This window comes from Solibacillus sp. FSL K6-1126 (assembly GCF_038003445.1).
In the GTDB taxonomy this organism is placed as follows: Bacteria; Bacillota; Bacilli; order Bacillales_A; family Planococcaceae; genus Solibacillus; species Solibacillus silvestris.
This window is the reverse complement of sequence record NZ_JBBOPD010000001.1, coordinates 750515-865857: the sequence shown is the minus strand read 5'-3', so window position 1 is coordinate 865857 and position 115343 is coordinate 750515. Positions and strand designations below refer to the sequence as shown.

Here is a 115343-nt window from a genome sequence, read left to right as displayed (position 1 = left end):
GGAAAATAACGGTCGTTACAGCAGTCATTAAAATTGCCTGCGGGAACTGGGACATTTTTGTCGCATAGTTCATCGCTGACGGAACACCAGCTTCCAGCATATTAGTAAAGAATCGTTGAATTAAAATATAAAGCTGTGCAGTCGCACCGCCAAGCATAATTGGCAACGCAATTTTCCATAGCATTTTTTGATCTTCAGCCTGTTTAAAGTTTGGCTTGAAGGACATTTCTTTCACATTTCGAACTCCGAATACAAGGAACAGGAACATACAGATTGCCCCGACTAATGCCCCGATCCCCATTCCGACCGGTCCCATTGTGATGGATAAGACTACGGATACGAGTAAAAATGAAGCGTTATAAATAAGCACTGAAAACGCTGATAAATGATAACGGCCCTGGACATTTAAAATACCGCTCATCCAAGTCGATAATACGAGCATAATCGTCGATGGCATCATCCAGTAGTAAAGCGAGCGCAGTATTTCATATTCCGCCTGATTCTCAACTTGGAAAAATTGCATTAATATCGGATCGGCCAACGCCATAAATAAAATGACAATGAGCGTAATCGAAACAGCAATCGTTGTAAACGTTCGCTGTATATATTCGGTAATGCTTGATGACGTCTTATGGTATATGGATATAAACGCTGTCGTAAACGCTCCGCCGATGACTAAATATAAAAAGTTTGGAATTGTATAAGCATTAACAATACTATCTGAATATAAAGTGGTACCAAATTCAATCCCGATATACGTTTCACGGGCAAAGCCGACCAGTCGCGCTAAAATATTAATAACCGCGACGGCCCCTACTATTTTTAAAATTCCTTTCAACGCTTATCACAATCCTTTAATTACAATTACTTTATTTCGCATGTGTTGTGTAGAGCTCTTTTAAACGTGCAATAATGTTTTTTGCATCATGTGTATGAAGCAGCTCAGCTACACGTGCTTCATTCACTGCGATTCCGTCTTTCACTGCATTTTCAAGTGCCAGCTGAAGTAAAATCTCGTCTTTAGGAGGCACTAATACCCCTGCTCCATCTGCCAGCATATAATGCAGTCCCCCGACATCCGATGCAATGACCGGTGTGCCGCAGCTCATTGCCTCTAAAGCTACTAATCCCAGTCCTTCAATATAAGAAGGGAGTACGAAAACATCAGCCGCCTGAAAATAACGCGCCAACTCCTGCTGCGGTAATGGTTCGATAAAATGAATCGCCGTATTGTCCCTAGCAAGTTCTTTTACTTTACTAGTAAAATTACTATCTTTTGTCGAACCAACACAATAAAGAGCGGCTTGCTGCGGAAGCGATTCCGTTACTTTATTGAATGCACGTACAAGTTCTGTAACACCTTTTTCCCGTATAATGTTACCTACGAATAAAAAATTTGTCTTGTCAGGGTCCATTCCAAGCTCTTTTGCATGTTGTTTTTTATCGTCCGCTTTATTGAAAACCGTACGATCAATCCCCATGCTCATTACCGAAATTTTATCGTTTTCCACATGGAAAGTTGTTTCAATCGTTGCAGCAAGCTCTTCCCCTACTGCAATGACATGATCTGCAGACTGTAAAATCTTCTCCGTAAACTCACGGATTTGTCCGCCTTTTTTGGCCATTTTATTAATATCGCCGCCATGTGCCGTTACGATATACGGGATATTGTGACGCTTTTTTAAATAGTAGCTGAATATCCCGCTCGGAAATACGTAATGACTATGTGTTAGCGAAATATTCCGCTTGTTTGCACGGAATACACGCATAAACTGTTGAGCCCACTTTAAATATTTCAGAATAACATTTTTCTTTCCTGTTGCTGGATTGGTATTTACCGCGAGCACTGTATCGATACCCTCTTGTTCCAATTGATCGACCTGATTTTTCACGAAAATGCCGTAAGCTAAATGTTCCTTTGAAGGATACATATTGCTAATGACGAATACTTTTTTCATTACTTTTTCGCACCTTCTTTTAAAAGCTGCTCCCCTAATGCTGATTTTTCTTTAAATGACGCATTTGTACGAGCCGCTAAGTTTTGTGCACCGTTCCAATCTACTGCCATATCGTTAAAGAGCATCGCAAACTTCTCCTCTGATTCATGAAGTGAATCAATCGGTAAAGAATAGTTGCCAAGCCCCGCCATTTGTAAGAAGTCATTCACCTTCACATGATAAGACACACCGATAATCGGCGTTTTCGCATCCGTTGCCAATATTAATGAATGAAGTCTTGTACCGATTAACACATCAAATGTAGACGTAATATGTAAAATACGCTGCGGCGGCAAGTTTTCATCAATAATTTTTGTATTCTCCGGATGCTTCATTTTAGCCTGAATATCTTTTGTCACATCAGCATCTTGCGGATATTTTGTCGCAAAAAATGTTACATCGACATTATGCTCTTCAATTAAACGATCCAGGTTTTTCGCCATGCCATTAATATAGTTTTCGTATTTAGTCTCATCGCCTGTTGGCCAGTATGAAGCATTATAGTAAGGAACCGCTGTAACACCAACCGATTTTGGTTTATCACTATAATTTGAACGCTCTACTTCTAAACTAAATGCCGGATCTCCAATTACATGTACATTACGTTTTACCCCGATTGTTTTTAGTAGCTGTTCAGATTGCGGATCACGCACTGAAATATTTTGTGCATGCTTGGCCATATAGCGGATAAACCATTTACCTAAGCCTGTGTTTAGTGGACCCGCCCCACAACCATAGACAACATATGGTACATTATTATTTTTGGCCATCATCGCATATGAACCATACAGCGGTGCTTCACGTTTATAAAGATCCATCAAAATACCGCCGCCGCCGATTACGACAAAATCAAGGTTTTTCACGACATTAGAATTTTCTTTATACGTCTTCATAAACGTTTTCACGGCATTACCGTTTTTGTAATATAAAGGGTAACTTTGCACAGAATAACGTTCAGCTGTTTGTTTTGGGTTATTACTAAATACCGTAATATTTTTTGTATCTATTTGAAATACCTTCTGCAGCTGGCGAATAATACTTATTAAAATCGCCTCGTCTCCATTATTATCATTCCCGTAATTTCCAACAATACCAATTTTCATTTATTCATTCATCCTTTGAATCAAGCATATTAAGTACGCTTGGCTTATTTCATTTTTCATTTGAAAAACACATCTGAAGTCGATGTGTTCTGCGTTATGATTCGTATTTTCAGTATAGCATAATGTCTGTTTGAAACGATATTCCCGAGGGCAAGATCACACCATTTCACAAGAAGAAAATTAACAATAAATTTATAGTTTTTCGTTAATGAGACGGTTTGCATATAAGATTAGTTTCATTTTTACTTTTTGAAGTGGAAATTATGCATTAAATGACTTTTCCAGGGCATTTGCAAGCCGGGGAATTTTCGGATACATTGCTGTCATAGAGATTTTGTCTCAATGCACGAGTAGAGGTGATTTATTGTACAGGTCTGAAAATTTTAAGTATTTGGATGCCCTTGTTTCTAGATTGGAAGCTAAGGATGAAGAGTTCATCACATTTCAGGAAGCTTATTATCGCGTCCAAGCTGGAATTGCAGGCGAATTAAAAATGCAGAGAACATTAGCGGATTATCATTTTATTGGTCCTTATAAAATTTTTTATAACTTTGAGTGTATAAATGAAAAGGGTTTTTCTCATCAAATCGACGCCCTTATATTAACGACAAGATTTCTCCTCGTTGTCGAGGTTAAACAAATTTCCGGTACTTTGTTTTATAAACCTGCATTCCACGAGTTCGCTCGTCAAACTGAGGAGGGGGTTTTAGAAAATTTCCCGAATCCTTTTGACCAGGCTTACCGGCATCAGTTATTTTTATCGCATTTATTATCAAGCTGGAAAATTCAGCTGCCTGTCTTATATATTGTGGTCAATGCTAATATCAGAACAAAATTGGATTCGTCCTTAAACGGTTCCCCGATTATTCATTTAAGCGGCCTGCCGAAGTTTCTGGAGAAATTATATCAAAACTATGGTGAAATAAAACTTGATTTAGTGAAATTGGAAAATAAATTATCGGCCATCTCTTGCAGGCTACCTGTTAGAAGAAAAATAGATAGATATCGTATACGAAATGGCGTCCTTTGCAAAAAGTGCGACTTTCAGCATGTCATGTATTATCATCACGGATTATGGATTTGCCCACATTGCGGCGTGAAAAGTAAAGAGGCAATCTTTTTAGCATTACATCACTATCGCGTATTAATCGGGGACCGCATTACAAATCGTAAATTGAGGGAATTTGTCGGAATCGACTGTAAAGCAGTTACTTCCAAACTTCTAAAGCGCTTAAACTTTGAGCAATTTGGCAAAGGACGTGGTGTCTATTACTTAATTCCTGAAGACGTTTTAAATCAGAAAAATGGATAGGTTGTTTTCTTATGTAATTTCTACTTAAAGGGGGTGATGAGTTACTTACGAAGTATATTCTTCTAGTTTTTCCGGGTAAAGTTCTATATTTCTGGGGCTGTGTTCTACATTAGCGTTAATTCATTCTACTTTCTTGGTGCGAAGTTCTACTTTCCCACCATATCTTTCTACTTTCTCTGACAACTTGGCTAATACTCGCAACCGATTCTACTTTCGGAATGAAACTTTCTACTTTACCCGAGAAACGTTCTACTTTCTTGGTGCGAAATTCTACTTTAATCCAAAAGCATTCTACTTCCGCACCATAACTTTCTACTTTCTCCGACAACTTGGCGAATACTCGCTACCCGTTCTACTTTTCAATTGAAACTTTCTACTTTATCTGATTAATGTTCTACTTTCTTGATGCCAAGTTCTACTTTAACCCGAAAGCATTCTACTTTCGAGCCAAAACTTTCTACTTTCTGCGACTACTTGGCGAATACTCGCCACCTGTTCTACTTTTTAAATGAAATCTTCTACTTTACCTGAGAAAATTTCTACTTTCTTGGTGCGAAGTTCCACTTTCTTCCGTAATTGTTCTACTTTCGCGCCAAAAAATTCTATAGTTTCAACAACATAGAAGCCAATACTTACACCTTCCCCATAAAAAAATACATTCCACGTAATAAAACTCTCCGGTTCAACCTCACTTCGTTTAATTCCCTCCCCCTCTTCCCCAATGCCCCCTTTTCTCCATAAAAAAACCTTTGTAAAAGTTGCGATTCCTCGCTGCAACTTTACAAAGGTTCTCTCTTATTTGTTTTGTGTAATTGTGCGGTATAAGAATAAGCTGAAGTGCACGCGTGATACTTCTTGACTTGGTTTATAAGTATTATCTTCATAACCTGTCGTAATTTCATTTGCTGCTAGCGTATGAATATAATCGTACGCCCAGTGCTTTGTACTTACATCTTTAAATTTCGTAGAAGTAGTACCTGTTAACTTATATGCTTCAACTAGGATTTTCGCCATTTGAGCACGAGTTAATGGTTTGCCTGGCTCATACTTGCCATCACCAGTACCACTCATGATGCCTGCTTGTACAATCGCTGCAACTGCACCATAATATGTGCTCTTTGTTGATAGATCACTAAATCCAGGGTTTGGCACATCTTTTGTAGATAAGCCTAATGCACGAGTCAGCAATACAGCTGCTTGACCACGGTTTAATGCTAAATCCGGTTTGAATGTACCATCCGGATACCCGTTGATTAAGTTATTATCCACTAAATATTGAATTTCTTTTTTATATACATTGTTCACAGAAATATCTTTGAATAATGGTTTTTCTACAGCCTTTACAACGATATCTTTAGAAACAGATTTTGTTCCTAATGTCGCTGTTACACGGGCAGTGCCTTCTTTACCATTCGATTTGAAAAGACCTGAGCTGGATACTGAACCGATGTTTCCATCAACAGACCATTTAATTTGTGAATCGTTATAAATTAATGTTTCATTATTTGCCCCTGTTACATTTGCTTTTAATTGAAGCGATGCATTTGGTACAACTGGACCTGTTACACCTGAAATAGAAAGTCCAGCAGGTGCATCGACTACATTAAAGCTGATTGTTTGTGTTGCGCCTTTATTTGAAACCGTTAGACGTTCTGAGCCAGGCGCTACAGCTGTATAGCTTAAGCCATTAACTGTTACTGTATTATTTTGCGGTGTTAACACAAAATCACTTGCATTTACTGCCAATGGATTGTAATACTCGTCCAACACATAGTTTGGTGTAAGTTTCACTGTTGCACCGACTAATAACGTACCTACTTTATCACGATTTACTTGAATATATTTAGGTGCATTTGTTGTTGGAGCTGTACTGATTGCTTCAATAATTGCAGATACGCGACGTTGTGTACCTCCAGACGGTGTATTGGCTAAAACGACTGTGTTACTGCCGTATTTTCGAATACCCATTGTTGTTGAACCGCCGCCATCTAAATTAATCGCACGGTCAAAGCCAAGGCTTACTAGATAATCCGCAAACTGTGGTAAAGACATACCTGCACTTGAGCTAATACGTCCGTCCACTGTAATTAAGTGTACTTTCTTCTTATCTTTGCTGATTGCAATCGCCGTACGTGGTGCAACTTCTCGAGCACGTGAGCTCGATTCATTGATTGTCAGATTTTTCTTGCCGTCCAATACGAGTAATGGACCACTTGCCATCATAAACTGTGCGTCCATCCAACGATCATCAATAGCAAAGTTTACTGAAATTTCATCGCCGACTTTAATACCACGGTATTTATCGCCCCATGCTGATCCGTTAAATGAAAGCACGAAACCGTTACGCGGAATTTTCGTTTTTGTCTCATCATCATAACCACGGATTGCAGTAACCTTACCCGTTAATGTTTGGCCGAATTTCGTTGCACCGACTGTATTTCCAGTTTCAACGATAAACTCCATACCTTTTCCGTTGTTCGGCGTCATAGAACTATGATTTTGCGGTGTATAAATAACCGCCTCATCTGTTCCACGCTTTACATTAAGACCATTTACTTCATTTGTTTGACCGTTATATGTAACGTTAATCTTACTATTGTAGTAAGCAATCTCTCCGTATCCGTCCTTTGTAATACCGAATGCAATTGGTTGGCTCACATAGTTCGAACTTGAATCTGAAATAACGCTTGGTGTAACGATTGTATTATATTGAGAAATTAAATATAAAGGATAGCCATCCCCCATATTATAGAAATTAGAGTTGATTGCCCCAACTACCCGGTTTCCTTCCTTCGTATGACTGTTCGCATGTTGCGTCGTTGTCATTAACGTATTGACCGGAGTTGGTAAACCTAAACCGATTTTTGTGAAAGAGTCTGTTAAATCAACTTCTAAATGATTAACCACACTTGTTTTAGAACCTTTATGAGTGTAGTTTGAATATGTTACCCCTGTCGAAATCGGGTATGAGTCATTTGTCGTTTGTGCTGCACTTGCAAATTGCGGTGTACTGAAAATGAGTGCAAACACCATTAGCACTGCAATAAATAGAGATTTATTTGTTTTCATAATTTGTGCTTCCTAATTAAATTGAAGCAAGTCACCTTCCTTTCTTAATGTCCTATCTCTAACCTTAACAAATTTTCGCATGAGAAACTATTAATCTTTTGTTACATTTTACAAGAAATCCATTTTTTCAACATAAAGTTACATCTTGTATAAGAGAATAATGCAAATACAATAATGGAAGCTTCTAAAATAGTCTGTTCATTTCATAAAAAAAGAACTATCCCCTTAAAGAGATAGTTCCTTGATTTATTCTGCTTTTTGTTTTTCGTAATCGCTGAGCTTGAGCATTGGATACATTGTGCGCATACTTGCAAATATTCCAAAGAGAATAAAGTAGAATAGTACATATACTTTTAATTCCCAAATATTATAGAAGAAGCCTGCTACACCTGTTGCAAACCATAGCCCGAATAAATATTGCCCGAAGATTGTTTTACGTTCTTTCCAGTACATCCATACCATCGCAAGTAAGAAGCCTGCAAATAATAGAACGCCGACTGCACCCGTCTCAGCAATAACTTGAATATATTGGTTATCGGAATAGAAGTTCTTGCCGCCGTATATATCAGAACGGATACCATATTCCTCATAAATCGGTGAGTCATATGATAAAGTTGCCGAACCACCGAATGTACCAAAACCGGCACCTGTAATCGGATAATCCTTCAGCACTTCAAATCCTTTTTTAATATAGAACATACGACCACTTTCCTGCATCAACTCCAAAGTGTCGTCCGAGAATGTTTCCGTGAAGCGATTGCTGATTCCACCAGAAATTTCCTCTGGTGCTACCGTGTTTTCCACACCTAAGTTTTGTAAAAATGATACTCCCCAGTTTACAGGGAAATAAATTAGTGCAATTGCCACAACAAATGAAATGGCAATTCTCTTCAATAGCTTCCAATTTCGTGATAGCAGCATGAAGAATAAGACGAAGACGAACGCAGAAATCCATGTACCACGGGAAAGTGTCAATAACAGCATTCCAAAGAAAGCGACTTGTGCTATACGGAACGTCCATTTAAATTCATTGTTTTTATAAGCCCATCGCAGGAAGAATACCGCGCCAATTGCAAAGAACATGACTAATGCCAGTGAGTTCGGATTGTTCAGCATACCATAGACACGCACGAAGTTTGTTGAAGAAAGTATTTTTTCCGTCCAAATTTCAGGCATTAATAACTGGCGCATCGACAATTTTTCGAAAATCCCCTGAATGAAAATAACTGCACCTGAAAATACAGTAACCCATGCCAGTTTCACAAGGAAGTTTTTCGGCAATTCACTGCGGCTTAGAATGTAATACAGTAAATACATAACGCCGAATGTACGTAATTGGAAGACGATCGCACCAAGTGATACACCGTTTTTGTAGCCAATGATTGCACCGAAGATTAAAAAGGCGAAGAAGAAGTATTCAAATGGTTTGAAATGAAACCAAGTTTTAAATTTCTTCGTATTAAGTAAAAATAAACGCAGTAATACGACGATTGTAATTAAATCGCCGATGAGTTTAAGACCAGGGTTCAGTTCAATAAAGAAGGTACGGAAAATAACGTACGGTACTAAAATTACTAAACTTTGAAAAGGCTTAAAAAATGCAAAGAGTACAAAGAAAATCGCTGTACTGATTTGCGCTATCGAAGGCGGAAGCAGTAAGGCCGCCACAAGTACAAGAATTGCCCCAAAAATTTCGAGCCACTCTTTTTTATTCATTTTGACAGAAATGTCATTCATAGATGTCCCAAACCCTTTCCTATATGTAGTTCTCTATTTTTAGATGAGTTTTGCTCATGTGGATTAAGACGAACTTAAGTATAATATGGTTACAATTATAATTCAATGAGAGTATAAAACACACCCTAAATTACTAGAATAATTGTCAGATCAATGGTTTTTCAGTCACATAACATAAAAAAAAGAGAGGAAATATGCCTCTCTTCACCCCCAAACCTCTCGAATTAAAATACCCCTGAATTTTACCATCAAATAAACTTGAAAGATTTTAAAACTTTCTGCAGCAAATCCCTCCAGTCATTCATAATTGCTCATCAAAACCATAAAATATATACATCACTATTTTGGAGGTCGTACTATTGCAAACTAATAACCGTAAGAAAAACAATGAACCGCCGATCGATAACAATCCATTAATTCAAGCCGCTTCACTTGAGGTATTAGCCGGTTTGTTAGCTACGTTAGCTGAAGGGATTTCTACATTTGCATCTGCTCTTGCACTACAGGAAACACAGCAGCAGGTCACTAACAACAATCAAAACAACGTGAATCTCCAGGAAGTACATGAACAGCTTCATTACTTAACAAAAGAAGTAAAAAAAATATCGAAGGCATTAAACTTGTAATCATTTTCCGGTTTTCTTAAATAGAAATACGACGCTTTGTTTTGAAGTGCCTTCTATTCTATTTGTTTATCGCTATTCCTCTCATATAAAAAATCTCCCCCTCAATTGAATTTTATGAGCTTTAACCCAGCTCACTCTTTTTTATATCTTCTATCCTTATAGTATTGAACTCATTTTTCCCTATCATCAAAATATTTTTCAAAGGACTTTTTAATTACATTTATATTACAAACGTCTAAAGAATTAGGATTCATCTATGATTCTCGCTCATATATTGGTAAAATATCATCATATAGGAAAGGAGCGTGAATCTGTGTTTAAAAAAATAGTTGGACTAGCATTCGCATTAATCGTTGCTCTGTCTTTCACAACACAATCAACATCTCATGCAAATGATATAAAAGGCCATCAAATGGTAAATGAATTAACATACTGGTCTAATCTTAATGTCATCCGACCAGACAGCAAAGGAAATTACTACCCAAACCGTGCCGTTACGCGAGGTGAATTTGCTTCTTACATTACACGCGCACTTGAATTACCAGACTCATCTACATACACTTTTAAAGATTTAAAAGCTGGTAATGAACTGACACGTGAAATTCAGGCAGCTGCAGGCTCTAACATTTTAAGTGGCTATCCTGATGGCACATTCCGTCCGAACGAAAAGATTACGCGCCAGCATATGGCAGCACTTTTGGAAAAAGCATTGCGTTATTCAAACGTGCCATTGGAAGGACAACCATTAACATTCAAGGATAACAACAAAATCAGTGATCAGTTCAAACCAGCTGTATCTACAAATGTTTACTACAATATTATCCGTGGATCGCATACGAAAAACGGGGTATTTTTTGAACCTCAGGGCAATGCGACAATCGCTCATGCTGCAGCATTTTTATTCCGTATGCAAACGACAATCGAAACATTTGCTGTAAAAGAAGGTGAAGGACCGGTGGAAACACCTGCTCCGAACCCAAATGTTTATTATGTCGGCAAAATTTCAAATGGAGTAATTACGAAAAACTCTACTGTTTACTTTAACTACGAACAAGCTGAATCAGCGTTAAAAAGTTCTGGCTCAAACTTGATTATTAAAGGCGAAAAAATCATTAAAATGTCATCTGGTATCGCTTCAGCAGCTGATACGAAAGCAAACACTGTAACAATTTATTCAGATAAAAACTTCACGAAGTCGTTATCGTATGCTGTAGAAGGCTCTCAGTTTAAATACATCGGAAGCAACGATCAGTATGCAATTGTTCAATTAGCTGATACAAAAGGCTATGCGAAAATTGATGAAGTTACATTAACACCGACAAGCTTAATTAAAGGACAAGACTTCTATTTTGTTGAAGGCGGTTACTTAACACATCGTACGTACAACCATATTACACAAAAATATAATTGGGATTATGTAGTGAGTGAAGCACCTGTATTTATGCAGCGCGGCGGTCAATACTATAGCCAAGATGGTGTAAATTTCTACTCTGATGTTCTATTAACGAAAAAAGTAGGCACACATTATCCGTACTTCCAATTCCAATCGATTCGTCAGCCATCTAACTATACAGCTGAGGAACTGGACAATATGATTATGACATTATTAGCAGAGCGCCAGGCAATCAAAACTTCCCCTCAATATGCTAAAGCAACGACTGAATCTCGTTTAATCGGCATGGGTAAATTTTTAAAGCAGGTGGAAGCACAATATAATGTCAATGCCCTATTCATTTTAGCTGCAGCAATGCACGAAGGTGATTACGGTGTAAGTAAAAATGCATTAACGAAAAACAATATTTTCGGTATTAAAGTATTCGATACAGATCCGACATTAGGTGAAGTTTATAAATCTCGTGATGATAGTGTCCTTGCGTTTATTAACCGCTATGTCAACCTGAACTACGTGCCTCAATCAGGAGGTTATGCAAAAGGTGCAACACCGGGGAATAAAACAGCCGGCATGAACGTGCACTATGCATCAGATCCATTCTGGGGCAGTAAAATTGCGGGCCATATGTACCGTATGGATAACCGCTTTGGTAAAAAAGATTACAAACAAGCAAAATTGGCCTTCGTATCATATGAAAATGGTCTTTTAGTAAATGTTCGTAACGAGCCATCTACAGCTTCGCCAGTTCACTTCACTTATAAAGCCAAATATGTAGGTGAAACAGGCGTGTTCGGTTACCCTATCTCAATCGTTGAAGAAACGAAGGGTACGGACGGCTATGTATGGTACAAAATTATGTCAGACAATAACCCTCCTGCAAAATACGGTTGGGTACGCTCTGATTTAGTTCAATTAATTCCAGGAAATTAATATTTAAATCCAGTACTTCTACGGAAGTGCTGGATTTTTTTTGAGTTGGGGCTGAGTTTGCGTGAGTTGTTGTTTATTAGAAAAGTTGTGAAGGTTATTAGAAGAATGGGATAGGATATTTGAACTTCCAGCTATGATTTTAGAACATCCGGATGTCATTTTAGAAGAGATACCTATTTTATTAGAACTTGGCACTTTTATTAGAGCATTTTTCAGGATATTAGAACTTCTGATAAAGATATTAGCAAATCGAAAACAAAAAACCGAGCAACCCCCCTCTATCAGGAAGCCACTCAGTTCATCATTTCGTATAATATTGCACAATGCCATTGTAAATGGACTGAGCAAAAATTTCGACATACTCGTCAGATACCAGTTTTTCTCTATCTTCATTGTTAGTTATGAAACCGAGTTCCACTAAAACAGCAGGCATTACGTTTCCTTTAATAACAACATAGTCTGCGCGCTTTACACCACGGTTGTACATTTTGGCGTTTTTAACGATTTCATTGTTAATGGCCGTTGCCAACGCTAAATCTTCTTTTTCATTTGCATTGGAAGTCACGCTGTAGAATGTTTCCGTTCCATTTGCTGATTCCTTCGCTGCTGCATTTGCATGAAGACTGATAAAAATATCACCGTTTTCATTTTTTGCGTATCGAACACGATCCTCTAAGCTAGGATATGTATCTCCAGAACGCGTCATTTTCACTTTTGCACCATCTTTTTCAAGCTTTTGCTTTACGAGATTTGCAACTTTTAAAACGATTTCCTTTTCACGTGCGTCTTTCTTTACAGCACCTGGGTCTTTCCCGCCATGACCTGGATCTAGAACAATAATACGATCTTTTACAGCAGGTCCTTTTTGATTTAGAAGTTGTAAATATGTTTTATTAATATAACCATTTATACCGTTATACGTTATTTTAGCCCAGCTACCGGATACCGAATGGACTTCCACTAGTGTACCTCGCTTAATTTGACCAAGCGAACGTGCACTGCCTGAAGCAGTCTCGCGAATTTGCAATGCATCAACCGTTGCTTTACCAACCGTATTCGTCAATAGCTCTTGCGGCGGGGTAACTGGTTGTTCATTTTCACCGCCATTACCTGCAGGTGGATTCGGTACATTATTTTCCTCTTCCACTACCGGTTTTTCCGGTTCCACTACTGGAGGAGTAACTGGTTCTGTCTGCAATGTGTCTTCAGTTTGAGAAACACGGACATAGGCAGGTAAACCATTTACTAACGTAACATACCAATTGCCAATCGTATTATAAACAGCAATTTTCTCTTTTGCTGCTATTGAACTTACACTATTTGAACCAACATCACGCTTTTCGTATGCTTTAATATTGCCCGATGCGTAAACATGCTTTTGTACTTTATTAAGCTGCTTACCTGTTTCATCAATAAAATCTACATAATCCTTGTAAACATAGGCATAGCGTCCTTCATGGGAAACTTTCAGCCAACCATCTTTCTGGATTTCAAATACAGCAAACGATGCACCTGTATTTACTTTCGCCAAAATATTCGATGCATTTGAAGAAGATGCAGATGTGCGGACATTTAAATTATTTACATTTGCTTTAACAGAAGCAACTGCTGTCGAATTATCCGGTACAGTCACCCCTTGAACAGGCAATGGCAAACGATACTTTTCAGAAGAGGCACGAGCAATAAATGATGCGAACTGTGCACGTGTTACTGAATTTTTCGGATTATATTTATCAGCCTCTACAGTAATTCCGTTAAAGTAGATTGCCGCGATGTATGGATAATAGCCATACGTCGGTTTAATATCTTTAAATGGAATTTCCAGCTTTTCTGTTTGAGCTGTGTTTAATTTAAATGCAATGGCCAGCACTTTACTCATTTCTTCTCTTGTCAAAGGAGTGTTCGGCGCAAATTTTCCATTGGATTGCTCAGAGAAAAACCCTAACTCCACAGCACTTTCTACATAGCCCGAAAGCTCAGTGCCTAATGTAACATCAGAAAACGAGGACTTTTTTACAGTTAAAGGCTTGTTATTTGTTGCAACAACAACCATTTTAGCAGCTTGCCCCCGGGTTACATGGGCATTCGGTTTATAAAGAGTTTTACCGTTTTCTGTATACCCTTTTATGACACCCGCATTTATTAAATAGTTTATTTCATTATACGCCCCGTTTGAAGAAGGGACATCGGCAAAGCTTGTACTAGCATATGCCGTATTCAATTGGAACATTGCCATGAAGATGATTGTCACCGACATGACCAGATTGCGCAAAGACAATGTTAAAATCCTCCCCTCTATTAGATAGTTCCCATTTTACCAAATTATTCATAAAATTAATATGTACAAAGCAAGAAATTTAGTATTTTTCTAGATTATAGAAAATAGAAAGTGATATTTTCATTATTTGCTGATGAGAGTTTCTCATTTAGGTGACAATGGCTTCAATGAATGGCTAATAAACTGGTGGGGTTCTACTTTAATCGTGTACTGTTCCACATATGAGTTAAAGGTTCTACTTTCTCTCGTAAACTTCTACTTTAGGCGAAAAAGTTTCCACTTTCATTCTAAGAATTTCTAATAGAGTTGTAGAGTTCTACTATTAGTGCTGATTGTTCCACATTAGGAGTAAAAATTTCCACTTTCCCTTGCAACTATTCTACTTTATACGAAAGAGTTTCTACTTTTCCTCCGTAAACTACTAATAAAGCTCCCCCTCCAACAAAAAAAGAAACACAGACAAATTTCGTCTGTGTTTCAAATACTATTAGTAAGTACTTCCCTGCAAGGTGGATATCTATTGAGATATGTAGAAGTTACTAATTTTTATTCATTAAGTATTGGTATTGCCAATCTTATTATTGTAAACGGTTAATGAAAGCTGTTAAATGTTTTAACATAACGTTGTCGTTTGTACCGAATGTGCCGTCACCTTTACCAACTGTGATGCCGTTCGATGCTAAGATCGCGATGTCGTTATGTGCCCAGTGAGATGTCGGTACATCTGTGAACTTTAAAGTATCTTGTTTCATTTTTAAGTCAAATGCTTTTACTAACACTTTTGCCATTTGAGCACGTGTTAATGGTGAAGCTGGATTGAATTTACCTTCATCACCAGTGAAAACACCTAATTTATATAGTGCTGTTGCTGCACCTGCATATTTTGATGATGATTTAATATCTGTGAATGGTGAATTTGTATCAGATGTATCTAAACCTAATGTTTTTGCTAACTGAATTGCTACTTCACCACGAGATGCATAAATCGTGAAATCGATAGCTGAATCTTTAACTTCTTCTTTTTCAACTGAAGATACTGCTGCAACTACTTTATTACTTTCTCCAAAGCTCGCTACGCGTTTTGCTCCGTTATATCGTTTCGCCCAGTAAGAAGAATTTAAACTTGCTTCAGTAACGCCTGTGCTTGTACCAGCGTGAACGAATTTATTTCCACCTAATGAGATACCAACATGAGAAGCTACTTTACCAGTAGTATTAAAGAATACTAAATCGCCTGGTTGTAAATCTGATTTTGAAACGGCACTACCTTGTTTATATTGAGAAGCAGCTGTTCGGTTAAGGTCAAAGCCTAATTGCTTGAATACTAATTGAGTAAATCCAGAGCAATCTAATCCGCTTGCTGTTGTTCCTCCGTAAACGTATGGTACACCGATATATTTAGAAGCTGTTGCTGTTAATTCTGAAACTGATGCTGCTTGTGCTGTATTATTCGAACCCATCCCTACACCTGAAAAAATCATGAAAGTTGCAAAGATCGGTAATAAGATTTTCTTTTTCACTTTAAAATGGAACTCCCTTCAAAATAGGCCTCGTGATGAATATTCGAGGTATAACATAACGTAAAACTTGTTTGTTCATGTTTATTTAACCTAATAACAGGGTAACATATATAATTGTGATATTATTTTTCACTTGTGTAACAGTTTGTAGTAATTCGATATAAAAACAGAAAACACCAAATCCCTGTATTTATGCAGAGATTTGGTGTTTTTAATAGAATTTTTATAATATGAAATTATATTTCGTAACATTACTGTAATGTAAGGTACTAGTATTTACCATTTTATTTACTAGAAAAGTGTTGAACTACATAATATTTTCCATTTTTAGATTGCTCAATGCCGGTGCCCATATGTGTGTATACTTCTTTTAAAATATTATCTCGGTGTTTCGGTGACGCCATCCAAGCCTTTAACGTTGTTTCCGGTGACTCGAAGTTTCGGGCCAAGTTTTCTCCATAGCTTGAATATTCATAATCGAACAATGTCGCTAAATCCCACGGGTTGCCGTAAAATGGTGAATTATGTTCAAAGTAATTGCGTTTTAGCATATCCTTCACTTTAATAATAGCAATCTGTGTTAACTTCTTGTCTTGCATAAATGGTGAAAGTCCTTTAGCAGCCCGTTCTTTATTAACAAGCTCCAATATTTTTTTCTCCCACTGTTTATGATGATTCACTGTATCAATATAATCTTTTTGTAAAAAGTCATATACTACTTCCAGATTATTAATCTTTTCCTTAAATTCCATTCCGCGCATCGTCAGTGCAGCGACATGAGCTCGTGTAACAAACTCATTCGGTTCAAAAGTTTTAGCAGTCTTTCCTTTTACAATTTCCACATCTGCCAATGATTCAATATAATCTTTTGCCCAATAGTTTTTAGGCAGATCCTTAAATGATGTCTTATTTTTCTGATCAACTTCAACCTCATAGGCAAGAGCGATCATTTTTGAAATATGTGCACGCTTTAAAGGGGCTTCAGGATGAAACTCACTAGCGTTTTGAATAATCTCCAATTCTGCAAGTTTACAAATCTCTTTATAATAACGGTGATTTGCAGGAACATCCGTAAATTCCGGAACAAAATCAGTCGCGAGAGGAATGCCCATCGTTCTTGCAATAATACTTGCCGCCTCAGCACGAGTCGTCGTACTGTTCGGTTTGAATGTACCGTCTGTATAGCCTTCCATAAACCCTTTTTCAACTAGCTCATATATTACAGGTGCTGCCCAATACGTATTTTTCACATCAGTGAAAGTTGAAGACGTTTTTGCATATGCATCAGAAGATGGTGCATGTAATAAACACGCAATGATGGACCCCATAATTAAAACCCGTTTCATCAAACCCCCCCTATCAGTCCATTTCCTATTATTATACAATGAATTAATTACTTTTCTCTTAACAGAAAACTTGTCTACTAACTTAAAAGCCACTAAATAGAAATTCTACGCCAAATTCGACCAGAATCAATCTTATTTTCTGCTAAAAAGCGTCCAGCTCAAATTTAAGTTTACTCTAAAAAATACCCCAAAAGGCAGATTTTCCATTCTACCTTTTGGGGTACAGTAATTAAACTATAATATTTTCAATTAAATTACAACCCTAATTCAAAAATAGCTGCCTGCAGTTTATTGTAGTTTTTCACTAATGATTTTTGGTCGTTTGTCAGGCGATCGTAAGCTGATTTCGCAGACTTTGCTCTTGAAGCGTACGTTCTTAAGGTTGAATCCAGATCCTCAATTTGCTTAATGACACGCTCCGCTGCTTTTAAATCTTTTTCGGCTTGCTGAAGAACAGAGTAGTTCAGTACTTGACGCTTGGAACCAGAAGGAAGTGCTTTATATGCCGCCAATGCATTTGTAACATCTGTAGCAAAGCTGCTGGAAGAAGAATTCAATGAGGCAATGATTGTCGTCACCTTTTGGACTTCTGTCATATCGAGTACTGCCTCTTGTAATTTGTAATAGTTTGTTACCTTCAATTTTTCCTCTTCAGACAATTTGTCATATGCCAGCTTTGCGGCTTCCATATTCCCTTGATAGTACTTGTCGCTTGGCTTTAACCCGGCAATTAGTGTATAGACATGAATTACATTCGATAAATTCGAGTACTGATCCATATTCGTTACGTACTCTTTTTGTTTATCATCCAGTTTTTTCAGTGCATTATTGACTGTATTGAACTGACGGCTCAAATCATTTCTTGGATTGCTCAAACCCTCAATTGCATTAATTGCCGCTTCGATCGGTTTAATGTATTTTTCCTGTTCTTTTAATTCAGGTTCGAGCGTCACGCCTTTTTTATTGGCCGAGCTTAATGATTTATAGGCTTCACGCGCTTCTTTTATTTTGGCGATAAATTCATTTGCCGGTGCTGCATTTAATGCTCGAATCATGGCATCTACCTTTGCGCCGCCTTCTACATTCAGTTCATGCTCCTGCAATGTCGCTAAATTCGACACTTGCGCTGCTAACTCAGCCGGCAGTTCGTTATATAACGCTCTTGCTGCTGCTGTCTCTTCCACAAACGTTTTGCTCGATAATTTAATCGAATTAATTGTATTTACTACATTATAAATGGTAGCGAAATCTCCCAATAACTTTTCACTGTTGACGAGCAGTGCGCGTTCAGACATTGTCAGCTTTTCATAGGCTTTCTCTGCTAATTGATACTTAGAAATAAATGTACGAGCATTTGAAGGATCCAATGCGAGAATATCGTTATCCAGTTTTAATACCGGTTTTACTCCGCGTTCGCGAGTCGTCAAATCTTTGTAGTTCGTTACTAAACGCTGATCTGATTTAGTCAGACTGTCATAGCCGTTTCGCGCATCAATCAGTTTTTGAATATAACCTTCCGCAGTAGGTATTGCCGCATCAATTAGTGCCACTACCTTCTTGGCATCGGAAACACCTTGTTCTGCAGACGCAAGCTTCGTAATATTGTGCACGAGTTCTTGCTCTTGAACAGATAGTGCTGCATAATCCGCACGTATTGCCGCAACTTCTGCCTCATAGGTTTTCGACCCAACACGCAGTTTTTCTATACGGTTGATTAAATCTGCTACTTTTAAAAGATCGCTCAGCTTCGAGCTATAATTATAAACATCTTGTTTTTGCTTATCCGTTAACCGTTCATATGCTTTTTGAGCAGCCGCTACTTTTGACGGAAAATTACGGTCTGTGTGAACGGGCAGCTTTTCAATAAGTTCGATTACTTTCAGTGATGCTTTGTAGTCCCGTTCAAGCTCCGTTAACACTTTGGCATTCCCGACATTGCGTTTCGTTGCAGAATCCAATTTTTTGTAAATTGCCGATACTTCCGCTAAATCGGTGATGAATGCTTCACCGGATTTTGTTTGCAGTGCATCGATTCGGCTTTCCATTGAAAACGAATCAGAAACAATCGTTTCAAAGCCCTTTAATTTTTTTCCGTATTCGGTAAAGAGCCTTAATTGAATATTCTCAAGATCTGTAACTGGTTCTGACGGAGCATTATAGTCCTTAAACATATTTGCAAAATCATTTTGTACTTTCGATAGATTAACCTTAAATTCAGCTGTAGTAGAACGTATTGCATCAATTTCAAGCATCAGCTTTGCGAACGGCAACAGCTCACCTAGTTTATTTCTATTGTAAACAAGCCCTTGCATAGGCTCTGCCAGTTTGTTGAAGGATGTTTCGGCTGCAGTCGTTTTACGCGTAAAATCCTTTGCCATTACATCAATTTTGCTGATTGCCTGAATTGTACTTAATACTGCCTTATTCGCCTTTTCAATCTCTGTTAATACTTTAATATTTTTTACTAATCGTTTGCCGTTCGCAGATAGTGAATTATATTTTTCACGTGCTGCATCGATTTGCTGCAAATCGACTAATTCAGTTTTTTCATAAACAAGAATGTCAGTATCCAATTTTGTAGCTATAGATAGTTCATCTTTTTGCAGTTGCAAATAGGACGTTAAAAATTGATGAAGTTTCTCGATATTTTCTGTATCATCTGGAAGAACTGTAACTTTGACTGAATCCCAAGTATTTAATTGTTTTTCCGCTTCCACTAGATCTTCCATATAAGTAGTGCTCGTCACTTTTAAGTTGGCTACATATTCGGCAATTTTCGCTATCGGCATCAAGGCTTCTAGGCGGGCACGATTCGTGACAAGCTCTTGCTCTGGCGAAGCAGTTTGTCCTTCGCCTGCTTTAATCTTTGCATAAGAGGATTCAGCTGTGCGAACTTTCGTGATAAAACTTGTTGTCGTCGATAACTTTTTGGAATCCGCTAATTTACTATCATCATGATTAGAAAAAACATCTGTTTTGATTGCATCAATTTGTTTTATAACATTTGCGGCTGTTGATGATGTTTTTTCCCAAGAAGTTAGTAAATCCAATGCCTCTGTTAATACATATTTGCGGTCCGACGAGGATAGGCCATTATAAGCTTTACGCGCATTCGCAACGATCAAGCTTTTCTCTTTAAATGTTGCAGTATTGATTTTTAATATTTCCACTTCGACTTTTTGTACTTTTTCAATAGCCTCTTGCATGTCTAACAATTTATTATAATTTGTAACAAATGTTTTTTCGATTGTGTTCAGATTTTCATACTTTGCTTCTATTGTCGGTAATTTTGTGCGAAGCTCTTCTGAGTTTGCCTTCAGCTTCGTTAATTGGGTAATTTCATTCAAAACTTGTAAAGCATTTATGTAGCTTTCCAAATCACTGTAATTCTCTACCAGTTGCTGTTGAAGTGTAGACAATTTTTCATACTCATTAATAATTGTCGTTATTTTTGAATTGAACGTAGTTGCAGTTGGTGGATTGAGTTTAATATCATTTATTTTATTTTCTACAGATTCAGCTTTCATAATATTCGTCTCTGCGTTTTTTATAAATTGTTCAACGCCGATACTATTTTCAACGATTTGAATTATTAAAATGTTTTTTAACGACGGGTTTGAAATTTCCATTTCACTTAACATCGTACGGGCATTTTCAACAACATTTTCATAAATATCTTTATCAACCGATTCCGTTTTTGAAGCGGTTTGAATAGGAGAAATTGCATTCAAAATAAATTCTTCCAGCTGCTCAACAACCTCTTTATTCGTTTTCAATTTTTTTACAGATTGTTCACTCACAAATTTATTAACAAATTCGTCTGTTCCATTTCCTCCGTAATATTTAAGTGTTGAAAGGAAACTACCGGCAAGTTCGCCTGCTTGAACAGCAGCTAAACTTAGTTGCTGTGAAGCTGCAGGTATATCTTTTAACAGTTCGTCATATACAGTTTGAACAGCATTAGTTTCCGCAATTAAGTTTTTATTGGATGGAGTTAGTTTTACTATATCGTCCTGTAAACTAATGGCCTTTTTCGTAAATTCAATATAGTCTTCTAAATATGTAAGCTTGGAATCAATTAAGTTCTTGTTCGCATCTGATAATAAGGCTTTTTCCTCATCAGACATTGTATTGTATCGATTACGCTCAATTTGAATTGTTTGAGCGCCTGATTCTTCATTGACTGCTTTAAAACTATTCAATAATCCCTCTGCAGTAACTGATGCTACGACATTAAAGGGAGTCGGTGTTTCGCTCGCTTCTGCCTCTCCAGCCTGCGCAATGATAGCAGGAGTGATCAAAAGCCCCGCCATCAGACCAACCTTCAAGTTTTTCTTCATCGTTTTATCCCTTCCTTCACGAGTAATGCTCAAAAATGGTTCATAATCCTAGGTTAATTATCGGCATATTCTCACAGTTTGTTAGTTTATATATAAGGAAAAGGATTTAGGGTAAATGAGCCCAATGAATATTCGGCACTTTACATGCTATTTTCGCCTAAAGGAGATCCTTATTCTTCAAAATGCATTGTAAAGTTACAAAATCCGTAACTGACAACATTTATTCGCCAATTATCTATTCATATTAGTCAACGTTGTGAGCTTATTAGTCATTTTCATTAGTATTTTAGTCATTCAATATCAAATAATCGACACTTTACATGAGATAATCGGCAATTCCATTTTTAATTGACATTTTTTATATTTATTCGCCACTTCCTCAAAAAAAATCACTCTATCCAATAAAGAATAGAGTGATTTTTTATTACAATGCGTCTGTATATAATTTGCCTTCCGGTAAATACTCGGACATGCCGATTTCTTCAAGACCATTTTTAATTTTGTATGTGTGACCTAAACGGTTTTTCGATAAATAATTCGCTTTTGAAATCAACATCTCTTCAAACACCGGTAATTGTGATGGATCTACATCTTTCCAGTTTTTATAAGAGTTGATCAAGTCTTCAAGCGTTAAGTGCTGATAATCATCACCGGCAAATTCACCTTTTGGATTCACACGGTACCAAATATCTCCGTTTGAACGGATCCACTTGTTCTTCTCAATTCGCAATGCACGGCTAATCGATTTTGCCGCTTCTAAATATTTTGGATCCTGGAATTCTTTATATGCCAACAACAGTACATTCATGCCACCAAGTACATGGTTCATCGATGCATGTGTTGTCACCTGCTGATTCACAGGGAAGTAATCTGAAATATAGTAAGCATCTTTAGCGACATTAATTACATGCCCCGCTTGTTTACGTGATGCTAAAAGGTCTGCATAATTACGTAATGGCTCTTTATAGTTCGGCATATTAAACTCGGCCCCGGAATTATAGTAGAATAACGCAATCTGCTCATTGAAGCGCGTGTCGATAAATGGTGCTGTAATGCCAAATAAGTTTTTCAAATACGTACTCGTTACTTCAGTCTTCCAGTAAGTCGCGTCGCCTTTAAACTTATTCAAGTTAATGAACGAGTTTTTCACTAAGTTTGCAAAATAACGGTCGCCCTGTTCTTTTAATAATACAAGTGCACGGTCTTCTTTTACCAACAATAGATTACGCCCGAACCCTTGGTAAGATTTCGGCATTGGCTCTGTAGTTGTCGCCATTTTATTGTATGGACCTTCTGCAGTATACCAGTTGTTACGCTTCTTATAGTTAAGCGCAGTTTCAAGCATCCAGCCATTCATATTTTCATCTGTTTTAAATAAACGTTCATTTGAATTCATATACCATGTGTCAACAATATCGTTGCCATTAGAAACAAGTGTATAGTAGCTGAATAAATCTTCGCCAAGCCATGCTTGTGAATACGCTTCATACTCCGATTCCAAATCACGCATATAACTTGTACCACCAGTATCTTTATAGCTTTGTGTTAATTGTTTTGAACGATATGCCTTTCCGACCATACGATCTGTCGCCAGCTTTTCGTTCTCCATAATGCGTAATAATCCTGTCGGGTATGATGACGAGTCAAAGCCAAATACATCAGCCGAATTTTTTTCGATTGGGAAACGATCATATCGGTACAATCGGTAATTCGTTACATTCGTTGCTTTCTGGAATAAATCCACAGTCAGCTTTGATTTCCCCTTATTCGTTAACGTTGTAAACACAAAATCATCGCCGTTTTCCAAAGCTCGAACTGTTACTTTCACTGTTGCCCCTTGGTTTCCGACTGCATAATTATAAACTGTATCCTTTGCAACACCGTAAGTTTCAGTCGTTGTTCCTTTAAATACAATCGTAGCTGTTGAACGCAGATATAACGGGTTTGCATCCGATGTTACTTGTGCAAAGTTCATTTCTTCACGATTGTTTTTAAAATTACTTGATACTTCTGCTGCTTGAACTTTATATTCGTTTTTTGCAATTTGATTTGTTGCAACTAGTGCACGGTGAAGCATGACCGAGAACGTTACACGGTTAACTGTTGCTTTCGGATCGTAAGTACCGTCTTCACGCCCTGTTGTAATCCCATGCTGAGCTAAAATTTTAACATTATCACGGTGCGATTCACTGATTTTGTTCCAGTCTTTAAATGTCAGTTCCTTACCTGTATCTTTCAAATCAAATGCACGCACTAAAGTCGTCGCCATCTGTTCACGTGTTAACGCATCCGCTACACCGAAACGTCCGTCTGGTTTACCACCAAAAATACCAGCTTCATATGTAGAAAACACACCTTGTAAAAAGCTAGATTTCGTACTTACATCTGAAAACTTGTTTTGATACTTACCGTCCGGAAGCTTTAACGCACCTTTAAAAAGGTTTGCCGCCTGACCGCGGTTAATATTTAGATTGGGACGAAACTGTGCATCCGGGTAACCGCCGATAACGCCCATTTCCACAAGCTGCATCACTTCATTTTTTGCCCAGAAATTATCCGGCACATCCGCAAGCTTCTGCTTAACCGTTAACTTTTCACCTGTTTGCGGCTGATTAGCTGGCTCCTCTGATGGCTCGTTTTGTTCTGCATCAGTTGCAGGTTGTTCAGTTTGTGCCGGAGACTCTTGCTCTACTGATTCCTCTTTTTCCGGAGATGTTTCTGTTTGTGGTTCTGGCTGAGCAGGTGTTGTCGTTGTTTGTTCAGCTTTTTCTTCAGCAGAAGTAGAATCCGCTTCTTTTTCATTTGTAACCGTTTCCTCTTGAACTACCGGATTATTACCGGAATCCGTAGATTGAGTCGTAGTAGTGGTTGAATTTTGTACTGTTGGATTTTCAGCTTCAACTGTGCCTTGTACATTTGCATACGTTGCGGTTGGTAGCGCTGTGGATATAAATAGTAGCGAGGCTAACAGTGCTGATTTAATTTTCAACATTCGACAGATTCCCTCCTTTTATTTCAATAACGTATAAATTATACCGAATATCGCCATATATTTCACTGAAATGTACAATATTTAATAGAATAGTAGCATTCAATGTAAGTTTAGCACGCTACTTGTTATGAAGCGATGGTAATTCTCGCTTCCTTTAGTAGGTATTTCTTTATTAGGGTTGGGGGTCTAGTATTCGGCGGCGTGGTTCTACTTTTCGACAAAAAGGTTCTATTTTCACGCCGAAACTTTCTACTTTTCCCTTCTGAAATTCTACTTTCCTCATAATCTGTTCTACTTTTCAGAGCAAAGGCTCCACTTTCAAGCATAAACTTCCTCTTTACACATAAAAGCTCTCCACTTCTTCTCTCCCCTCTATCTCATAATCTCAACCTCTGAATTTTCTCATAAAAAAACACTTGAGCTTATATCAAGACTCAAGTGCATTACCCAAAAAGCTTTCTTATTCTATACCAATTACAATAAAGTCATCTGAAGTTGCTTCGATAGCATTATATAAAAATGTCGCTAACTGTGCGCGTGTTAATTTCATATTCGGGCTGAATGTTGTAGATGTCGTACCTTTTGTAATTCCATAATCAACTAAGGTTTGAATGTACTTCTTCGTTGCAGTATCTGTTAACTTGTTGACATCTGTGAATTTCGTTTTTGTAGTAGTAGATTGCTGCAACTCAAAACCGATCGTTAACATTTTGGCTAACTGAGAACGAGTCAAAGTTGCGTTTGGGCGGAATTCATCGCCATAACCGTTTACAATGCCTGCTTTATTTAATGCTGCGATGGCTTTGTAATATTTGCTTGTTGTTGGAACATCTTTGAACTCCGGATTTGGCACGGTAGTATTTTGCAGATTTAATGCGTTCGCTAAATATAATGCTGCATCCCCCCGTGTTGCCGATTTACTAGGCTCATAAGTTTTACTCGTCACACCTGTAATAATTCCTTCATTATATAATGAAACTATTGCATTGGCATGGGAGTTCGTTTCTTTTACGTCGGTAAATGGATTTGTATATGCTTGTACTGAATGGCCGCTTACGATAACACTTGAAATAATAACAAACACTACAGTAAGTATTGATACGTTGAATAATTTCTTCATTTACATCAATCCTTTCGATTAAACTAATTAGCACAATTATACAATAGTTTTAGTTTTATGTAGATGATAACTATACAGCCGGTATCTCATTAACCTCAAACAGCTTTATTAGAAAGATTGTTGAACATATTCGATAATTTCCACACTATATTAGAACTTCCGCTACTGATTTTAGCACTTTCATATATTTGACTTCAAAATTCAATTATATCTATTCTGCAACCGTGCTAATTTATTTACTCTATGTATTTTATTAGAACAATCCAATCTTTATTAGAAGTTCCAACTGACTTATTTGAACTTTGAACAGTAATATTTGAAAACGAGGAACACTTATTAGAAGAAGCAAACTTTTTATTAGAAAATGAATTACTTATTAGATCATCCTAAGATTTATTAGAACATCTTCAGTTTATATTAGAAAACTAAAATCCTAATAAAAAGGCATACACGCAATTAAGCATGTATGCCGCATCTAAACTTAGTTCGTACCTAAAGTTGTTCGTATATTATCGAATGTATCAACAACAGCATTGCCTGCCTCATCCACTACCTTCGCTATACCTGTACCTTTTTTAACCGTAACGGTTGTACCACCTGGTTGGTTAGCCGATAAAGTAACGACTGCTTTATTGGCGGTTGTCGACCCTGTTACTGATGCAATTCCGACAGCTGCTCCTGCAGAGTTTACTAATTCAAAAGCATCTGCAGCAAGACCGCTTACATTTTCGCTAAATGTAAGCTCGATTTGGTTTGCTGATATAAATTGAGCAGAATTTAGCGTTGGTCTAATGTTTTCTTTTAAATTGACTACGGCCGTTAAGTTCCCCTGCGATGCCACCGAATCTTTTGCCTTTACGCCGGTAATCGTTAAATTCCGTTCTCCAGAAGCTGTTGTTTCATTTGGTGCTAACGTCAAAATAACCGTATCTAAAGCATCGCTTGGAACTTGCGCATTCGTAATTCTTGCATTTGGAATAGAATAATTACTTGCAACAGAAGCTGTTGTAGCGTCCACTACATGGTTAAACTTCAATCGTACTTGGTTGTTCGTCAATTTTGGATCCGTCACTGAAGTTGTAACTGTTGGAGCAACCAGTACATTTTCATTGTTAGAATAATCCGATGTACGTTGGAAAGTGACCGCTTTATTTGCTGTATTCACACCATATGCACTGTCTACTTCTGTAAACGATAATGTCACATTATACGTTGCACTATCTGCATCGCCTGATCCTAGTAAATCATCGAGTTTCACACGCACTACTGAACGATTGCCGTTTTCTCTATACTCTAACGCTGTTGCTGTACCATTGAATGTATGTGTTACACCGCCTTTAACATAGTTGCCGGACGCTGTGATACGTGATGCAGTTACTAAATCCACTGGTTTGTTGAGCGTAATATTTAAATACTCGAAATTGCCTTCACGTGTTACTGAAGTTGACGTTACTTCGGGCGCTGCGGTATCGAGTGTAAATGAATGCGTAATCGTAAATGTATTCGTTTCGCCTGAAATATCCGTAATCGTTTTGCCCGATGCTGTGCCAATATTGTAAATACCATTTAAATCATTCGTAGCAGTAACGATAAATGAACGGTCATCACCAGGCACTGCTTCAATTGACGTGATCGCATTTGCCGAATTACCTAAACGTAACTCAAGATCACCTATTGCAGGTTTTTGAATTCGTTCCGAGAATGCCAATCTGAATGTTTTCGGACCTGTTTGTGAGATGCTCGTCAGTGTTGGTTTTACTCCATCAGCCCCGCCCATTGCAAAGCTAGTTGTTAGGGGATTTGGCGTACTGAAGTTTCCTGCAATATCACGCAGTCCTGCAAATGTTGCAGTAACTGAAGTATTTGCTGCTAATGGCTGACCATTAACCATTGCGTTGGATAAATCAAAATCTGCATACGTAGCACCCGCAGCGATTTCTCCGGTAATACCTGTTACATTCGTGCCGTTCGACAGTCGGAATGTAATACTGCTGTTACTAAATGCGCGCAAAGGCTCCGAGAAAGTAACACGGACTGTTTTCGCATCTCGGTTTACAGTACTGATTAACGTTGGTGCCACTGTATCTGAACCGAAATTGACTACGTCATCATATGGAGTAACCGTTGTACCGGCAGTATTTTTCACATTGTTTACTTTTACAAGATAGCGTCCTGTTAAAGCTGCCGCCCCGTTTGTAGAGATTGTCAATGTACGTCCATCTTCACTTAACTGCCCTCTTGAAAGAGTAACGGCATTATTGTCTACACCGGATACTGATACATAGTTTGCCAATTGCGCAGATGTTAAGCTGGCAGGCAAGTCAACTCTTTGATTGAATTTCACTTCAATTTGTCCTGCATTAAGCGCTTTCACAGATGCGACTTTCACTTCAGTAACGACATACGTTACTTTCGCCGTATAATCTTTACCGTCAATTTTAAATTCAACCGTTGTTTCCTCATTTTCAGGAAGGTTATTTTCTAAAGTAACTGCATGCTCGGAATTGTCGCTTAATGTGACTTTCAATTTATTTGCTGCAGTAGCTTCTGCTGATTTTACTGTTAAGGCAACATTGTAAGTTACAGAAGTTCCATACTCCTTACCGTTGATCTTAAACTTAACTGGCGTTTCTTTGCCCGTTTCCAAAGGTGTATCCAATTTTACCGTATGTTCCGTATTGTCAGTAAGCGTAACTTTCAATGTCGATGCATCAACAACTTCAACCGCTTTCAATCCTTCGCCTGGAACTTCCACTTGAAGCAATTTATACAGGAATGAAGAGAACTGTCCGCGTGTTGTATTACCTTTCGGGTTGAAGTTCGGTACGCCTGTTACGTTATAGTAATCTAAAACTCTGATTGCAGAGCGTGCCTCTGCTTTCGCTCTGTTATAATCAATGACATCCTCTTTAAAATCCTGGTCCATAACATGTCCTAGAAAGTCAAAATTATTAATATTCGTATAAGCGCGCACTAAAACAACCGCCATATTTTCACGTGTAATCGGATCCGCCGGTAACAGGTTTCCGTTACTTCCGTTAAATACACCATTGTCTTTTACTAATGCCGCATATTGCAATAGCTCATCCTGTGATGTACTGCGCAAGTCTGAAAAGCGCATATTTGTTTTATAATCTGAAGGGATTTTATAACCTTTTGACACTAAGTATTTACCTAGTAGTTTTACAACATCCGAACGTGTCAATGTACGATTCGGTTTAAATGTGCCATCCGGATATCCTGAAATGATACCTTGGCTTACGAGTGAATCAATTGCACGCTCATGAGTATTTCCTGCTGTGTCCGAAAAACTGGCCGCACTTGCCGCCGGAACAATTGCTGATGCTACTAATGTCGCAGTAGCTGCCGTCGTCAAAAACTTCTTATACTTTTTCTGCATCTTTATTAACCTCCTAGTTTGTAAACAATGGAATATGTTACCTCTTTTTTAAAGTTGCTTACAACCTTTCCAATTCCACGAATTATTTGAATATAAACATAATTGCATTAAAATGACTAAAAAGTATTATAAAGTTAAAAAAAGCATATCTATCGAAATAGATATGCTCCAAAAATTAGTAATTAATATTCGTAGGAACGGTAAATTGAATTGGTGAAAGGACCAGTTTATTATTGGCAAAATCACTTACTGTTGAATTGGCCGTTTGTGTAATTGTAACAACTTGGTTAGCTTTTAATGATTGCGCTAACCGGATTGCCACTTGCTCATTAGTAGTTGAATAGACTTGTGAGATCGGCACCGCTAAGTCACCCACTTTTACTTCAAACGAATGATTCAAAGCATTTTTAACCGCTTCATTAAATGAAAGCGTAATCGTATCGGTACCAGTAATATTGTGATACACATATTGCGGTGCGATATTTTCATTTAAAAAGACCAGTTCTGTTTTAGGTTCCATCGTTACAACTGAATTTAACGCACGTAAATTGCTGATTGTTAAATTCGTACCGCGTGATTGGGCAATGTCTTCCTTAATCGTTAAATATACTTTGTACGGTTCATTATGTTTAACAACTGCTTGTTGGATTGTCAAACCGTCCAATGTATAGTTTTGCAGATTCGATGCCGTAATACCGTCCACATGTGTCGAGAATGTAACGACAATTGTTTTATTATCAATTACCGTGCCCTGTCTAGCATTATACGAAGTTTCCACACTTAAAACAGAAAGCTTTTCTTCATTTTGCGCATAATCCGAACCACGTACAAAATTCACTTGGTAGGCCGGGTTTACCGCTTGTCCATATTCACTCGTAACTCCTGTGAATGTAGCACCCACTGAATATGTGTAGCCTGCAGTAGTTGTCACGCCAGAGCCAGTTAAATTGCTTAAACGAACACGGATTGTTTTGTCGTTCGTTGTGGATTTTTCAAGCTGTCCGACTAAAGACTTTTCTAACGGATACGTATACCCATTTAAAATATAGCTGCCAGTCAGCGTCACCTGTGCAAATGCCGCCGCTTCTACATTACGGTCAAATGTAAACTCTAAATACTCGATCCCTTTATCTTTTACAACATTCGTACTTACAACAGATGGAATTGTCGTATCCGCTACAAAGTTATACGCAGTTGAAAATACATTCACTTCTCCGGAAACATCGGTAATATAACGTCCAGGCGTCGTTGATATTGTAGTATAGCCATTTAACGATCCGTTTGTCGTAACAATATATGAATTAGCATCGTCTTTATCTTTCACAACACTCGTAATTACCGGTGAGTACGTATTTTGAGCAATCTTAATATCTGCCGGAACAATTGTACGAATTTCTTCAGAGAATGTTAACTTGAACTTTTTCGCGCCCAGTTGTGTAACATTCGTTAACGTTGGTACAACACCGTCTTTATCGCCTTTTGTAACGTATGTTGTTAAAGGGTTTGGCGAAGAAAGATTGTTTGAAATATCGATAATTGTTCCAAATGTAATCGCAATAGCTGTACCTGGTGCTAAAACTTGTCCTTTGGCTGTAGCAGCGGATAAATCATAAATAACTTCTGTCGCATTTTTTTCAATTGTCCCTTGAACACCTGAAACAACCGAACCATCTGGTAACTTAAATTGCGTTACCCCAATCGGATTTGTAATCGGCTCTGTAAAAATTACTTTTACTTTAGTAGCCGAAACATTTTCTACTTTTAAAACGCCCGGTGCTGTTTTATCAGGTACGAATGTTGCGATATCATCGTATTTAATAAGCTTTTTCGCTGTTACCGATTCAATGCCATCAACTACGACACGGTAACGTCCTTCAAGCCCAGTTGTTGCATTAATTGTTACCGTCAATGTGCGCTTATCTTCGCTTAATTGGCCTTTTGACAACTGTACTTGTCCAAGACGATCAACGCCTGTAACTGCAACGAGTTTATTAACGGCTGCTGTATTTAACTCAGCCCCGAGTTTCAACGGCTGATTGAATGAAATCGCAATTTGTCCGCCATTAGGATTTGTAATAGAAGAAATTTTCAGATCCGGCACTTCAAATTTTACTTTCGTTGTAAACGTTTGTTCGTTAACATCAAAAGTAACATCAGTTTCCACATTTTCCACTAACGGCGTTTTTAATGTCACAATATACGCCTTATCATCTGAAAGCGTTACACGCAGTTTGTCTGCTGCTTGTACTTCTACTTTTTTAATTGTTAAAACCGGCTTTTCCGGTTCAGGCTTTGGTACTTCAATTTGCAGCATATTATAGAGGAACGTTGCAAATTGACCACGCTTTGTCGGATCTTTAGGACTGAATGTCTTTTGCTTTGTCACTGCATAGTAAGCAAGTGTTTCGATCGATTCCTGGTGCTCCTTAGTTGTCCTGTTTAAATCACTAATATTCGATTTATAGTCAGTTTCTTTCATTGCTTCCACATAATCAAAATCATTAATTACTTTAAATGCACGCACTAAAACAGTCGCCATCTGGTCGCGGCGTAACTGGTCACGGTGCATAAGTGCCCCATTACTACCTTGGAAAACCCCAACATCCTTCACTAAAGCCGCATACTGCAACAATTCATCCTGAGATTTTGCCGTTAAATCTGTAAAGCGCATTTTCGTTTTATAATCTTTCGGAACTTCATGACCCAGTGAAACTAAATATTTTCCTAATAGTTTTACAACATCTGAACGCGTCAGGTTTTGATTCGGTTTGAATGTTCCATCCGGATATCCCCCGATAATACCCTGCTCCGATAATGAAGTAATCGCATTCTCATGACCACTGCCTTTAATGTCCGAAAACGATGCTGCACTGGCTGAAGGAACAACTGCCGTTGCTGCTAGAACAGCTGCTGTTGCCGATGCTAGAAATTTAGTATGAACTTTCATATGTAACTCCCCCAATATTTAAGTTGATAGTTTTATATATGTAATAACTTTATCTGATTATGACAAACTTCTGCTATAACCAAAGGAGAGCTATCTGAATATACCGTCAGATTATTATCAATTAAAGCAAACTCTTCAACAAGCACTTCTTCATACTTCCAATTTCTAAATAACGGCAGAACTTCTTTACACTGAATTACCAGGACATTCATTTTTGACTGAAAATAACCTTGTACTTCTAGCAAACACCCATTCACTTTTAATTGGCTAAAAAAATGCATGTACATCCCTCCATAGGGGATATTGTATAGAATATTATGGTAATTTACAAATTTTATGGTAATAAAAATAGTTGTAAAAAATAAAGAATAAAGCAATTAGGGAAATAATCTTGAAGAAAATAAGTGTAAATAGCCCCAACTCCTCAAAAGGAATTAGGGCTTAAAACATCTTCTTCATGAAAATAATATATGTTTATCATTCTATTTGATTTGTTTTAAGAAAAGCCCTGTAGAGATTCCTTTCCACAAGGCTTTCCTTAAAGGCCGGGTACTCTTTAGAACAGTGAGATAAGGTACTTGTCCCCTTGCCCTCCTCGATATGTAGAAATTATAGCAAATAGAATTTCAGTGCGATATTCACTAGGTTCGTAACGTTCGTCACGTCCACTGTCAGAAGTCATAACCTCATCGTGCTTTCTCCAACATGTCCCGCTTCCATCCGTCTTAAGATCAAAAGTTAATTTATAGGCTCCCCAACCTGTTCGACCCGGAACAGAATCCGTATTATAATAAGTATCGATCATATCCCAAATTTTTCTGAATGCCGCAGTCCCCAATGGTACTTATACAATTAGTAATATTTTCGCACACGACACTACCCAACATCCCGATTTACTGTCAACACAAATTGTCCAAAGTTAGCCGACCAAGGTACGTACAAAGTAATAAGGCTTTCGCTTCTGCCAATGCCTGTTCTTTCTTCTGTAAATCCTTCTCCAACGCCTTTGCACGTTGCTTTTCTTCCGTTCAAATGTATTTCCATCACGACTAAAAATTTATCGATTCTACTGCGAGTTCGCGATTTGACGGGCAGGTCAATACCCTTACAAGGAAGAATATCTCTTATAAAAAGTGTTAGAATTAGTGTTGACATTCCTCCTGACCCTTGTCCCCATATATGTTTATCATTCTATTTGATTCGGTTCCAAGCAAATAGAAAAGCTCTGCGGAGATTTTCTATGCACAGAGCTTCCTAAAGCGGGACGAGGTACCTGTCACCATGTCCTGGAGCTTTAGGACTTCTATAAATTTATGAAATCTATGATTTCAATTTATTTTACTTTAACTACTACATCACCTTTAAGGAAGTTATTGTCTGCATCCTTACCAGTGTTTGGAGCTGCAACAGTACCTAGTTTTGCAGATGTGAATACTGCTGATTTTAAGCTTACTGCGCCTGCAGAAACCGTACCAGTTGTCACAATGATATCCGTTCCAGTATCATATGCACTATTACCATTTACATCCACATATAAAATATCATCGCCACCAGCTGGATTTCCATCAGCACCATTGTCCTCTAAACCTTGTGCAGTTACCATATATTTACCAGCATCAGCACCTGCACTAATTGGTGCTACAGTATAAGCAGTAGCAGCTAATATAGAACCATTAACAGTTAATTTCAAATCATCAGCATCTGGACCCGCTGTTAACGTTTCATTGAAACCTACAGTTACTGTACCATCAGTATTTAATATAGAAGAATTCAATACTAGTTTTGCATTATCAACAACAGCAAGTATTCCACTATAGTTAGTTACAGTCTCACCGTTTAAAGATCCTATGTGACACATGTTAATCGCTGTTGGTTGATTCTTCGTGTCTAAACAAACAACGATAAAATATTTACGATCTACTTCTCCTAAGAATTGCTTCAATAATTGATAGCCATCTTCAGGACTTCGAACACAACGCTCTTTATAAAGTATACTTGATTCTTTCACTAACTTTAGACTGACGATGTTCACTCGTTTAGCGGGTTGACTTTGCATTTATCCCTTAAATAACTCTAATTGTTTCTTTCCATATTGATTCATTCTCTTTCCTCCTCAAATAGAAATAGCCCTAATTCGTTTTGAGGAATTAGGGCTAAGATTTATTTATCATATAAATAATATATATTTATTATTATATTGATTCGGTTTCTAACAAGAGAAGATTTAAACATGAAAAGAGAGTTACTGTAAAACACAGTAACTCTCCATTTATAGAATGTGGGGAACACCATTGTTCTAACAAATTATTTAAAGGTGGGAGAACAAACTGGTTCCTGTACTCCCAATTTTTTTGAAAAGAAAAACTCTGTAGAGAATTCTCTCACAGAGCTTTTCCTCAATTATTTTCTGAAAGGTTAGAGTCAGAACTCTTTCCCCACAACTCTCATAGAGTTATGTCAATTAATTATTGAGCAGAAACATTGAAACTAGCAACTTTATTAAAGCCACTGATATCAGTTAGATTAACTAGAGTTCTATCAGAGTTTGTTGCAACTGTTACACCACTTGCAGCTGTAGAAGCGTTAGAGAAGTTTAAGATTACAACGTTATCTGTAGCAGTATCGCCAGTGCTTGGAGCAGCAACTGTATATGCAATTTCAGTAGCACCAGTTTTAACAACAAAGTCATTTGTAAAGTCAGTAGCACCACTTGTATCAACAGCTTCAGAGAATGTTAATTTTAATCCAGTCGCTAAACCATTTGTATCTTTAACGTATTCTACTTTAGATACAGTTGGAGCAACATTATCTTTAAGAGTGATAACTTGATCAATTGCTTTTACTTCAGTAGCAGAAGAAGAAACAACGTAACCAGTTGCATATTCTTTTACTGCGTTAGCATTTAAAGTGATTTTTGCAGAAACATCATTTAATGCTACTGAATATGAAGCTGGTAACTCAATTTTAACTTCATCTTTAGCAGATGTAGTGAAGTATGCAACAGAACCACTTGGAAGTGCAGCACCATTTAATGAGTAAGAAGATGTAGATGCAGCAGCATCATCAACCTTTGTTCCATAAGTTACAGTAATTACGTTTTTACCATTGTCGTTAACTGCAGTAGTACCAAAGATAGCAACACCTGTTTTTAGAAGAGTAGATGCTGTATTAGTAACTTCTGTTGTTACAGTAGTAGCTTCGTTTACATTGTTACTGCTATCTTTAACTAAGCCTTTATCAAGAACTAAGCTGTATGTTCCATTTGTAAGACCAGCAGCATCTGTAATTGTGATTTCAAGGTTTTTACCGACAGCTGCAACAGTTGCAGCTACTTTTACATTACCACTAACAACAGTTAGTTTAGAAGCATCAGCTACAGTTAATGTTTTATCAAATGGTACAACGATTTTATCAGTAGATTTATCATAAGTGATTAATTTTGATGAAACTACTTTTGGAGCAGTTAAGTCTTTAGATAAAGTAACTGAACCTGTGTATTCATTTCCAATTACAGTACCATTTTTGTAACCAGAAACAGCAACTGATAATGCAACCGAAGTTTCATTTGTAGCGTATAATGGGTTAGCTGTATTTGCTTGTGTTGGAACTACAACTTTTACATATTTAGTTGCCGGAACTGAAGGATTACCATCAACATCAACATATGAAACTGTTAGGTCAGCAGATGTGAATGTATAATTACCTTTTTTAACTGTGAAGTTAGCAGGTTCAATTGTATCAACTGCTTTATTTAAAGTTAAGATAAATGAATTTGAATCTTCAGCTTTAATTGAAGCAACAGCAGGTGTTGAAACATCAGCACTATAATTTACAGAAGTAGTTGTAAGAACTTCTTTGTTAGCTGAGAAATCTGCATAATTTAAAATTTGAACAGTATTAGTACCAGATTTTAATGTTGGTACTGTAAATGTATAAGTATAGTTACCAGCTTTTGTACTGTTAACACCAGCTACTAATGCAGCTCCATTTACAGAAACACCACCTGAGTTAGTAGTCCAATCTACTTGCTCATCAAAAGTTAATTCAACAGTAGTGCTATCTTTAGCAACAGCTGAAACTAATTTAGGAGCTGTAGTATCTTCAACTTTTACAGCTTTAGTTGTGAATTTAGGGAATTTATCAAATCCACTAGTTAAGATTGCGCCATCAGCAATTTCAACATCAACACCAGCTGCTGGAACTGCATTCGTTAATAATAAGATAGCAGATTTTCCATCTTCAGCAAGTTTGAAATCAACAACTGCATTAGCAGTACCTGCACCAGTAGCTGTTACAGTGAAATCTCCAACTGCTACACTATTTGTTGAAACAGCTTTATTGAATTTCACTTTAAGTTCTTTACCGTTAATCGCACTTACACCTTCTACTACTGGAGCTTCAACAACAAAAGTTACTTTAGCAGTATATTCTTTTTCATCGATTGTAAATTTGATTTCTGTTTCTTTGTTAGCTTCTAAAGCTGTTTCTAATTTCACTGTGTGTTTAGTATCATCAGATAAAGTTACTTCTACAGTGTTAGCATCCACAGCTACTGCTTCTTTAACTGTTAATTCAACAACTGCATCAGTGTTGATTGTTTTGTTTAAGAATGTAGCGAATTGTGCACGAGTTACTGAATCTTTAGGCATGAAGTTTTCAACGCCAGAAATTCCTAAGTTACGTAATGCTTGGATTGCTTCACGAGCTTCAGCTTTAGCTGTTGCTAAATCAGCAACTTTAACATCTTCGATTTCAGCAGCAACTTCTACTAATGTAGTGTCGTTGATTGCTTTGAAAGCACGGTCTAAAACTAGAGCCATGTTTTCACGAGTGATTTTGCCACCAGCGTTTAATGCGCCGTTAGAACCAGCGAAAACGCCAGTGTCGAATACTAATGCAGCATATTTTACTAATTCTTGGTCTTTAGCGTCTGCAGCTAAGTCTGTGAAACGAGCTTTAGTTGCATAGTCAGCTGGGATTTCGAAACCTTGAGCTTCTACCCATTTTCCTAACATTTTAACAACTTGACCACGAGTTAATTCTTGGTTTGGTTTGAAAGTGCCATCTGGATATCCTCCGATGATGCCAGCTTCTGCTAATGCGTTAATGTTTACAGCGTGTGAGTTTGTGTCAGCAACGTCTGAGAATCCAGCAGCAGAAGCTACAGGAACGATTGCAGATGCTACAAGAGTAGCTGTAGCAGCAGCTGCTACGAATTTAGTATATTTCTTAGGTTGGTTAGCCATAGAATGATTTCCTCCAATAAAAACAATTTTTTATCATTTTAACAAATGTTGTCTCGTATATTACGATAACAATTATAAGTATATTAGTAAGATATTTTAATGTCAATGCTAATTTAGGAAATATAAAGCAACCCCTCCAATACTAGCTACACCAATACTTTAGTTGTCAGAACTTTAAGTAATATTAATTGGTAATAATTAATTCACTTGGTAATAATTAGTTTGTAAATATAATTTAATTGTTTTTTGAATTATAGTAATTGGCATTAAAATGGTACTTTTATGACTTCCTTAACAGTATATTAATTACATATATAGAATACAAATTCCAAATAAAGCGAACCTTTAACCTAGGGAATTAGAACCTTATTCTATTTAAAGGAGCAACTTCACATACTACACAAAATCAAAAAGCCATCTCTAACATTAGAGACAGCTTCCCCCTTTTCTATAATAGTACCACCCCAGCTACAGCCCCGGTAACAACGACAATCCACGGCGGCAGTTTCCAGTAAGCAAGCATGCTAAATAACACTACGGCTAATGCAAAATCCTTCACTTCCAAAATTGAACTCGTCCAGATTGGAGAATACAAGGCGGCAATTAAAATACCGATCACCGCCGCATTCATACCCATGATGGCACCTGTAATTTTCGGATGGTTGCGTAGTTGATCCCAAAACGGCAACGCCCCGATCACCAAAAGAAACGCCGGTAAAAAGATTGCAACCGTCGCGACTACCCCACCTTGCCAGCCATTCATGACCGTTCCTAAATAAGCAGCAAATGTAAAGAGAGGTCCCGGTACTGCCTGTGTAACACCATACCCCGCTAAAAACGCTTCTTCGCTCATCCAGCCTGTGGGGACGAACTCATTTTCCAATAACGGGAGCACGACATGTCCCCCGCCAAACACAAAAGACCCAGAGCGGTAAAAACTATCAAACATTGCCACCCAATAAGAACCTGTTGCTTCTTTCAACAGAGGTAGAGCTACCAGTAAGCCAACAAACAACAGAAGGCAAATCGCTCCAACCTGTTTAGAAACTGGAAAACGTGACTGTACCACCCCACCCTCATTCTCCTGTTCCAGCAAAAGAAACCCTATAAATGCGGCAATCAAAATAACCCCTACTTGGCTAAAAGCGGTATGCCATAGAATCGTCACAAGTAATGCCAATATCGCAATTGCCTTTCTTTTTAAATCAGGTGTCAGACTTTTAGCCATTCCGATAATGGCATGGGCAACGATCGCCACTGCCACAATCTTCAAACCATGAATCCATCCGGCATTTCCTACATCAAATCCAGCCATAAGTAATGCAAATACAATAAGCACCACTACTGAAGGAAACGTAAACCCGATAAAAGATATGATACCCCCTATAATACCAGCGCGCATAATTCCAATGCCAATTCCCACTTGGCTGCTAGAAGGTCCGGGCAGAAACTGGCACAGCGCTACTAAATCGGCATAGCTTTTTTCATCCATCCATTTTCTTCTGCGTACGTATTCTTCATGGAAATATCCTAGGTGAGCAGTCGGTCCTCCAAAAGATGTCAGCCCTAAACGTGTAGAAACCAAAAATATTTCGATAAGTGATTTGATTCGATTTTGCTTTGTTGAATTCATCGCAGCTAACTCCTTAAGACTATTTTAGTAGCGCAACCTTCTATAACTACTTTCTGTCTTACTTAAAAGTAGCACTTCTCTCTTGCTACACATAGATTATTTCTTATAATTTACATACTTTTTACACTTACTTTGCAATAAGGATTATAATGAAACTATATTTCTATTACACTGTTAATATATGTGTTATTTTCTTCAAGTTAGGGTATTAATCATATGTTAATAAAATTATTGAGGTGAATTTATGTTCGAGTACAAGTTTTGGCATCATCTTTCGCACCCATCGCAACTCATACATAACATTGAACGTAGCGAAGATCAGAGACTATTAGGGTATCGGAGAGTTTTGCTGGCTATTTTTGGTTTTACATTACTGTTCTTTATCATTCGTAATTTCTGGGGGATGAATACAACCGATTTAACAGCACTACTTGTAAATGGTGAAGGAGATTTGTATAGTTTCGCTAGACTGATGTCTTTAATCGGTGCGATTCTAGCAGGTATTTTATTTTTTATCATTCATTATTATGTCATTACATATTTGATTCATTTACTGACAAATATTGATTATGGCTGGATTCGAAAAATACAGCTTTACGTCATCTTCTTTGTTGTTCTTGAAAAACTGCTGACGGTGATCATCTTTGCGATAGCAGGATATTCTACTCAGTTTACTATGTTTTCACTGGCACCTATGATGGCATACGTATATTATCATGACTACTTATTGTTCTTCCTGAATCAATTAACAGTTGCATCGATAATTACGGTATGGATTCAATACATATTTTTATCGAATTGGACAGATCGACCGAAAGCGTTGCTGTTTAAGTTAATACTTATTCAGATTGTATTGGCATCGCTTGTTGCGTTATATAGCATTCTTCCTGTTTTAACTTGGATTGAAGGGTGGCTTGGTCTGTAATGCGTATGACGAAAAAAGTGAAGATTTTTAGTGCAGTTGCCTTATTGTTTGTGTTGGTGAACGGTTATTTTTTACTAAAAGACAATGATATTATTATGAAAAACTACTATATTAACAATGTACAGTTTGCAGTAGCCGATTATCATGAAAAAGTTTTGGAAACCGATGCTGTTGTTGCAGCGAAGCAGGAGCATTTCATCGCAGCGCCTGTACAATCGATTAGCGAAGTGCTCGTTACACCAGGGCAAAGTGTCAGCCTATTAACGGAGCTAGCCATTTATAAACCGGAAGAGGCCGAACGTGAAATTACACGCCTTGAGACGGATCGCGATGCGTATGAAAACGAGCTATCAGAATTGGAAAGAATCGTTTCCGATTTACAAAATGAAAGCAACAATTCCTCACCGAGTACTGCAACTGATTCAACAACACTTGGTGACAACGAAATTTGGAATATAAATTTAACACTGGAGCTTGGTATTGAACAAAGCACGCCAACAGCAGAAGGTATTGCGATTATCCAACGTTCGATTGCGGAAACAGAGCGCCAGATTACTATTTTGGACAGTATGATTTCCCAGTTAAGTAACAATAATTCTTTAACTACACCAGTTGAAGGGATTGTTAAAGAGATTGTGCTTGAAGGCGATTCGATCATTTTCCAAATTCAATCGCTTGAGAAGAAGTTTGTTGCATATTTGAAACATGAAGACTGGAAGGAAATCGAAATCGGTCAGAAGGCTTCTGTTATATTGAATGAAGGTAAAGAAGACGAGCTGATCATTGATGGAGATGTACTGGAAAAACAGCAAATTCCTGCACGTGATTCCATTGCATTTAATGAAATGAAAAAGAACGATAAAGTAAAGCCGGATGATACGGTGTATGAAGTTAGCATTGAACCAACTGACTTATTAACGGAAACACCGATTGGTATTCTTGCCGATGCAACAATTACAACATTTGAAGCAAATGACAGTTTCCAGGTTGATGAGAATTGGCTTGTGAAATATGAACAAGACAATACAGAAAACCTCATTTATGCAGTCGGAGAAGATGGGAAAACTAGATTAGAACCGGTCGAACTCCTATTCAAGCATAAAGCGGAAATTGAGCAAGATGAATTCATGTATGGCGAGCCAGTTGAGGAAACTGTTGATGAGAAAGCCATTGATGAGGAAGCTGTAGTTACTGAACCACGCATCCGAACTGTTGAACTCGAAAATTCCAAAAATGAGGATACAGCGAAAGATGAGGATTTAGAAGACACAGCGGTATTTACAGCACCAATCGCACCACAGCAAATTTTCATTGACGGCGACGAAAAAAACCTGTTCGCCCCTACCTTCAGACCGTATCCATTACGTACGTTTGAATGGACGTATGTTGATGCAACATGGAAAGACGCTCTTTGGTATTTAATTAAATAAAACAAACAATAAACGGTGGGACATGCTCTTCTTTCCCACCGTTTTAATATGTATACAGAACACTGTGTTTTACTGTCTTTCTGTACGGGTAAAGACATAAAAATAAAAGTGACGGAAAATAGAAAAGGAGTCGAAACGAATGAAAAAAGGAATAACAAAAAGTTTCATAGCTACTACTTTGTTCGCTTCCGCATTATTTATAACGAATGATGAAGTGTTGGCGAAAAAAACTTTTTATGATGTAGAAAACAGCCAGAATTCCCATACAGAAGCCATCCAATATTTAAATAATTTAAATGTGTATGATTACAAGTCCGGCAATCAATTCAATTTCAGCAAACCTGTTTCACGAGCAGAAGCATCGAAAATTCTCCAAACAATTCTATCAAGCGATTCGGCCCTGGCCATTCCAAAAGTACGGTCTTATAACGGAAAGTTCAAAGATGTAACGAATTCGACTCCTTTTACGAAGGAAATTATTTGGGCATATGAGTCAGGCATTTTTGATGGGGACGAATACGGCAATTTCAATCCGGATCAGCCAGTAAAGCGTTCACATCTATCAAAAATTTTAGTAGAAAGCCTGAAACTGAACGGTGGTACGAAGGTCAGCTTTAAAGACGTCTCAAAATCCAGCTGGTACTATGACTATGTAAATATTTTGGCGAGCCACGGTATTACGACCGGCAATGAAAAAAATCAGTTTTTACCGAATAATAACGTCACAAGTGCACAAATGGCAACATTTTTATATCGGGCACTGAGTTATAAAACGACAGGTGAAGTAATCAGCGAACCCGCGCCCCCTACTGCCGAAAAACCTGAAACTGCTACAGCAATGTACAATAGCGAATATGACTTTACGTGGAAGCAAACAGGAAAAAATTTGGACTTTGAATTAGAAGGTATCGATAACAATAAGATTGTTGCACGCTACATGACAAAGCAAGGAAAAAGCTTCTTCGGTGCAAAGGACCTGCAAATCGGCAAAAATAATGCAAGCGATGTAAAAGCGAAGTACGGTACGAAAAATGCAAATGTACAACGCGGAAATATCGTTTACAATACGCAAGCTTCCAATGAATATAATTTCTATTTAATAGATGACTATTACGTAACGTTTTTCTATGATATTCATAAAAAGAATGTTATTCGTTCAATCCTTTATGTCCATAAAGACTATGAAGTGAAGAAAGATGGCTATTACGGCGATATATCGGATACGCAAAAACATTCCGAACAGCTGATGGTCGAGCTGATGAACCAGGCACGTGCCGCTGAAGAAGTTCATCCACTAGCACATTCACCGCAATGGGCATCGATTGCACGAAAGCATAGTAAAGATATGATCGATAACAACTATTTCTCTCATACAAGTCTTTCAGGTAAAATACCATATGACCGTATGATCAGCGGAGGTATGAGTGAGTCCGAGCTGAGAACATGGGGCGAAAATATTTCGTATGGTCACTACAATGTCATTTATGCCCACGAAGGCTTTATGAATAGTAAAGGGCATCGAGACAACCTACTGCAGCCCGCCTATAATAACGCGATCGTAGGCCTGGAGTACAGCAGCAAAAAGGCCCCATATTTTACGATCAATTTCTATTAAACTAATAAATCCAGTCCCTCTAATTATAGAGAGACTGGATTTTTAAATTATACTTTCGTTACTTCCTAGTAAAAAATCTCCTTGCCATTTTGTACACTCCTTGTTGCTAACTATTTCCTATTTTTTAAATCAAAAAATCCACATGGTAAAAGACATGTGGATTTATATTGTATTTGCACCCGGCGCAGCAGTTGAACTAATTGAACTTGCAATCATTATCGAACGTCTAATGTCTACATTTAAAATTTATCTAATAGTTAACGAACACCCACTAATTATGACCAAATTTCTGCACATTTACTGTCCAATTTATTATACATTTCAATTTACTGAATATATGGTATATTTTTCTTTAATCATTTTACAAATTAAATATGGGGTGATTGAATGCAACTATCTATAAAACAAAGCCAAGAATTACAATTGACGATGAATTTACAGCTTAGACAGGCCATTGAATTACTTCAATACTCTACAACCGAACTCGAAACTTTTATTAGAGAACAGGAATTAAAAAACCCATTAATTCAATTAACCGAACCAAAAGAACGTTCAGCTATTCAGACTAGATGCTTACCACGAGAACAGTTAATCGAAAAAATTAGCGGAACATCCATTACAATTCGCGAAGAGTTATTGCAACAAGTAAACTGCACATATTCAGATAATGATACGATTCGTGTTTTGCATTATATAATAAACAATTTAAATAACAAGGGTTATTTTGAAGAACATGAGCATAATCCCTTCAGTGAACAAGAAATTACGGAAGGTATTCAATTATTACAATATATCGGACCTCACGGGATTGGGGCACGCTCACTACAAGAATGCTTATTGTTACAATGTAAAGAAGATCCACATTGTCCCAACTATGTACCAGTAATTATTTCAAAATATTTAGAAGCGCTAGGCAATAAACAATATAAAAAAATATTGCAATCGTTACCGATAAAATTACCAGAACTCTATGAGCTAGAACACTACATTAAATCTTTGCAACCGTTTATCCCTCTAAACGATGAAGAAGAAAATTTTCATATTACACCCGACATTATTGTAGAAATTGAAAACAATCACATTTCCATGTTTTTAAACGATCGTTATTTACCTAAAATTTCTATTGTGCCCGAATACGCATCTATTCTAAAAAACGCCTCAGATGGGAACGGTTATTTAAAAAAACACTACAAAGAATACAACTGGTTGTTAACTAGCATTGAACAGCGGCGAACAAATATTATTAAAGTGATGCAAGTACTCATTCAGCGCCAGCGTAATTTTTTTGTACAAGAAGAACATATGATTGAGCCACTTACTTTACGCGAAGTCGCACAAGAAATTGATTTACATGAATCTACAGTGAGCCGGATTACAAATAATAAATATGTACAAACTCCTTTCGGTACATTCGAATTAAAAAAATTATTTTCATCAAAATTACCTACGATAAATGGTGGTGTCATTTCACAAAATACAGTTAAAACTTTACTAATTAATTATATTAATCAAGAAAAGAAAGATAAGCCTTATACGGATCAAAAAATTACAGATTATTTTAATCAAATACACGGAATTGAAGTTTCTAGACGTACGATTGCCAAATATCGCGAAGAATTAAATATCCCTGTAGCTTCCAAACGAAAATACTCTTCCTACATTTATAAATAACTTATTGAACTTGTATTGTCATATTGCAAGTTCTTTTTTGAGACCTAATCCAAATCCCCAGCCTGTAATGGAATAGTTGCCAAACACAATAAACTCCCCAGAAAAATTCTGAGGAGCTAATTAACGACACTCTATAAATTAAAAAGAATAGAGATTATTTTTGTTTCATATTGACAAACACACTTTTCACTTCTGTGTAATTTGTTAGGCCGTATTCACCGCCCATTTCACGCCCAATACCAGATTGTTTATATCCACCGAACGGCATTGTTTCCCACTCTAAACCGAAATCATTGATCCATACTGTACCCGATTGTAGTTTACTAGCAATATAGTGTGCTTTCTTCACATTTTCAGTCCAAACACTTGCCGCTAAACCATATTTACTATCATTTGCGCGAGCAATCACTTCATCAACGGTTTCAAACTTAAAAATGGCCATTACTGGTCCGAAAATCTCTTCTCTTGCTATTGTCATGTCATCTTGTACATCCGCAAATACTGTTGGTTGTACGAAATACCCTTTCTCTAGTGCACGCCCGCCACCCGCTACTAAACGAGCACCTTCTACTTTACCTTTTTCAATAAACCCAAGAACCGTATCTAATTGCTTCTGTGATACTAAAGGTCCCATTTCAGTAGTAAGATCAAGTCCTGAACCTACTTTTACTGCTTTTGCCTTTTCAGCTAAGCGCTCAACAAATTGATCGTATAAGCTTGAATGAACGAATACACGTGTACAAGCACTACAATTTTGGCCGTGATTATACATTGTTCCGTTAAAAGTACCTTCAATTGCCTCTTCTACATCAGCATCCGGTAATACGATTGCTGGTGATTTCCCACCGAGTTCAAGCGTAATACTCTTTACGTCATCTGCTGCTTTTTTCATTACATGGATACCCGTTTTTGTTGAACCGGTAAATGCAACTTTCGCTACGCCTGGATGGGTCACAATGGCTTCCCCTGCTTCCCCTGTACCCGGTACAATGTTCACAACGCCAGCAGGGAAGCCCGCTTCGTTCATTAATTGTGCAGAATATAATAGTGAAAGAGGTGTTTCAGCTGCAGGTTTGATCACAATTGTACATCCTACGGCTAATGCTGCCCCTAATTTCCAGGCAGCCATCGCAAACGGGAAATTCCAAGGGATAATCTGCCCGACTACGCCAACCGGTTCATGGACAATATAATTCAAATAATCTTTTGACACTTGAACTGTTTTGCCATGTAGTTTTGTTGCCCAGCCTGCATAATAACGGAAATGTTGAATAGATCCACCAATGTCATCTGATAATGCAATTTCATATGGTTTACCATTATCTAACGCTTCTAATTGTGCCATTTCTTCCGCATGTTCTTCTAATAAATCAGCAAACTTATAAATAATTCGAGAGCGTTCGGATGCTTCCATATTCGACCATTCTCCATCAAATGCTTTTTGAGCTGCTTGCACCGCTGCATCCACATCCGCTACTTGTGCTTCACTTACTTGCGCAATTACTTCTTCTGTTGCTGGATTTAAGACATCAAATGTTTTACTAGAAACAGATGGCTTATATGCTCCATCAATGAATAGTCCAATCGGTGATTTTAAAAACTCTGTAACTTTTGGTTTTAATGCCTCTAAAGTTGTTTTCATGAATTTCATCTCCTTCCCTTATTTATACAGCGGGGCTAATACACCTAAGTCAGCCATATGTTGCTTTAAAATTGCATCTTCTTCCTCAGTTAACGGTAAACGAGGTAAGCGACAAGGACCCCCTGCCCACCCTTTTAACTCCATTGAACGTTTTGCAATTTGCACATACTTACCTGAGCCTTCTAAAAACTCACATAACGGTAAAATACGATCATATAATGCCCAGGCTTTTTCTAAATTTCCTTCTATTATATTGTTGTAAATATCCGTTACCAATTCTGGTACAATGTTGCCTGCAACAGAAATCCAACCTACAGCGCCAACCAAAAATGACTCCATTACTAAATCCTCTGATCCACAGAAGACTTTTAAGTTATTTTCACCTTGACGCACAATATTACGTGCTTTTTGGATACTGCCACTTGATTCTTTAATATGTGTAATATTTGGAACATCGTGTCCAACTTTTAAAATTGTCTCTAGACCGATATCTACCCCTGATGTAAACGGATTATTATAAATCATAATCGGGAAGCTTACTGACTCTGCCACAGATTTAAAATGTAAATAGATTTCTTCATCTTTAGGATGCGCGTAGTAGGAGTTAATTAATAAAGCGGCATCTGCACCAGCTTTCTCTGCTTGTTGCGTATATTCAATGGCATCTGCAGTTGTTTCAGCTGCCGTACCAACGATTAATGTAACACGTCCTTTTACTTGATCCACTGCAATTTCTACCGCTCTAAAACGTTCTTCTTTCGTTAATGAAACAAACTCACCTGTACTACCATTAATGGCAATTCCTGCAACACCTGCTTCAATAAACTTTTCGATATTCTCACGGTAACCATCCCAGTTGATTTCTTGTTGATTTAGCATTGGGGTTACCAGTACTGGAAATACTCCTTCTAATTTCGCCATTTTATATTCCTCCTAATTTATAATTTTTCTAAATAATAACAAACCCTTCTTGCAGTGGATCTTCTTGGTCTACTACAAACTGATGGGTTCCTGTTATATAACTTTTTAATGCAAGTTCATAGCCATCTTTTTGATTTGCTCGAATTTTTATTGAACTGCCAAATATACTTTCATTGATTAATTCATTTGGCTCTCCTAAAAATGCAGCCATCGCTAAAGTAGTATCAACTCCGGGAGAACGCAGCACGTAACCGTCTTTTTCAAAAGTTACAGTGCGAAGATGGGTGTCTAATTTTTCATACATAATAACACCATCAACGTCAATAATTTTTACACTCTCCTCAATTCCCCATGTACTAATCGATGACAGCTCATCTAGTTGAATTGCTGAAATTCCAGCCGGTTTTTCAACAATTGCGTATTTACGTTTACTGTCAACAATTGCTACATCACTTTCAATGACGGCTTTCGCAAGTTGTAATTGTACAGCGGAAACTGTATTACCGCCTTCTGACAGTTCAATCTTCGCTGTGATCAAACCTTCTGTCGTTTCAATTGTTACTAATTGTTGCTCATTTGCCTGCACTGTATTTTGTTCAATCAATGCTGTTACTGATGCAATAATTGCTTCATATTTAAAGGATTGACTTGCTTCATGTTGGAAGAAAAGCAAACGAAATGTTGCCTCTTTTGAAGGCAATACTATACACCCATTCATCCCTCTATGACCACGGGGCTCACTTAGCAATAATTTTTTAGGGATTTCAAAGTGTTGACTTAACATATTGGCTGCTTCATCGATAGACTGCTCTGCAATCATTATTGGCGACTGCGTCACGATTCGAAAAGCTTGACCTACTACTTGCGTATCGATTGTATGAAAGGATTGATTAAATTTCATAAATACTCTCCTCTTTTTTATTAATGATCCATTGGTGGTATCATCAAGTATCCTTCTCGCAATGGGTCTTCTTCATTATAATAAAATCGGTGCATGCCCATTACCCAAGCAGATCCAGATACTTGTGGAATAATCGCCTGCACTCCAGGTACCTCGACTTCTTCTAATATTTGGGCTGTGAATATTGTACCTACAATACTTTCATACAAAAACGGTTCATTTAATTGAAGCTTGCCCTTTTTATATAGTGTGGCAACTTTTGCAGATGTCCCAGTACCGCATGGTGAACGATCAATTCCTCCCGGGGGAACAACTACTGTATTTTTTAAATGCGCTTGTGGATTCTCCGGATCTGTATAAAACTCCATGTGTGTTAAACCATGGATAAATGGATATTCTGGATGAACAATTTCTTCTTTTGCATTAATTGCATTGCGTAAACGAATACCTACATTAATAATTTTAGTGGCATTATCAACCGTTAATTGCAATCCAAGCTTTCTAGCATCAATTATTCCGTAAAAGTTTCCACCGTATGCAACTTCTACTTCTACTGTTCCATACTCTATGTCCTCAATAACTACATTTTTCAAGAAGAAGGATGGTACATTTTTAAATGTCACTTCTTTCGCGATGCCCTTTTCTACACGAATATTTACATCTACCAAGCCAGCAGGTGTATCTAAAGTAACCTGTGTAAACGGTTCTACAACAGGTATTAATTGGGATTCAACCAATGCCGTACATACACCAATTGTGTCATGCCCACACATTGGCAAATAACCGCCTGTTTCTATATAAATAACCCCCAAGTCGGCATCTGGATGGCATGGATCTGTAATAATAACGCCTGACATTACACCATGTCCGCGGGGCTCATTCATTAAAAATTTTCGAATCCAGTCATAATTTTTTTGCATATACAGCATTTTTTCTGACATTGTCTCGCCTTCCAATGCGGGCATCCCACTAATTAACGAACGTGTAGGGTTTCCACCAGTATGAGTGTCAATTGTTGTAAACAATTTATCATATTTCATGTATAGACAGCTCCCTTCTTAAATCGATTTATATGAACCGGCTCCTGTGGGATACATGTTTTCTTTTCTTGAAGTAACTCCTGAATCAATTTCCCTGTTACCGCAGCCAAACTAATGCCATCCCCTTCGTGACCTGCTGCAATATAAAAACCTGGTACTTCTTCTACTTCACAGATAATCGGTAAATGATCTGCTGTCCAAGGACGTAAGCCTGCATATGTACGGATGATATTCATATCCCCAATTTTCGGATAAAATCGGACCGCACGACGGGCAATCATTTTTACTACATGGTGATTGACTTTCGTATCAAACCCTATAAACTGACGGCTACTGCCAATTAAAAAGTTTTGAGCTTCAGTCGGTTCAAATACTAAAGCTACTCCATATTTTTCAATGTCCGCATCCACTTTACGTTCGCCACCAAATTTAGAAATTAAATAGCCAAATTCCATTACTTTACGAAGACCTACTGGCTGTTGACGTGATGCCACAATAATATGTCCCTTTCGAGGTGAAATTGGAATGTCTACATTCAGCATTTGACCAATTGTTGGTGCCCAAATTCCACAAGCATTCACAACTTTATTGGCAGTCATCGTACCGTTATTTGTCTCAATTAAAAAAGTACCTTCAGGCTGCTTTGTAACATTTTTCACTTCTGTATGTTTAAAAATTTTGGTGCCCATTTTCTCCGCCGCATGGAACATCGAAAACGTTAACATATATGGGTTTACAGTCGAATCTGTTTGACATTCCAATCCTCCATATAAATCATCTGCAAAGTATTTGGATTCATTTCGTAAATCGGCACGATCCAACATTTTAAAATTTAAACCTGCATCTAACTGCCGCTTGACCCACTGTTGTGCTGCCTCCATTTCTATATCACTCTCACAGATTAAAATACTACCCGGATTACGATATTCGAATTTAATTTCTAAGTCGCGATCCAGTTCATGAACTAACTGTTGACTAACAAGGGACATTTGGCTATCGAAGCCTGGGTCCTTATCAATCGCTAAAATATTTCCATCACATCGAGATGATGTACCACTTGCTAACTCATTTTTTTCTAATACGGTTAAGTTTATGCCAGCTTTTGCTCCATAGTAGGCAATTGCTGCACCAATGATGCCACCACCAATGACGACAACATCATGAGTTGAATGATTCAAAATAGTTCCCCCCTTTGCATTAGTTATATTGCAAATCTTATGCCAACTTTTTACACAGAGGGGTTGAATAGCTGTACAATTCATGTAAATATTAATTTAATATTCAAAAAAATAGACGGGTAGGGGTTATTTATGCAAACAGCACAATTCATTATTAACAAACTAGTAAGTAATCGTTTTGAAATTGTCCCTCCAGAAGAAATTCATGAAAGAGATCCATCGGATAAAATCCAATACTTTTTAAATGACAACGAAAAATTATATGCAGTACGCCGTGGACGACGGAAAGATGATTTACATTATTTCTCAACACAAATCGTACGCGAGAATTGCCCTCTAAAAACGGCACTCGATTATTTAGAGGAATACGAATATCTATTAGTACGTGATGAAAATAAAGTTTTTACGGGCTATTTAAGTCGTGATATTTTAATTCAACAACTCGCTTATCAACTTGAAAGCACCAATGCATATTTAAATACAATCTTAGAAACTATCAATGAATCGTGCACTGTCATCGATGAAAACCAATCTGTCATTTACTGGACAAAAGGGGCAGAAGATATTTTTTCATTTAGTAAGGAAGAAATTATCGGCAAGCCGATTACTGAATTTTTCAATGTCAATAATCTAAAAATTTTACAGACATTAGAACATGGCAAATCAGTTTATCAACATCAACACAAAGCACGTGAAGATCTAGTTGTGATGATTAATTCAAACCCAGTTAAAATTAACGATAAGATTATCGGTGCTGTCGTTTCTGAAATGAATGTAACGAAAATGCATCGATTAAATGAAGAGTTACTTCAAACATCGGAAAAATTAGTTAACTTAGAAAAACAAATGCAAGCAAATGGTTTAGGACATGACCCATTCATACTAATCCGAGGGAATAGCCCGGAAATAAAAAATGTTTTATCCAATGTCCGAAAAGTTGCCGAAACACAAGCAAACATATTAATTTATGGAGAAAGCGGTGTCGGAAAAGAATTATTTGCAAGAGCTGTTCATGCTATTCGCGAGCAATCGGATGCACCTTTTGTCGCTATTAACTGTGGGGCTATTCCAAACGGATTATTTGAAAGTGAAATTTTCGGTTATGAAAAAGGAGCCTTTTCCGGAGCAAGCCAAAAAGGGAAAAAAGGAAAGGTAGAGCTAGCACGTGGAGGAACACTTTTTTTAGATGAAATTGGCGAAATGCCACTTGATATGCAAGTAAAATTACTTCGATTATTACAAGAGAAAACCTATTATCCAGTCGGCGGAACAAAAGAAATCGAAGTAGAATTTAATTTAGTGGCTGCGACAAATCGGGATTTAATTGAATTAGTTAAAGAAAAGAGATTCAGAGAAGATTTATATTATCGCTTAAATGTTGTCAATCTTACCGTGCCGCCACTTCGAGAACGAGGGCAGGATATACTCGAACTAAGTAATTACTTCTTATATGAGAAATCTATTAAGTACAATCGCCCTATTCAAGGAATCCCAACAGAAATTGCAGATATTTTATTACAATATAGTTGGCCAGGTAACGTGCGTGAATTAAGTAATGTTATTGAACGTCTCGTTATTTTCTCAAATGAAGGTGTAATTAATAAAAAAGACTTGCCACCTGAAATTTTTACACTCATTCCCGAAAAGAATTCAAAACCTTCAGCTTCCTCAGAAGGACTTTCAACTAGTCATTTAAATGAGCAACTTGAACAAGTTGAACGTGATATTTTACTTGAACAGCTAAAATTGGCAAATGGTAATAAACAAGTTTGCGCCAAAAATTTAGGTGTAACTCGTAGTACTTTATATAACCGTCTAAAAAAGTTAAATATTGATGTATAAACTTCACGTGAACAATTTCAAAAAACATTTCTTTTCATTTCATCTCCATTTAAAAGCTTTTGGCATCATATTTGCAATATAAATCAATGTGAATAAAATTGGAATTTGAGGTGTCGAACATGAGTGAAAAAAGAGGAATGTCTATGATTGTTTGTCGTTGCGAGGAAGTTTCCTATGATGAACTAGTTGAAACTGCAAAACAAAACGGTTGTTCTGCTCGCGAATTAAAATTAAGAACTCGAGCTGGAATGGGATACTGTGGTGGGCGTACATGTCGCACGATGGTTGATCAAATTGCCCATGTATACGCCGAGCGTGATAATAGCCAAGTATCATTAAAATATCAGGCACCTATTCGTCCTGTACGTTTTTCCGATATGGGGGAGGTTAAATAATGTCCCAACGAATTTTAATTCATCCTATTTTAGGTAACTTAGACCACCGTGAAGTAGTTACATTTTCCTTTGATGGCCAAACATTAACAGGCTATAAAGGCGAATCACTTTCTGCTGCGTTGCTAGCAAATGGTATCCGTACTTTACGTGTACATGAAGAAACAGCATCTCCACGCGGGATTTATTGTAACATCGGGCATTGTTTTGAATGTCGCGTTACGATTGATGGATTGGACGGTGTTCGTGCATGTTTAACGCCATTAGTTGATGGTATGAATATTACGAGTGGCATCCAATTGGAGACCGCGGTACGCGATTGGAGGAAGAATAATGGAAAATAGTGTGATCATTATTGGAGCTGGACCAGCGGGTTTAAGTGCAGCCATTACATTAGCTGAACAAAATATTGCGGTAACCGTATTAGATGAATATCTATATACTGGTGGTCGCTTACTCGGCCAACTATATGAAGAATCGCCACAAAAATGGTGGAACGGAATTGTGGAATCAGAAAAGTTATCAACGCGGGCTAAGGAGCTTAATGTAAATATTCTTTTACAAACTAGTGTCTCAGATTTAGAACAGATTGATTCTACATGGCATATTTACACAAATCGTGGCGAGTTTATAACTGAACATTTATTGTTAGCAACAGGGGCTGCAGAATCACCATTTCCTATTCCGGGATGGACATTACCAGGAGTTATGTCAATAGGCGCGGCACAGGTGATGACAAACGTGCACCGTGTAAAACCTGGTCAACGAGGTGTAGTTATTGGTGTTAATGTGCTTTCATCCGCTATCGCAATGGAGTTAAATATTGCCGGTGTTGAGTTAGCAGCAATTACCCTACCTGCGCAAAATTTATGTACAATTCAAAGTAGCAATCCATATGAAGTTATGAATTCATTATTACACGTTTCACATATGGCACCGAACCCGCTCATAAAAATGGGAAGTAAATTCATGAAAAATGACTTCATGAAAAAACTAGGCATTACATTCTATCCAAAGAATGGGGTCAAAATGTGGAACATCCCTATCCTATTACGCAAAGCTGTTATCGAAATTGTTGGAACAGAACAAGTCGAAGGTGTCAAAATTGCAACAGTGAATATTGATGGCTCTGTGGTGAAAGGAACCGAAGAAATCATTCAAGCAGATTTTGTCTGTATCGCCGGTGGTTTATATCCTTTAGCTGAACTTGCTTCTATCGCAGGCTGTTCTTTCCATTATATTGAACAATTAGGTGGATTTGTCCCTTTACATAGTTCAACTATGGAAACGAATTTAGCAGGTTTATATATGGCGGGTAATATTACAGGGATTGAAGGTGCAAAAGTTGCGTTAGCCCAAGGTAAAGTGGCTGCTTTATCCATTTCCAAGAATATGGGGAAACCTATTAGTAGCCAAGATATAGAACAAGCGATACAAAATGTTAATGACACAAGGGACAAGGCACACATTCAATTTCACCCTGACGTTTTAAATGGTCGTATTCAAATTGAAACACTTTGGAAACAAGCCGTTCACAACCCTTCTGTTTGAATGCAAGTAAAAAAAATTTAACCACCTCCCTCTTTTTCTACGTTTATGGCATCAAACATGCATGATGTATAACGTCTGAGAAAGGGGGACTTTTTTTTCTTACAAATCTTTAAAAATAAAATTAAAGGGGTGGAACTATGGAAGACTATGTTTACAAACTCGTAGATATTATTTGGGGAAATGCACTTGTTTACTTAGCTTTGGGAGTAGGTCTTTATTTTACAATCGCTACACGTTTTGTTCAACTAAGATATCTACCTGAAATGCTTCGGTTGTTACGCGAAAATGATTCATCAAAGGAAGGGATATCTTCATTTCAGGCGTTCTGTATAGCTTTATCTGGTCGTGTAGGGGTTGGTAATATTGCTGGAGTTGCAACTGCAATTGCTTTTGGTGGTCCAGGTGCTGTATTTTGGATGGTTGTTATGGCATTTTTAGGTGGCGCTAGTGCTTTTATTGAATCGACTTTAGCTCAATTGTACAAACAAAAAGCAGACGGCCAATATCGCGGTGGTTCGCCATTCTATATAGAAAAAGGGTTAAAGTTAAAAGCTTTTGCTGTATTTGTTGCTTTCGTCATTGCTCTTTCTTACGGTATTTTGGTGCCAGGTATTCAATCGAATACCATTGCTTCATCATTTAATACAGCGTTTAATATTGATCCAATGATTACAGGGATTATTGTTGTTGTTTTACTTGGAGTTATTATTTTTGGTGGCGTTAAACGTATTGCAAATGTTGCGGATAAGGTTGTACCAATCATGGCAATTGCTTATGTCATTTTAACAATCATAATACTCGGAGCTAATTTTTCAGAAATTCCAGGTATGATTTCATTAATTATTTCTAGTGCATTTGGCTATAATGAAGTATTTGGTGGAATTATCGGAACGGCTATTGCTTGGGGTGTACGTCGTGCCGTATTTTCTAACGTTGCAGGTGCAGGCGAAGCAACGTTCAGTTCTGCAGCAGCTGAAGTTTCACACCCAGCCAAACAAGGTTTAGTACAAGGCTTCTCGATTTATATTGATACCATTATTGTTTGTACTGCAACTGCATTAATGATTTTAATTACAGGCATGTACAATGTAATACCATCTGGATATGAAACAGCATTGGTAGAAAATGTCCCTGGCTTAGTAGCAGGTACAGAGTATACGCAAGCAGCTGTATCAACAGTATTTAGTGGATTTGGTAGCGGATTTGTAGCAATCGCTATTTTCCTATTCGCTTTCACTACATTAATGGCCTATTATTATATCGCTGAAACAGCTATTGTATACTTAGACAATAAATTACGCTATCCGTACTTAAAGCATGTACTAAAAATTGTATTCTTAATCGTTGTATTCATTGGCAGTGTTCAATCTGTAAGTTTAATGTGGGCTTTTGGTGATATTGGATTTGGAAGTATGTGTTACTTAAACTTCATTGCAATTGTATTATTATCAAAACCTGCATTCAAAGTTTTAAAAGATTACGATCGTCAGAAGAAAGCTGGAGTAAATCCTGTATTTGATCCACGTGAAGTAGGCATTGAAAACGCGGACTTTTGGATTGAATATAGCGATAAATATAAGCATAAACAATAAATACTAAAACACCCTTCTTCCCACTTGATAATAGTTTCAGGACAAAATCGAAATTGTTTCGGCAATTTCGATTTTTGTAATTGTGTAACCTTGATTCAGTAATTTTCTTAGACTACTCATGGATATAGCATCGGATATAAAATTAACAATCGCCAATAAACCCATGCCGACACCTGTAGCTTATTTCGGTATTTCGGCAGCGATTCCCCAGTTTGTTAAGTGCACCATCTTGTTAAGGATTCTCGCTGAAATTTATCCTGCTCGATATGAACGGCAGTATGGGACCAGCTCCAACTGCTGAATGGACTTATATCAGTAAATTATTCTGCACCTTGCCGTGAAAAAAAACTCTGCACAGCAAAAGCCATGTAGAGTTTTAATTTGTATTAACTTAATAAAGAACAATCACTTGAACTCTATGCTTTTCTCATCCGCTCCTTTAACATACTGAATGTTTGCACCCGGAGGCAGATTCCGTATTTCTTTTACATGATTACCTTCAATGATTATTTTACCGATTTTTGTACCTTTAAAGTCAATAATTGCATTTCCTTTTTTAGGGCTGAGTGTTACCGTTTTATCTGCAAATCCAACTCCGTGGAATTCTGCATATTCACTAAATACCGCAATACCGTTTTTAATATCTGTATTCTCACCCAGTGTAAGTGAAATACTTGGGCGGTTCATAATTAACTTGCCTGTTTTATAGTTGTTATAATTGTACACATTTTCCGGTATGATCGGCTCCGGTGTTTCTTCTTTACCAGACTTCAAATCAATCTGAACTAGTACCGGATCATGGTCAGATGCACGGCCCTGCGCTTCCGTAAAGTTCGCATTAATATGAATCATATCAATCTCCGTTATTTCTGCAAGATTGTTCGATACTAAAATGTGATCCAGTACTTGGTTGTTTCCTTGGAAATAGTAGCTGAAGCGATCTTCCACAGGTGCCTTGTCGACCATATTCGTCAAAACGCCACCTTTTAATGTTTCAAGAGCCGGTGTAAATTCAAAGTCATTCATATCACCCGCTACAACAATGTTAACGTCCGGATCTTTTGCAAGACCTTCATCGATAAAGTCATTGATTACCTGTGCAAGCTCAATACGCTCTGGTTCAGATCCTAAAACCGGTGGCTGTGTTGGACCCCATAACGAATCGTCCCCACCTTTAGAATTTAAATGTGCACCAATAACGACAATGCGCTCTTCCTGGAATTCAAACTCTGCCGCAATCGGTTTACGTGTATCTTCAAATTTTGAAGGATTCACAAAACCTGGATTCAATGCAAGGCTGCCTTCTTCTGTCCATGCATTCGCCTGCTCTCCTGTTCCATTTGTCCCATCAACAAGTGAAACACGTTCAGGGTTGTACAAGTATCCTACACGGATATTTCCGCCTGGTGCACCACCACTTGTATTATTGATCGGCATAACATCAATCCAGTCATATTGAGGACCACCCGCTACTTTAATTGCGTTAATTAATCGCAAGTAACTTTCTGATGCATCGGCATTTCCTGAATCTGTTTGACCGTCATTATCCTGTACTTCCACTAATGTAATAATATCCGGTGACTTCATATTATTTACAAATGTCGAAGCAATTTTTGCTGCTTTTTCATCGGATGTATTATCCTTGTTATTCGAAAAGTTTTCAATATTATAAGATGCCAAGTTCAGCTTGTCCGCTACCGGATCAAGATGCGTTACTTCCTGCTGAATGTTCGCCTTTATTACTTCCGGGAATACTTTATTCGTATTCAGGCGGTAACCGTCAGAGAAGTTCTCCACAAAACCGATCAGCGCATCATTAAAGTGATCGCCTGATTCATAGTTTTTTCCTGATACCCCTTCAAGCATAATCTTTTCAGGGTTGTAATCATCGGCAGCAATATTTAGACCGCCATTGTCATTAAACGTATTGTTTGTTGTACCAGGAACGACGATTGGTGAATCATTGTTATACATCGGTCCTACTACTCTTGCTTCAGGGAATGAGACAAGCATGTATTCGATTGACTCCCAGAAATCAATTCCGTCTTCTTGCGGGTCAAAAATGGCAAAACTGTCATTATCGATAATTCTTTTTGGAGGGAATAAATCTTCACCGATCACAAGTGTTTCAGGAACAGCTGCCGTTCCTGTTTTTTCAATCTCAGTAGCAGCAATTTGCGTATCTTTTAAACGCGTATTACCGCCGACTTCCGTTACATTACCGGTTACTTTCACTGCATCTCCTACCGAAACACCATGCGATGATTTGTTCACTTTTATCGCAGTTGATTTCACACCATCGAACGATGTATTTTCTTGCATAATGAAGTTAGAACCGTCAATTACAAATGTTACGACACCATCTACATCGTTTACTTGTAATCCTGCATACGGAGAAGTATGGTTTGCCCCTTGAATTTCGCTGATTGTCGCATTGTCCGTATCAATAATCTCGTACACGAATGTTGCAACTGTACTGTTCGTTAACCCGTCTTTTACACCAATAGCTTTAATCGTCATCGGTTTGTTGACAGTAATTGGACCCGTATATTTTGTGCTTGCTGTTGTCGGTGTCGAACCATCCACTGTGTAATAAATCGTTGCACCTTCTGTAATTGTAGAAAGTTTTACATTAGTGCCGGCTGTTACGCCACCTGTATGAGAAGCTTGGACATCCTGCACTTTTGTCGTATCTTCAATAATACGGATTGGAAGCAGCTGATGGTTTGTAAACTGACCAACAATCCCTGTAATTTCCCCATACGTTTTTCCATTTACTAAACCAGAATCTCTTGTTTTATCATAAATTGCAAACGAGCCGGCTGCGTCTGTTCCTGTAAAGTTTTGGCCAGACCCGGTAATCTCTACGTTCTTTAGAGTTACTAAACGAGATTCATTGTTTTCTGCAATACCTGCGCTTGTGATAACTTGCGGCTCCGGTACTGTTGATGAAGTTGTTATACCAACAAGGGAGATATTCTTTAACTGTTTAAGCCCGCTGTATTCATCAACTGTCCCTTGAACGGTAACAAGGTCTCCAACTTTTGCTGTAAGACTGTCCGCTGGGTAAATTGCAATCGCTGCACCCGTCTCGTCCTGAATATGCGCTGTCGCTGTTTCAAGTTTTGCAGTGACAATCCCTGAAACAATTACTTCCTCGCCGATTGCCTTATTGCGTGCTTCTTCAATTGAAATGGCTGTTGGCGCTGTTTTAATTGTGTAGGTAAATGTTGCAACTTCGCTATTGTCCAAATCTGCTGCTGTTGCAAATACTTTAATTGTCGTTGCTTCATTGATAACTATACCTGTTGATCCATTATAAACCGTACTTTCTGTTGTCGGTTCAGAACCATCTGTAGTGTAATAAATCGTTGCATTTGGCGTAGCCGATGAAAGAGTTACTTTTGTTCCTGCATAAACTTCGCCGGTTGCTGGGGAAGCTTTGACAGTTGCTACTTGTGTCGGCTCTTCTGGAGTAGGTGAATCATTACTAACAAACTGAATGAAACTAGGTGATTTTAATCCTGCATGATTACCAAAGTATTTTTCCAGCGAACCTGTTATTACTACTTTTTTACCAAGATTGCCAGGATTCGTTTTCAATCCAAATTCAGCTCTGAATGACGCTGGTAGTTGAATGTAGAGCATTTTTGTTACATCGGTTTCACCCGGACTGTCCGCGATAGCGATATTCGTATCCGTTTCAGCTTCTACTACATAAGAGGTTTCACTTTTTGCAAAACCTACTATATAACCTTCTACCTTAACGTCCGATTTAGCAAAAGCTGGATCAAACTGGCTAATCGCTTCATCTACTCCGATAGCGCCAGTTGTTTCTGCTTGTACAACTGAAAAGTGAGGCAAAATCATAGATAGTACTAGTAAAAATGATAATACAATTTTGGACACATAATTGAATCCACTATTTTTCATTTGTTTTAGCTCCTTATAATTTTTTATATCTCAAAAAAGCAAACCCTTCTTAATTTAATTAAAGGATTTGCTTTGGGAGATTAAATGAATACCTTCTTGCTTTTAAAAACACCACTTATAATAGGAATGCTTACTTACTCTATTACATCATTTGAATATTAAAGTTATATTTAAACAATGTTATAATTTTATAAAAATTCAATAATATCTAATAGAGCCAATTCTCCTATTCCCTTAATTAGAGTCTTATTTCTTATTAAGAATATCTATCTTATGTGTACTTAATTCTACTTAATCATTTATAATTTCTATAATATGTACTTATAGCTCTACTTTTAAAACTTGCTAATCTCAATTCAGTTAGATTTGTTCTGACCAAAGCAGCAAATAGAACTCAACAATAATTTGTGTTAAAGTGAAATTTATACAGAGTAATTCTATAAGAATAATTCAAAAAGGAGCTTGATAATGATGAGAAAAATTCCATATGTAGTGGATGGTGACTGGGTGGAGGCGCGACTTGAAGATCCAAACTTACGCTTAATCGATGCATCAACTTTCTTAAAAATTCCTGAAGGCGAAGGATTCCCAGAACTATGGTCCGGTTTCGAAGCTTATAAGGAAGAGCATATTCCGGGAGCTGCTTATGCTGATTTACTGAAGGACTTCACTAACCCTGAAGGAAAGGCACCATTTACAATTGCAACAAGAGAGCAATTTCTGAAAGTGGTGGAACCATTAGGAATTACTGAAGAAACTTATGTAGTTATTTATGACCGCGGACCACTGGTAAATGTCGATATATTAGCATCTGACTGGTCGGCACGTTTGCGCTGGCAATTAAAATATGAAGGCTTTGATAATGTAGCTGTACTCGACGGTGGATACCGTAAGTGGAAGCTTGATGGTCGTCCAACAGAAACAGGAATCTCCAATTATGAGCCTGCACCATTTCCAGGAGAACGCCGTGAGCATATGATTGTTACTAAAGAAGAGGTAAAGGCAGCTTTAGGGGATGATAATATTGTATTGATCAACAGTTTGTCAGAGGCCGACTTCCGAGGTGAAACAACAACATACCCGCGCCCAGGCCATATTCCGGGAAGTAAGCATGCTTTTTTCGGGTCCCATTCAGATCCTGAAACGCGTTTACTATACGATGATGCAACATTATGCGCTACCTTTGAAAAATTAGGTGCGCTCGATCCTAATAAAAAAGTGATTACTTATTGCGGTGGTGGAATTGCTGCGACATGGAACGCGTTACTGTTAAATAAATTAGGTCAGGAAAACGTGGCGGTGTATGATGGTTCGTTGAATGAATGGGCGGCTGATGAGAGTTGTCCGTTGGTAACGGGATAAGTAAGGTATAAACTTCATATTTATTAATAATAAAAGCCCCTTTTGTACAAAATAGCTGGTCCGATATACCAGAAATGTACAATTGGGGCTTTAAGTTTAGCTTACTCTATCTTGATGCATGAAAGCTTTATTTTAGTCTTTTCAATAACTGCTGTTTTTCTTTTCCATTTGGCAGCTCTTGTACTAATTTCACCGCTAAGTTCCGGTTAGCTTTTGTTTTTTTCTTTTCATAATTGGCTACACGTGTTTTCGCTTTAGCTGTATTATTGTTGACTGTTTTCTGAATTCTTTTTTCCAGCAGTTCACGCTGTTTTTCATCAAATACTGATTGAACAGCCTTTACTGCTTTATTATAGTTGTTCAATGTTTGGACTTTTTCATATGCTGAAATATTTACCATTGCAGTTTTTACGGCAGCTTGTACTTGCTTTGCCAACTTTTCGAGTAGTTCAGACTTAATCGATGAATCTGGTAAGCTATTAATGGAAAAGTTCGCATAACTGTATTGACTCTTAGTTGGCTGCTTTTCATATTGTGCCAAACTGTCAATTGCTTTTTTCGCAAATTCCTTTAGCGCCTCATTTAACGCTTCTTCTAAATCATTCTTCTTATTTAAAGAAGGTAATTTGTTCATTTCTGCTTCAGCCTTTTTATAGTTATAGACTGTTTTATTTTTAATAAAAGTTGTAACAGCGTTTGTTGCCGGTTCCAGTAACCTCTCAATAACAGCATCAACTTCTTTTTGCTTTTGGACTCTTACATCAGTAGCAGCCAATTTCGCTAATAGTGCTTTTAAATCAGTCATATACTGTTCAGTAGGATTTTTTTCAAAATCACCTAATAATTGATTGATTTCTTTAATAATCGTTTGCTCTGCTTTATTTCGTTCATTTTTTAATGCCAGTTTTTCAATCGAATCAGGCATTGAATCAATTTTTTTATTCAAAGCCTCAGCAGATATCCCACTCTTCAAAAGCTCATCTACAACTCGTACATTCGGAAGTCTGAACTTAGGCAGCCCATACCCGTACAAAGTATCGAAACCTGCATCTCCTAAATCATCAGTAATATAACGCAAACCTTCCCGCAATTCAGCAGGTGTTGCATATGGATATTGTTCCATTAATAGTGCTAGCATTCCCGTTATATGTGGTGTTGCCATCGATGTACCATTGTATGTAGCATATTGGCCATTTAAATATGTACTGTAAATTTCTTCTCCCGGTGCTGCAAAATCATTCATATCGCCCGTTCCGCTAAATGAAGAACGCTTGAAATAACGATTAATCGCAGCTACTGATATTACTTCTTCATGACGTGCCGGGTAATTAATCGTATTTCCAGTCCCGTTGTCATTTCCTTCATTGCCACTTGCTGCGACGATTAGTAAACCATATTCAGATGCCTTCTTAATTCCTTCATGCAAGGACTGCGCATATTCCAAATCTCCAAAGCTTAAATTAATGATGTCCATATGATTGTCGATTGCCCAATCAATTGCCTGCAACACAACCCGAACATCACCGATCCCATCACTCTTTATTGCCTTCACAGCATAAACTTCAGCATTTGGTGCAACTCCAGCTACACCGATACCATTATGCTTTCCTGCAATAATTCCTGCCACATGGGTCCCATGGCCATGATCATCAACATAGCTTTCCCCTACAAATGATTTTCCACCCGCAATTGTCAGGTCCGAATGGTTTGCCACCCCCGAATCAATAATTGCAATTTTAACGCCTTTACCTGTATAGCCCTGACTCCAGCTACTTTGCACATCCATTGCCTTCAAATTCCACCGTTCTAATTCAGCAGAAGATAAATTTGCTACTTTAAACTGATTTTGAAGGGTGAATTGTTTGTTCTTTTCGTAAAACTCGATATGTCCTTCTTTCTTCAAACTTTTTAACTGTTCGTTTGAAATTTTTATCATCATCATTTGTAAATGCTCGTACTCTTCTACGACAACATTAGCTTGCTTGATGATTAATTGTTTGCTTGTTTCTGAATGGTATTTTACAATAACGCTATCTTCTGATGCTACCAGAGAGGCTTCAGCTAATGTAGAGAGATTAAAAATAAGTATCCCTACAGATAATAGTCCTGTTAATAGTATTTTTTTCATGGTTCCACTCCGTATATTTCATTTTCACTATATATAACATACCATAAATCCCGATTGAAAAATTGTAAAATTCATATTTATCTGATACCTTTTTTCAGTAGTAAAACAATCACATTCACACTTACTGATTTGATTCCTACTAAATTATGTTTTCGATTTCTCCTTCCAATATAGTAATATGTACCCTATATGAAAATATCGTATTAAGCTCTGTTTGAATCACTAAGAATACTTAACCAAGAAGTCATTTGTATTGTAAAGGTTTAAAAAGTGTTCATCCTTAATGAGCAAAAAATGTTCAAATTAGCTTGACGGTTACATGCACATTATAATAGCTTTTTGCAGAATTAGTTAAAGCACTATTTCTGCTTTTATTTTTATATAGGTAAGAATCAATATATACTATAAAATATTAGTAACTTTAGTCAGTACACATTTAAAACTTATTGTGGAGAAAGGAATTCATAATGTATATGTAGATGATTTAAGAGATTGTCCTATTGGTTTTGTCGTGGCATGAACGTTTTAAGAAGCCATTTACTTACTTAAAACTCACGAAGTAGATATACTTTCTCTTGACCATGATTTAGGAGAAGATCTACAAGGTAATCTATTGCCAACAGGTTATGACTTAGTAAAATATATTTGTGAAAAAGGGTTACGGGTCTTCATCTTGTATATGTTTCGGTGTTTTAATTTTATTATAAGCATGTAATATGGTTTCATTATCTACATTAAATTTACACTCCACTTCTCCATTTAATTCAACCCTCTCCTTACTAACCATCAGGGTATTCGAAATAGACACCTTATAACTTCCCTTAATGGGAATATCCTGATAATCAATATCTATCTCACCAAGAATTATGTGCCAAACAACGCTTTGGTAGCGTTTCATATTTTTGATTCTACACACCAGTTAAGTTAGGATTGCCCCAGAAAAAATGTTCCTCAACAATATGGTCCGCTTGTGGAATAATGATCACCTTATATTAACTGGTTAGTTGAAAAATATTAGATTAAAAATTGAATCCACTTATGTTCGGGTTCGTGAAGTTCAAGTGCAGATTTGAGCCATTGTCTCTTCTTATAATCAAGATGGTCCTTTACTGTAATAAAATCTTGATGGTCTTTTTCTCTTGTATTCTTCGCCTTATATAAAAGTACTATTTCTGGATTTAGGTAGGGAATACCCGTTTCAGAATAACTCCACACTGAATTTAGTGGTGAGGAAATCCTAATATCTCTTCTGAATTCCCAATCATTATCTGTTGCTTCATTAAGAAGAACTTCAATCTTATCTCCATTTAACTTATTGGTAGCATGTATTTCGTGAATAGGCAGCTCTAAAAATTCATTTTCCCAATTATGGAATTCACTTTTAATTACTTTCTTAAAATCCCATTCTTTTAGATATGCTTTTAAATTTAGTTGGTCTTTTCGAAATATAGCAATCTCTATATCTTTGTGTTCTCTTGTTTCTTTCCCCAAAAAAAGATCAATCGCCCACCCACCGGCAATGAACCAAGTTTTATTAAATTCTGCCATTAAGGAAGTAACATTTTGGCATTGTTCAAATGACATATAAATCCCCCAAATCCGTTCAATAATATTCAAGCTGCTTAGCTATTTTAAGGAAAGCGCACGATAGTTGAAGATTAATCTTGAGATAAATTAGATAATAGTTGTTCCATAACTTCTTGGTCTTCAGGATATGTATGAATTAATATTGAAATTTCATTACTATTACTTCTCTTATAGCTCTAGTGGTTTGGTCTAAATATTTAATACCTACATTCGCATTATCTTTATCTAAATTTAAACCTTCATTTGTGTAGTGATTCTGTATAATTTGAATGAAATCTTCACCCTTAGAATTTACTATCAAAATGGATTATCTGCCCAAGGCTCATTTTATTCCTAGTAACAATATGGTATAAATAATTGGTTTTCTCCCATAACCCATCCTCCAAGGTAAATAAATATACTTTCTCTGCTTTATTCAACTAACTCCATCTATAACGGAAGATGTCAAAAGCTAGTCATTCGCTATTGGTATTAACTGATTAGATAATAGAAATCGCATGAGTTCTCGTCAAGATGCGGTTTTTTTATGGAGGTAAATTGCATCCTTTACCGGTTGTCCAGAGTGTTAAAAACATAGCAAAAAGGTTTAATCGCTGCTAAAATATAACATATATTGCAAAATAAGGAGTGAATTAGTTGAGAATAAAAAACTTGGTAATTTCGATTTTATCTTTTCTTGCTTTACTTTTCATTATTCTTACACCCCAGTCAATGGCCATGGAGCCTTCCGTAATCTGGCAAGGAAAACTGACCAACAAATCGATGGTGATGGACGGGGTGACGACGTCGAAGAATGAAACGTTGTTGGCGTCTTATACCACGAAAAAAGACGAAAACCATTATGAAATTTTCAAGGTGAATAACAAAACGTCGAAAGTTACAAATCTGTCAAAACTGACAGGAGGAGAGATTCACTTTTTTGATTTTCAAGGGAACGGCTACGTCGTTCATCGCGAAAAAAGAGCAGTCACAATCTATGATGAGAACTTCAGATCGGTCTATAAAAAAGCCACATGGAAATCAGGTATCAGATTATATGGTTTTTATATCCTTAAATCAAAAGTGGATCCTAACCTTCTTGCAATCCGCGATAATGTCTACAATTTTAACACAAAGAAATATGAGACAGCCGATATACTGCTGAAATTTGACCGAAAAGGCAAACTCGTAGAAGCATCAGAGAAATCATTGCCTGGTGAAGATTATCTGCTATCTTTTTCGTTTGGGGAAAAAGGACTTGAACTATATGGTATTACAGAACAGACAGTTATTGGCTCATCAACAAAATTCCACATAAAGCCAGATTTAAGTACAGTTCCTAATTTCAGTAATGGGTACCGGAACAGCTTTTCTTCGTCTGCTCTTACAAAATACAAGGATCATTTTTATTTCATCCTGCGCGAAAATGAAAGAGGCTTAGGTGCTGAAATTTTGCTTAAAGTTAACAACAAAGGGAAAGTGGTCGATTATTTGGGGCTGCCCGGCTCTGTATCGTCCTCACCCGAACCAACATTCATAAGTGGTCAGCTTATCCTCTCTACTTACACACAGGAAGGAAGCAGTTACCATTTTGTAAATTTGGATGACTTTTCTATGCAAATTTCCAGTGGTTCGCAGCATCTCGTTTTTAACGACAATCTCTACTATATATACAAGGATCAAGAATATCAGTTTTTCAATAAACGCAACCAGCACTTGTATACATTGCCAGCATTAATCTATACATCCGAAAATGGCAAGTACGGGATTGATACACAAAAAAATCCTGCCTCCGCTACAATTTATGATTTGAATAGCGGGACAACGCTAGCCGCGTTAAAGACAGATCAGATTGCTTCTTTTGATGATATGATATTAGCTGTCGAGCAAATTTCCGGTCATGCCCAAGTGAAGTTATACAAGCTGAAATAAGTAACCCCAATTAATACACGACAAATAGCCATCAATCCACGATTTTTTCGGGTTGATGGCTACTGGTTTTTAATAGCTCCTATAATACATTAAATTCAGTCTGTATTAAACTAAAACTGTAAAAGATTCATACAAAATGGAGATTTTCATTTTAGTTAAATAGTGAGTTTTATAAAAAATTTGCTTATTTCTTCAAATTCTTATTCAACAATCGCGCCCTTCGTATTATTAGGTCAGCCAGAAAATATTTCTGGTTGACCATTTTTTATATCGATATATGATAACGGTAGCCGAGGTAGAACGTTCGCGCCCGTGGGGCTAAAACCTCGTCCGCAAAACAGTTCACCCCCTACTTGTAGAAACATGTTTGAGGCTGGTTGGGACAGTGATCTCGTATAACAAGCGAAGCTATGACACTACAAAGAGGATTTAGGGGTTACCGGCAATTATCATTTTGAAGGAGGAATTATAATGAATCCAGTCATTGGCCTGGATATAGCTAAAGGTGAAAGTCAGGTTCAAGCTTATTTGGAAAGAAAGAAGCCCTACAAGAAAAGCTTTAAAGTAAAACATGATCTTGATGGGTTAGCTAGTTTATTAGATTTTATTAAAGAAGTAGAAGATATTTCAGGAGAGCGCCCTCCCCTAGTTATGGAGTCTACAGGCCATTATCACACACCAGTTGTTCAATATTTTGAAGACAAAGGTTATTTAATCATTATCGTAAATCCACTCATCTCTTATAAGACGAAAAGTTCTAGTTTACGAAAGGTAAAAACAGATATCGTTGATGCCAATCATCTCTGCGAGCTGTATTATAAAGAGGATTTAGAGCCTTATAAAAAGCGTGGCATCCAACTTGCGAACTTACGTCATCTTACGAGACAGCACGATAATATTACAGGCAGGTTTGTACAAACTAAACTACATTTCCAGGCAGTCTTAGATCAAGTATTCCCTGAATATAGTAATGTTTTTGGCGACTTATATTCGAATGTTTCTTTAAAAATACTACAGACTTATCCTACTTCAGAAGATATATTGAGCGCCAATAACGAATTATTAACAACTAAAATAAAAGAATTCTGTAATTCTCGTTCTCTACAATGGGCAAATCAACAGGCTGAAAAGCTAATGACTGCAGCAGCTCAAAATCCATTTCAACAGGCTTTATATTCTAGCCTTGCCCTAAGTTTAGATATGTATATTAACATGATCTTTGAATACAAAAAACACCTATCCCTACTTGAAAATGAGATAGATGCTTTGGCCAAAAGTATTGAAGAATCGAAGATTATCCAATCAATTCCTGGTATCGGAGAAAAAATCGCTGCCACGATTATATCTGAAATTGGGGAAATTGAAAGGTTTAATCACCCTAAGAAACTAGTCGCATTTGCCGGTCTTGATCCAAGTATCTTTGAATCAGGTACATTCAAAGGCACTTACAACCGAATAACCAAAAGAGGCTCTAGCAGACTACGGCAAGCTTTGTATATGGCTGTTAAATGTGCAATTCGTGATTGTCGAAAACAGAAAACTACAGATGAAATCCTTCCTCGTAATAAGAAACTACGGGCGTTTTATGATAAAAAACGTGAAGAAGGAAAACCATTTAGAGTAGCTGTAATAGCTTGTGCAAACAAACTCTTACATTGGATTTATGCACTATTAAAAAACAAAACTTCTTTCCAAGACATAGCTTGATTTAACAATTTAACCAAGCAAACCTAAACTTTCCAAATCAAGAATTTGGACGGTTATTTGGCATGCACAAATTTAGTATAACATGATATTTTTATTATTTTTAATGAAAATTATTGACAACTATTAGCTGGTTTAATGGAATAAATTCTATTATCACTTAACATATTCTTAATCCAAAAGAAAAACCGAAATCCCTTATTTACAGAGATAGGTAATTCCGGTTCATCTTTTTTATAAACGGTTAAATTTTTTTCAAAACGGTACGACTATTTTATAAACAGTACAACTTTATTTCAAATCCACAAAATAAAGTTGGTTTAACTGCTTTTATCAAATATAGTATCTAATACATTTAAATTTATATATAATAAATTTGAAATAGTGTTATATTTTACAATTTTCAATATTAAATTAAATATGTATTAGAATAGGGGCAATTACAATGTCGGTTGATTTTGAAGTTCGAAAAACTCTTAGTAATTTAATAATAGAATCTAGTAAATCACCAGAAGATGAAGTACTAACAGTATCAAAAGAAAAACAAATGGCGTTTCAAAGTGTTAGAGATGTGATAAATTTAGTGGCATATCAAAAGAAAACAGCTATATTAAATTTGACAAATTGCCCTTGTTGTCATCATTTAACTGAATGTATTTACGAATTTGAAGGGAACTTTTATTGCTCAGATGAATGTGTAAAAGAAACAGTATTAGTAAATAAAGTTTCTGCCTTATGTGAATATACAGGACTTAGTATTGATGAAGTAAAGTTAACAATTGATAAGAATAAGTGGACATTAGATACTTTGGCATGGCAGATTGATATATACAATTCCGCTAAATATCAAGGATCTTATGTACCTACAGCTACCATTACAGCATTTAAAAATGCTGGTATTTACGATAAATTATACACGAACTTAGCAAAATACAATACGTTTCAAAGTGTTAGAGATGTGATAAATTCAGTGGCACATCAAAAGAAAACGGCTAAATCAAATTTAACAAATTGCCCTTGTTGTCATCATTTAACTGAATGTATTTACGAATTTGAAGGGAACTTTTATTGCTCAGGTGAATGTGTAAAAGAAACAATGATATTGGTCAATAAAGTTTCTACCTTATGTCGATATACAGGACTTAGTATTGATGAAGTAAAGTTGACAATTGATAAGAATAGTTGGACATTAGATGCTTTTGCAGAGCATATTGATATATACAATTCCTCAAAATATCAAGGTTCTTATGTACCTACAGCTACCATTACAGCATTTAAAAATGCTGGTATTTACGATAAATTATACACGAACTTAGCAAAATACAATACAATGCGTGGAGGAACAGGCGGGTTTAAGGGGTTTGTTTTTGAAGAATTACATGCAGCAAAGGCAACAATTTCAGGAACACCTACTAAGGTTTTATCTAATAACAGTATTGCAGATTTTTTAATTATAAATTCTGATGGTACTAAGGTATTAGGACAAGCAAAAGCTGGTTATAAAAATACTTATATTGATTTCACTAAATACCAAGGACAAACTATGGTTGTTGACAAAGGAAATACTCAATTAATACAACGAGCTAAATCTGCCGGATTAGAATTAATTGAATCAGATGTAAGTTTAAATCAAACCACACGTTTAGCAGATATTATGAAACTAGAAAGCAAAATTCTTGGTACATCTAATGCTAAAATCACATCAAAAATATATTCATTAAATCAAGCAGGTCTTTCATCTGCGCGAACAGGTGGGGCAGCGGGTGCTGGTTTCAGTATTGGTACCAATATTGTTGAAGTTTTTTCTGGAGATAAAGATTTATCCGAAGCAGGTGTTGCTATTACTCGCGATACAGCAGTTGCTACAGCTTCAAGTTATGCCATTGGCGCATTAGCAAGTACATCCGTTGGCGCTGTCGTGACTGGAACTGTTGCCACAGCTGCTACTACTGTTGGAACTGCAATTGGCAGTACTGCAATTGGAAGTTCTATTATGGTTGGTGCAGGAACCATCGCTGGAGTTGCGACTACTGCTACTGCCGCTGCTACGACAGCTGCTACTGGTGTTGTAACTGCCGCTGCGACAGCTGCTGCTGGAACAGCTATTGGTAGTACAGCTGTTGGTGGAGCAGCAATTGCCGGAGCCGTCGCTGTAGGATCAGCGGCAGTTGCGGCAGCACCAATAGTTATAGGGGCGGCAGCTGTTGGTGGAGCCTTTGCTTTAGGAAAGAAAATTTTAGGTAGATAAGATATATTTTACTAAATAATTTATAACATTCACTTATCAGGTTCATAATCCTGTAGCTTTGAAATAAAGTTTGAGCAAAAACACTTCGTAAATATCTTATTTTACGGTAAAAAAGAAGAATTCATATTGAACAAAGATTTCAAAATGAATTCTTCTGTACCAATTTGAAGTTTGTTTTTTATAAAAAAAATTTTTTCTGCCTGTGTTACTATAGTGATAGGTAAACCTTTTACGTTATCTCCAGCTTTTCCCCCACTTCACACCGTACGTGCGACTTTCACCGCATACGGCGTTCCAACTAACTCAATTTATTCCCTTTTTATGTATAGGCAAGATTTAATCAAATTTTTTTGAGGGTATTATCCCAAATTTCGACAAATATTATTTTTAGGGTTGAGAATCTTCTAAAACTTTAACAATTGAATTTTACAAATTATAGATATGTTGTAAAAGTACCTGTAAAATATTAAGTATTAGCTATTAAGGATGTATAGAAAGGTGATAAATAAATTGATAAATACAGAATTAGAGAAATATATGGGATATATTAAATCAGGTTCCCAGTTACATAGTATTGATGTTATGGAACGAAAGGGCTTAAACGAGGCAGAGGGTCGTCTTTTTTTTGTGAAATATAATGGAGAATTTAAACTTGTAGAAAGTTTTTCACTTTATGGACCCAACAAAGATGATATAGAAATTGTTCATCAAGGAATCCTTTTACGAAAAAGATATTTTTCCTGGTATATCTACCTCGATTCAGGTAAATTACTTGATCCTAAATACGAACTGGAACAATCTGAAATTAAGGAAATTTTTAAAAATGGGGCAAATAGTTTTAAATCAACTGATGTAAATAAACCCCAAAAGCACTCGTTCTATAATTCTGATTATAATTACCATGACTATGATGAGGATGAGCCAAAACCTGAACCTGAACCAGACGATGATTATGGTACAGATTACAGTGTTCCTTTTAATCCTGATCTTGCTTCTTATCCAGATGGTCTAGATGACTTTGATGAAATTATAGATTATCACTATATTCCAGATAATAACGAGTATGAAGTTAACACAGACGATGAGATTAATGATTATAATCAGGACGAGTATGATATCGATAATTATGGTGAATAAATTAAAACCTTTTCTTTAAATAATTATTATTTTCCATAGATCAGGATGCTGGACTTCCTGACGTTTTTCTTGATGTCGGTGGGTTTCCCGCCATGAAAAAAATTTATGACGGCTCTTGCCATTTCATATTAATATTTTTAAAGTGCTCGATTTGAATCAATTTGGAAGGTAACACCATACGAACGTTCCTTTTATATTTTCTTTTCTATCCTTTATACCTGCTATGTCTTAATTTGTATATGTTGCTCAACAAGGTGCAGCACCTCCTTTTATTCCAGGAAAGCGCCCGATTGTTGAAGATCGTTTTTCAATTAAATATACAGGTCTTTATTCAGAAGACACAATCTACGTAATCTAGAAAAGTTATCATTTCTATTACATCCATAGATCATATTCTTCCTTTTGTAACTGTTCAAAAAATCGTGTATACACTCGAGTTGTTTTATAATCTTCGTGTCCTAAAAGCAGTTGAATGATATCAAAGCGCATCCCCCTCTTTACCAAATGAGTTGCAAAGGTATGGCGCAACATATGGGGGGTCACCCGGCTGAATTATATTACAGTACTTCCCCCTTTTACCGAATAGGTGGCAAAGGTATAACGCAGCACTGTGGTCTTTTAATATATTGCTGAGTAAATGTAATATGCAATAAAACTTTTACAAGAAGTGTAAACAATAAATGGTATTTTCTGTTATTATTGATAAGATTAAGATATTATTTAAATGTAGCAGGAGTGAGAAAATTGGTTATAATGTACGACCTAACAAAAGTAAATCAACCTGAAATTGTTATTGATAAGGAAACCTTCATGGAAAATGTAAATGTCAGATACTCTTTAACGGTTCCATTTTTAAACCGAAGAGATGGCGTGTCAGTAGGGATTATTTTAATGAACCCTTCTGGAGCAGACAAAGATAAATCAGATGGTACGATTAATAAGCTAATTGATTTCTTCTATAACTATCGAGTAGATGGACATCAAATTAGAGACATTAGCATTTGTAATGTTTTACCTGTATATGCTAGTAATACCACCACAGCTTTAGAAAATATTAGAACTTTAAATGAAGCGAAAGTTCTAGAACGAGTTCAAAGGTTAAATAAAGCTAAGCTGGCAATAACTATGAAGGATAAGAAACTAATAATATTAGGTTGGGGGAAACCAGAAGTGAAAACCATCCCTAACCTACTTTATTACAAAGAAGTTTTACATATTATTGATTTACTTTCACCATTATATAAAGATGACTTATATGTTTTTGAAACTAAAAATGCTATTAGAACTTTTACAGAGCATGGAGATCCACGTCATCCCGGGCGTGCTGCTAATTTAAAAGGCTTAATAAAGATAAGTGTTTCTGAGTTATTTGGTCTAGGTTAATTTACAAAGGAATTTAAATTATTAATTAAGAGTTTAGTTTATGATTAGATATTCCACAGTCTGGCGCTTTCTACTTTACTATCTTTTACTAATCGCCAATCTTTTAGGTCTTGATGCTAATTCTCGTCAGGAACTATTATATTCTCCACCACAAGTATCACATATACCTTATACAGGGGGTATTTTAAATATTAAAGAAAACAGACAAACTATACCTGCATTAATGAAAATATAACCCGTCTGTTTATAATTTTTAACTACATCAAATTAGCAACCGCTTTATTTTCTAAACAGGTTCGGTTAATTGTGAGAAAAGCGCAATTAACATTTACAATGTAAATAATAGGATAAATAAAAAAACCCGCAAAGCGGAGTTTTTTTGTCGATGCGATATATACGAGTACTCATTACTTTATAAAAGAACGGATATAGGGTATATTCACCGATGAATAAGATTCGCTAATTAACTTGAGTATTAGAAAGAAAACACCAACGTAATTTCTAGCAACAGTCTTACCATTAATTTGAAGATATTTTGTATATTCGTTAAAGTATTCATATTTCTTCTTGTCTAAAACTTCTTTGCCATTGTGAGGGAGTTTACCCTGAATATCTAGTAAAAATACTGAGTTACCATAGAGATCTTTCCAACTTTGATCTACTTCGTACTTTTTTGTAGAATCATAAACATTAAAACTAACCAATCTGTGATTCCACTTAGCTCCGATAAGTGGGATAGTTCCCGCTAAAACTTCAGTTGGTGAGTTGAAATCTTTCCAACCGTATTTTCCATAAAACCGATGCAATCCGAAAGAAAAATACAAAACTTTACTTTTCAACTCCATTAAAACAAATTCTTCCTTGGTAAAGATCGAGCCTCTCTGATTGTATTTGTTTACGGCATGCTCGATAACTTCTTTGTCTAAAGAAGAGGGTGAACAAATAATCTCTTTTGAAATTTTGTCTGCCTCTTTATAAAACTTCCTTATCTTAGTGTTAAAATTGTGACCCTTAAACCCCTCTAAAAAATCTTGCACCTCTTTTGTGTCTTCTACTGCCATTGTGTATCCTTCCTTTCTTTTAGAGTAATTATGAACAAAAAAAGCACTCTGTCAGAAAGAAAAAATCCGGCCTTTGGATCGGATGCTCTTACTGACAGAGCACCCACAAACCAGGACTCTATTTAGTTTGTTACCTCATTACATGTGAAATTATATCCCACTCTTAGTTAGTTCATACCATATACCTATGATGAAGGTGTTGGGGATAGAACAAAAAAATTTGAGGAGAGGCCGATTTTCTTTTTTAGAAAATCGGCCTTTACAAATCGTTCAAATTTCCCATTAGGACATACTTCTCTTTGCTCTTAAGGACAAATGTCCTTCTTCATTAGTTTAAGTAAATGTCTTCAAAATCTCATCTATATGTTAACATTTATATCCAGTTTTTTCTAAAGGTGTTGCTCAATTAACTTAGCAGATGCTGCGTTCTTTTTTGCTTGTAAGCGTGCTGCGTCTTGTCCATTTAATGGGGCGATATCTACTAAATTAGTGAAGTTGCCGTTAAATTTAACTATAATTGCTGCACCTTCCCCTACTAAATCTGCAAATTTAAAGTCATTTGTAGCATTTGGTAACATGACATCTAGAATCTTGTCTTCCATGAATGGTGGCTTATCTAAAATGATTGCCGTTTCGATTTCTCTACCACCGTCTAATGGAGCCCATATAATGACCACCATCTCATCTTCTTTTTTAGTAAAGAACCCTTCTTTACAATGTTTAACTTCACATGGAATCCACACATTTTCAGGTGTTCTCGGTTTACGTTTACGAACTTGTGAATCATTAGTTCCGTAGCGAGACTCCTCCATCATTGTTTCAGCGTGTCTTGTAGCATAATTTGACATATTAGTTACCTCCGATTTTTTTTATTATTTGTTGTTGTCAATGAGCAGTTATTAGTATCAATTAATAAAGATTGAATATTCAGTATTTAAAAGCGATACGAATCCTAATCGTTAATAATGAGACCAATATTACTTGTACTTCAATGTTTTTTAAAGTACGATTTAAATAGATTAATTTCTTCTGTGCTTATTGGGAGTTGCCGCTCCTAATAGGCTTTTTTTGTTTGTAAGAACACAAACTTTTTAACCTGTACTGGAGGTTACTTTGAATTGAAAATCATTTATTAAAGTATTCATTTACATTCTCTCCTTTCGACAAATAATTAACGCTTCGTTATTCGGATATAGTATCCAAATAATTACTGACGCTGTTTACAAGATTGATATTACAAGACAAACTATCCATTTGCAAGCATTTAATTCGAGAGAAACATTGATTTATCAGCATTCCAAGAGTATTTTCAACCAAAATACATTATACTAATATATTTATTTTTCTATGTAAGAAATGCTCCAAAATCTTATCGCCCGCCTTCACCTGCCGAAAACGTCCGAGGAGCATTTTTCTTCTTTCTTTTTTGCTTTCTTCAAAATATTAATTTTAGTAATTTCTTATCCACAAATTTTTTTATATTTTTTTTATTTTTATAGTCTTTCTACTGCGTTTTGTTTCTCTTGCTTTGAAATATGAATGTAATGTTTCATTGTTGTATTTAAATTAGCGTGACCTGCTAGTTTAGAAACTGTTGCTATTTCTACCCCATTTTTTAATAATCTTGTACAAAACGTATGACGGATCATGTGTGGGTAGATGTGAAACTGAAGTTTCTTCCCTGTCTCTTGCAGCCACCTTCTTACCGCATCTCTGTGCATCTTTTTTTCCCTCTGACTTACCAAAAGGTACTCACTTTGCTGGAATCGACTTTCACTTCGTTCACCTTGTAGGTACGTCTCGATGGCTTCCAGCACATCTTTGCGAAGTGGAATCTGCCGCTGCTTTCCTCCTTTTCCTAGCACATTCAGTTGCGCTGTCAGATGGTCAATGTCACGCAGTTTGATTTGCACAAGCTCTGTCACTCGTACACCTGTGTAGAGGAGGAGGTAGCCGATGCATTTGTTTCGCTGCGATTCCTTCTCAAGATGGAACAGAAACTGCTCCACTTGTTCCTCTGTCAGCACGGTCACCTCATCTTCTGAACCAGCTGCCACTCGAATTTTATCTTTCTTGATGCGGACAAACACTTCTTCTACCATGCTGTTTTGAAATAACCAGTCATTGTATACCTTGAATGAGGTAATCTTTTTATTAATGGTATTTAGCTTTGTTTCTTCTTTTTGAAGATGCTTTATATAAGATGTAAAGTAAAATCGATTCATCAGTACATCAGGATCACAGTCTTTTATTTGTAGGTACTTATTAAACTTCTGAACATCATTCACATAGCTCTGTACAGTTGATTCGGCTCTTCCATCTTCAATGAGCCATTGCTTAAATTGTTCTATTACCGAAATTTCCATTGTTTCCTCTCCTCAAAAAAAGAAGCAACGATTCATACTCGAACCGTTACCTCAATTTTTTTCTTACCATACGACTAAACCACTTCTACACAACTTACATGGCTTACCTGTTAATCGACAGTTACACATGATGACCATTCTATCTCTCCTCAATGATTTCTTTTGCGATTGCGCTAACAACAGCTACTGCTGCTGCGACTGCTACTTGTTGCCACATTCATTCATCACCACCTTTTCAAGTTGTCTTACACTACACTCACGACAGTATTTATATAATGTCGTCAGTTTTTCTGCATACAAAAATAGCTCATACCTTGTGTGGCATGAACTTCTCCATTTTGACCTACGGTCTATTTAGTTTTGTCGCAAGATTCCCATTACTTTTGACGTGAGTTCTTTAAGAATACTCATTTAAGTTTCTTCTTTTTCGACTACCAGTTTTTCTAAATGAGCAATATAATGACGAATGATGTTTCTAATTTTTACATCTTGTATTCGGTTTACTAAATAAATGATTTCTTTCACATCGATTACTACTTCCTCAATAATCTCAAATGGTGCAACTGGTTCTGTTAGGAACTTTCCATAGTACCCGATGATATTCTTTTCCCTGTAATAGGTATCACCATTAATCAGCACTTGCGCATATTTTCTAATGTACATCATCGTCAAATCCACATTCATTCGATATTACTTCACCATTGAGTAACCAAACTTCATAAGGATCAACCGAATCCGTTTCCACTAAAATCACGAGATGTTCATCACCCTTTTCATCAATGTAACTAGCACTTTCTGTTTCAATTGGACCCTCTAAATGGTCAACAATCCCTGCTGGTACTAGGTCTTCATCAAACTCCTCTTTAAACAAGGTGACAGATTCCATTCCTACTTCACTGAGGGGAACAGAGATACCATACTTCTCCAACATCACTTCTGCTAATCGCTTGAATGCATTCATTATAGACCCCCCTTTACATATAACCTTTCTCTTTTAATGATAGGAACTTATCCGATGCCAGTATTAGATGGTCCATTACATCAATACCTATGATTTCACCTGCCTCAACTAAGCGATTTGTTACCTCTATGTCTTCCGGTGATGGTGTCACGTCATTCGATGGATGATTATGTGCCACTACACATCCACTGCAATTTGAAATGACGAGTGCTTTTATGACCTCCCTCGGATGGACAATTGATGCATTGATGGAACCTGTGTGTACGACTTGCAGCAACTGGGGCTCATTTTTCGTAGACAATCCCAGCACCACAAAATTCTCTCTGTCGCTGTCTCCAATAAAATCTCGAATGATGTTTGCCGCATCCTCTGGCGATCGAACACGTCTTCCTGAGAACAACTGCGATCCCTTTCTCTCCAACACTACATCCACTAACTGAATTCTCTTTGCAGGTACTTTCTTTTGCTCTTCTTCCATTTGTTATTCCTCCTCAAAATAGAAAAAGCCCTTCACTCCACATTAGGAATGAAAGGCATTCTTTTATTACTTCATAGTAATATTAAATATTTCAAAAGTAAGTTATTACGGCTCTAAACATGAGCATAGGCTGAAGGGGAAAAAGAAAAAGCCCTACACAGCCGAAGCCATGTAGAGCCTTTCGTCAATTCTTTAATTCTAGTGAATTAGCAGAATTGGTTGTACACCACCCAGTGAAGGGTATGCAGAAAATTAGAACGTTACTGAACCTGACACTACATCAAAGTCAACAGTAGTTACACCTTTAATTGATTTTAATGTTGCACCAGAAGCAACTGCAGGATCTGTTGTAAATTCAATTACAATTGTAGTTGCATTTACAGATTTAACAGTACCTGATACTGTAGCTTCTGTACCAGCTGTATCGATAATGAATGAAACAGCATCTCCTACTTGAACTGCAGGAGCAGAAGTATAAGTTAATGTGATTGTAGCTTTTGATGCTGGAACTGCATCTACACCACCAGCTAAAGTTAATGTTTCAACCGCTGCTAATTTTGTTAAATCATTATCAGTAGCTGATACTTTTAGATTCACACCTGTTAATCCTTCAATAGCTGCTTTTACATCTGATAATTTAGAAGTAACTTCATAAACACCATCAACTGTTTTACCAGCAAGCTCAACTGTAACTTTAGCAGCTGAACCACCTGAAGCCGGTGTGAAAGTTGCCGTAGTTGTTGTGTTATTAGAATCAGTATCTACTAAATCAATTTCAACACCATTGTAATTAGTATCCGCTAAATTAGAATTTGAATCAATTTTTAAAGTACTGTTAGTAGAACCAGTAATAGTTGCTTGAGTCGCTGCAGAACCAGTGTTAGCAGCTGAATAAGCTACTGCTGTAGGATCAATATTAGATGCTGTAACAACATCAGAAACTAAAGCATTATAGTTTGCAAATGTACCGCCTGTGTTAATTGTGTTCCATACGTCAGCTGAAACAGCCTCTTTACCCGCTGCAGTCAATGCTTTATATTGTGAAACATTTGCTAAAGCAGTTTTTACCTCAGTTTCAGATGTAGCATTGTTTACAGCAGTTAAAATTTCTGTTGGTGATGTTGGATTAATAGAACCAGCACCTTGTAATACGTTGAATACTAAGTTACCATCAGCATCTTTAGTTACGTCAACTGTTACACCTGCTACTAAGTGAGCACGGAATGCTTGTAAAGTTGGAACCACAGTACCGTTATTTAAATAAGTAGCACCTGTTAAGCTATATGGAACACCATCGATAGAAATTTGTGTACCAGTAGCTGAAATTGTTGCATCAAGCGTACCACGTGTTACTAATGTAGATACTGAAGTGAATGCCACAGTTACTGCATCAGTTGATGGAAGTGCAGCTGCACCTACGTGAGAAGCTGTTGCATAACCAGTTACTGAACCAGCTTCAGTAGAAGTAACTTTTACTTTAGTTGAAAGTGCACCAGGAGCAATTGAACCTGTTACTGAACCTGGGTTACCTGAAGTAATTGTCTTACCACCAGCAACAATTGAATTTGTTCCAGCTGTGAAGTTAAATGTAACGTTTGTAGCAGCCGCAGAATAAGCACGTGGCTTACCATTTTGGTCTAATAAGTTGTAAGAGTACTCTACAAACTCATCTCCACCAGCACGAACTGATTTCGTTTCTTTACCATTCTTATCTAACGCTACTAACTCCGCTGTATATTGAATAGTTTTTGTGAAGTATACAGATTCTGCTTGTGCTTGTAAATCTGATGCATCTAAAGTTGTTTTATGTGCATCTGGACCAGTACCATTATTTACATATACGATTGGAGCAGCAAATGCTTCTTCATGATATGAAGCTACAGTGAAGTTCACTTTACCTTCAGTACCCTTAACTTGTAATGCATAGTGTTTATAACCGTCGTTAAACGTGTGAGCTAATTCATTTCCATCTTCATCTACTAAGAATGCGTTAGTTGAAGTAGTACTATTATTTTGAATAGCTACATGTACGATATCGCCTGCTTTAGCTGGTTTACCGTCTTTATCTACGTAAGTAGCAGTGTAATCACGACCACCTGTTTGAACAGTTCCACGAATTGCTACTGCTGCATTTGAAACACCTTTAGCTTCAACTGTTAAACCTAATGAATGTTTGATTTCAAATGATACTTCTGCAGCTTTAGCTTGTAAAGCTGTTGGGTTGTATAAAATGTTAGCGAAGTCGCCAACTACTGATCCTGGGTTATTAGATAAACCAGAAGTTTTTAATACACCTTCATATACCACTGGTGTAACTTTACCGTTTGTACCACTTACTACTAAGTTCGCTTTACCTTTTGAATCTAGTAATACTGGAACTACACGGTTTGCACCATTTGTAATTTCATATGGGTATTGGCTTGATCCAGCACCAATTACACCGATTGAATTATTTTGTTGCTCCCATAAACCAGTACCCTCTACGAATACTGAACGAGTTAATTTGTCAGTTGTAACACCAACGTTGTTTTCGAATGTTACGAATACATATTTACCAGCTTTAGATGGTGCATCGATTTCGAATACTTTCTTAGATCCGTTAGATAATACAGTACCTTCAGCTTTTTCTTTGATTGTTAATTGCTTAGCAGCTGCCCAGTAAACTTTACCAGCTTGGAACTTAGTACGATCACCAGTAGCATAAGCTACAACATCATCAGTTGTGTTTGCATAACGAGTATAAGTAAATGTTGCAACACCGTTTGCATCTGTATTTGCTTCGAATACTTCAGGAGTATTTAATGAAGTATTTGTACCAGAAGTAACGTTAAATGTTACTGGAATACCTGCTTTAGATTGTCCTTCTGCAACAGTAACTTCAGCTTTAACTGTTACTTGTTGACCAAGAACACCTTGCTGTGAACGTTCTACTACTTTAATAGCAGTTGGAATTACAGCAGAAACTCCTGTGAATTTACCTACAGCATTACCGTTTACAGTTACTGTATATTCAGTACCTGCTTTTTGAGCAGCAGTAGTTAATACAACAGTCTTTTTGTCAGTTTGCTTCACTACAGCGTTAGATACTTCTAATCCTTCGATTTTGAAGTCTAGTGCTTTAATGTCAGCAACTTCTTCACCAAATGTTACTTCAACAGTAGTATTGTTAATTGCCTTAACAGTACCTGTTGTTGCAGCAGCACCAGCGAAGTCAGAGTTGATTGTTTTGTGTAAGAATGTAGCGAATTGACCACGAGTAGTGTTACCTTTTGGATTGAAGTTAGCTACTGATGGATTAGTAATATCGTAGAAGTCTAAAACTTGAATAGCTGTACGCGCTTCAGCTTTAGCTACGTTTAAGTCTTTAACGTCACCATTAAAGTTTTGAGAAGCTACAAATTCTTCTAAGCTAACGTCTTTTAACGTATTGATCATACGTACTAAAACGATTGCCATGTTTTCACGAGTAATTTGGTCACCAGCTAATAATTTACCGTTTGAACCAGCAAAAACACCAGCGTCAGCTACTACTGCAGCATACTCTAATAATTCTTTGTTTGACTTAGAAGTTAAGTCGCTGAAACGTGGGTTTGAAACCGCGTCAGTTGGAATTGAATGACCTTGAGATACTAAGTATTTACCTAATAACTTAACAACGTCAGAACGAGTTAAAGTTTTGTTTGGCTTGAATGTGCCATCTGGGTAACCAGAGATAACTTTTGCATCAACTAAAGCGTTGATCGCTTCCTCGTGTGTGTTACCAGCGATGTCAGATAATGATGCAGCAGATGCAACTGGTACGATTGCAGATGCTACTAATGTAGCTGTCGCAGCTGTTGCTACGAATTTTTTGTATTTCTTTGGTTGGTTAGCCATTGAAAAATTTCCTCCTCATAAGTGAAAATAATAATTTTAGTTACCCACACGAAATATGTGCAGAAAAACTAACTACACATAAATTCTAGTAGTATACATTTACTATGTCAATCTTTTTTTGCCAATAAACCCAAAAATATACTATTTTATTAGACTGCAAGATATGAATCCGTAAATATATTCAGATAACTTCAAATTTCTTTAATTATGACATACATCTACTAATAAAAACAACATTTTCTTTGACAATTAATTTCCAATACTATTCAAATATAACTAAAAATCTTGGAAATTATTGGTTTACATAACATTAAAAAGTAATAAAAATGGATATATAATGCAGTTATACCAAGGATTTAACTGGAATTTATACATTACAATTATTACTAGTATATTACTTTTGTAATATAGTTATTATTTATATGACCATATTTTTTCCTACCTGGTTAGTGTATGAATGGTACGAATTAATAGAACCAGTTCGCTAAAATTCGACAAAAACCAAAAAAGAAAAAGGCTTTAGCATCTAAATGCTAAAGCCTTTTTCTCGGGCTACCAACCGAGTTTTTCCTTGCAGGGAAAAGTTAAAATTTAATATATATCGTAGAGGAAATCTCACTACTGAATTTAGTGTATCATTAACATTACAAATAAACAATCAAATATTACAAAGATTACATGTTTTTTTTTCGATTACTTGTTATTCTTCGATCCACGTGCCACTTCCAATAAAAATAAAGGCAAAGCAATTTGGCGTTTAATCCGGTGCGGCTCCTTCATTAAACGGTAAAACCATTCCATACCAACTTTCTGGAAAGCTTCTGGTGCTCTTTTCACATTACCGGCCAATACGTCAAACGACCCACCAACACCTTGATAAATTGTCGGATGAAGCTGATCCCGATTTGCATTAATCCAGTTTTCCTGTTTTGGAGAACCCATCGCTACGAACAGTAAATCCGGCTTCGCTTCATTAATTTTATCCACTACTTTTTGATTATCCTTTTCATAGCCGTCCTGTGTGCCGGCAATCTGGATAGATGGATAGAGTTCTTGTAATTTCTTTGCGGCCTGATCGGCAATTCCCGGCTTCCCTCCATAAAGGAAAACAGGCTTTTTACGCTGTGCTGCTTCTTCACAGAGACGAAGCATCATATCAACACCTGTTACACGTGATGTAATTTGACCCTTCTGGATTTTCGACGCCAAAATAACGCCAATGCCATCCGGAATTTGAAACTCTGCGTTATTAAGGAGTGTCTTTAATGCCTGATCTTCCTTTGCCTTAATAATTTTTTCCGGGTTTATGGCTACGATTAACGATTTTTGCTGCTTTTCGATTTGATCAAATACTTTTGGAAGCAGTTCTTCATAGCTTTCAGTATTTACTTGAATGCCGAGTACGGTTTCTTTCATATATAGTCTTCCCTTCTTTTTAATCCATCTAAAAAAACAGTTGGCAGTACGTTTAGACGCACTGCCAAGTTTTCAATATTAGTTCTTCGCATCTCCAAGTAAGTGGAACTGGAAGCCTGCTTTTTCCCATGCTTCGCGGTTTAAGCAGTTTTTCGTATCGAATACGATTTTGCTTTTCGCATTTAATTTTGACGGGTCCAGCTCTTTAAATTCTTTGTGATCTGTCAGGAACACTAAAATATCAGCTTGCTCCAACGCTTCCTGCATGCTTTGTGTTTGTGTTTTATGTTTGTTTTGCTTAATGTGCGGGTCATGTGAAACAACAGTTAAGCCTAGTTTCTCCAACTCATCGATTACAATTGTCGATGGGCTTTCACGCATATCATCCACATTTCCTTTAAATGCTAAACCTAAAGCAGCAACTGTCGCCCCTGCAATACCGTTTTTATTTAAAATCGCCTGTGTTTTTTGTGCTGTAAAGCTTGGCATTGAGTCATTCGTATTACGTGATAGATGAATGATTTGGGCTTGTTCCCCGCCTAGTTCAACTAAAAACCAAGGATCAACCGCGATGCAGTGACCGCCTACACCAGGTCCCGGGAAATGAACGTTTACACGTGGGTGATAGTTCGCAAACTTAATCGCTTCCCAAATGTTTACATCTAATTTCTCTGCCATTTTTGCTAATTCGTTGGCAAATGCAATGTTTACGTCACGATATGTGTTTTCCATTACTTTTACTAATTCAGCTGTCGTTGCATCTGTTAAATGAATCGTGCCTTTAACAAATGTTTCGTACAGTTCTTTCGTAAGCTCTGCTGATTTTTGTGAAATCCCGCCGACAATACGGTCATTGTTTACAAGCTCCTCAAAAATACGGCCCGGAATAACGCGTTCTGGAGAGTGGGCTACAAATAGTTCTGTCCCGATTTCCAAACCAGATTTCACTAATTCAGGCAGCATCACATTTTCCACTGTTTTCGGTGGTACTGTTGATTCTAAAATAACTAAATCGCCTTTTTTCACGAAAGGTACGATTGAAGCTGTTGCTTGACGAACATATTCTAAATTCGCTGTATTGTCCGGATTAATCGGTGATGGTACCGCGACAATATACACATCTGAAGCGACTGGTGTCGTTGATGCCGTTAAAAAGCCTTCATCCACCGCTTTGTTCAGGCGCTCCTGTAAGCCGTTCTCCTCAATATGTAGTTGTTTATCCTGAATACTTTTCACAGCTGCCGGGTTCACATCAACACCATGTACCTTTACGCCGTGATTTGCGAACATTACCGCCGTTGGTAAACCGATGTATCCTAAGCCAACGACACAGATTGATTTTGTCATGATCGTTTCTCCTTCACTTTCAAAAAAGCTATATCTCATTGTTTGATTGTTGTATAATTTGTTTCACGCATTTTGCCTGCATTCGTTACCAATAAATTGAATAACTTCATTTAATACAGTTTTAAAATTCCGTTCATTTATAGGACGGAATGGTTGTTCAAATGGTTGCCTGTAAATGCTTGAAAATTAGTCCTGCATTACAGTATACAACTTTCTGCTCGCTGTGTGAAATAGTTTTTATTATTCAAGCTGTTTAATGAACGCTTTCCTATTATTTTGCCTTTGAAAGGGATAGTTATACTAATTGAAAAGAACCATCGGTAATATACATACAAAAACCCCATTAGCTAATATTAGCTAACAGGGTTTAGTTTATTTGGGCAATCACGATGCATAGCCTCCAGTTAATCGTTCCTTTTCCGCAATTAAATTGTGGAATAATACTTCGTCACGTGATTCGAGTGCTTCATCGATTAAACGGGATAAATTACTTTCTTCCAATACTCGCACAATCCCTTCAACTTCTTCATCAAATTCCGGTGACGTTTCATTTTTTAACGGTGTTACATTATTTGAGACATTTTCAATAATCGGCATTAAATATTCGTGTACGTTTGATACGAGTAACAGCTGATACAGTGGGAGACGTACGAAACGATTGCCGCGCTGGAATACAAACACTTCCGATAAATTTTCGACTTGCATTGAATTTAAATCAATAATCATTTCTTTCCCTTCAATCGGAATGAAATGAAAAACTTCCTCGTCTTTTGTAATGGAAAAGTATTGATAAGCAAAGACTAAGCGTAATTTCGTGCCCGTCATTTTTGTATAGAATGGTTTCATAAATTGAACTTGAATCATGGGAATTCCTCCTTCACTTATTTTCGTTGGGATTTATCCGAGTCATAAGACCTAATTTCATTTATCATATGGATGTAATCATGTAAGTGTTCTTGAAACTCAATCAATTTCTCTGTTGCTTATAGTTTCCCCATACTTTCTACATTTCAAACCTTCAAAAATGGCCTATTCGCTTAAAAAATTTATTCAATGTCTCTTCACATTACCGATTTGTCTTGATTCGTATTATAATGGAAGGAACGACTTTTTTTCTTCCTTCACCTTGAATGAAGTTAAAATTTCCAATGCAATTAATTATTAGGGAGGGGAAACCCGTTTTGAGTTTATCTTTTTCCGAGATTGCCCATGCACATAAAGATTTTATTCAACATACATTACAATCCTTTGAAGAACAGCTTCTCCCTTCAGCAAATGAAGATGCAGAATTGGTGACACGCGCCATGTTCTCTGTCCGTAATCAGGCAATTAAGCCACCGCACTATTCAAGATTCAGCCAAATACTGGTATGCCAAGTTCAGGACGTCAATACAGCGGAAGTGACGATTAATTTTCCGGAACAAACGATCAGCTGCAGCTGTCCTAAAAAAGATCTATGCCGCCACCAGCTTGCAATTATTTTAAAGCTGTCGCAATATTTTATTTCACTGCAGCAATGGCTTTCTATTTGGCGTTCTAAAAGATCTGTTCCGCTCCAGTCATTGGCATCTGAGCGCAGTCCTGAAAACTGGCAGATGATGGCTGACGAAGTGCTTAATTATGCAATTAAAGGTCCGCAACCATTGGAGCCATATACATTATCAGGCTTAATTGAAAATATTCGCTCTAAGCTGCAGCGCCACCGCCCCTATGAGCAGGAATGGCAGGAGCTGTTTAACTTGTTTATGGATATCGCCGTTTCGAAACATTTTCTGTTACATGCAGTCAAAACGAAAGCAGATTTGAGTCATCATTATGTTCAGTTCTTTTTGGAAAATACGTTAAGCCGAATTCAGCGGTCGATTGATACATTAAGTAAAACAACACGGCTGTTTGCAACCGAGCCATTTTTTGATGCCATTCAGAAAAATGTCCACGAGATTCTTTTTATCGAAAAAGGAGCAACAGCATTCCGGCTATCATTGTATTTGCAGTTTTGGACAAAGCTATTTAATGAACAAAAGCGCTTAAAAAATGAACTGGCTCTTTTGGAACAAAGCGATGATAGCAATACAGATATCGAATTAAATGTAGTAAAATCCATTTTTTATATTTTATTAAGTTCGCCGTCACAACTGGAACAAGCAGTTGAAACAATGAGTGAAAATAATGTGGAAGGGTTTATCGACATAGCCCAATATGCATTACAGAAAGACTATGTTGATGAGGCGACCGTTATTTTAAAAAAGGCACTTCCTTTTTTACAAACGTTTGTGCAGGACAACTTATTGCCAATACGTCGCCAGAAATTTACGCGTAAGCTCGATCACCTATACAGTCAAGTTCAACTGAGTGATAGTGAGGAGCTCGCATTGTACTCTTCGTTCGGCCGTTATGGTATTGAGTCGTTTTCAAACTATTTACTGCGTCACAATCGTTTGGACGAGTGGGTTGCACTTCATCAGCTCTATCCTTCATCGGTTCCTTATTTAGATCAATGCGGTTTAAAGGATGTTGTCGCACAGTCACCGGAAACTGCACTCCCTCTTTACCATTTTTATGCGATGGAAGAAATTCAGCAGAAATCGCGGCAAAATTATAAGCAGGCAGTCCGCATTTGGCGTGCGATGAAATCAGCTTCCAAAAAAGCCGGAAAGCTCGACTATTTTACAGCATATATTGAAGCCGTGCAGCAGCAGTACAAACGTTTGCGTGCACTGCAAGAAGAGATAAATAAAAGCAATTTACTCATTTAGATTATGTATTTTGCTAATAGGAGGTGACATTGCGTTTATTGCGCAACGATACAATGCAATATTTATTTAATACGAAGCTACCCTTTCTACAAGTCTTTCGCATAAAGCTTTCAGAGCTGCGTCCCGGTTACTTCCGCGCTACTGCGTATAATAAAAATGATTTAATTTTACCGACAGCCAATTGGATTCCTTCTCTCTTTTTTAAATTTGAGCAAAGTTTTTACGGGCTGCACACTTCATTGGAAGAGCGTGATTTAATCATATCGGCATCTCATTTGCTTGACGTTCTGTCACCAGCATACCGTCACCCTTTCTTGGATTTTGCTGCATATGATGATGAAACCGTTAATCACTTTCAAGCAATCCAGACAACATTGCCGCTCTGGAATGACCCAAAGCTTTGGCAGCAGGCAACTGTAACAGAAGAAGGCTTTACATTTTCCAATGACCTATTGCAACATGCAGTTGAACAAAAACTGATGGATGCCGGACTTTCTAAAGAAGATACGCTTGCACTGATTCCATTTTTCCAAAATGGCGGCTGGCCGATGCAAACTTCTCATGTATTTGACGGTGTAAAGGTAGCACTGCGTTTAAGCGAGCCAGAAGAAAATGAAGAAAACTGGCTGTTGGAAACGGTGCTTATTAGTCCAAATGCCGCAAAACATTGGACACCTGCTTCGTCAAAACTGAAACTGCCGATCTTGGATGCACTGCCGAAAAAGTGGAGTGCAATTGCTAATGACATTGAAGAGCTGCAAAATCAAATAGTTGATTTAATTCAATTAAATGCTGAAAGTGCTCAGTTTATTCATACACAATTCAATGATCAGGAAGTACGTGAATTTTTACGTCTCGAACTTACTAAATTACAGGCTTTAGGCTTTGATGTGATTTTACCGGCTTGGCTTAAGGAACTCCGTCAATCGAAAATGCGTGTACGTGTCACTGCCAATAACCAATCGGCCCGCAGTGTAGCAGGGCTGGACGATATTTTGACATTCAAATGGCAGTTCTCGATGAATGGCGAAGAAATTTCCGCAGAAGCCTTCCAGAAACTCGTTGCTGAAAAACGTGAATTTGTCCGTATTGGCACGGAATGGTTCCGTATTGATGCAGAATGGCTCAATGAAATGCGTGAACTGATGGATCAGGCAAAAGAAGAAAATTGGACAGTACGCGATTTACTGTTCCGTGAGTTGCCTGAAACATTAACTGCACCTATTGAAGATGATACAGAAGATGATGCTGAGCGCGACGACCCGTTATTTGCATTTGAGATGCAACAATCACTGCAGGATTATATTGATCAACTGCAAAATAAAAAAGGTTTGCCAAAAGTAGCTGTACCAGCCAAGCTTCATGCTGAGCTGCGTCCATACCAACAGGAAGGCTTTGAATGGCTTGTTTTCATGCGTGACCAAAAATTCGGTGCCTGTCTGGCAGATGATATGGGACTTGGTAAAACCGTTCAGCTTATTACGTATATGCTCCATACCGTTTCCGTTCTGCAAATTGATAAACCGACATTGATTGTGTGCCCGACATCGGTTGTCGGCAACTGGCAAAAAGAGCTTACTCGTTTCGCTCCCGACTTGGAAGTATATACACATTACGGGCCACGACGTTTAAAAGGTGATGACTTGACAAGCTATATCGCAACACAGCGTCCGCATGTCATTCTTTCCACATATGGTACGGTCACTCAGGATGCAGATGACTTACAGCTTATAGACTGGGCAACAGTTGCTTTGGATGAGGCACAAAATATAAAAAATATGCAAACATTGCAATCCCGTGCAATCCGGAAATTAAAAGGCGAGCATCATATTGCGTTAACAGGTACACCTGTTGAAAACCGTCTTTCCGAGCTGTGGGCCATTTTTGATTTTATTCATAAAGGCTATTTAGGTAGCTTTACAAGATTTACCGAAAACTTTATTACACCAATTGAACGGGAAGAGTCTGAATCCCATAAACGTGTTTTACGTATGAAAATCCGTCCGTTCCTTCTGCGTCGATCAAAACGTGATCCCGAGCTTCAGCTGAATTTGCCTGACAAGCAGGAATCCCTTGAATTTTGTGCACTTACCCCTGAGCAGGCAGCACATTATGAAGGCTATATTCAAGATACTTTAGCGACACTTGAAGAGCTCACTGGCTTCGAGAAAAAGGGACGTATTTTAAAAATGCTTAATAAATTAAAACAGCTGTGCAACCACCCTGCCCTGTTTTTAAAAGAACCTTTTGAAGATGCCAATACGATGGTTTCTCGTTCTGTAAAGCTAAAGCGTATTATTGAAATGACGAAGGAAATTATCGATAATGGCGAACAATGCTTAATTTTTACACAGTACATCGGAATGGGTAATTTAATTCAGCATTGTTTAACAGAGCTTTATAATGTTGAAGTTCCGTTTTTAACAGGTAGTATGCCGAAAAATCAGCGCGACAATTTAGTCGATCAGTTCCAGGCTGGCGAGTTCCCTGTGTTTTTACTGTCGCTTAAAGCTGGCGGAACAGGCCTTAATTTAACAGCAGCTACACATGTACTCCATGCCGATCGCTGGTGGAATCCGGCAGTCGAAAATCAGGCGACAGACCGGGCATACCGTATCGGACAAACACAATTTGTGCAAGTGCATAAGTTTGTGACAATTGGAACGATTGAAGAAAAAATCGATAAAATGATCGCAATGAAATCCGCATTGTCCGAAGAATTAATTCAATCAAGTAAATGGTTGACTGAACTGGATGATTCGGAACTGATGGATTTACTCATTTTGGATACGGGCAATATAAAATAATGTGAAAAGAGTCTACTTTTACGCCATGAAGTAGACTCTTTTTATGCTTACTTCACTACTTTATTCAGTTGGTATTGGATTGTGAGAAAGAATGGTTACTACTGCGCGGTCAAACAGCAGATTATGGCGCTTCACCTCCTGAGAAATATTATTTTATCGGAGAGGAAAAAGATTACGGCTGGTGTACGAGTTTGGTTTCTTGTTCTGGAAGCACGAAATCTTCGGGAATCGGGGACGGTGTTTGGAACTTTTCTGCTTCACCAGGGGCTTTTAATGAATAAAACTGTACATCTTCTGTTTGCACTTCCATCGTGTATACTTTCTGATTTTCACGATTGACATATGATCTTGATTGCAAGCGTCCTTTAATCCCGATGAGTGAGCCTTTCCCGCAGTATTTTGCCATTAACTCAGCGGTCCTCCCCCATGCCACACATTGCACAAAGTCCGCATCTACCTTTCCTTCACTATTTTTGAAAGGACGGTTAGCAGCAATGATAAAGTATGCCCGAACCCTTCCTTCAGATAAGTGCCTGAGCTCCATATCTTTCGTCGTTCGCCCTACAAGCCCAACATGATTCATTCATTGACCTCCTTTCTTTCGGAAATTAACTAAAGCATAGCCGAACCCTGCTATTTCTGGCAAAACGTGAATTTGAATTTTTTGGCTAAAATATTGTTTCAAAATTACTTTTTCGCCTATATGGTATTTCATTCGAGTTAATGAGAATGCTGATGTAAATAGACTTGTAGGTGAAATTACAAATTGCTGAAATTGGCAGTTTCACATTTTTTGTATGTTATACTTTTACATAAGAAAACTGAGGAGGGATTTATAAGTGAAAACCTTTAAAATGCTTGCTTTTGATTTATTAGTAAATGATGAAATAAAAGAAATTCCTTTAACAGACGGCATTATTATTAATCAGGAAAATAGCCATAAAATGTGGATTTTAGAATTGTTTACAGCAGATACATATTACGATTTTTTTCAAAACTTTGTTACATCCGGCGAAGTACTGGATGCGCGTGCCATCATTTCGTTGCCGGACAATGAACCTGCCCCATTTGCATGTGTCGTACATTCGATTACAAAAGTGGGCGATAAAATATCAGTGCTTATAAAAGGCCGTTTGAAAGCTCAGCGTAAAAAATATGCCGAACTATTATTGGCAGAGCTCCTTGAAGAAGGGTTACGGAATGATGAACTGCTTGAGGCATTTGATCAGGGGATGCGCAATCGACCTTCATTGAAGAAAAATGGTGAATAGCGCGGAAAGTGGAATTTTGGGATGTAGGTTGATTTAAAAAGAGTAATTTGGTTCAGCATTCTTTGTAAATTCATCTTTTTGAAGGTATTTGTCAAGCCTCACCACGCATCGTATATTCAAGGTGGAGGTGAAGTTTGTGCAGAAATCAAAGCATCATCTTTACACAGAAGTTTTAGCTAAGAGGATTTTGCCCACTGACATGGATGCACGTGCTATCCAGCAAGAGTTTCAACGCTTGGAGGCTGGATTTGCAGGAGAGATAAAGTTGAAGCAAACTCTTTCCGATTATTTCTTTAAAACGGACCATCATATTTTCTATAATTTTGAATGCATGAATGAAAAGGGCTATTCCCATCAGATGGATGCTATTTTAGTGACGCCATTTTTTATAGTAATTTTTGAAGTAAAACTGCTGTCCGGCGTTTTATTTTACAAATCCGCGCAGCATGAATTTTACCGCATCCACAACGATAAACGCGAAAACTTCCGAAACCCCCTTGATCAAGTTTACCGGCATCAGCTATTTTTGGAACAATGTTTGCAAAAATGGCAGATCACTATCCCCGTGTATTTTTCGCTCGCAATCGCAAACCAGCAAGCTGTTTTAGACGAGTCATTGGAGAATTTTCCGATTTTTCATATTAGCGGCGTTCCAAAGAAAACCTCTATCTCAATACTGCAAAATCCAGTGCAAATATAAATATGATTGTCGCTAAACTGAAACATCTTTATCAGGCCCTTCCCCCTCGCCGCACCATCAGTTCAAATAGATTAAGGAAAGGCGTTCTTTGTAGATGGTGTGATTATAAACATGTAATGTTTTATCATTACGGGTCGTTTACATGTAACGTTTGTAAGGCTAAAAGTCGTGATGTCGTCTTTGAAACACTCTATCATTACCGAATCTTACTTGGTGAAAAAATTTCTAACCGACAATTTCGCGAGTTTTTCGGAATGACAAATATAAAAGTCTGTTCGAATATTTTATCAAGGTTAGGTTTCGAACAGCATGGCGCTAAGAAAGGCACGTATTATATTATTCCGGAGAACATTTTATCCTGGTCCAAAAAGAAAACAGAATAAAGTCGATTCTACTTTTATTTATGAATTGAGGATTATATTTTAATTTGAGGATTAATTAATCTGAAATGAGGATTATCACTTACTAAGTGGGGATTATCTACCCTGTTTTGAGGATTAAACACAACTAAGTGAGGATTATCCTGGCTCAAGTGAGGAATAAATTCTTCTGCCCGTCTTCATCCATTAAATTTGAGGATTATTTCATTTCGCTCGCCTCTCCACAACAAAAAAACCAGTGCCCACCGTAAGTGAACACTGATTCCTTCTTTGGACTAGTGGTTATCCACTTCGTCTTTATCCTTACGATCTGCACGGTCTTCAATGATATCTTCTTGGTTTACGGATGGAGCTCCTGGTGCAGTTGCGCCATTATCACCATTTGGTCCGCTTGAACCATTCGGGACATTTGAGTTGGGATTGTTGTCAATCGTGCTCTCATTTGTTTGTCCGTTCATGTCGTTTTGACCGCTACGTCCATCTGTGTCTGGATCAACTGTATCTACCGTGTCATCAATAACGTCACGTGTGTCATCCATTACATCGTTAACACCGTTTTTGACATCGTTTCCTAGATTGTCATCTCCAGCGTTGTCATTTGTATTACACGCTGAGAGAAATAACAGTGAACCAAGCGAAAGTGCTACAAGTAGTGCTGATTTTCGCATAAAAAATTCCCTCCTTTCCCATATGCAATCATGAGTCGATCACTTCGTGTGATCGTACATATAGTGCCCGGGAAAAGAAGGATCTATCCTACAAAAACGTGTGGTTATTTTAATTTATCTTTTAAGAGCTGTTCAACATAAGCGGCTTCTGCTTTACAGTCGAATTTGTAATTTGTACCTAATTGTTTCTGTAATTCCGCAATTTCCTGCTTTTGCTTTTCTGTTGGCTCTTCACTTAAAATTTTAGCAATGACCTCATCCATTTTCTTAGCAATTTCTTCATGAAATTCAGGGCTAAGTAAAATGTCTGCCGGTATTTTATCGATCCAAGCGGCATTTTCTTTAAAGTAAGTCTGCCAGCTTGCCATATAGTCTTCCATCGAAAATTTTTCTTCATCCCAACCAATGCTTGCTAAATAAGCTTCAAACGACGTCGATATTGATCGTGTAATACTAATTTTTACGCCTGAAGACAGTTGTTTATACATCTATTTTAAAACCTCCTACGTTTAAAGCCAAACTTCGCTCATTGTTTACAGGCAAATGAAAACCTATAAAAGGTGAACACTGGCAATCGTCCCACACCTATCCTATCTCATTGGGAGACTTCTGCTTAAAGAAGTTAAAGATTTTCTTCAACCTTTATATTTTATAATCTTTGAGTTCCAATTGCAAATCGCCTTATTTTGGCTGTTCAGGTCCAATTGCAAATAGAATCTCGCACTCACAAACTAGTTCGCCATCTACTGTCGCAGTAGCACGGCCTTTCCCCATTTGTCCGCGTAATTTCAAAAATTCCACTTCAAGTTTCAGCTGATCGCCCGGTACGACTTGACGCTTGAAACGGCAATTATCAATCCCTGTCAAAAATACAAGACGCCCTTTATATTCAGGTGCGTTTAGTAATGCCACACCACCTACTTGCGCAAGTGCCTCGACAATTAGAACACCTGGCATTACTGGGTAGCCAGGAAAATGCCCATTAAAAAATTCTTCGTTAATCGATACATTTTTCAATCCAAGTGCGCGCTTTCCTTCTTCGATTTCAAGAATGCGATCAACTAATAAAAATGGATAGCGATGTGGTAAAATATTTTGAATTTGCTCTGCGTTTAACATGAAAAAATCCCCCTTGTTTCCTCTATAATATTATGTAGATAATCGTTTATTTTTATGTATGTTCTGGTAAAGCAATGAAAAAATTGGAGAAAGAGGCTGGAATTTCAGCCCGTTTTTCGCTCCAATTTCAAACAAAAAAGTAAATTTTTTGCGTCCTAGCTGTAAAGGGACTGTTCGGAAATGGCTTTCCCGACAATCCCTCTACTCTTTACCATTTATAATATCGAGAAGATGCTGCCATGTTTCCCATTTTAAAACATCGAATGCTGCGCCGTCCCCTATAACGCTGTAGCCAATAACCAGTCCTACAATTACGGCTACTAAAAATAATAAAATTACGATTATAATACGTAGCCAGATCGGAATCAGTCGAAGCCGAACCTTACCAACAGGCTGTTCCGTTGGCGGCTCCGAAACGTTCTTTATACGACGTCTCGTCTTTTTGGCTGCAGGCTCCTTTTGCTCAATCTGTCTATCTAACTCATTCGTCATAAAACTTCTCCCTTAACAATGTCGCACGTCTAGCGAATACCGTTAATTAACCCAAGCATTTGGTCTGCAATTGTAATCGCACGTGTATTAAATTGATATGAACGCTGTGCTTGAATTAAATTTGTCATCTCTTTTGAAACGTCTACATTCGACATTTCAAGTGCACCTTTTTGAATGCCCACTTGACGATTGGCACCTTGCAGATCTGTCAGTACCTGTGCTTGCGTGAAGCCTAGTGCATCAAGATTTTCCGGTAACCCAATATATGTCCCGCCCTGCAGTTTTTCCATTACATTTGGTTTTTGCAGTTCAGAAATTCCAAGCTGGAACTTTAGCGGAGTGCCATTTTCATAGCTTGCCACTAACGAACCGTCTGAATCCATCGTAAAACCTGTCACATTATCCGGGAATGTAATTGACTGTCCATTTGCATCTGCTACTTGGTATCCATCGCTATTAACGAGTGAAAGAATACCCGGTTCGGTCTGTGTTACATAAAAGCTGCCGTTACGAGTGTATGCAGTTCGCACATCGCCTTCCGGATTTTGCATTAACACATTAAAATATTGGTTCTTTGTTGTTAAGGCAAAGTCTAAATCGCGGTCTGTTACTTGCAGTGAACCTTGTGTCTGATTCGATTGGATTAACCCGATTTGTGCACCGACACCATAACGAATGCCTACAGGTGTATCACGGACAGTGCGGTCTAATTCATCGTTATTAAACTGTTGATACAGCATTTCCGTAAAATTTGCCTGCTGTGCTTTATAGCCTGTTGTATTACTGTTTGCGATATTTGTACTAATTGTGTCTAACTGATGCTGTAGTTGAGATAATGTATTTGTCGCACTCACCATTGTACGTAACATTTCCCGCACCTCCTTAATTATACGAAAATTCGACAGCTAATGAAAATAATCGCTATATGAATGAGTTGATTTCCATTCCGATCTGGGCGCTTTCCACGGTGGAGTCGCCTTCTCATCATTTCAATCAACTCGTTTATAATCATACAAATGCAATTATTTAATTAACTCGTCCAATTTCATTAACCGCTTTTTCCATACTCTTATCGTATGCCTGTAGCACTTTTTGGTTTGCTTCAAATGCTCGGTATGCAGTTAATAGATCTGTCATTGCTTTAGAGGCATCAACATTGGATCCTTCTAAATATTGCTGCTGCATCGAAAATTGTACATTAGCCTGTCCATAGGCAGATGGTAGATCGACGCCATCCAATGTATTGAACAACCCATTATCACGCTTCACAAGTACATCCGGGTTTGCTGAAAATGCGACACCTAACGTGCCCACCTGTACATCATTTTCGTCAAAAATCGCCCCATCCGAACTGATGCGAATATTGTCGTTATCAAACTGCATACGTTCCCCATTCGCATCCAATACAAATAGTCCTTGGGGGTTTACTAGATTGCCCTGCCCGTCCAGCGTGAAATTCCCGTTACGTGTATAGCTCTCGGTTCCGGATTCATTTTCCAAACGGAAGAAAATTTGTCCCGAATTTCCTGAAGCTTCGTCAGTAGGCATCGAGCTATTGATCAGTGCGATATCTGTATTTAAACCAGTTGAATAAATCTGGCCTTGCGCTTGGTTTGTCATTGTTTCCTGTAAATAAACACCCGCATTTACCGCGCCAACCGGATTAAGATTTCTTATTGCAAACCCGTTCTCCGTTGGAATGTTTGTCGAATTCACTGCCGACATCAACATATCCGGAAAAGAACGAATGGTCGTTTGATCTGATTTAAAGCCAGGTGTATTGGCATTGGCCATATTATTCGTTAAAATTTCAGTTTTACGTTGTTGTGCAACCATTCCTGTAGCTACTGTATAAAAACCTTTAAACACTCAATTCACCTCTAATTATGCCGTATTTATCATTTATCGGCAAAAAAATGATAATTATAAGTAATATAATTTATTTATTTACCGCGCGATCAATATTATCCAGCATAATTCCAGTTCCAACTGCCACACAGTCCATTGGGTTTTCCGCCACAAATACAGGTACTTTCAGCTCTTCGATTAACAGCTGATCAATGCCATGCAGTAACGCACCCCCACCTGTTAAAATAACGCCTCGATCAATGATGTCGGCTGATAATTCAGGTGGTGTTTTTTCCAGTACGTCTTTTGCTGCCTGTACAATCATGCTAACCGATTCACGCAATGCGTGCTCAATCTCTTCTGAATTAATTTCGATTGTTCTTGGTAAGCCCGTTACCATATCACGACCGCGAATATCCATAGTATCATCGCGTCCGCCAGGGAATACTGTACCAATTGTTGTTTTAATATTTTCTGCTGTACGTTCACCGATCAACAGCTTGTATTCTTTCTTTATGTATTGCAATATGTCATTATCGAATACATCCCCGGCAACTTTAATCGATTCGCTTGTTACGATATCGCCCATTGATAATACTGCAACATCCGTTGTACCTCCACCGATATCAACGACCATATTACCGCTTGGCTGGAAAATATCCATACCTGCGCCGATTGCTGCCACTTTAGGCTCTTCTTCCAAATAAACTTTTTTGCCGCCCGATTTTTCAGCTGCTTCACGAATCGCTTTTTGTTCTACCGATGTAATATTTGTCGGACAGCAAATTAAAATGCGGGGCTTCGATAAGAAACCTTTAACGTCCAATTTATTGATAAAATGTTTTAACATCGCTTCTGTTACATCAAAATCCGCAATTACGCCATCCTTTAATGGACGAATCGCAATAATATTTCCCGGTGTACGTCCCACCATTTGACGTGCCTCTTCACCGACTGCCAATACTTTATTTGTCTTTTTATCTATTGCTACTACAGATGGCTCATTCAAAACTATTCCTTTACCTTTTAAATGAATCAGCACGTTAGCAGTCCCCAAATCAATCCCAATATCTTTAGAAAACATGTTTCATTATTCTCCTTCCGCCCATTTGAACATGTATACGATTCTATATATGTCTATCTTAGTTATTTTATCATATACAGTGTTGAATTACATCAATATTGTGGGAAGGATTTTCCTTTATAATGGTTTAAAATGGTAAAAATCTAAAGTGATAATCACGAAAAAAAGCATTTAGTTGTTATAATAACAGACTAAATGCTTTTTTCTTGTTGCTTTGTAATCCACTTTTTACGTGTTGCTTCACCACCGCGTAAATGGCGAATCGATTTGTTATAGGTTAAAACTTGTTGTACTTGTAGCGCAAGTGGTTCATTCACTTGTTTTAGCCGCTCTGTCAAATCTTTGTGTACAGTACTTTTAGAGAATCCCGTCATTTTCGCGAGTGCACGCACGGTTTCACCTGTCTCTACCAACAGTTCACCCAAACGAACGCAGCGTTGCCGAATATGTTCGTGCACGTCCTCTCCCTCTCCACTTCTAATCTAAAGAGCCTTGCTTCTTAATATTTCACCTTATGTGAGCAGGCTCTTAATTATTCGGAGTAGATTGCAGGATTCGTCGTTAACTTACTAAAAATGTATCCGAATTCATCCATTTTCCTAAATAATCAAAAGGATAAATATTTGTTCGGATCCACCAGTACACCATCTTCCATTACTTCAAAGTGTAAATGAACGCCAATGTTTGGATTCCATTCATTTTCTTGTGAAGTAGCAAGCTGATCGCCTTGTGAAACTTGATCGCCTTGTTTTACAAGGATATCTGCCACGGAGTTATAGCGTGTTTGCATACCATTTGGATGTGTAACTGTAATGCTGTTGCCTGTAAATGCATCCATTTTCACTTCAGTCACTTCACCGCTCATTGCAGCAACAACTTCAAAAGGCTCGCTGTTAATTGCGATAGAGACCCCTGTAGATGTTGTGAATACTTGATTAAATACAAGCAATGAGTTTTCGCGTGTTGCTTCATCTTTGGATACGTCATAAAAGTCCTGCAAAATTGTTACTTCATTTAAGTATTCTTCTTTGAATGGATACTTCAAAGTTTCCGAAACAGTCGCTGTTGTTGGAACGATCGACTGGTCGGCTGGTGCAGAAACTTCTTCCATTAATTCCTGCTCATTCTGACTTTCATACAATGCATTAAAACTAAAAATAACGGCCACAATCATTACTGCCATACCACCGTATACAGCCGGCCAAAACCACCGTCTTTGCATAACTGGTTTCTGAGAAGGCTTTTGTTTAACTTCTCTCATATTCATCACCTCAAATGGAAGTGTGTACAAGAAATTGGAAAGTTAAACATTATTTTTTACAATAATTTATCGATTTTAAAGTTGTCGATGGATAGTAATGAGAAAGGATATCTTCCGCCGTTAAACCGCCCTGTGCCATCGCGTCTGCCCCATACTGACTCATCCCTACCCCATGCCCGTATCCATACGTTTTAATCGTTATACCGGTCGCTGTCGGTTCCCATGTAAAATTCGTGGAGCGTAAGTTTAAAAGTGTGCGCAGTTCTCTGCCCGTCCATTTTTTTTTATGGATGGTAATTTGCTCAATGCGGTTCGTGTTGTTTCGCTTCAGTTTTGCGTTTTGAAGCTGGGCTCTCGAAAAGTTCTGTTTAAGTTTTTTATTTAACTCTTCAAATGTATACGTTGTCTGTTCTTGATTTAACTGTTCCCGCGAAGTGGTTGCTGTTAAGTAGGGAATGGGATTTCCGCTATAGTTTTCCGCGGATTCGGTATATTGAAAGGATGATGCATGAAACATGGCTGTAATCAATTCATCATTATAGGTAAGAATTTGGTTGGCGGTTTGATTGACGGCTTCTGTAATTTTTTCTTCATTTTCCGCAAAAGTGGTTTTCCATTTTTCTTCTCGCAATTCCTGATCGTTGTAAACTTGGTGTGCTGTCGTTGTGAGAATCGGCTTTTTTCCATAATTGGTCTGCTTCAATACATAGGTTCGGGAGGCAATCGCCTGGGCTTTTAATGCTTCCATATGAAAACTTGCCGGCATTTCCCCTGCAATTACACCAATTAAGTAGTCTTCAATTGGAACTGTAGTATTATTTACTTTAATAAATAAAGGACAAGAAGTAGATTCCGTTTGTTCAGGAATGGAGGTTTGTTTCTTAGACTTTAAAGTGAACGGGACTAAAAACAATAGGACACCAATGATAAAATAAATGATAATTTTTTTCATGAGACAGTATATGAGCCTGCAAGAAGAATATGAGTTCATTTTGGAGAGAGAATTTCTAGTTTTTGTAGAATGGGAGTTATGGAGGGATTTTAGGGTGAGAGAGGTGCGTTGGTTCTACTTTAATAGCGGCGAGGTTTACTTTTGAGCAGAGTTGTTCTACTTTCTCGATGAACTGTTCCACTTTCTCTCTGGGACTGTCTAATCCCCCTCTCACTTTCTACTTATGAGCGGGATCGTTCTACATTTGCCTGTAGTCGTTCTACTTTAATAGCGACAGTTTCTACTTTTGAATCGAGTTTTTCTACTTTTCCCTGTAATCATTCTACATTCAAAGCGATCTGTTCTACTTCCCTGCATTCCATTCTACTTTCTCACAAAAACTTTCTAATTTCCAAACTCTCCAACCCCCATACTTCCCTTACAAAACCAAAAAAGCATCCCGAAAGCCCACATCTCGCTTCCTGAATGCTTTATATGTTTATATGAATCTAGCTATTAAACTGTTACAACGATTTCTTGTAACACTTCTTCTTCTGAATCGATGCGCTCGATCATTGCACCTAGAGAAGCTAGTTTTTTGTGGAAATCCACATAGCCGCGATCTAAATGGTGTAACTTAGTAACACGTGTTACGCCTTCTGATACGAGGCCGGTTAAAATTAGTGCTGCTGCTGCACGTAAATCTGTTGCTGACACTTCCGCACCTTGAAGTTTTTTGCCACCTTCGATAAATACAGAACGCCCTTCGATCTTTGCGTCTGCATTCATGCGACGGAATTCTTCAACATGCATAAAACGATTTTCGAAAACTGTTTCTGTAATGATACTCGTTCCGTTTGCCGTTAACATTAATGCCATCATTTGTGATTGCATATCAGTAGGGAAACCTGGGTGTGGCATCGTTTTAATATCAACCGCTTTTAATGGGTCATTTGCGCGCACACGGATGCCTTCATCTTCTTCAATAACTTCTACGCCCATTTCACGCATTTTTGCAGTTAGTGCTGTCATATGCTCTGGTACAGCGTTTTCAATCAATACATCTCCGCGGGTAATTGCCGCCGCTACCATAAATGTGCCTGCTTCAATGCGGTCTGGAATAATATAATGTTCGCAACCTTTTAATTCTTTAACGCCTTCGATACGAATTGTATCAGTACCGGCACCAATGACACGGCCACCCATTGCGTTAATAAAGTTTGCCAAATCTACTATTTCAGGCTCTTTTGCTGCATTTTCAATAATTGTCGTCCCTTTTGCAAGAGATGCTGCTGTCATAATATTTTCAGTAGCCCCAACACTCGGGAAGTCTAAATAGATTTCTGCGCCTTTTAGTTCACCTTTTACTTTTGCTTCTACATAACCATGTCCAAAGGAAATCTCTGCACCCATAGCTTCGAAGCCTTTTAAATGAAGTTCGATTGGACGAGATCCAATTGCACAGCCGCCTGGTAATGCTACACGTGCATAGCCATTACGTGCCAATAGTGAACCCATTACTAAAATGGATGCACGCATTTTACTTACAAATTCAAATTGCGCTTCACTTGATAGCTTCATAGAGGCATCAATCATCATTTCATTTTTCTCGACATCATATTCGACAATCGCATTTAAACTTTTTAACACTTCACCAATCGTACCGACATCTGCTAAGTTTGGTACATCTTTAATCATATTTTTATCTTTAGAAGCTAATAGAGAAGCAGCTAAAATCGGTAATACAGCATTTTTTGCGCCTTCAACGCGTACTGTGCCTTTTAGCGTCTGACCCCCAGTAACAATAATTCTCTCCACAATTCGTCCCTCCGAATTCAATTCTCATATAATAAAGGAATAAGTTCAATTAAACTTAAATTATTTTAAACTTCATTTGACTCAATTTACACACAAAAATATACTACATTTATTGGGGCTGTAATTCAAGCACCCAAATTACTATTTTAATCTAATTTGTTTGAAAAGGCTATTAAATTATAATACGCAGCGCAACTATTTAGTGTGAATAGACAAATTTTTACATTAAAGTATCTTCCTTAAAAATAACTACCCAAATCATGTAACCTTACAAACCTCAAATATTTCCTAGGAAATTTTTATTTCTTGTAGTGGAAAACAAACGTTTATTCCCCTTTACAAGAAATAAAACTGCAGCTATTTCCTGTTTCAACTAAAAATATAGGGAATTGTTTGTGACCAGCTCAAAAAGTTTAAAAAGAAATCCGCTACTACTGAACCGATTACAATACTCGTCAAAATATAAAAGAGCTGAATTTGAAAAGTTTTTCCTTTTTTAAATAATTGTTCGATTCTTAGTCCTTGTAATGTATAAAGAGCAATTCCTATAAATATAATATATGCTAACACATTAACGATTGCTTGTTGGCCAGCCTCGACATATAAATCCATTTTCCTCACTCCTTTAAACACCTTATCCAAGATGATGACGAAACTTGTTACAGACTGTTTATACCCTAATTGTCCGTCTATAAAAAAAGCAGGCAGAAAGAATCTGCCCGCTTGTAAAACATTAGATATTACCCTCATGAACATTGATACGATTCATCGCACGTTTTAAAGATAATTCCGCGCGTGTGAAATCGATGTCATCTTGTTTCTTTTGAAGGCGACCTTCAGCACGAGCTAAAGCTTCTTTAGCACGGGCAATATCGATCGAAGAAGCAACTTCTGCAGAAGGAGCTAAAATCGAGATTTTTTCAGGGCGAACTTCAATGAAACCACCGCTAACCGCTGCGACATCTGTAGTGCCATCTGCTTTTTTAAGCTTCACAGAACCAATTGTTAGTGGAGCAACCATAGGAATATGGCCAGCTAAGACACCAATTTCACCTGAAGTCGTTTTAGCGATTACCATCGTTACTTCTGAATCGTATACTGAGCCGTCGGGAGTGACAATATTGACTGTAACTGTCTTCATATTTTTTCCTCCTCGTCAGCTAATTAGACTTGTACGCCCATTTCTTTAGCTTTCGCTACTACTTCGTCAATAGAACCAACTAGACGGAAAGCATCTTCTGGTAAGTGATCCCATTTGCCATCAAGGATTTCCTTGAATGAACGAACAGTTTCTTTTACAGGTACATAAGAACCTTTTTGACCAGTGAATTGCTCTGCTACGTGGAAGTTTTGAGATAAGAAGAACTGGATACGACGAGCACGTTCAACTGTTTTCTTATCTTCGTCACCTAGCTCATCCATACCTAAGATAGCAATGATATCTTGTAGTTCACGGTAACGTTGGATTGTACGTTGAACACCAGTAGCGATTGCGTAATGTTCTGGTCCAACGATTTCTGGTGATAATGCACGAGAAGTTGAAGCTAGTGGGTCTACCGCTGGATAGATACCCATTTCAGATAATTTACGCTCAAGGTTAGTTGTAGCATCTAAGTGGGCGAAAGTTGTAGCCGGAGCCGGGTCAGTATAGTCATCGGCTGGTACGTAAATCGCTTGGATCGAAGTTACAGAACCTTTAGTAGTAGATGTGATACGCTCTTGTAATTTACCCATTTCTGTAGCAAGTGTTGGTTGGTAACCTACCGCTGAAGGCATACGACCTAATAGGGCAGAAACCTCAGAACCTGCTTGTGTGAAACGGAAAATGTTGTCGATGAATAAAAGTACGTCTGCACCTTGTTCATCACGGAAGAACTCAGCCATTGTTAAACCAGTTAAAGCCACGCGCATACGTGCTCCTGGTGGCTCATTCATTTGACCGAATACCATCGCTGTTTGTTTGATTACGCCTGAATCTGTCATTTCGAAGAATAAGTCGTTACCCTCACGAGTACGCTCACCTACACCTGCGAATACAGAAATACCTGCGTGCTCTTGTGCGATGTTGTTGATTAATTCTTGGATTAATACTGTTTTACCTACGCCGGCACCACCGAATAGACCGATTTTACCACCTTTGATGTATGGTGCTAATAAGTCTACTACTTTGATACCTGTTTCTAGGATTTCTACAGTAGTTGATAATTCATCGAATGTTGGAGCTTCGCGGTGAATTGAATCACGACGAACTTCAGCAGGAATTTCTTCACCTAAGTCGATAACTTCACCAAGTACGTTAAATACGCGACCTAATGTAGCTTCACCAACTGGTACTGAGATTGGTGCTCCTGAGTTTGTTACTTCTGCTCCACGTTGTAAACCGTCAGTAGATGACATGGCAATCGTACGAACAGAATCGTCACCTAAGTGAAGCGCTACTTCTAATGCTAGAGTAGTTGGAGCTTCGTTAGGACGTTCAATTGTAACTGTTAATGCGTTATAAATTGCTGGTAATTGACCATTAGCAAACTTTACGTCTACTACTGGACCCATTACTTGAAGAACGTGTCCTTTGTTCATTACTTTGTACCCTCCTATCGTATTCTTATACGACATTGGTGAGCGCGCCCTATTCTAAGGCAGCAGCTCCACCAACGATTTCTGTAATTTCTTGTGTAATCGCCGCTTGACGTGCACGGTTATATTGTAGAGAAAGGTCTGCAATAAGATCGTTTGCATTGTCTGTAGCGTTTTTCATTGCTGTCATACGCGCTGAATGTTCACTCGCTTTTCCGTCTAAAATCGCGCCGTAAATTAAGCTTTCCGCATATTGTGGAAGTAATACTTCTAAAATGGCTTCGCCTGATGGCTCAAATTCATAAGAAGCATTGCTTGTTGAAGGTGCAATGTCAGTTAGAGGAAGAACTTTTTTCATAGTCACTTCGTTTTGAATTGCAGATACGAAGTGATTGTAGTACATATAAAGTTCATCATACGTACCATCAATGAACATACCAACAGCATTACGAGCGATTTCTTTAATATCAGCAAATGACGGTTGGTCTGGTAGAGCAACGACATCTGCGATAACATTGTGTCCACGCTTTACAAAGTAATCACGAACAACACGACCTACTACTAAAACTACGTACTCATCTTTAGACTTGTGACGTTTATCAATAGTGCTTTGAACTTGACGTAAGATGCTTGAGTTGTAAGCACCTGCCAGACCACGGTCAGAACCGATGACTAAGTAAGCTGTTTTCTTAACAGGACGAGAAGTTAACATTGGATGTCCGCTGTCTTTTGTACCTGTTGCGATTGCGCCTACTACGTCCTGGATTTTTTCCATGTATGGAACGTAAGACTTAGCGTTTTGCTCTGCACGACGTAACTTTGAAGAAGAAACCATCTGCATCGCTTTCGTAATTTGTTTCGTTGACTTTGTAGAGTTAATACGACCTTTAATTTCGCGTAAGTTTACCACTGGTATTTCACCACCTTTAGATTTTTATCAAGCTCTTATTAAAAAAGAGTTGTCCAGTTTTTCACGCTACAGTATTGTGCGTGAAAAACCGTTCAATTCTTACTCAGATTTAGCGAAAGTCTTTTTGAACGCATTGATAGCTTCAACATACTCTGCGTCTGGAGCAAGTTCTTTAGTTGTACGAACATGATCTAAAACATTTGTGTGGTTTGTATCTAACCAGCTTAAGAATTCGTTTTCGAAACGAACGATGTCTTGTACTGGAATATCATCTAAGTGACCTTTAGTTAATGCATAAAGGATCGCAACTTGTTTTTCAACTTTAAGTGGTTTGTTTAAGTCTTGTTTTAAAACTTCAACTGTACGTTTACCACGCTCTAATTTAGCAAGTGTGATTGCGTCTAAGTCAGATCCGAACTGAGCGAATGACTCTAACTCACGGAATGCTGCCAAGTCAAGACGTAATGTACCCGCTACTTTTTTCATCGCTTTGATTTGAGCAGAACCACCTACACGTGATACTGATAAACCAGCGTTGATCGCAGGACGTACACCAGAGTTGAATAAGTCAGATTGTAAGAAGATTTGACCATCTGTGATTGAGATTACGTTTGTTGGGATATATGCAGAGATATCGCCCGCTTGCGTTTCTACGAATGGAAGCGCTGTAATCGAACCGTTTTTGTATGTTTCGTTTAACTTCGCAGCACGCTCAAGTAGACGGCTGTGTAAGTAGAACACGTCACCAGGGTAAGCTTCACGACCTGGAGGACGGCGTAGAAGAAGTGAAAGTTCACGGTATGCTGATGCTTGTTTTGTTAAGTCATCATACACGATTAAAACGTGCTTACCATCTAACATGAATTCTTCCGCCATAGATACACCTGCGAAAGGAGCAAGGTATAGTAATGGAGCTGGTTGTGATGCAGATGCCGTTACAACGATTGTGTAATCTAATGCACCGTGCTTACGGAAAGTTTCAACTACGTTACGTACAGTTGATTCTTTTTGACCAATTGCAACGTAGATACAGATCATATCTTCGCCTTGTTGGTTTAAGATTGTATCGATCGCTACAGATGTTTTACCAACTTGACGGTCACCGATGATTAACTCACGTTGACCACGACCGATTGGTACTAAAGCGTCGATCGCTTTGATACCTGTTTGTAATGGCTCATGTACTGATTTACGTGCCATTACACCGAAAGCTGGACTTTCGATTGGACGAGATTTTGTTGTGTTGATTGGACCTAATCCATCCACTGGCATACCAAGTGGGTTTACAACACGGCCAATTAGTGCTTCACCAACTGGTACTTCCATAATACGACCTGTACGACGAACCTCATCGCCTTCTTTGATGCCTAGGTAGTCTCCTAAAATTACGATACCAACGTTACCTTCTTCTAGGTTTTGTGCCATACCCATAACACCGTTTGAGAACTCTAAAAGCTCTCCAGCCATGGCGTTGTCGAGGCCATGAGCACGAGCGATACCGTCACCAACAGTGATAACTGTACCTACTTCGCTTACTTTTAATTCCGATTGATAACCTTCAATCTGCTGTTTAATCAGACTGCTGATTTCTTCAGCTTTGATGCCCATGTATGTTCACCTCTCACATTTCTTAAGATTTAGCCAACTAATGTTCGTTTTAAGTCCTCTAGCTTAGACGCTACAGTGCTGTCGAAAATATAGTTGCCGATTTGAACGCGTACGCCACCAATTAATGACGCATCGATAATGTTTGTAATGTTAAGTTGCCCTTTGCCGACTAACTTGCCGAAAGCAGCAGAAATTTCTGCACGTTCGCCATCCGTTAATTCACGCGTTGAGTAAACTTTTGCATCTGCAGTACCTTGTGCGGCAGCTGATAATGCTTGATATTGGTCTGCTACAGCAGTTAATTCGTTTAAACGTTTCTTTTCGATTAAGAATTGAACCATGTTTACAACGATTGGCTGTGCACCCGTTAGAATTTGAGCGATAAGCTCTTTCTTACGATCAGTAGAAATTTTCGGAGCAGTAAGTAAAGCCATAAACTCTTCGTTCGTAGCCAATACTGTTTTGATCTCACGTAAATCTGCACCTACTTCAGCAAGAAGGTTGTTGCTTAATGCTAATTCGTAAATTGCTTGAGCATAGCGATTTGCTACAGTCGATTGACTCATTTCGCTTCGCCTGCCTTCGCAATCGTTTCTTTAATTAATGCGCTATTGTCTGCTTCAGAAATTTCTTTCCCAAGAACTTTAGACGCAGCAAGTACTGATAATGAAACTACTTCTTCACGTACAGCAGCGATTGCTTTTTCTCTTTCTGCTTCGATATCACGAACAGCAGATTCTTTTAGACGGTTCGCTTCAGCGCGTGCAGTTACCACGATTTCTTCGCGAGTTGCTTCGCCTTGCTTTTTAGCGTTCTCAATGATTGATTGCGCTTCTGTGCGAGCTTCTTTAAGAAGGCTCTTTTGTTCTTCTAATAGTGCTTGTGTTTCTTTTTTAGCTTTTTCAGCTGCATCGATTCCGCTTGCAACCAGCTCTTCACGCTCGCGCATGATACCCATTAAAGGACCCCAAGCGAACTTTTTAAGAAGTGCCATTAAACCTAAGAAAATCACTAACGTCGCAATTGCATCACCTAAGTTGAGTCCAGTTGCGCCTGCACCTAGTGCAAGATAGTCTAAAAACACGATTGTTTCACTCCCTTCAAGAGCTTGAATTAAATCTATATTTTGTCATACTTTTTGTTCGTAATTAATATTAAATAAAAAAGGGTATATCTTATTTACACAAAACGAATGGCGAAGGGTTTCAAAAGAAGTCTACTTCGCCACTGGATTTTAATAATCTTAATGAAGACTATTGGTTCATTACGATGAATGCGATTACTACTGCGATGATCGGTAATGCTTCTACTAACGCTACCCCGATGAACATTGTAGTTTGAAGTGCGCCACGTGCTTCTGGTTGACGAGCGATACCTTCTACTGTTTTTGAAACGATTAAACCGTTACCAATACCTGCACCTAGTGCTGCTAAACCGATTGCGATTGCTGCTGCTAATAAACCTACTGAACCTACCATTTGATAATATCCTCCTTGGATGTTGTAATTTTTTTTGGTTCAAATCACCGCACTACTTTGAATGCGGAAACTTATAATTAATGGTCTGTACTCACTTTGTGAGCCATGTATACCATCGTTAACATTGTGAAAATGAAAGCTTGGATAAACCCGATGAAGATCGAGAATCCCATCCACGCCATCATTGGTACGATTGCACCGAAGAAACCAAACGCACTTGAAACTGCTAAACCAGTTAGTAACGTTAGTAAAATCTCGCCGGCATAAATGTTACCGTAAAGACGTAGACCTAGAGTTAGCGTATTTGCAAACTCTTCAATAACTTTTAACGGGAACATAAATGACATTGGTTGGAAGAACGTTTTAGCATAACCGCCTGTACCTTGCATTTTCACACCATAATACTGTGTTAATACTAGAACCATCGACGCTAATGTCATTGTTACGACTGGATCGGCTGTTGGTGATTTCCACCATAAATCACTGCCGTAAGCAATACCACCCATTGGTAAACCAAGTAAGTTGGACACTGCAATGAACATGATTAATGTAATCCCAAGAATGTGGAAACGTCCACCAGTTTTCCAGTCCATGTTGCTCTTAATAATATTTTTCACGAAATCCATAATCCATTCCATGAAGTTCTGCATACCAGTCGGTTTTAACGCAAGTGTACGTGTTGAAACAAAAGCGATAATAAATACGATGATTGCAGCTACTAAGAGAGTTAGTACTGTAGATAAGTTGAAAGTAAGCGTCATAAAGCCTAAATCCAAATGTAGCTCTGGAGCTGTATGATCCATTTTTGCATTCACCTCTCTTTCAAATGCACCTTAGTGGCTTTTTATATGATGTACTACTCTTTCTACTACTAAAAAGATGTACGGAATCATCAGCCCAATGACCGTGCTTATTAAGTGAAAATATTGTGGCAACGATATTGCGATTGCGACTGCGGCAACACCTGATCCAAAGCGAAGCGCTGTACCGATAGATGCTACTTTTGTCCCTTCACTAATGGAACGGTCAAATTTTTCCATACGTCGAAGTAAAATCCAAAAATTATACGTACCAAAGAACGCACCTAGGGCTATACCAGCAAATATAGAATCATATGGCGAAAATCCCCAGCCTAACGTACAAATAGCAAGCAAAAAAAAGAACGCTTTCTTCTGCATTGCAAAAACGTGATGCAAATTTAGCATTGGCAGTTAATCTCCTGAAACTTTTTTCGAGTAAAGAAAGTGTTCATCGACCATTAAATGAATTTAAAACGTAGTCAATGCACTACAAAATTAGAGGCCATTACAAGTAGTAAATAATTTCCACAACAGAGCAATTCTAAAGTGGGCATTCATTTCATACTTCTAATTGTCTCTTAATCTTAACGGACTTCATCCAGACGCATAGAACGTTGCAAATTGACGAGTTTCGTTTCAACTGTCAATCTAGTAGAAACTTGATATAACAAGCGTTTCAACGTCTTTTGACTAGGCGAAACTCTTATCATTCTTACCCTTTGTAAGCATACAATAGGGGGTTTTTGATGTCAATTAGTAATGGTGAAAAACTTCACATAGATACATTCCTTGTCAAATTGTTGACAAATTTGTGTATAGTTATGCATAAATATTTTTTGCATTTTTTCACTAACGCTAAAATTCGCTATTTCATGCGTTTTTTCCATCACGTTACACTTTTCATATCCAAGAAAAAATTTTTTAGCAATAATAACGAATTTAATGCTTGACAACAGGAGATAAATGTTACCCCTGTTGTCAATTTCATTTTTAAGTAAATTTCAGTAATATTTTGGATTAACGCGTTTCTACTTTTTCGGCAGTTTCATTTTCTTTTATTAACTGTTTTTGAGCAAATTGCAGTAATGCTTCCACAATACGCTCAGAAGCATATCCATCTCCATATGGATTCGATGCATGTGCCATCGCCTCATATGCTTCGTCATTTATTAACAATTCTTTTGCCATTTTGTAAATAACTTCTTCGTCTGTTCCCGCAAGCTTCAAAGTACCTGCAGCAATTCCTTCAGGACGCTCTGTCGTATCACGTAATACGAGCACCGGCTTCCCTAAAGATGGCGCTTCTTCCTGCACACCGCCAGAATCCGTTAAAATCATGTAAGAGCGGGCAGCAAAATTGTGGAAATCAAATACTTCCAACGGTTCAATTAAATGAACACGCGGGTTATCCCCTAAAATTTCATTGGCTACTTCGCGAACAGCCGGATTCATATGCACTGGATAAACAACTTGAACATCCTCATGCTCGCTCAACAGACGCATTATTGCACGGAACATATTACGCATTGGCTCACCTAGATTTTCACGACGGTGTGCTGTTAATAAAATCATGCGGTCTGTACCCATTTTTTCAATTACCGGATGCGTATAGTGTTCACTTACTGTTGTTTTTAAAGCATCAATAGCCGTGTTACCCGTTACGAAAATGGCTTCTGCCGGTTTGTTTTCCTTTAGCAGGTTTGCACGTGATTGCTCAGTTGGGGAAAAATGCAGATCTGCCATTACACCTGTTAACTGACGGTTCATCTCTTCAGGATAAGGTGAATATTTTTGTCCTGTACGAAGCCCTGCTTCAACATGGCCAATTGCAATTTGATTGTAGAAAGCAGCCAGACTTCCTACAAAAGTAGTCGCCGTGTCACCATGTACTAACACGATATCAGGCTTCGCTTCTTTCATTACACGGTCCAGTCCTAAAAGCGCATTTGTCGCTACATCCACTAATGTTTGACGGTCTTTCATAATATTTAAATCATAATCCGGTTTAATTTTAAATGTTTCCAGCACTTGGTCAAGCATTTGACGATGCTGGGCCGTTACAGTAACAACCGATTCAATTTGTTCCGGATGCTTTTCCAGTTCCAGCACTAAAGGTGCCATTTTGATTGCTTCCGGACGTGTGCCAAAAATCGTCATAACTTTAAACTTCTTCGTCATCATTCTTCTCCTTGTCTAATCTATAATTAATTCTCTCACTTGCTGTATTAATAGAAAACGCCCGCAACTGCTTACGGACGTCTCGTTTATTTATTATTTTGTTCCGAATAAGCGATCCCCGGCATCACCCAAGCCTGGTACGATATAGCCATGATCATCCAATTTTTCGTCAAGAGATGCAATGTAAATATCTACATCAGGGTGTAATTTCTGTATTTCTTCCACACCTTCTGGAGCAGCGATCAGACACATAAACTTAATGCTTTTAGCGCCGCGCTTTTTCAGTGAATTAATCGCTTCAACAGCTGATCCACCCGTTGCTAACATCGGGTCAACAATAATGAAGTCACGCTCTTCAACGTCTGCTGGAAGTTTTGCATAATATTCTACTGGCTTTAATGTTTCCGGATCACGGTAAAGACCAATATGCCCTACCTTTGCAGCAGGAATTAATTTTAATACGCCATCTACCATTCCGATACCTGCACGTAAAATTGGAACAATCGCCATTTTCTTCCCTGATAATACTTTTGCTTTTGCCTTCGTTACAGGTGTTTCTACTTCAATTTCTTCCAACGGTAAATCACGAGTAATTTCAAAAGCCATTAATGTTGCTACTTCATCAACTAACTCCCGAAATTCTTTTGTTCCCGTTTTTTTATCTCGAATATAAGTTAACTTATGTTGGATTAATGGGTGGTCAAATACGTATACTTTACTCACGTTGACATCTCCTAACTGTTGTTTATCTAAATTAGTATAACAGAAAATAAAGTCAACGAAAACTATGACGGTAATTTTTAAAAATCGCCCTTTTTCTAAATAATTAAAGAACAAATGTATTCTACACTAGCATTCGCTGGTAGTTGTCTGTCTATGCGGTATTTTTTTCAATAAAAAAACCTTTCTATCTACAAATCTGTAAATAGAAAGGCATATACTCAATTATGCGTATAAAGGATATTTTGCTGTAAGAGCTTCAACACGTTTGCGTGCCTCTTCTTTTACTGCTGCATCTTCATGATTTTTAAGAACTGAAGCGATGATTTTACCAACTTCGATTACATCTTCTTCTTTGAAACCACGAGAAGTTACAGCTGCTGTACCTACACGGATACCTGATGTTACGAATGGTGATTCTGTATCAAATGGAATTGTGTTTTTATTTGTTGTAATGGCCACTTCATCCAATACATGCTCAGCTACTTTACCCGTTAACCCTAAAGATTTTACATTTAATAGAAGTAAGTGGTTATCTGTACCACCTGATACGATTTCAACACCTTCATCCATTAAAGATTTTGCAAGTGCAGCTGCATTTGCTTTAATTTGTTTTGCGTAATCTTTAAATTCCGGTTGTAATGCTTCGCCGAAAGATACCGCTTTTGCAGCGATGACATGCATTAATGGACCGCCTTGAATACCTGGGAATACCGATTTATTTAATTCTTTTTCCCATTTTTCATCTTTCGTTAAAATCATACCACCACGTGGACCACGTAACGTTTTATGAGTAGTTGTCGTTACGAAATCTGCATACGGCACTGGATTTTGGTGCTCGCCTGCTGCTACTAAGCCGGCAATATGCGCCATATCAACCATGAAATATGCACCGACTTCATCCGCGATTTCACGGAACTTTGCAAAGTCGATTGCACGAGGGTATGCAGATGCACCAGCAACGATTAATTTTGGCTTTGATTCCAATGCTTTTTGGCGAACATCTTCATAATCTATTAAGTTTGTATCTTCAGTTACACCGTATTCTACGAAATTATAAAGAATACCAGAGAAGTTTACTGGTGAACCATGTGTTAAGTGACCGCCGTGTGATAAGTTCATACCAAGTACTGTATCACCAGGTTTTAAAATTGTATGGTAAACTGCCATGTTCGCTTGTGCACCTGAGTGTGGCTGAACGTTAACATATGCTGCACCGAATAATTCTTTTGCACGGTCACGCGCAATGTTTTCAACTACGTCTACATGTTCACAACCGCCATAATAGCGTTTGCCAGGGTAACCTTCCGCATATTTATTTGTTAAATATGAACCTTGTGCTTCCATTACAGCTTCCGATACGAAGTTTTCTGATGCGATCAGTTCGATGTTTGTGTTTTGACGTTTTTTCTCTAATAAAATTGCGTCTAAAATTGCCTTGTCCTGTCCTGCTAATTTTTCAAATGCCATTTTCAAATCCCCCTAAATGTACTTCCGATTCGATCGGAGTTTCCAATTCAAAATGATATATGTAACGTTAAGGTGTTACAGTATATTGCGCACGTTCTCCACCGATAAGTTTCGGACGTGTTGTCGCTAACGTAATGACTGCATCGCCTAATTGCTTAACAGATGTTCGTAAAGGCACAGCAACTGCTTTTAAGTGCATGCCGATTAATGTTTGCCCGATATCAATCCCGTAATGTGCTTGGATGGTTTCCACAATTACAGGCTCATCCATTTGTGTAAAAGCGTATGCAGACATAGAGCCACCTGCTGTACGGACCGGAATGACCGAAACAGGTTCTAAATGGTACATTTTAGCAGCTGCAGCCTCGAGTGTCAGCGCTCGGTTAATATGCTCGCAGCCTTGGAAAACTAAGTGAATTTTATGTCTTTGCGCGAATATTGAAAATTCTTTGTATAGAACTTGCGCTACATCGAATGCACCAGCTGTTCCAATCTTCTCACCCATCACTTCCGATGTGGAACAGCCGATGACAAATAGCTGACCTTCAGAAAACTTCACTTGTTGCTCAAATTCGGATAATGCTTGCGCTAAATCTTTTTGCAAATCGTGTAAGTTTGTCATTGAATCACCATCTGTTACCCTTCTTCGATTTCAGTAATCTTTTCAACACGACGAATATGACGACCGCCTTCAAACTGCGTATCCAACCAAGTTGCAACAATCTCACGTGCCAGCCCTGGACCGATTACACGCTCACCCATTGCTAAAACGTTTGAGTCATTGTGACAACGTGTCGCTTTTGCCGAGAACACGTCATGTACAAGTGCACAACGAATCCCTTTAAATTTGTTTGCAGCAATCGAAATCCCAATTCCAGTCCCGCAAATTAAAATTCCTCTGTCAAATTCCCCTGCAGCTACTCTCTCAGCTACTGGACGTGCATAGTCCGGGTAATCTACTGACTCGTCCGTTTGTGGACCAAAGTCTTCATAACTGATTGACATTTCATCAAGTAGTGACATAATCTCTTTACGTAAATTATTACCGCCGTGATCTGAAGAAATTGCAATTCTCATGAAGATCCCTCCTGCCTCGATTTTATTTACTTATTATATTCACCATCAGTGTACCATTTATTCCAGAAGAATAACACGTCTTTTCCGAATAACTTTCAAAATACATGCATAAAGACGAATATTACGACAACAATTATAGTGTATTGTTAACTTTTTAGTAATATTCTTATATTTATTCATTATTAATTATAGTAATGTTCAGCTTTACGTGAGTTTGTTATGTTAAAAAGCTTTTGCACAATTTGTTTTACTAAAAAAAGACCGCTCATTGACTATGAGCAGGCCTTTAACAATTATTGTAATGATAAAATATATTCTGCTACCGCTTCTTCTTCGCCATCTGCTGTACCCTTCGGCATTGCACCTTTACCATTGACTAGTACATTCACGATTTCCTCTTTTGATAAAGAAGTGTTCGTTAAGTCCGGTCCCATTGATCCCGTTAAGTCTCCACCATGACATCCTACACAGCTGGCATTCGCCACTTTTTCACCTGCCGAGACATCTGAAGTTTCAGCTGCGTCCTTTTCTCCGGATGATTCAGTCGATTCGGTTGGTGTAGAATCAACAGAATCTGTCGTATCCGCGTCCTCCGCATCACCACATGCAGCGAGACCTGCTACGACTACACCCATTAGTAACCAGTACTTCATCTTGTTCAATATAAATCCCCCCAGGACTAATTATTGTAAACAATAGTGTACCATACCCAGTCTTTTTGTTTTTGAAACGGGTTCGTGATTTTAAAAGCATGGTAGTGTTTATTAGAACTTTCACTTTGGATATTAGAAAATCGCCAACGT

At 37.7% G+C, this 115343-nt stretch carries 89 protein-coding genes and 2 pseudogenes (1 of these 91 cut by a window edge); 24 read left to right on the top strand and 67 right to left on the bottom strand.

Features of this window, described 5'->3' with window-relative positions; all coding sequences use genetic code 11:
• The 3 genes in view from murJ to MHH44_RS04135 are tightly spaced (at most 31 nt apart) and all read right to left on the bottom strand, a layout consistent with a single transcriptional unit that may run on beyond the window.
• On the bottom strand, positions 1-838 hold the 5' portion of the coding sequence (murJ, locus tag MHH44_RS04145) for a murein biosynthesis integral membrane protein MurJ (RefSeq protein ID WP_340797890.1). It extends 680 nt beyond the left edge of the window; the window shows 838 of its 1518 coding nt (coding positions 1-838); the start codon lies at positions 836-838; the stop codon falls past the left edge of the window.
• Between the two features lie 31 nt (positions 839-869).
• Positions 870-1958 carry a glycosyltransferase gene (locus MHH44_RS04140; RefSeq protein WP_340797889.1) on the bottom strand — a complete coding sequence of 363 codons (1089 nt, stop codon included), beginning with the start codon at positions 1956-1958 and terminating at the stop codon, positions 870-872.
• Positions 1958-3100 (bottom strand): polysaccharide pyruvyl transferase family protein, encoded by a 1143-nt coding sequence (locus MHH44_RS04135; protein ID WP_340797888.1) that lies wholly within the window; start codon positions 3098-3100, stop codon positions 1958-1960. The genes MHH44_RS04140 and MHH44_RS04135 overlap by 1 nt, the downstream gene beginning before the upstream one ends.
• Positions 3101-3464: 364 nt before the next feature.
• Here MHH44_RS04135 and MHH44_RS04130 point away from each other — a divergent pair, with 364 nt between their 5' ends.
• The gene (locus MHH44_RS04130) at positions 3465-4412 is read left to right on the top strand and encodes a nuclease-related domain-containing protein (protein WP_340797887.1); all 948 of its coding nucleotides are present in this window, start codon (positions 3465-3467) and stop codon (positions 4410-4412) included.
• A gap of 795 nt (positions 4413-5207) precedes the next feature.
• Here MHH44_RS04130 and MHH44_RS04125 read toward each other — a convergent pair.
• Both MHH44_RS04125 and MHH44_RS04120 read right to left on the bottom strand, forming a co-directional pair.
• A complete protein-coding gene (locus MHH44_RS04125) occupies positions 5208-7481 on the bottom strand; it encodes an S-layer homology domain-containing protein (RefSeq protein WP_339263814.1) in 2274 nt (757 codons plus the stop codon).
• Between the two features lie 246 nt (positions 7482-7727).
• Positions 7728-9218, bottom strand: coding sequence for an O-antigen ligase family protein (locus MHH44_RS04120; RefSeq protein WP_065216561.1), 1491 nt, complete (start codon positions 9216-9218; stop codon positions 7728-7730).
• A 359-nt stretch (positions 9219-9577) separates the two neighbouring features.
• Here MHH44_RS04120 and MHH44_RS04115 point away from each other — a divergent pair, with 359 nt between their 5' ends.
• Together MHH44_RS04115 and MHH44_RS04110 are read left to right on the top strand one after the other, a co-directional pair.
• Entirely contained in the window at positions 9578-9844 is a 267-nt protein-coding gene (locus tag MHH44_RS04115) for a hypothetical protein (protein WP_008407391.1), read from the top strand.
• Positions 9845-10157: 313 nt separating this feature from the next.
• Positions 10158-12167 (top strand): S-layer homology domain-containing protein, encoded by a 2010-nt coding sequence (locus MHH44_RS04110; protein WP_340797886.1) that lies wholly within the window; start codon positions 10158-10160, stop codon positions 12165-12167.
• Positions 12168-12468: 301 nt separating this feature from the next.
• Here the strand turns inward: MHH44_RS04110 and MHH44_RS04105 are convergent, their stop codons facing one another.
• The 13 genes and pseudogenes from MHH44_RS04105 to chrA all read right to left on the bottom strand — a co-directional run bounded on the left by MHH44_RS04105 (position 12469) and on the right by chrA (position 38989).
• A complete protein-coding gene (locus MHH44_RS04105; RefSeq protein WP_340797885.1) occupies positions 12469-14445 on the bottom strand; it encodes an N-acetylmuramoyl-L-alanine amidase in 1977 nt (658 codons plus the stop codon).
• Between the two features lie 578 nt (positions 14446-15023).
• Positions 15024-15965, bottom strand: coding sequence for a C40 family peptidase (locus tag MHH44_RS04100; protein ID WP_340797884.1), 942 nt, complete (start codon positions 15963-15965; stop codon positions 15024-15026).
• Positions 15966-16249: 284 nt separating this feature from the next.
• On the bottom strand, positions 16250-17311 hold the full coding sequence (locus MHH44_RS04095; RefSeq protein WP_340797883.1) for a CAP and S-layer homology domain-containing protein: 1062 nt from the start codon (positions 17309-17311) through the stop codon (positions 16250-16252).
• A gap of 254 nt (positions 17312-17565) precedes the next feature.
• Positions 17566-21651: a hypothetical protein gene (locus tag MHH44_RS04090; RefSeq protein WP_340797882.1), complete on the bottom strand. Its 4086-nt coding sequence runs from the start codon at positions 21649-21651 to the stop codon at positions 17566-17568.
• 424 nt (positions 21652-22075) lie between these two features.
• A complete protein-coding gene (locus tag MHH44_RS04085; protein WP_340797881.1) occupies positions 22076-24643 on the bottom strand; it encodes an S-layer homology domain-containing protein in 2568 nt (855 codons plus the stop codon).
• Positions 24644-25103: 460 nt separating this feature from the next.
• Entirely contained in the window at positions 25104-25763 is a 660-nt protein-coding gene (locus MHH44_RS04080; protein ID WP_340797880.1) for an S-layer homology domain-containing protein, read from the bottom strand.
• Positions 25764-26244: 481 nt separating this feature from the next.
• Entirely contained in the window at positions 26245-29163 is a 2919-nt protein-coding gene (locus MHH44_RS04075) for an S-layer homology domain-containing protein (protein WP_340797879.1), read from the bottom strand.
• A 175-nt stretch (positions 29164-29338) separates the two neighbouring features.
• Complete coding sequence (locus tag MHH44_RS04070) at positions 29339-32110, bottom strand: S-layer homology domain-containing protein (RefSeq protein ID WP_340797878.1); 2772 nt, start codon at positions 32108-32110, stop codon at positions 29339-29341.
• 32 nt (positions 32111-32142) lie between these two features.
• Positions 32143-32391, bottom strand: coding sequence for a hypothetical protein (locus MHH44_RS04065; RefSeq protein ID WP_340797877.1), 249 nt, complete (start codon positions 32389-32391; stop codon positions 32143-32145).
• 595 nt (positions 32392-32986) lie between these two features.
• The gene (locus MHH44_RS04060; RefSeq protein ID WP_340797876.1) at positions 32987-33265 is read right to left on the bottom strand and encodes a hypothetical protein; all 279 of its coding nucleotides are present in this window, start codon (positions 33263-33265) and stop codon (positions 32987-32989) included.
• A 672-nt stretch (positions 33266-33937) separates the two neighbouring features.
• A pseudogene (locus MHH44_RS04055) lies at positions 33938-34166 on the bottom strand (JAB domain-containing protein); the annotation flags it as partial.
• Positions 34167-34575: 409 nt separating this feature from the next.
• Positions 34576-37356, bottom strand: coding sequence for an S-layer homology domain-containing protein (locus MHH44_RS04050; RefSeq protein WP_340797875.1), 2781 nt, complete (start codon positions 37354-37356; stop codon positions 34576-34578).
• 448 nt (positions 37357-37804) lie between these two features.
• Positions 37805-38989 (bottom strand): chromate efflux transporter, encoded by a 1185-nt coding sequence (chrA, locus tag MHH44_RS04045; RefSeq protein ID WP_340797874.1) that lies wholly within the window; start codon positions 38987-38989, stop codon positions 37805-37807.
• Positions 38990-39233: 244 nt separating this feature from the next.
• On the opposite strand from chrA, the gene MHH44_RS04040 reads away from it, so the two are divergent.
• The 4 genes from MHH44_RS04040 (at position 39234) to rpoN (ending at position 44630) form a co-directional block, all read left to right on the top strand.
• Positions 39234-39914 (top strand): amino acid transporter, encoded by a 681-nt coding sequence (locus tag MHH44_RS04040; protein ID WP_340797873.1) that lies wholly within the window; start codon positions 39234-39236, stop codon positions 39912-39914.
• Positions 39914-41344: an HlyD family secretion protein gene (locus tag MHH44_RS04035; RefSeq protein ID WP_340797872.1), complete on the top strand. Its 1431-nt coding sequence runs from the start codon at positions 39914-39916 to the stop codon at positions 41342-41344. The genes MHH44_RS04040 and MHH44_RS04035 overlap by 1 nt, the downstream gene beginning before the upstream one ends.
• Positions 41345-41483: 139 nt before the next feature.
• Positions 41484-42959: an S-layer homology domain-containing protein gene (locus MHH44_RS04030; protein ID WP_340797871.1), complete on the top strand. Its 1476-nt coding sequence runs from the start codon at positions 41484-41486 to the stop codon at positions 42957-42959.
• A gap of 387 nt (positions 42960-43346) precedes the next feature.
• On the top strand, positions 43347-44630 hold the full coding sequence (rpoN, locus tag MHH44_RS04025; RefSeq protein ID WP_340797870.1) for an RNA polymerase factor sigma-54: 1284 nt from the start codon (positions 43347-43349) through the stop codon (positions 44628-44630).
• A gap of 154 nt (positions 44631-44784) precedes the next feature.
• Here the strand turns inward: rpoN and MHH44_RS04020 are convergent, their stop codons facing one another.
• From MHH44_RS04020 to MHH44_RS04000, 5 genes are read right to left on the bottom strand one after another with little or no spacing between them, the layout of a single operon-like run.
• Positions 44785-46272: an aldehyde dehydrogenase family protein gene (locus MHH44_RS04020; RefSeq protein ID WP_340797869.1), complete on the bottom strand. Its 1488-nt coding sequence runs from the start codon at positions 46270-46272 to the stop codon at positions 44785-44787.
• A gap of 18 nt (positions 46273-46290) precedes the next feature.
• On the bottom strand, positions 46291-47193 hold the full coding sequence (gene dapA, locus MHH44_RS04015; RefSeq protein ID WP_340797868.1) for a 4-hydroxy-tetrahydrodipicolinate synthase: 903 nt from the start codon (positions 47191-47193) through the stop codon (positions 46291-46293).
• Between the two features lie 28 nt (positions 47194-47221).
• Positions 47222-48094, bottom strand: a complete 873-nt coding sequence (locus MHH44_RS04010; protein WP_065216581.1) for a proline racemase family protein — start codon at positions 48092-48094, stop codon at positions 47222-47224.
• 20 nt (positions 48095-48114) lie between these two features.
• Positions 48115-49134, bottom strand: coding sequence for a proline racemase family protein (locus tag MHH44_RS04005; protein WP_065216582.1), 1020 nt, complete (start codon positions 49132-49134; stop codon positions 48115-48117).
• Positions 49131-50312, bottom strand: a complete 1182-nt coding sequence (locus MHH44_RS04000; RefSeq protein WP_340797867.1) for an NAD(P)/FAD-dependent oxidoreductase — start codon at positions 50310-50312, stop codon at positions 49131-49133. Before MHH44_RS04000 ends, MHH44_RS04005 begins: the two co-directional genes overlap by 4 nt.
• A gap of 132 nt (positions 50313-50444) precedes the next feature.
• Between MHH44_RS04000 and MHH44_RS03995 the strand changes: the two genes are divergently transcribed.
• The 5 genes from MHH44_RS03995 to MHH44_RS03975 all read left to right on the top strand — a co-directional run bounded on the left by MHH44_RS03995 (position 50445) and on the right by MHH44_RS03975 (position 55689).
• Complete coding sequence (locus MHH44_RS03995; protein WP_340797866.1) at positions 50445-52154, top strand: sigma-54 interaction domain-containing protein; 1710 nt, start codon at positions 50445-50447, stop codon at positions 52152-52154.
• Between the two features lie 137 nt (positions 52155-52291).
• On the top strand, positions 52292-52549 hold the full coding sequence (locus tag MHH44_RS03990) for a (2Fe-2S)-binding protein (protein WP_231918693.1): 258 nt from the start codon (positions 52292-52294) through the stop codon (positions 52547-52549).
• Positions 52549-52890, top strand: a complete 342-nt coding sequence (locus MHH44_RS03985) for a (2Fe-2S)-binding protein (RefSeq protein WP_065216586.1) — start codon at positions 52549-52551, stop codon at positions 52888-52890. The genes MHH44_RS03990 and MHH44_RS03985 overlap by 1 nt, the downstream gene beginning before the upstream one ends.
• Positions 52880-54097 (top strand): NAD(P)/FAD-dependent oxidoreductase, encoded by a 1218-nt coding sequence (locus MHH44_RS03980; RefSeq protein ID WP_340797865.1) that lies wholly within the window; start codon positions 52880-52882, stop codon positions 54095-54097. Before MHH44_RS03985 ends, MHH44_RS03980 begins: the two co-directional genes overlap by 11 nt.
• 137 nt (positions 54098-54234) lie before the next feature.
• Complete coding sequence (locus MHH44_RS03975; RefSeq protein ID WP_065216588.1) at positions 54235-55689, top strand: alanine/glycine:cation symporter family protein; 1455 nt, start codon at positions 54235-54237, stop codon at positions 55687-55689.
• 405 nt (positions 55690-56094) lie between these two features.
• Here MHH44_RS03975 and MHH44_RS03970 read toward each other — a convergent pair whose 3' ends face one another.
• Positions 56095-59622, bottom strand: coding sequence for a chitobiase/beta-hexosaminidase C-terminal domain-containing protein (locus MHH44_RS03970; protein WP_340797864.1), 3528 nt, complete (start codon positions 59620-59622; stop codon positions 56095-56097).
• A 471-nt stretch (positions 59623-60093) separates the two neighbouring features.
• Between MHH44_RS03970 and MHH44_RS03965 the strand changes: the two genes are divergently transcribed.
• Positions 60094-60984: a sulfurtransferase gene (locus MHH44_RS03965; RefSeq protein ID WP_340799485.1), complete on the top strand. Its 891-nt coding sequence runs from the start codon at positions 60094-60096 to the stop codon at positions 60982-60984.
• A gap of 127 nt (positions 60985-61111) precedes the next feature.
• Here the strand turns inward: MHH44_RS03965 and MHH44_RS03960 are convergent, their stop codons facing one another.
• Positions 61112-63112 (bottom strand): S8 family serine peptidase, encoded by a 2001-nt coding sequence (locus tag MHH44_RS03960; RefSeq protein ID WP_340797863.1) that lies wholly within the window; start codon positions 63110-63112, stop codon positions 61112-61114.
• Positions 63113-63647: 535 nt separating this feature from the next.
• Here MHH44_RS03960 and MHH44_RS21170 point away from each other — a divergent pair.
• Positions 63648-63827, top strand: a complete 180-nt coding sequence (locus MHH44_RS21170; protein WP_445683048.1) for a cyclic-phosphate processing receiver domain-containing protein — start codon at positions 63648-63650, stop codon at positions 63825-63827.
• Here the strand turns inward: MHH44_RS21170 and MHH44_RS03950 are convergent.
• The 3 genes and pseudogenes from MHH44_RS03950 to MHH44_RS03940 form a co-directional block, all read right to left on the bottom strand.
• Positions 63771-64010 carry a hypothetical protein gene (locus MHH44_RS03950; protein WP_340799537.1) on the bottom strand — a complete coding sequence of 80 codons (240 nt, stop codon included), beginning with the start codon at positions 64008-64010 and terminating at the stop codon, positions 63771-63773. The two genes, MHH44_RS21170 and MHH44_RS03950, sit on opposite strands and share 57 nt — an antisense overlap.
• A gap of 116 nt (positions 64011-64126) precedes the next feature.
• On the bottom strand, positions 64127-64696 hold the full coding sequence (locus tag MHH44_RS03945) for a nucleotidyltransferase domain-containing protein (RefSeq protein WP_340797862.1): 570 nt from the start codon (positions 64694-64696) through the stop codon (positions 64127-64129).
• 157 nt (positions 64697-64853) lie between these two features.
• Positions 64854-65025, bottom strand: a pseudogene (locus MHH44_RS03940) (DUF2441 domain-containing protein); the annotation flags it as partial.
• Between the two features lie 310 nt (positions 65026-65335).
• Here MHH44_RS03940 and MHH44_RS03935 point away from each other — a divergent pair.
• The 4 genes from MHH44_RS03935 (at position 65336) to MHH44_RS03920 (ending at position 71699) form a co-directional block, all read left to right on the top strand.
• Positions 65336-66610 (top strand): hypothetical protein, encoded by a 1275-nt coding sequence (locus tag MHH44_RS03935; protein WP_340797861.1) that lies wholly within the window; start codon positions 65336-65338, stop codon positions 66608-66610.
• Positions 66611-67081: 471 nt separating this feature from the next.
• Positions 67082-68317 (top strand): IS110 family transposase, encoded by a 1236-nt coding sequence (locus tag MHH44_RS03930; protein WP_340797860.1) that lies wholly within the window; start codon positions 67082-67084, stop codon positions 68315-68317.
• 442 nt (positions 68318-68759) lie between these two features.
• The gene (locus MHH44_RS03925; RefSeq protein WP_340797858.1) at positions 68760-70562 is read left to right on the top strand and encodes a hypothetical protein; all 1803 of its coding nucleotides are present in this window, start codon (positions 68760-68762) and stop codon (positions 70560-70562) included.
• A 510-nt stretch (positions 70563-71072) separates the two neighbouring features.
• Positions 71073-71699 (top strand): hypothetical protein, encoded by a 627-nt coding sequence (locus tag MHH44_RS03920; RefSeq protein ID WP_340797857.1) that lies wholly within the window; start codon positions 71073-71075, stop codon positions 71697-71699.
• Between the two features lie 375 nt (positions 71700-72074).
• Here MHH44_RS03920 and MHH44_RS03915 read toward each other — a convergent pair whose 3' ends face one another.
• Positions 72075-72242, bottom strand: a complete 168-nt coding sequence (locus MHH44_RS03915; protein WP_340797856.1) for a tyrosine-type recombinase/integrase — start codon at positions 72240-72242, stop codon at positions 72075-72077.
• Between the two features lie 210 nt (positions 72243-72452).
• Here MHH44_RS03915 and MHH44_RS03910 point away from each other — a divergent pair, with 210 nt between their 5' ends.
• On the top strand, positions 72453-73082 hold the full coding sequence (locus MHH44_RS03910) for a DUF1643 domain-containing protein (protein ID WP_340799484.1): 630 nt from the start codon (positions 72453-72455) through the stop codon (positions 73080-73082).
• Positions 73083-73489: 407 nt separating this feature from the next.
• On the opposite strand, the gene MHH44_RS03905 is transcribed toward MHH44_RS03910, so the two are convergent.
• The 10 genes from MHH44_RS03905 to MHH44_RS03860 all read right to left on the bottom strand — a co-directional run bounded on the left by MHH44_RS03905 (position 73490) and on the right by MHH44_RS03860 (position 85451).
• Positions 73490-74143, bottom strand: coding sequence for a hypothetical protein (locus MHH44_RS03905; RefSeq protein WP_340797855.1), 654 nt, complete (start codon positions 74141-74143; stop codon positions 73490-73492).
• Positions 74144-74532: 389 nt separating this feature from the next.
• Entirely contained in the window at positions 74533-74991 is a 459-nt protein-coding gene (locus MHH44_RS03900) for a hypothetical protein (RefSeq protein ID WP_340797854.1), read from the bottom strand.
• A gap of 645 nt (positions 74992-75636) precedes the next feature.
• The gene (locus MHH44_RS03895; protein WP_340797853.1) at positions 75637-76509 is read right to left on the bottom strand and encodes a tyrosine-type recombinase/integrase; all 873 of its coding nucleotides are present in this window, start codon (positions 76507-76509) and stop codon (positions 75637-75639) included.
• Between the two features lie 411 nt (positions 76510-76920).
• The gene (locus MHH44_RS03890; protein WP_340797852.1) at positions 76921-77175 is read right to left on the bottom strand and encodes an ATPase; all 255 of its coding nucleotides are present in this window, start codon (positions 77173-77175) and stop codon (positions 76921-76923) included.
• Positions 77162-77470, bottom strand: a complete 309-nt coding sequence (locus MHH44_RS03885; protein ID WP_340797851.1) for a hypothetical protein — start codon at positions 77468-77470, stop codon at positions 77162-77164. Before MHH44_RS03885 ends, MHH44_RS03890 begins: the two co-directional genes overlap by 14 nt.
• Before the next feature lie 13 nt (positions 77471-77483).
• Positions 77484-77948, bottom strand: a complete 465-nt coding sequence (locus tag MHH44_RS03880; protein ID WP_340797850.1) for a JAB domain-containing protein — start codon at positions 77946-77948, stop codon at positions 77484-77486.
• A 252-nt stretch (positions 77949-78200) separates the two neighbouring features.
• Positions 78201-81824, bottom strand: a complete 3624-nt coding sequence (locus tag MHH44_RS03875) for an S-layer homology domain-containing protein (RefSeq protein ID WP_340797849.1) — start codon at positions 81822-81824, stop codon at positions 78201-78203.
• 693 nt (positions 81825-82517) lie between these two features.
• A complete protein-coding gene (locus tag MHH44_RS03870; RefSeq protein ID WP_340797848.1) occupies positions 82518-83240 on the bottom strand; it encodes a WecB/TagA/CpsF family glycosyltransferase in 723 nt (240 codons plus the stop codon).
• 78 nt (positions 83241-83318) lie between these two features.
• Positions 83319-84587 (bottom strand): nucleotide sugar dehydrogenase, encoded by a 1269-nt coding sequence (locus MHH44_RS03865; protein WP_340797847.1) that lies wholly within the window; start codon positions 84585-84587, stop codon positions 83319-83321.
• 384 nt (positions 84588-84971) lie between these two features.
• Complete coding sequence (locus tag MHH44_RS03860; RefSeq protein ID WP_008404409.1) at positions 84972-85451, bottom strand: IDEAL domain-containing protein; 480 nt, start codon at positions 85449-85451, stop codon at positions 84972-84974.
• A 317-nt stretch (positions 85452-85768) separates the two neighbouring features.
• Here MHH44_RS03860 and MHH44_RS03855 point away from each other — a divergent pair, with 317 nt between their 5' ends.
• A complete protein-coding gene (locus MHH44_RS03855) occupies positions 85769-87343 on the top strand; it encodes an SWIM zinc finger family protein (RefSeq protein WP_340797846.1) in 1575 nt (524 codons plus the stop codon).
• 29 nt (positions 87344-87372) lie between these two features.
• Positions 87373-90150, top strand: a complete 2778-nt coding sequence (locus tag MHH44_RS03850; RefSeq protein ID WP_340797845.1) for a DEAD/DEAH box helicase — start codon at positions 87373-87375, stop codon at positions 90148-90150.
• 172 nt (positions 90151-90322) lie between these two features.
• Here the strand turns inward: MHH44_RS03850 and MHH44_RS03845 are convergent, their stop codons facing one another.
• Positions 90323-90733: a single-stranded DNA-binding protein gene (locus tag MHH44_RS03845; protein WP_340797844.1), complete on the bottom strand. Its 411-nt coding sequence runs from the start codon at positions 90731-90733 to the stop codon at positions 90323-90325.
• Between the two features lie 256 nt (positions 90734-90989).
• Here MHH44_RS03845 and MHH44_RS03840 point away from each other — a divergent pair, with 256 nt between their 5' ends.
• From MHH44_RS03840 to MHH44_RS03830, 3 genes are all read left to right on the top strand, one after another.
• Positions 90990-91421 carry a YwpF family protein gene (locus tag MHH44_RS03840; RefSeq protein ID WP_008404418.1) on the top strand — a complete coding sequence of 144 codons (432 nt, stop codon included), beginning with the start codon at positions 90990-90992 and terminating at the stop codon, positions 91419-91421.
• Between the two features lie 136 nt (positions 91422-91557).
• Positions 91558-92121, top strand: a complete 564-nt coding sequence (locus MHH44_RS03835) for a nuclease-related domain-containing protein (protein WP_340797843.1) — start codon at positions 91558-91560, stop codon at positions 92119-92121.
• A gap of 254 nt (positions 92122-92375) precedes the next feature.
• On the top strand, positions 92376-92504 hold the full coding sequence (locus MHH44_RS03830) for a hypothetical protein (RefSeq protein WP_340797842.1): 129 nt from the start codon (positions 92376-92378) through the stop codon (positions 92502-92504).
• 272 nt (positions 92505-92776) lie between these two features.
• Here MHH44_RS03830 and MHH44_RS03825 read toward each other — a convergent pair whose 3' ends face one another.
• The 27 genes from MHH44_RS03825 to MHH44_RS03695 form a co-directional block, all read right to left on the bottom strand.
• Positions 92777-93169 carry a hypothetical protein gene (locus MHH44_RS03825; protein ID WP_340797841.1) on the bottom strand — a complete coding sequence of 131 codons (393 nt, stop codon included), beginning with the start codon at positions 93167-93169 and terminating at the stop codon, positions 92777-92779.
• A 104-nt stretch (positions 93170-93273) separates the two neighbouring features.
• On the bottom strand, positions 93274-93657 hold the full coding sequence (locus MHH44_RS03820; protein ID WP_008404424.1) for a hypothetical protein: 384 nt from the start codon (positions 93655-93657) through the stop codon (positions 93274-93276).
• 193 nt (positions 93658-93850) lie between these two features.
• The gene (gene fabZ, locus MHH44_RS03815; RefSeq protein ID WP_008404426.1) at positions 93851-94288 is read right to left on the bottom strand and encodes a 3-hydroxyacyl-ACP dehydratase FabZ; all 438 of its coding nucleotides are present in this window, start codon (positions 94286-94288) and stop codon (positions 93851-93853) included.
• Positions 94289-94489: 201 nt separating this feature from the next.
• Positions 94490-94780 carry a DNA-directed RNA polymerase subunit beta gene (locus MHH44_RS03810; RefSeq protein WP_065216606.1) on the bottom strand — a complete coding sequence of 97 codons (291 nt, stop codon included), beginning with the start codon at positions 94778-94780 and terminating at the stop codon, positions 94490-94492.
• A 29-nt stretch (positions 94781-94809) separates the two neighbouring features.
• Complete coding sequence (locus tag MHH44_RS03805) at positions 94810-95649, bottom strand: flagellar hook-basal body protein (protein WP_340797840.1); 840 nt, start codon at positions 95647-95649, stop codon at positions 94810-94812.
• Positions 95650-95806: 157 nt separating this feature from the next.
• Positions 95807-96649 (bottom strand): flagellar hook-basal body protein, encoded by an 843-nt coding sequence (locus MHH44_RS03800; RefSeq protein WP_340797839.1) that lies wholly within the window; start codon positions 96647-96649, stop codon positions 95807-95809.
• Positions 96650-96719: 70 nt separating this feature from the next.
• Positions 96720-97712 carry a rod shape-determining protein gene (locus MHH44_RS03795; protein ID WP_008404433.1) on the bottom strand — a complete coding sequence of 331 codons (993 nt, stop codon included), beginning with the start codon at positions 97710-97712 and terminating at the stop codon, positions 96720-96722.
• Positions 97713-97903: 191 nt separating this feature from the next.
• Positions 97904-98170, bottom strand: coding sequence for a sporulation transcriptional regulator SpoIIID (locus tag MHH44_RS03790; RefSeq protein WP_008404436.1), 267 nt, complete (start codon positions 98168-98170; stop codon positions 97904-97906).
• Between the two features lie 149 nt (positions 98171-98319).
• Entirely contained in the window at positions 98320-98973 is a 654-nt protein-coding gene (locus tag MHH44_RS03785) for a M23 family metallopeptidase (RefSeq protein ID WP_008404438.1), read from the bottom strand.
• Between the two features lie 49 nt (positions 98974-99022).
• A complete protein-coding gene (gene spoIID / locus MHH44_RS03780) occupies positions 99023-99925 on the bottom strand; it encodes a stage II sporulation protein D (protein WP_340797838.1) in 903 nt (300 codons plus the stop codon).
• A 495-nt stretch (positions 99926-100420) separates the two neighbouring features.
• Entirely contained in the window at positions 100421-101722 is a 1302-nt protein-coding gene (gene murA / locus MHH44_RS03775) for a UDP-N-acetylglucosamine 1-carboxyvinyltransferase (RefSeq protein ID WP_008404441.1), read from the bottom strand.
• Between the two features lie 369 nt (positions 101723-102091).
• Positions 102092-102334 (bottom strand): DUF1146 family protein, encoded by a 243-nt coding sequence (locus MHH44_RS03770; RefSeq protein ID WP_008404444.1) that lies wholly within the window; start codon positions 102332-102334, stop codon positions 102092-102094.
• A gap of 121 nt (positions 102335-102455) precedes the next feature.
• A complete protein-coding gene (locus MHH44_RS03765) occupies positions 102456-102863 on the bottom strand; it encodes a F0F1 ATP synthase subunit epsilon (protein WP_008404445.1) in 408 nt (135 codons plus the stop codon).
• Between the two features lie 23 nt (positions 102864-102886).
• Positions 102887-104302, bottom strand: coding sequence for a F0F1 ATP synthase subunit beta (gene atpD / locus MHH44_RS03760; RefSeq protein ID WP_008404446.1), 1416 nt, complete (start codon positions 104300-104302; stop codon positions 102887-102889).
• Positions 104303-104351: 49 nt separating this feature from the next.
• Positions 104352-105209 carry an ATP synthase F1 subunit gamma gene (gene atpG / locus MHH44_RS03755; protein ID WP_008404447.1) on the bottom strand — a complete coding sequence of 286 codons (858 nt, stop codon included), beginning with the start codon at positions 105207-105209 and terminating at the stop codon, positions 104352-104354.
• Positions 105210-105308: 99 nt separating this feature from the next.
• On the bottom strand, positions 105309-106817 hold the full coding sequence (gene atpA / locus MHH44_RS03750; protein WP_008404448.1) for a F0F1 ATP synthase subunit alpha: 1509 nt from the start codon (positions 106815-106817) through the stop codon (positions 105309-105311).
• A 29-nt stretch (positions 106818-106846) separates the two neighbouring features.
• Positions 106847-107383 (bottom strand): F0F1 ATP synthase subunit delta, encoded by a 537-nt coding sequence (locus MHH44_RS03745; RefSeq protein ID WP_008404449.1) that lies wholly within the window; start codon positions 107381-107383, stop codon positions 106847-106849.
• The gene (atpF, locus tag MHH44_RS03740) at positions 107380-107901 is read right to left on the bottom strand and encodes a F0F1 ATP synthase subunit B (protein ID WP_008404450.1); all 522 of its coding nucleotides are present in this window, start codon (positions 107899-107901) and stop codon (positions 107380-107382) included. Before atpF ends, MHH44_RS03745 begins: the two co-directional genes overlap by 4 nt.
• A 169-nt stretch (positions 107902-108070) precedes the next feature.
• Entirely contained in the window at positions 108071-108295 is a 225-nt protein-coding gene (atpE, locus tag MHH44_RS03735) for a F0F1 ATP synthase subunit C (protein ID WP_008404451.1), read from the bottom strand.
• Between the two features lie 77 nt (positions 108296-108372).
• A complete protein-coding gene (gene atpB / locus MHH44_RS03730; protein ID WP_008404452.1) occupies positions 108373-109098 on the bottom strand; it encodes a F0F1 ATP synthase subunit A in 726 nt (241 codons plus the stop codon).
• A 30-nt stretch (positions 109099-109128) separates the two neighbouring features.
• Positions 109129-109500 carry an ATP synthase subunit I gene (locus MHH44_RS03725; RefSeq protein WP_065216611.1) on the bottom strand — a complete coding sequence of 124 codons (372 nt, stop codon included), beginning with the start codon at positions 109498-109500 and terminating at the stop codon, positions 109129-109131.
• A gap of 612 nt (positions 109501-110112) precedes the next feature.
• Positions 110113-111273 carry a non-hydrolyzing UDP-N-acetylglucosamine 2-epimerase gene (gene wecB, locus MHH44_RS03720; RefSeq protein ID WP_340797837.1) on the bottom strand — a complete coding sequence of 387 codons (1161 nt, stop codon included), beginning with the start codon at positions 111271-111273 and terminating at the stop codon, positions 110113-110115.
• A gap of 93 nt (positions 111274-111366) precedes the next feature.
• Positions 111367-111996, bottom strand: coding sequence for a uracil phosphoribosyltransferase (gene upp, locus MHH44_RS03715; protein ID WP_340797836.1), 630 nt, complete (start codon positions 111994-111996; stop codon positions 111367-111369).
• 222 nt (positions 111997-112218) lie between these two features.
• Positions 112219-113463 carry a serine hydroxymethyltransferase gene (glyA, locus tag MHH44_RS03710; protein ID WP_340797835.1) on the bottom strand — a complete coding sequence of 415 codons (1245 nt, stop codon included), beginning with the start codon at positions 113461-113463 and terminating at the stop codon, positions 112219-112221.
• A 67-nt stretch (positions 113464-113530) separates the two neighbouring features.
• Positions 113531-114085, bottom strand: coding sequence for a TIGR01440 family protein (locus MHH44_RS03705; protein WP_008404459.1), 555 nt, complete (start codon positions 114083-114085; stop codon positions 113531-113533).
• A gap of 14 nt (positions 114086-114099) precedes the next feature.
• The gene (gene rpiB, locus MHH44_RS03700) at positions 114100-114540 is read right to left on the bottom strand and encodes a ribose 5-phosphate isomerase B (protein WP_008404461.1); all 441 of its coding nucleotides are present in this window, start codon (positions 114538-114540) and stop codon (positions 114100-114102) included.
• 293 nt (positions 114541-114833) lie between these two features.
• Positions 114834-115193 (bottom strand): c-type cytochrome, encoded by a 360-nt coding sequence (locus tag MHH44_RS03695; RefSeq protein WP_232504567.1) that lies wholly within the window; start codon positions 115191-115193, stop codon positions 114834-114836.
• Positions 115194-115343 lie beyond the last annotated feature (150 nt).

Excerpts from the sequence above, each read along its gene's own strand:
- spoIID (WP_340797838.1), bottom strand. The coding sequence starts at position 99,925 with ATGAAAAAAATTATCATTTATTTTATCATTGGTGTCCTATTGTTTTTA.
- fabZ (WP_008404426.1), bottom strand. The coding sequence starts at position 94,288 with ATGTTAAACGCAGAGCAAATTCAAAATATTTTACCACATCGCTATCCA.
- MHH44_RS04005 (WP_065216582.1), bottom strand. The coding sequence starts at position 49,134 with ATGAAATATGATAAATTGTTTACAACAATTGACACTCATACTGGTGGA.
- MHH44_RS03805 (WP_340797840.1), bottom strand. The coding sequence starts at position 95,649 with ATGTTACGTACAATGGTGAGTGCGACAAATACATTATCTCAACTACAG.
- MHH44_RS03695 (WP_232504567.1), bottom strand. The coding sequence starts at position 115,193 with ATGAAGTACTGGTTACTAATGGGTGTAGTCGTAGCAGGTCTCGCTGCA.
- MHH44_RS04065 (WP_340797877.1), bottom strand. The coding sequence starts at position 32,391 with ATGCATTTTTTTAGCCAATTAAAAGTGAATGGGTGTTTGCTAGAAGTA.
- MHH44_RS03965 (WP_340799485.1), top strand. The coding sequence starts at position 60,094 with ATGAGAAAAATTCCATATGTAGTGGATGGTGACTGGGTGGAGGCGCGA.
- MHH44_RS03985 (WP_065216586.1), top strand. The coding sequence starts at position 52,549 with ATGTCCCAACGAATTTTAATTCATCCTATTTTAGGTAACTTAGACCAC.
- MHH44_RS04030 (WP_340797871.1), top strand. The coding sequence starts at position 41,484 with ATGAAAAAAGGAATAACAAAAAGTTTCATAGCTACTACTTTGTTCGCT.
- atpA (WP_008404448.1), bottom strand. The coding sequence starts at position 106,817 with ATGGGCATCAAAGCTGAAGAAATCAGCAGTCTGATTAAACAGCAGATT.
- MHH44_RS03900 (WP_340797854.1), bottom strand. The coding sequence starts at position 74,991 with ATGTCAAATTATGCTACAAGACACGCTGAAACAATGATGGAGGAGTCT.
- MHH44_RS03895 (WP_340797853.1), bottom strand. The coding sequence starts at position 76,509 with ATGGAAATTTCGGTAATAGAACAATTTAAGCAATGGCTCATTGAAGAT.
- MHH44_RS04050 (WP_340797875.1), bottom strand. The coding sequence starts at position 37,356 with ATGGCTAACCAACCTAAGAAATATACTAAATTCGTAGCAGCTGCTGCT.
- atpB (WP_008404452.1), bottom strand. The coding sequence starts at position 109,098 with ATGGATCATACAGCTCCAGAGCTACATTTGGATTTAGGCTTTATGACG.
- MHH44_RS04085 (WP_340797881.1), bottom strand. The coding sequence starts at position 24,643 with ATGTTGAAAATTAAATCAGCACTGTTAGCCTCGCTACTATTTATATCC.
- MHH44_RS03725 (WP_065216611.1), bottom strand. The coding sequence starts at position 109,500 with ATGCTAAATTTGCATCACGTTTTTGCAATGCAGAAGAAAGCGTTCTTT.
- MHH44_RS04090 (WP_340797882.1), bottom strand. The coding sequence starts at position 21,651 with ATGAAGAAAAACTTGAAGGTTGGTCTGATGGCGGGGCTTTTGATCACT.
- MHH44_RS04135 (WP_340797888.1), bottom strand. The coding sequence starts at position 3,100 with ATGAAAATTGGTATTGTTGGAAATTACGGGAATGATAATAATGGAGAC.
- rpoN (WP_340797870.1), top strand. The coding sequence starts at position 43,347 with ATGCAACTATCTATAAAACAAAGCCAAGAATTACAATTGACGATGAAT.
- MHH44_RS03845 (WP_340797844.1), bottom strand. The coding sequence starts at position 90,733 with ATGAATCATGTTGGGCTTGTAGGGCGAACGACGAAAGATATGGAGCTC.
- MHH44_RS03930 (WP_340797860.1), top strand. The coding sequence starts at position 67,082 with ATGAATCCAGTCATTGGCCTGGATATAGCTAAAGGTGAAAGTCAGGTT.
- MHH44_RS03865 (WP_340797847.1), bottom strand. The coding sequence starts at position 84,587 with ATGACAAAATCAATCTGTGTCGTTGGCTTAGGATACATCGGTTTACCA.
- atpD (WP_008404446.1), bottom strand. The coding sequence starts at position 104,302 with ATGAACAAAGGACACGTTCTTCAAGTAATGGGTCCAGTAGTAGACGTA.
- MHH44_RS03875 (WP_340797849.1), bottom strand. The coding sequence starts at position 81,824 with ATGGCTAACCAACCAAAGAAATACAAAAAATTCGTAGCAACAGCTGCG.
- MHH44_RS03960 (WP_340797863.1), bottom strand. The coding sequence starts at position 63,112 with ATGAAAAAAATACTATTAACAGGACTATTATCTGTAGGGATACTTATT.
- MHH44_RS03910 (WP_340799484.1), top strand. The coding sequence starts at position 72,453 with ATGTACGACCTAACAAAAGTAAATCAACCTGAAATTGTTATTGATAAG.
- MHH44_RS03795 (WP_008404433.1), bottom strand. The coding sequence starts at position 97,712 with ATGTTTTCTAAAGATATTGGGATTGATTTGGGGACTGCTAACGTGCTG.
- MHH44_RS04010 (WP_065216581.1), bottom strand. The coding sequence starts at position 48,094 with ATGAAATTTAATCAATCCTTTCATACAATCGATACGCAAGTAGTAGGT.
- rpiB (WP_008404461.1), bottom strand. The coding sequence starts at position 114,540 with ATGAGAATTGCAATTTCTTCAGATCACGGCGGTAATAATTTACGTAAA.
- dapA (WP_340797868.1), bottom strand. The coding sequence starts at position 47,193 with ATGGCGAAATTAGAAGGAGTATTTCCAGTACTGGTAACCCCAATGCTA.
- MHH44_RS03975 (WP_065216588.1), top strand. The coding sequence starts at position 54,235 with ATGGAAGACTATGTTTACAAACTCGTAGATATTATTTGGGGAAATGCA.
- MHH44_RS04095 (WP_340797883.1), bottom strand. The coding sequence starts at position 17,311 with ATGAAACGGGTTTTAATTATGGGGTCCATCATTGCGTGTTTATTACAT.
- MHH44_RS03825 (WP_340797841.1), bottom strand. The coding sequence starts at position 93,169 with ATGCGAAAATCAGCACTACTTGTAGCACTTTCGCTTGGTTCACTGTTA.
- MHH44_RS04070 (WP_340797878.1), bottom strand. The coding sequence starts at position 32,110 with ATGAAAGTTCATACTAAATTTCTAGCATCGGCAACAGCAGCTGTTCTA.
- MHH44_RS03950 (WP_340799537.1), bottom strand. The coding sequence starts at position 64,010 with ATGAAACGCTACCAAAGCGTTGTTTGGCACATAATTCTTGGTGAGATA.
- MHH44_RS03980 (WP_340797865.1), top strand. The coding sequence starts at position 52,880 with ATGGAAAATAGTGTGATCATTATTGGAGCTGGACCAGCGGGTTTAAGT.
- MHH44_RS04040 (WP_340797873.1), top strand. The coding sequence starts at position 39,234 with ATGTTCGAGTACAAGTTTTGGCATCATCTTTCGCACCCATCGCAACTC.
- MHH44_RS04035 (WP_340797872.1), top strand. The coding sequence starts at position 39,914 with ATGCGTATGACGAAAAAAGTGAAGATTTTTAGTGCAGTTGCCTTATTG.
- MHH44_RS03705 (WP_008404459.1), bottom strand. The coding sequence starts at position 114,085 with ATGACAAACTTACACGATTTGCAAAAAGATTTAGCGCAAGCATTATCC.
- wecB (WP_340797837.1), bottom strand. The coding sequence starts at position 111,273 with ATGACGAAGAAGTTTAAAGTTATGACGATTTTTGGCACACGTCCGGAA.
- MHH44_RS03905 (WP_340797855.1), bottom strand. The coding sequence starts at position 74,143 with ATGGCAGTAGAAGACACAAAAGAGGTGCAAGATTTTTTAGAGGGGTTT.
- glyA (WP_340797835.1), bottom strand. The coding sequence starts at position 113,463 with ATGGCATTTGAAAAATTAGCAGGACAGGACAAGGCAATTTTAGACGCA.
- MHH44_RS03880 (WP_340797850.1), bottom strand. The coding sequence starts at position 77,948 with ATGGAAGAAGAGCAAAAGAAAGTACCTGCAAAGAGAATTCAGTTAGTG.
- MHH44_RS03745 (WP_008404449.1), bottom strand. The coding sequence starts at position 107,383 with ATGAGTCAATCGACTGTAGCAAATCGCTATGCTCAAGCAATTTACGAA.
- MHH44_RS03820 (WP_008404424.1), bottom strand. The coding sequence starts at position 93,657 with ATGTATAAACAACTGTCTTCAGGCGTAAAAATTAGTATTACACGATCA.
- MHH44_RS04020 (WP_340797869.1), bottom strand. The coding sequence starts at position 46,272 with ATGAAAACAACTTTAGAGGCATTAAAACCAAAAGTTACAGAGTTTTTA.
- MHH44_RS03890 (WP_340797852.1), bottom strand. The coding sequence starts at position 77,175 with ATGATGTACATTAGAAAATATGCGCAAGTGCTGATTAATGGTGATACC.
- MHH44_RS03885 (WP_340797851.1), bottom strand. The coding sequence starts at position 77,470 with ATGAATGCATTCAAGCGATTAGCAGAAGTGATGTTGGAGAAGTATGGT.
- MHH44_RS03995 (WP_340797866.1), top strand. The coding sequence starts at position 50,445 with ATGCAAACAGCACAATTCATTATTAACAAACTAGTAAGTAATCGTTTT.
- MHH44_RS04080 (WP_340797880.1), bottom strand. The coding sequence starts at position 25,763 with ATGAAGAAATTATTCAACGTATCAATACTTACTGTAGTGTTTGTTATT.
- MHH44_RS03765 (WP_008404445.1), bottom strand. The coding sequence starts at position 102,863 with ATGAAGACAGTTACAGTCAATATTGTCACTCCCGACGGCTCAGTATAC.
- MHH44_RS03945 (WP_340797862.1), bottom strand. The coding sequence starts at position 64,696 with ATGTCATTTGAACAATGCCAAAATGTTACTTCCTTAATGGCAGAATTT.
- MHH44_RS04075 (WP_340797879.1), bottom strand. The coding sequence starts at position 29,163 with ATGCAGAAAAAGTATAAGAAGTTTTTGACGACGGCAGCTACTGCGACA.
- MHH44_RS04125 (WP_339263814.1), bottom strand. The coding sequence starts at position 7,481 with ATGAAAACAAATAAATCTCTATTTATTGCAGTGCTAATGGTGTTTGCA.
- atpE (WP_008404451.1), bottom strand. The coding sequence starts at position 108,295 with ATGGTAGGTTCAGTAGGTTTATTAGCAGCAGCAATCGCAATCGGTTTA.
- MHH44_RS03925 (WP_340797858.1), top strand. The coding sequence starts at position 68,760 with ATGTCGGTTGATTTTGAAGTTCGAAAAACTCTTAGTAATTTAATAATA.
- MHH44_RS03870 (WP_340797848.1), bottom strand. The coding sequence starts at position 83,240 with ATGAAAGAAACCGTACTCGGCATTCAAGTAAATACTGAAAGCTATGAA.
- MHH44_RS04140 (WP_340797889.1), bottom strand. The coding sequence starts at position 1,958 with ATGAAAAAAGTATTCGTCATTAGCAATATGTATCCTTCAAAGGAACAT.
- chrA (WP_340797874.1), bottom strand. The coding sequence starts at position 38,989 with ATGAATTCAACAAAGCAAAATCGAATCAAATCACTTATCGAAATATTT.
- MHH44_RS03970 (WP_340797864.1), bottom strand. The coding sequence starts at position 59,622 with ATGAAAAATAGTGGATTCAATTATGTGTCCAAAATTGTATTATCATTT.
- MHH44_RS03860 (WP_008404409.1), bottom strand. The coding sequence starts at position 85,451 with ATGATTCAAGTTCAATTTATGAAACCATTCTATACAAAAATGACGGGC.
- MHH44_RS04060 (WP_340797876.1), bottom strand. The coding sequence starts at position 33,265 with ATGTCAACACTAATTCTAACACTTTTTATAAGAGATATTCTTCCTTGT.
- MHH44_RS03810 (WP_065216606.1), bottom strand. The coding sequence starts at position 94,780 with ATGACGAATGAGTTAGATAGACAGATTGAGCAAAAGGAGCCTGCAGCC.
- MHH44_RS03830 (WP_340797842.1), top strand. The coding sequence starts at position 92,376 with ATGACAAATATAAAAGTCTGTTCGAATATTTTATCAAGGTTAGGTTTC.
- MHH44_RS03990 (WP_231918693.1), top strand. The coding sequence starts at position 52,292 with ATGTCTATGATTGTTTGTCGTTGCGAGGAAGTTTCCTATGATGAACTA.
- MHH44_RS03770 (WP_008404444.1), bottom strand. The coding sequence starts at position 102,334 with ATGGATTTATATGTCGAGGCTGGCCAACAAGCAATCGTTAATGTGTTA.
- MHH44_RS04120 (WP_065216561.1), bottom strand. The coding sequence starts at position 9,218 with ATGAATGACATTTCTGTCAAAATGAATAAAAAAGAGTGGCTCGAAATT.
- MHH44_RS03785 (WP_008404438.1), bottom strand. The coding sequence starts at position 98,973 with ATGAGAGAAGTTAAACAAAAGCCTTCTCAGAAACCAGTTATGCAAAGA.